General features: G+C 71.9%; 95 protein-coding genes, 1 pseudogene and 1 riboswitch (2 of these 97 only partly in view). Of the genes and pseudogenes, 62 read left to right on the forward strand and 34 right to left on the reverse strand.

Annotation, left to right across the window (positions count from 1 at the left end; all coding sequences use genetic code 11):
* The 3 genes from alr to tsaE all read left to right on the forward strand — a co-directional run.
* On the forward strand, positions 1–398 hold the final stretch of the coding sequence (gene alr, locus ACY34M_RS08445) for an alanine racemase (protein WP_462716225.1). 769 nt of this gene lie to the left of the window's left edge; the window shows 398 of its 1,167 coding nt (coding positions 770–1,167); its start codon lies off the left edge, out of view; the stop codon is at positions 396–398.
* 133 nt (positions 399–531) lie between these two features.
* Positions 532–1,776 (forward strand): alpha/beta fold hydrolase, encoded by a 1,245-nt coding sequence (locus tag ACY34M_RS08450; RefSeq protein WP_462716224.1) that lies wholly within the window; start codon positions 532–534, stop codon positions 1,774–1,776.
* Positions 1,739–2,290: a tRNA (adenosine(37)-N6)-threonylcarbamoyltransferase complex ATPase subunit type 1 TsaE gene (gene tsaE, locus ACY34M_RS08455; protein ID WP_462716223.1), complete on the forward strand. Its 552-nt coding sequence runs from the start codon at positions 1,739–1,741 to the stop codon at positions 2,288–2,290. The genes ACY34M_RS08450 and tsaE overlap by 38 nt, the downstream gene beginning before the upstream one ends.
* A 370-nt stretch (positions 2,291–2,660) precedes the next feature.
* On the opposite strand, the gene ACY34M_RS08460 is transcribed toward tsaE, so the two are convergent.
* A complete protein-coding gene (locus ACY34M_RS08460; protein ID WP_462716222.1) occupies positions 2,661–3,212 on the reverse strand; it encodes a L,D-transpeptidase in 552 nt (183 codons plus the stop codon).
* A 117-nt stretch (positions 3,213–3,329) separates the two neighbouring features.
* Between ACY34M_RS08460 and tsaB the strand changes: the two genes are divergently transcribed.
* Genes tsaB through ACY34M_RS08480 form a run of 4 tightly spaced genes read left to right on the forward strand, consistent with a single transcriptional unit; the run spans position 3,330 to position 5,860 of the window.
* Entirely contained in the window at positions 3,330–3,986 is a 657-nt protein-coding gene (gene tsaB / locus ACY34M_RS08465; protein WP_462716221.1) for a tRNA (adenosine(37)-N6)-threonylcarbamoyltransferase complex dimerization subunit type 1 TsaB, read from the forward strand.
* Positions 3,987–4,012: 26 nt separating this feature from the next.
* The gene (gene rimI / locus ACY34M_RS08470; RefSeq protein ID WP_462716605.1) at positions 4,013–4,525 is read left to right on the forward strand and encodes a ribosomal protein S18-alanine N-acetyltransferase; all 513 of its coding nucleotides are present in this window, start codon (positions 4,013–4,015) and stop codon (positions 4,523–4,525) included.
* The gene (gene tsaD, locus ACY34M_RS08475) at positions 4,518–5,615 is read left to right on the forward strand and encodes a tRNA (adenosine(37)-N6)-threonylcarbamoyltransferase complex transferase subunit TsaD (protein WP_462716220.1); all 1,098 of its coding nucleotides are present in this window, start codon (positions 4,518–4,520) and stop codon (positions 5,613–5,615) included. Before rimI ends, tsaD begins: the two co-directional genes overlap by 8 nt.
* A complete protein-coding gene (locus ACY34M_RS08480; protein WP_462716219.1) occupies positions 5,612–5,860 on the forward strand; it encodes a hypothetical protein in 249 nt (82 codons plus the stop codon). Before tsaD ends, ACY34M_RS08480 begins: the two co-directional genes overlap by 4 nt.
* 79 nt (positions 5,861–5,939) lie before the next feature.
* On the opposite strand, the gene ACY34M_RS08485 is transcribed toward ACY34M_RS08480, so the two are convergent.
* Positions 5,940–7,181, reverse strand: coding sequence for a THUMP-like domain-containing protein (locus ACY34M_RS08485; protein ID WP_462716218.1), 1,242 nt, complete (start codon positions 7,179–7,181; stop codon positions 5,940–5,942).
* Between the two features lie 58 nt (positions 7,182–7,239).
* Here ACY34M_RS08485 and ACY34M_RS08490 point away from each other — a divergent pair.
* The 4 genes and pseudogenes from ACY34M_RS08490 to groL form a co-directional block, all read left to right on the forward strand.
* A pseudogene (locus ACY34M_RS08490) lies at positions 7,240–7,575 on the forward strand (polysaccharide deacetylase family protein); the annotation flags it as partial.
* The gene (locus ACY34M_RS08495; protein ID WP_462716217.1) at positions 7,572–8,222 is read left to right on the forward strand and encodes a polysaccharide deacetylase family protein; all 651 of its coding nucleotides are present in this window, start codon (positions 7,572–7,574) and stop codon (positions 8,220–8,222) included. The pseudogene ACY34M_RS08490 and the gene ACY34M_RS08495, both read left to right, overlap by 4 nt.
* Before the next feature lie 204 nt (positions 8,223–8,426).
* Positions 8,427–8,735, forward strand: a complete 309-nt coding sequence (groES, locus tag ACY34M_RS08500) for a co-chaperone GroES (RefSeq protein WP_306321012.1) — start codon at positions 8,427–8,429, stop codon at positions 8,733–8,735.
* A 117-nt stretch (positions 8,736–8,852) separates the two neighbouring features.
* On the forward strand, positions 8,853–10,478 hold the full coding sequence (groL, locus tag ACY34M_RS08505) for a chaperonin GroEL (RefSeq protein WP_462716216.1): 1,626 nt from the start codon (positions 8,853–8,855) through the stop codon (positions 10,476–10,478).
* A gap of 144 nt (positions 10,479–10,622) precedes the next feature.
* Here the strand turns inward: groL and ACY34M_RS08510 are convergent, their stop codons facing one another.
* The 3 genes from ACY34M_RS08510 to ACY34M_RS08520 all read right to left on the reverse strand — a co-directional run bounded on the left by ACY34M_RS08510 (position 10,623) and on the right by ACY34M_RS08520 (position 13,738).
* Positions 10,623–11,396, reverse strand: coding sequence for an SDR family NAD(P)-dependent oxidoreductase (locus tag ACY34M_RS08510; RefSeq protein WP_462716215.1), 774 nt, complete (start codon positions 11,394–11,396; stop codon positions 10,623–10,625).
* A 20-nt stretch (positions 11,397–11,416) separates the two neighbouring features.
* A complete protein-coding gene (locus tag ACY34M_RS08515) occupies positions 11,417–12,961 on the reverse strand; it encodes a multicopper oxidase family protein (RefSeq protein WP_462716214.1) in 1,545 nt (514 codons plus the stop codon).
* Between the two features lie 105 nt (positions 12,962–13,066).
* Entirely contained in the window at positions 13,067–13,738 is a 672-nt protein-coding gene (locus tag ACY34M_RS08520) for an MOSC domain-containing protein (protein ID WP_462716213.1), read from the reverse strand.
* Between the two features lie 81 nt (positions 13,739–13,819).
* Here ACY34M_RS08520 and ACY34M_RS08525 point away from each other — a divergent pair, with 81 nt between their 5' ends.
* Positions 13,820–14,770 carry a LysR family transcriptional regulator gene (locus ACY34M_RS08525; RefSeq protein WP_462716212.1) on the forward strand — a complete coding sequence of 317 codons (951 nt, stop codon included), beginning with the start codon at positions 13,820–13,822 and terminating at the stop codon, positions 14,768–14,770.
* A 59-nt stretch (positions 14,771–14,829) separates the two neighbouring features.
* On the opposite strand, the gene ACY34M_RS08530 is transcribed toward ACY34M_RS08525, so the two are convergent.
* Positions 14,830–15,171 carry a WhiB family transcriptional regulator gene (locus ACY34M_RS08530; protein ID WP_462716211.1) on the reverse strand — a complete coding sequence of 114 codons (342 nt, stop codon included), beginning with the start codon at positions 15,169–15,171 and terminating at the stop codon, positions 14,830–14,832.
* A gap of 392 nt (positions 15,172–15,563) precedes the next feature.
* Here ACY34M_RS08530 and ACY34M_RS08535 point away from each other — a divergent pair, with 392 nt between their 5' ends.
* From ACY34M_RS08535 to ACY34M_RS08550, 4 genes are all read left to right on the forward strand, one after another.
* The gene (locus ACY34M_RS08535; protein WP_003948568.1) at positions 15,564–16,175 is read left to right on the forward strand and encodes a response regulator transcription factor; all 612 of its coding nucleotides are present in this window, start codon (positions 15,564–15,566) and stop codon (positions 16,173–16,175) included.
* Between the two features lie 276 nt (positions 16,176–16,451).
* On the forward strand, positions 16,452–17,039 hold the full coding sequence (locus ACY34M_RS08540; RefSeq protein ID WP_462716210.1) for a sigma-70 family RNA polymerase sigma factor: 588 nt from the start codon (positions 16,452–16,454) through the stop codon (positions 17,037–17,039).
* 127 nt (positions 17,040–17,166) lie between these two features.
* The gene (guaB, locus tag ACY34M_RS08545) at positions 17,167–18,675 is read left to right on the forward strand and encodes an IMP dehydrogenase (RefSeq protein ID WP_462716209.1); all 1,509 of its coding nucleotides are present in this window, start codon (positions 17,167–17,169) and stop codon (positions 18,673–18,675) included.
* A 132-nt stretch (positions 18,676–18,807) separates the two neighbouring features.
* Positions 18,808–19,932, forward strand: a complete 1,125-nt coding sequence (locus ACY34M_RS08550) for a GuaB3 family IMP dehydrogenase-related protein (RefSeq protein WP_462716208.1) — start codon at positions 18,808–18,810, stop codon at positions 19,930–19,932.
* Positions 19,933–20,006: 74 nt separating this feature from the next.
* Here the strand turns inward: ACY34M_RS08550 and ACY34M_RS08555 are convergent, their stop codons facing one another.
* Positions 20,007–21,260, reverse strand: coding sequence for a nucleotide sugar dehydrogenase (locus ACY34M_RS08555; RefSeq protein ID WP_462716207.1), 1,254 nt, complete (start codon positions 21,258–21,260; stop codon positions 20,007–20,009).
* 313 nt (positions 21,261–21,573) lie between these two features.
* On the opposite strand from ACY34M_RS08555, the gene ACY34M_RS08560 reads away from it, so the two are divergent.
* A complete protein-coding gene (locus ACY34M_RS08560) occupies positions 21,574–23,280 on the forward strand; it encodes a glycerol-3-phosphate dehydrogenase/oxidase (RefSeq protein WP_462716206.1) in 1,707 nt (568 codons plus the stop codon).
* A 60-nt stretch (positions 23,281–23,340) separates the two neighbouring features.
* Positions 23,341–24,228 carry an alpha/beta fold hydrolase gene (locus tag ACY34M_RS08565; RefSeq protein ID WP_462716604.1) on the forward strand — a complete coding sequence of 296 codons (888 nt, stop codon included), beginning with the start codon at positions 23,341–23,343 and terminating at the stop codon, positions 24,226–24,228.
* 106 nt (positions 24,229–24,334) lie between these two features.
* Here the strand turns inward: ACY34M_RS08565 and fxsT are convergent, their stop codons facing one another.
* The 4 genes from fxsT to ACY34M_RS08585 form a co-directional block, all read right to left on the reverse strand.
* A complete protein-coding gene (gene fxsT, locus ACY34M_RS08570; RefSeq protein WP_462716205.1) occupies positions 24,335–28,261 on the reverse strand; it encodes an FxSxx-COOH system tetratricopeptide repeat protein in 3,927 nt (1,308 codons plus the stop codon).
* Positions 28,258–29,586, reverse strand: a complete 1,329-nt coding sequence (locus ACY34M_RS08575) for a TIR-like protein FxsC (RefSeq protein ID WP_462716204.1) — start codon at positions 29,584–29,586, stop codon at positions 28,258–28,260. The genes fxsT and ACY34M_RS08575 overlap by 4 nt, the downstream gene beginning before the upstream one ends.
* A 63-nt stretch (positions 29,587–29,649) precedes the next feature.
* Complete coding sequence (locus ACY34M_RS08580; RefSeq protein WP_462716203.1) at positions 29,650–30,429, reverse strand: AAC(3) family N-acetyltransferase; 780 nt, start codon at positions 30,427–30,429, stop codon at positions 29,650–29,652.
* On the reverse strand, positions 30,422–32,494 hold the full coding sequence (locus ACY34M_RS08585; protein WP_462716202.1) for an FxsB family cyclophane-forming radical SAM/SPASM peptide maturase: 2,073 nt from the start codon (positions 32,492–32,494) through the stop codon (positions 30,422–30,424). Before ACY34M_RS08585 ends, ACY34M_RS08580 begins: the two co-directional genes overlap by 8 nt.
* A gap of 482 nt (positions 32,495–32,976) precedes the next feature.
* Here ACY34M_RS08585 and ACY34M_RS08590 point away from each other — a divergent pair, with 482 nt between their 5' ends.
* Positions 32,977–33,864: a DUF4231 domain-containing protein gene (locus ACY34M_RS08590; RefSeq protein WP_462716201.1), complete on the forward strand. Its 888-nt coding sequence runs from the start codon at positions 32,977–32,979 to the stop codon at positions 33,862–33,864.
* Positions 33,865–33,871: 7 nt separating this feature from the next.
* Here ACY34M_RS08590 and ACY34M_RS08595 read toward each other — a convergent pair whose 3' ends face one another.
* Together ACY34M_RS08595 and ACY34M_RS08600 are read right to left on the reverse strand one after the other, a co-directional pair.
* Positions 33,872–34,345: a hypothetical protein gene (locus ACY34M_RS08595; RefSeq protein WP_462716200.1), complete on the reverse strand. Its 474-nt coding sequence runs from the start codon at positions 34,343–34,345 to the stop codon at positions 33,872–33,874.
* A gap of 122 nt (positions 34,346–34,467) precedes the next feature.
* A complete protein-coding gene (locus tag ACY34M_RS08600; RefSeq protein ID WP_462724108.1) occupies positions 34,468–35,472 on the reverse strand; it encodes a serine hydrolase domain-containing protein in 1,005 nt (334 codons plus the stop codon).
* A gap of 140 nt (positions 35,473–35,612) precedes the next feature.
* Between ACY34M_RS08600 and ACY34M_RS08605 the strand changes: the two genes are divergently transcribed.
* The 7 genes from ACY34M_RS08605 to ACY34M_RS08635 all read left to right on the forward strand — a co-directional run bounded on the left by ACY34M_RS08605 (position 35,613) and on the right by ACY34M_RS08635 (position 48,550).
* Positions 35,613–37,562 (forward strand): serine/threonine-protein kinase, encoded by a 1,950-nt coding sequence (locus tag ACY34M_RS08605; RefSeq protein ID WP_462716198.1) that lies wholly within the window; start codon positions 35,613–35,615, stop codon positions 37,560–37,562.
* Between the two features lie 86 nt (positions 37,563–37,648).
* On the forward strand, positions 37,649–39,820 hold the full coding sequence (locus ACY34M_RS08610) for a protein kinase (RefSeq protein WP_462716197.1): 2,172 nt from the start codon (positions 37,649–37,651) through the stop codon (positions 39,818–39,820).
* Positions 39,821–39,933: 113 nt separating this feature from the next.
* Entirely contained in the window at positions 39,934–41,574 is a 1,641-nt protein-coding gene (locus ACY34M_RS08615) for a serine/threonine-protein kinase (RefSeq protein WP_462716603.1), read from the forward strand.
* 67 nt (positions 41,575–41,641) lie between these two features.
* Positions 41,642–43,249, forward strand: coding sequence for a serine/threonine-protein kinase (locus ACY34M_RS08620; RefSeq protein ID WP_462716196.1), 1,608 nt, complete (start codon positions 41,642–41,644; stop codon positions 43,247–43,249).
* Between the two features lie 80 nt (positions 43,250–43,329).
* Entirely contained in the window at positions 43,330–44,982 is a 1,653-nt protein-coding gene (locus ACY34M_RS08625; RefSeq protein WP_462716195.1) for a serine/threonine-protein kinase, read from the forward strand.
* A 132-nt stretch (positions 44,983–45,114) separates the two neighbouring features.
* On the forward strand, positions 45,115–46,740 hold the full coding sequence (locus tag ACY34M_RS08630) for a succinic semialdehyde dehydrogenase (RefSeq protein ID WP_462716194.1): 1,626 nt from the start codon (positions 45,115–45,117) through the stop codon (positions 46,738–46,740).
* 28 nt (positions 46,741–46,768) lie between these two features.
* Positions 46,769–48,550 carry a GMC oxidoreductase gene (locus ACY34M_RS08635; protein WP_462716193.1) on the forward strand — a complete coding sequence of 594 codons (1,782 nt, stop codon included), beginning with the start codon at positions 46,769–46,771 and terminating at the stop codon, positions 48,548–48,550.
* 300 nt (positions 48,551–48,850) lie between these two features.
* Here the strand turns inward: ACY34M_RS08635 and ACY34M_RS08640 are convergent, their stop codons facing one another.
* Positions 48,851–49,114, reverse strand: a complete 264-nt coding sequence (locus tag ACY34M_RS08640; protein WP_462716192.1) for a chorismate mutase — start codon at positions 49,112–49,114, stop codon at positions 48,851–48,853.
* A 328-nt stretch (positions 49,115–49,442) separates the two neighbouring features.
* Here ACY34M_RS08640 and guaA point away from each other — a divergent pair, with 328 nt between their 5' ends.
* A complete protein-coding gene (guaA, locus tag ACY34M_RS08645) occupies positions 49,443–51,023 on the forward strand; it encodes a glutamine-hydrolyzing GMP synthase (RefSeq protein ID WP_462716191.1) in 1,581 nt (526 codons plus the stop codon).
* 63 nt (positions 51,024–51,086) lie between these two features.
* Here guaA and ACY34M_RS08650 read toward each other — a convergent pair whose 3' ends face one another.
* Positions 51,087–51,575, reverse strand: a complete 489-nt coding sequence (locus ACY34M_RS08650) for a pyridoxamine 5'-phosphate oxidase family protein (protein ID WP_462716190.1) — start codon at positions 51,573–51,575, stop codon at positions 51,087–51,089.
* 118 nt (positions 51,576–51,693) lie between these two features.
* Between ACY34M_RS08650 and ACY34M_RS08655 the strand changes: the two genes are divergently transcribed.
* On the forward strand, positions 51,694–52,485 hold the full coding sequence (locus tag ACY34M_RS08655) for a class II aldolase/adducin family protein (RefSeq protein WP_462716189.1): 792 nt from the start codon (positions 51,694–51,696) through the stop codon (positions 52,483–52,485).
* A gap of 21 nt (positions 52,486–52,506) precedes the next feature.
* Here the strand turns inward: ACY34M_RS08655 and ACY34M_RS08660 are convergent, their stop codons facing one another.
* Positions 52,507–53,367: a DUF4429 domain-containing protein gene (locus tag ACY34M_RS08660; RefSeq protein ID WP_462716188.1), complete on the reverse strand. Its 861-nt coding sequence runs from the start codon at positions 53,365–53,367 to the stop codon at positions 52,507–52,509.
* 155 nt (positions 53,368–53,522) lie between these two features.
* Between ACY34M_RS08660 and ACY34M_RS08665 the strand changes: the two genes are divergently transcribed.
* On the forward strand, positions 53,523–54,794 hold the full coding sequence (locus ACY34M_RS08665) for a hypothetical protein (RefSeq protein ID WP_462716187.1): 1,272 nt from the start codon (positions 53,523–53,525) through the stop codon (positions 54,792–54,794).
* 91 nt (positions 54,795–54,885) lie between these two features.
* The gene (locus ACY34M_RS08670; RefSeq protein ID WP_462716186.1) at positions 54,886–55,410 is read left to right on the forward strand and encodes a DoxX family protein; all 525 of its coding nucleotides are present in this window, start codon (positions 54,886–54,888) and stop codon (positions 55,408–55,410) included.
* Between the two features lie 76 nt (positions 55,411–55,486).
* Here the strand turns inward: ACY34M_RS08670 and ACY34M_RS08675 are convergent, their stop codons facing one another.
* Both ACY34M_RS08675 and ACY34M_RS08680 read right to left on the reverse strand, forming a co-directional pair.
* The gene (locus tag ACY34M_RS08675; RefSeq protein WP_462716185.1) at positions 55,487–55,717 is read right to left on the reverse strand and encodes a hypothetical protein; all 231 of its coding nucleotides are present in this window, start codon (positions 55,715–55,717) and stop codon (positions 55,487–55,489) included.
* On the reverse strand, positions 55,707–57,002 hold the full coding sequence (locus ACY34M_RS08680; RefSeq protein ID WP_462716184.1) for a PspC domain-containing protein: 1,296 nt from the start codon (positions 57,000–57,002) through the stop codon (positions 55,707–55,709). Before ACY34M_RS08680 ends, ACY34M_RS08675 begins: the two co-directional genes overlap by 11 nt.
* Before the next feature lie 178 nt (positions 57,003–57,180).
* Between ACY34M_RS08680 and ACY34M_RS08685 the strand changes: the two genes are divergently transcribed.
* From ACY34M_RS08685 to ACY34M_RS08700, 4 genes are all read left to right on the forward strand, one after another.
* Positions 57,181–58,476, forward strand: coding sequence for an ATP-binding protein (locus ACY34M_RS08685; protein ID WP_462716183.1), 1,296 nt, complete (start codon positions 57,181–57,183; stop codon positions 58,474–58,476).
* On the forward strand, positions 58,473–59,156 hold the full coding sequence (locus ACY34M_RS08690; protein ID WP_462716182.1) for a LuxR C-terminal-related transcriptional regulator: 684 nt from the start codon (positions 58,473–58,475) through the stop codon (positions 59,154–59,156). Before ACY34M_RS08685 ends, ACY34M_RS08690 begins: the two co-directional genes overlap by 4 nt.
* 64 nt (positions 59,157–59,220) lie before the next feature.
* Positions 59,221–59,868 carry a LysE family translocator gene (locus ACY34M_RS08695; protein WP_462716181.1) on the forward strand — a complete coding sequence of 216 codons (648 nt, stop codon included), beginning with the start codon at positions 59,221–59,223 and terminating at the stop codon, positions 59,866–59,868.
* Between the two features lie 134 nt (positions 59,869–60,002).
* A complete protein-coding gene (locus ACY34M_RS08700) occupies positions 60,003–60,683 on the forward strand; it encodes a class I SAM-dependent DNA methyltransferase (RefSeq protein ID WP_462716602.1) in 681 nt (226 codons plus the stop codon).
* A gap of 15 nt (positions 60,684–60,698) precedes the next feature.
* Here the strand turns inward: ACY34M_RS08700 and ACY34M_RS08705 are convergent, their stop codons facing one another.
* The gene (locus ACY34M_RS08705; RefSeq protein WP_462716180.1) at positions 60,699–61,790 is read right to left on the reverse strand and encodes a PP2C family protein-serine/threonine phosphatase; all 1,092 of its coding nucleotides are present in this window, start codon (positions 61,788–61,790) and stop codon (positions 60,699–60,701) included.
* A 234-nt stretch (positions 61,791–62,024) separates the two neighbouring features.
* Between ACY34M_RS08705 and ACY34M_RS08710 the strand changes: the two genes are divergently transcribed.
* Positions 62,025–64,133: an ATP-binding protein gene (locus ACY34M_RS08710; RefSeq protein WP_462716179.1), complete on the forward strand. Its 2,109-nt coding sequence runs from the start codon at positions 62,025–62,027 to the stop codon at positions 64,131–64,133.
* Between the two features lie 40 nt (positions 64,134–64,173).
* On the opposite strand, the gene ACY34M_RS08715 is transcribed toward ACY34M_RS08710, so the two are convergent.
* The gene (locus ACY34M_RS08715; protein ID WP_462716178.1) at positions 64,174–65,226 is read right to left on the reverse strand and encodes a C40 family peptidase; all 1,053 of its coding nucleotides are present in this window, start codon (positions 65,224–65,226) and stop codon (positions 64,174–64,176) included.
* A gap of 304 nt (positions 65,227–65,530) precedes the next feature.
* Between ACY34M_RS08715 and ACY34M_RS08720 the strand changes: the two genes are divergently transcribed.
* Positions 65,531–65,884, forward strand: coding sequence for a hypothetical protein (locus ACY34M_RS08720; protein WP_462716177.1), 354 nt, complete (start codon positions 65,531–65,533; stop codon positions 65,882–65,884).
* A 70-nt stretch (positions 65,885–65,954) separates the two neighbouring features.
* Here the strand turns inward: ACY34M_RS08720 and ACY34M_RS08725 are convergent, their stop codons facing one another.
* Positions 65,955–67,142 (reverse strand): C40 family peptidase, encoded by a 1,188-nt coding sequence (locus ACY34M_RS08725; RefSeq protein WP_462716176.1) that lies wholly within the window; start codon positions 67,140–67,142, stop codon positions 65,955–65,957.
* Between the two features lie 8 nt (positions 67,143–67,150).
* Positions 67,151–67,302, reverse strand: a riboswitch (cyclic di-AMP (ydaO/yuaA leader).
* A gap of 186 nt (positions 67,303–67,488) precedes the next feature.
* On the opposite strand from ACY34M_RS08725, the gene pcrA reads away from it, so the two are divergent.
* On the forward strand, positions 67,489–69,975 hold the full coding sequence (pcrA, locus tag ACY34M_RS08730) for a DNA helicase PcrA (RefSeq protein WP_462716175.1): 2,487 nt from the start codon (positions 67,489–67,491) through the stop codon (positions 69,973–69,975).
* Between the two features lie 72 nt (positions 69,976–70,047).
* Here pcrA and ACY34M_RS08735 read toward each other — a convergent pair whose 3' ends face one another.
* Together ACY34M_RS08735 and ACY34M_RS08740 are read right to left on the reverse strand one after the other, a co-directional pair.
* A complete protein-coding gene (locus ACY34M_RS08735) occupies positions 70,048–71,715 on the reverse strand; it encodes a M23 family metallopeptidase (protein WP_462716174.1) in 1,668 nt (555 codons plus the stop codon).
* Between the two features lie 252 nt (positions 71,716–71,967).
* On the reverse strand, positions 71,968–72,933 hold the full coding sequence (locus tag ACY34M_RS08740; protein ID WP_462716173.1) for a lipase family alpha/beta hydrolase: 966 nt from the start codon (positions 72,931–72,933) through the stop codon (positions 71,968–71,970).
* A 313-nt stretch (positions 72,934–73,246) separates the two neighbouring features.
* Between ACY34M_RS08740 and ACY34M_RS08745 the strand changes: the two genes are divergently transcribed.
* Positions 73,247–73,669 (forward strand): cobalamin B12-binding domain-containing protein, encoded by a 423-nt coding sequence (locus ACY34M_RS08745; RefSeq protein WP_326014367.1) that lies wholly within the window; start codon positions 73,247–73,249, stop codon positions 73,667–73,669.
* Between the two features lie 137 nt (positions 73,670–73,806).
* Here the strand turns inward: ACY34M_RS08745 and ACY34M_RS08750 are convergent, their stop codons facing one another.
* Positions 73,807–75,372, reverse strand: coding sequence for a DUF5691 domain-containing protein (locus ACY34M_RS08750; RefSeq protein ID WP_462716172.1), 1,566 nt, complete (start codon positions 75,370–75,372; stop codon positions 73,807–73,809).
* 85 nt (positions 75,373–75,457) lie between these two features.
* On the reverse strand, positions 75,458–76,852 hold the full coding sequence (locus ACY34M_RS08755) for an SWIM zinc finger family protein (protein WP_462716171.1): 1,395 nt from the start codon (positions 76,850–76,852) through the stop codon (positions 75,458–75,460).
* A 178-nt stretch (positions 76,853–77,030) separates the two neighbouring features.
* Between ACY34M_RS08755 and ACY34M_RS08760 the strand changes: the two genes are divergently transcribed.
* The 7 genes from ACY34M_RS08760 to sucD all read left to right on the forward strand — a co-directional run bounded on the left by ACY34M_RS08760 (position 77,031) and on the right by sucD (position 86,904).
* Positions 77,031–78,140 carry an ATP-binding protein gene (locus ACY34M_RS08760; protein WP_462716170.1) on the forward strand — a complete coding sequence of 370 codons (1,110 nt, stop codon included), beginning with the start codon at positions 77,031–77,033 and terminating at the stop codon, positions 78,138–78,140.
* Positions 78,137–80,560, forward strand: coding sequence for a DUF5682 family protein (locus tag ACY34M_RS08765; protein ID WP_462716169.1), 2,424 nt, complete (start codon positions 78,137–78,139; stop codon positions 80,558–80,560). Before ACY34M_RS08760 ends, ACY34M_RS08765 begins: the two co-directional genes overlap by 4 nt.
* Positions 80,557–81,801 (forward strand): vWA domain-containing protein, encoded by a 1,245-nt coding sequence (locus tag ACY34M_RS08770; protein ID WP_462716168.1) that lies wholly within the window; start codon positions 80,557–80,559, stop codon positions 81,799–81,801. Before ACY34M_RS08765 ends, ACY34M_RS08770 begins: the two co-directional genes overlap by 4 nt.
* A 74-nt stretch (positions 81,802–81,875) precedes the next feature.
* Positions 81,876–83,054, forward strand: coding sequence for a DNA polymerase III subunit gamma/tau domain-containing protein (locus ACY34M_RS08775; RefSeq protein ID WP_462716167.1), 1,179 nt, complete (start codon positions 81,876–81,878; stop codon positions 83,052–83,054).
* Between the two features lie 106 nt (positions 83,055–83,160).
* Positions 83,161–84,402, forward strand: a complete 1,242-nt coding sequence (locus tag ACY34M_RS08780) for a hypothetical protein (protein WP_462716166.1) — start codon at positions 83,161–83,163, stop codon at positions 84,400–84,402.
* A 420-nt stretch (positions 84,403–84,822) separates the two neighbouring features.
* Positions 84,823–86,001, forward strand: coding sequence for an ADP-forming succinate--CoA ligase subunit beta (gene sucC, locus ACY34M_RS08785; protein WP_462716165.1), 1,179 nt, complete (start codon positions 84,823–84,825; stop codon positions 85,999–86,001).
* 21 nt (positions 86,002–86,022) lie between these two features.
* Entirely contained in the window at positions 86,023–86,904 is an 882-nt protein-coding gene (gene sucD, locus ACY34M_RS08790) for a succinate--CoA ligase subunit alpha (RefSeq protein WP_462716164.1), read from the forward strand.
* Positions 86,905–86,968: 64 nt separating this feature from the next.
* Here sucD and ACY34M_RS08795 read toward each other — a convergent pair whose 3' ends face one another.
* The gene (locus tag ACY34M_RS08795) at positions 86,969–88,156 is read right to left on the reverse strand and encodes a helix-turn-helix domain-containing protein (protein WP_462716163.1); all 1,188 of its coding nucleotides are present in this window, start codon (positions 88,154–88,156) and stop codon (positions 86,969–86,971) included.
* Between the two features lie 122 nt (positions 88,157–88,278).
* Between ACY34M_RS08795 and ACY34M_RS08800 the strand changes: the two genes are divergently transcribed.
* The gene (locus ACY34M_RS08800) at positions 88,279–89,679 is read left to right on the forward strand and encodes a cell division protein PerM (RefSeq protein ID WP_462716601.1); all 1,401 of its coding nucleotides are present in this window, start codon (positions 88,279–88,281) and stop codon (positions 89,677–89,679) included.
* Between the two features lie 32 nt (positions 89,680–89,711).
* Here ACY34M_RS08800 and ACY34M_RS08805 read toward each other — a convergent pair whose 3' ends face one another.
* Positions 89,712–90,524, reverse strand: a complete 813-nt coding sequence (locus ACY34M_RS08805; protein WP_462716162.1) for a hypothetical protein — start codon at positions 90,522–90,524, stop codon at positions 89,712–89,714.
* A gap of 289 nt (positions 90,525–90,813) precedes the next feature.
* On the opposite strand from ACY34M_RS08805, the gene purN reads away from it, so the two are divergent.
* The gene (purN, locus tag ACY34M_RS08810) at positions 90,814–91,488 is read left to right on the forward strand and encodes a phosphoribosylglycinamide formyltransferase (RefSeq protein ID WP_462716161.1); all 675 of its coding nucleotides are present in this window, start codon (positions 90,814–90,816) and stop codon (positions 91,486–91,488) included.
* The gene (purH, locus tag ACY34M_RS08815; protein WP_462716160.1) at positions 91,485–93,059 is read left to right on the forward strand and encodes a bifunctional phosphoribosylaminoimidazolecarboxamide formyltransferase/IMP cyclohydrolase; all 1,575 of its coding nucleotides are present in this window, start codon (positions 91,485–91,487) and stop codon (positions 93,057–93,059) included. The genes purN and purH overlap by 4 nt, the downstream gene beginning before the upstream one ends.
* Before the next feature lie 91 nt (positions 93,060–93,150).
* On the opposite strand, the gene ACY34M_RS08820 is transcribed toward purH, so the two are convergent.
* Entirely contained in the window at positions 93,151–93,900 is a 750-nt protein-coding gene (locus ACY34M_RS08820) for an RDD family protein (RefSeq protein WP_462716159.1), read from the reverse strand.
* Between the two features lie 216 nt (positions 93,901–94,116).
* On the opposite strand from ACY34M_RS08820, the gene ACY34M_RS08825 reads away from it, so the two are divergent.
* The 12 genes from ACY34M_RS08825 (at position 94,117) to ACY34M_RS08880 (ending at position 108,698) form a co-directional block, all read left to right on the forward strand.
* Positions 94,117–94,980, forward strand: coding sequence for a bifunctional methylenetetrahydrofolate dehydrogenase/methenyltetrahydrofolate cyclohydrolase (locus ACY34M_RS08825; RefSeq protein WP_462716158.1), 864 nt, complete (start codon positions 94,117–94,119; stop codon positions 94,978–94,980).
* Between the two features lie 19 nt (positions 94,981–94,999).
* A complete protein-coding gene (locus ACY34M_RS08830) occupies positions 95,000–95,422 on the forward strand; it encodes a DUF3017 domain-containing protein (RefSeq protein ID WP_462716157.1) in 423 nt (140 codons plus the stop codon).
* 278 nt (positions 95,423–95,700) lie between these two features.
* Entirely contained in the window at positions 95,701–96,756 is a 1,056-nt protein-coding gene (locus ACY34M_RS08835; protein WP_462716156.1) for a helix-turn-helix domain-containing protein, read from the forward strand.
* Between the two features lie 294 nt (positions 96,757–97,050).
* Complete coding sequence (locus ACY34M_RS08840; RefSeq protein ID WP_462716155.1) at positions 97,051–98,043, forward strand: malate dehydrogenase; 993 nt, start codon at positions 97,051–97,053, stop codon at positions 98,041–98,043.
* A 226-nt stretch (positions 98,044–98,269) separates the two neighbouring features.
* A complete protein-coding gene (locus tag ACY34M_RS08845) occupies positions 98,270–100,027 on the forward strand; it encodes a hypothetical protein (protein ID WP_462716154.1) in 1,758 nt (585 codons plus the stop codon).
* Positions 100,014–100,379, forward strand: a complete 366-nt coding sequence (locus ACY34M_RS08850) for a hypothetical protein (protein ID WP_462716153.1) — start codon at positions 100,014–100,016, stop codon at positions 100,377–100,379. Before ACY34M_RS08845 ends, ACY34M_RS08850 begins: the two co-directional genes overlap by 14 nt.
* Positions 100,376–101,194: a hypothetical protein gene (locus ACY34M_RS08855; protein ID WP_462716152.1), complete on the forward strand. Its 819-nt coding sequence runs from the start codon at positions 100,376–100,378 to the stop codon at positions 101,192–101,194. Before ACY34M_RS08850 ends, ACY34M_RS08855 begins: the two co-directional genes overlap by 4 nt.
* 210 nt (positions 101,195–101,404) lie before the next feature.
* Positions 101,405–102,907 (forward strand): aldehyde dehydrogenase family protein, encoded by a 1,503-nt coding sequence (locus tag ACY34M_RS08860; RefSeq protein ID WP_462716151.1) that lies wholly within the window; start codon positions 101,405–101,407, stop codon positions 102,905–102,907.
* A 95-nt stretch (positions 102,908–103,002) separates the two neighbouring features.
* Complete coding sequence (locus ACY34M_RS08865; protein ID WP_462716150.1) at positions 103,003–104,544, forward strand: GMC family oxidoreductase; 1,542 nt, start codon at positions 103,003–103,005, stop codon at positions 104,542–104,544.
* On the forward strand, positions 104,544–105,743 hold the full coding sequence (locus ACY34M_RS08870; protein WP_462716149.1) for a quaternary amine ABC transporter ATP-binding protein: 1,200 nt from the start codon (positions 104,544–104,546) through the stop codon (positions 105,741–105,743). Before ACY34M_RS08865 ends, ACY34M_RS08870 begins: the two co-directional genes overlap by 1 nt.
* Positions 105,743–107,710, forward strand: coding sequence for an ABC transporter permease (locus ACY34M_RS08875; RefSeq protein ID WP_462716148.1), 1,968 nt, complete (start codon positions 105,743–105,745; stop codon positions 107,708–107,710). The genes ACY34M_RS08870 and ACY34M_RS08875 overlap by 1 nt, the downstream gene beginning before the upstream one ends.
* 1 nt (position 107,711) lies before the next feature.
* On the forward strand, positions 107,712–108,698 hold the full coding sequence (locus tag ACY34M_RS08880) for an ABC transporter substrate-binding protein (protein WP_462716147.1): 987 nt from the start codon (positions 107,712–107,714) through the stop codon (positions 108,696–108,698).
* A 266-nt stretch (positions 108,699–108,964) separates the two neighbouring features.
* Here ACY34M_RS08880 and ACY34M_RS08885 read toward each other — a convergent pair whose 3' ends face one another.
* The 4 genes from ACY34M_RS08885 to ACY34M_RS08900 all read right to left on the reverse strand — a co-directional run bounded on the left by ACY34M_RS08885 (position 108,965) and on the right by ACY34M_RS08900 (position 111,388).
* Complete coding sequence (locus ACY34M_RS08885; RefSeq protein WP_462716146.1) at positions 108,965–109,249, reverse strand: hypothetical protein; 285 nt, start codon at positions 109,247–109,249, stop codon at positions 108,965–108,967.
* A gap of 21 nt (positions 109,250–109,270) precedes the next feature.
* Positions 109,271–110,098, reverse strand: a complete 828-nt coding sequence (locus ACY34M_RS08890) for a hypothetical protein (protein WP_462716145.1) — start codon at positions 110,096–110,098, stop codon at positions 109,271–109,273.
* 244 nt (positions 110,099–110,342) lie between these two features.
* A complete protein-coding gene (locus ACY34M_RS08895; protein ID WP_462716144.1) occupies positions 110,343–110,588 on the reverse strand; it encodes a DUF397 domain-containing protein in 246 nt (81 codons plus the stop codon).
* A 2-nt stretch (positions 110,589–110,590) separates the two neighbouring features.
* Positions 110,591–111,388 carry a helix-turn-helix domain-containing protein gene (locus tag ACY34M_RS08900; protein WP_462716143.1) on the reverse strand — a complete coding sequence of 266 codons (798 nt, stop codon included), beginning with the start codon at positions 111,386–111,388 and terminating at the stop codon, positions 110,591–110,593.
* Between the two features lie 100 nt (positions 111,389–111,488).
* Between ACY34M_RS08900 and ACY34M_RS08905 the strand changes: the two genes are divergently transcribed.
* Complete coding sequence (locus tag ACY34M_RS08905) at positions 111,489–111,917, forward strand: ATP-binding protein (RefSeq protein ID WP_462716142.1); 429 nt, start codon at positions 111,489–111,491, stop codon at positions 111,915–111,917.
* Positions 111,918–111,985: 68 nt separating this feature from the next.
* A complete protein-coding gene (locus tag ACY34M_RS08910) occupies positions 111,986–113,224 on the forward strand; it encodes a DUF1266 domain-containing protein (RefSeq protein ID WP_462716141.1) in 1,239 nt (412 codons plus the stop codon).
* An 80-nt stretch (positions 113,225–113,304) separates the two neighbouring features.
* On the opposite strand, the gene ACY34M_RS08915 is transcribed toward ACY34M_RS08910, so the two are convergent.
* Both ACY34M_RS08915 and ACY34M_RS08920 read right to left on the reverse strand, forming a co-directional pair.
* Positions 113,305–113,976, reverse strand: a complete 672-nt coding sequence (locus ACY34M_RS08915; protein ID WP_462716140.1) for an HdeD family acid-resistance protein — start codon at positions 113,974–113,976, stop codon at positions 113,305–113,307.
* A gap of 368 nt (positions 113,977–114,344) precedes the next feature.
* Positions 114,345–114,796 carry the 3' portion of an isocitrate lyase/PEP mutase family protein gene (locus ACY34M_RS08920; protein WP_462716139.1) on the reverse strand. It continues 274 nt past the right edge of the window, so only the last 452 of its 726 coding nucleotides appear in the window; the start codon falls outside the window, past its right edge; it ends in the stop codon at positions 114,345–114,347.

The raw sequence follows: 114,796 nt of genomic DNA on the forward strand, positions 1-114,796 counted from the left end.
CGAATCTCGCGCTCGTGAAGCACGCGCCGGGTGGACTCGGCATCAGTTACGGGCATCACTACGTCACACCGGGCGAGACCACGCTCGGCCTCGTCCCGCTGGGCTACGCGGACGGCATCCCGCGGCACGCGTCCGGTACGGGACCCGTCCTGATCGGCGGCAAGCGGCGCACGATCGCGGGCCGCGTCGCCATGGACCAGTTCGTCGTCGACCTCGGCGGCGACGAACCGGCGGCGGGCGACGAGGCGGTGCTCTTCGGACCCGGTGACGGCGGCGAGCCGACGGCTGAGGACTGGGCGGTCGCGTCGGGCACCATCGCGTACGAGATCGTGACGCGCATCGGTTCCCGCGTACCGCGCGTCTACGTGGGTGAGGACGACGGCGGCACGCGCGCGTGACCGGCGTCACGGCCTGAAGGTCCACCGGCAGAGCCCTCCGAACCGCCACCATGTGAAGCGTGAACGGATCGGGTAACTCGAAAACCGGACGGTAGGCAGGACGCGGAGCACGGCGCGACAAGGGGAGCGGCACGTGAGCGAGAGCAGCGCACCGGCCACGGCGGCCGTCGTCGAGGCGGCGGAGCGGGCCGCGTCGGGGAGCTGGCGGCGGGCCGGCCTCGCGGGCGCCGCGATAGGCGTGGTCGCCGCCGGGGCCGCCGCGGGCGTCGCCATCGAGCGGCTGACCGTGGGGCGCGGCATGCGCAAGAAGGCGCGCCTCGCCCTCGACGCGTCGGGACCCTACGGTGCGCTGCGCGGCGTCCCCGGAAAGGCGTACGCGCAGGACGGCACGGAGCTGTACTACGAGGTCGACGACGCGGACCCGGAGGCCGGTGGTACGACGCCGCGCAGACGCCGCCTGTTCGGCCGCAAGAGCCCGGCGCCGGTCACCGTCGTCTTCAGCCACGGCTACTGCCTGGGCCAGGACTCCTGGCACTTCCAGCGCGCGGCGCTGCGGGGTGTGGTGCGGTGCGTGTACTGGGACCAGCGCAGCCACGGCCGTTCGGGGCGGGGCGCCGAGCAGGTGGAGGACGGGGTGCCGGTCTCCATCGACCGGCTCGGCGGCGACCTGAAGGCGGTCATCGACGCGGCCGCGCCCGAGGGCCCGCTCGTCCTCGTCGGGCACTCCATGGGCGGCATGACCGTGATGGCGCTCGCCGACCAGTACCCCGAGCTGATCCGCGACCGGGTGGTGGGCGTCGCCCTCGTCGGTACGTCGTCGGGGCGGCTCGGCGAGGTCAACTACGGGCTGCCGGTGGCCGGGGTGAACGCGGTGCGGCGGGTGCTGCCCGGCGTACTGAAGGTGCTCGGGCAGCGCGCCGACCTGGTGGAGAAGGGGCGGCGGGCGACGGCCGACCTGTTCGCCGGGATCATCAAGCGGTACTCGTTCGCCTCGCGGGACGTCGACCCGGCCGTCGCGCGGTTCGCCGAGCGGATGATCGAGGGCACGCCGATCGACGTGGTCGCCGAGTTCTACCCGGCGTTCGAGGACCACGACAAGACGGCCGCCCTGGCGCGCTTCGCGGAGCTGCCCGCGCTCGTCCTCGCCGGTGAGCACGACCTGGTCACGCCGAGCGACCACAGCGAGGCGATCGCGGCACTGCTGCCGGACGCCGAGTTCGTCCTCGTACCGGATGCCGGGCACCTCGTGATGCTGGAGCACCCCGAGGTCGTGACCGACCGTCTGGCGGACCTGCTGGTGCGCGCGGGAGCCGGCCCCACAGCCGCTACCGTGGGGATTTATGGAGACACCGGCAACACCGCACAGCCCGGCGGCTGAGCCCGCCAGCGCGCCCGCCACGACCCCCGTCAGCACGGTCACCGTCACCGTCAACTCCCCGGACGAGATGCGGGAGCTGGGGCTCGCCCTGGCCAAACAGCTGCGCCCCGGCGACCTCGTGATGCTCACCGGCGAGCTGGGCGCGGGCAAGACGACGCTGACCCGCGGGCTCGGCGCGGGCCTGGGCGTACGGGGCGCGGTGACCTCGCCGACCTTCGTGATCGCGCGCGTGCACCCGCCGCTCGGCGAGGGACCGGCCCTGGTGCACGTCGACGCGTACCGGCTCGGCGGCGGGCTCGACGAGATGGAGGACCTGGACCTCGACGTCTCGCTGCCCGACTCCGTGATCGTCGTGGAGTGGGGCGACGGCAAGGTCGAGGAGCTGTCCGACGACCGGCTGCACGTGGTCATCGACCGGGCCACCGGCGACACGACGGACGAGGTCCGGGTCGTGACGCTGAACGGGATCGGGGAGCGGTGGACCGAGGCCGACCTGGGCTCGCTCACGGGCTGACCCGCGCCGCGGCCACTTCCCGGACACATCCCGACAGGGCGTCGGCAAATTCTTGCGCGGCGCGGCTCCGGCGTGTTCACATGGAGGTCGGTGCTGGTTAGGTCTACCTAACCACGTCCCCTCGACCGCCGCCGGGAGGCATCCATGTCGACTTCGGAACGTGAAGGTGTGCGCGAAGTGTCGATGCGGGATCTGCTGGCGTCGTGTGCGGCGGCGCGGGCCGTGTCGGTTCCGCCGTCCCCGCACCGGCGTCCGGCTCAGCCGCGCAGCGAACAGCAGCGCCGTGAACCGCAGCGCCGCGAATGGCGCCCGTCGGCACACCCGTGAGCGGAACGGCCGTCGTTGCTTGACGACGACTGTTTGACGACGGCTACTTGACGACGACGACCTTCTGGCCGATCGTCGCGAACTGCCACATCGCGTCGGCGTCCTCGCGGGACTCGCGGATGCCGCCGGTCTGCTTCCCGGGGTCCGGTGCGGCCGTCGATCCGTTCGTGGCGGCGCTGAAGCCGATCGCCACGCCGTTCGTGGTGGCGAAGCGGACCACGTGCTCGATCGGCACCCCGTCGGTGCCGGTGACGGAACCGGAGCGGGAGCTCACCGAGTACGCGCCGGGCGTCGGGTCCACCGTGCCGGGCGTCACCCGGAACGTCTCCGTCTTGTTGCCCGAACGGACCAGCCACACCCGGTCGGCGCTCAGCGAGTACACGACGCGCTCGCCCTTGCCCGACCCCGCGGGCAGCGCCTTCGGGTCCGCCTTCTTCTCGGGCGTCTTGGACGCCGAGGCGGACGGCGAGGCGCCCTTGCCCTTCTCGGAGAGGTCGTCGGGCGCGCTCGCCGACGCCTGGTAGGCGAGGAACCCGACCACGGCGAGCGATGCCGCCGTGAGCGCGGTCACGAATCCGGTGCTGCTCCGTGCCACCAGGTGCCTGCCTCTCAAGTACGAACTTCAGGTTGACGGTAGCAGTCGAGGCCCGGCGGACCGGCCTTGCGGGAAGTACCGGACGTGTCCGCCTTCCGGTGGTCGTAGGCTGTTCGCGTGCTGTTGCTCGCTCTGGATACCGCCACCCCCGCCGTCACCGTCGCCCTGCACGACGGGACATCCGTCGTAGCCGAGTCGAGTCAGGTGGACGCCCGCAGACACGGGGAACTGCTGCTGCCCGCCGTCGACCGGGTGCTCACCGGGGCCGGCGTGCGGCTCGACGCCGTCACCGGAATCGTCGTGGGCGTGGGCCCCGGACCGTACACCGGTCTGCGGGTCGGCCTGATGACCGCCGACACGTTCGGCCTCGCGCTCGGCGTGCCGGTGCACGGGGTGTGCACGCTCGACGGGCTCGCGTACGCCGCGCGGGACGTCGAGGGCCCCTTCGTCGTCGCCACCGACGCGCGGCGCAAGGAGGTGTACTGGGCGCGCTACGACGATGCGCGGACCCGGGTCACCGAGGCCGCCGTCGACCGGCCCGCCGACATCGCCGGGGCCGTCGCCGGGCTGCCCGCCGTCGGCGCCGGCGCGCGGCTGTTCCCGGACACGTTCCCCGACGCGCGCGGGCCCGAGCACGTGTCGGCCGCCGCGCTCGCCGCCCTCGCCGCCGAGAAGCTGGCCGCGGGAGAGGAACTCCTCGAACCGCGCCCGCTCTACCTGCGGCGCCCCGACGCGCAGGTCCCCAAGAACTACAAGGTGGTCACCCCCAAGTGACAGCCGTGGACGCGACGCTGCGCGAGATGCGCTGGTGGGACATCGACCCTGTACTCGTACTGGAGAAGGAACTCTTCCCGGACGACGCCTGGTCGCGCGGCATGTTCTGGTCCGAGCTCGCGCACGCGCGCGGGGTCGGTTCGACGCGGCGGTACGTCGTCGCGTACGAGGGGGAGCGGCTGGTCGGGTACGGCGGGGTCGCCGCGTCCGGGGACCTGGCCGACATCCAGACCATCGCCGTCGCCCGCGACCACTGGGGCACCGGGCTCGGCGCCCGGCTGCTCACCGAACTCCTCCGGCACGCCACGGCCTTCGAGGTCGACCAGGTGATGCTGGAGGTGCGGGTCGACAACACGCGGGCGCAGAAGCTGTACGAGCGCTTCGGATTCGAGCCGATCGGCTTCCGGCGCGGCTACTACCAGCCCGGCAACGTGGACGCCCTCGTCATGCGCTTCACCACCACGCCGGCGACAGAGCAAGCGCCGGAGCAGGCGACAACAGTGCAAGAGCAAGAGACAGAAGAGAAGAACCATGGCTGACGAACCGCTCGTCCTCGGTATCGAGACCTCCTGCGACGAGACCGGCGTCGGCATCGTCCACGGCACCACCCTGCTCGCCGACGCCGTCGCCTCCAGCGTCGACGAACACGCCCGCTTCGGCGGCGTCGTCCCCGAGGTCGCCTCCCGCGCGCACCTGGAGGCGATGGTCCCGACGATCCAGCGCGCCCTGAAGGACGCGGGGATCACGGCGAAGGACCTCGACGGCATCTCCGTCACCGCCGGGCCCGGTCTGGCCGGTGCCCTGCTGGTCGGCGTGAGCGCCGCGAAGGCGTACGCGTACGCGCTCGGCAAGCCGCTCTACGGCGTCAACCACCTCGCCTCGCACATCTGCGTCGACCAGCTGGAGCACGGCACGCTGCCCGAGCCGACGATGGCGCTGCTGGTCTCCGGCGGGCACTCGTCGCTGCTGCTGTCGAGCGACATCACGTCCGATGTACGTCCCCTGGGCGCCACGATCGACGACGCCGCGGGCGAGGCCTTCGACAAGATCGCGCGCGTGCTGAACCTCGGCTTCCCGGGCGGGCCCGTCATCGACCGCTACGCGAAGGAGGGCGACCCGAACGCGATCGCCTTCCCGCGCGGGCTCACCGGGCCGCGCGACCCCGCGTACGACTTCTCGTTCTCCGGCCTGAAGACCTCCGTGGCCCGCTGGATCGAGGCCAAGCGGGCGGCGGGCGAGGACGTGCCGGTGCGGGACGTCTCGGCGTCGTTCCAGGAGGCCGTCGTGGACGTGCTGACCCGCAAGGCCGTGAAGGCCTGCAAGGACGAGGGCGTCGACCACCTCATGATCGGCGGCGGCGTCGCCGCCAACTCGCGGCTTCGCGCCCTCGCCGAGGAGCGCTGCGAGCGGGCCGGGATCCGGCTGCGGGTGCCGCGGCCCAAGCTGTGCACGGACAACGGCGCGATGGTCGCCGCGCTCGGCGCCGAGATGGTGGCCCGGAACCGGACGCCTTCGTCCTGGGACCTGCCCGCCGACTCCTCGCTGCCGGTGACGGAGCCGCACGTCCCCGGCCACCACCACGACCACGACCACGTGCACGAGGTCAGCAAGGAGAACCTCTACTCATGACGGTCGCGCTGATGTGGGAGGCCCGCGCCGTCGAGGGGCGCGGCGAGGAACTCCTTGCCTGGGCGAAGGCACAGGTCCTGGAGGCGGAGCCGGAACGCCGCGAGACGTTCCGCGCGCCGAAGGACCGGGTGCTCGTCATTACGTGGTGGGACGCGGCGTACGAGGCGCAGCTGCCCGAACTGCCGGAGCCGGACGGCGACTTGGTGACGCGCGCCGTGCACCGCTGGCGGTTCGAGGCCGCCTAGCGGGCGTACGCCAACAGGTAGCGCCGATCAAGCCCCGCCGGCGATTGAGGCGCGGGGTCCGGGGCGGAGCCCTGTGGCGTCAACTCACGGGTGCGCCGACGAGCATCGTGGGCGCACCCGCCACCCGCGTAAGGAACACCGTGGCGGAAACCTTCCCGTACGGCTTCGGCATGACCTTGCGGCGCAACTCCTCCGGCTCGACCGCGGACCCCCGCTTCTTCACCGTCAGCACGCCCACCTCCCGCTGCCGCAGCAGCGCCTTCAACTTCTTCACGTTGAACGGAAGTCGGTCCGTGATCTCGTACGCGGCGGCGTACGGCGTGGGGTGCAGCTCGTCGGCCGTCACGTACGCGATCGTCTCGTCGACGAGCCCGCCGCCGACCTCCTCGGCCACCTCGGCGACCAGATGCGCCCGGATGACGGCGCCGTCCGGCTCGTACAAGTACCGCCCGACAGGCCGCACTTCGGGGTCGGGAAGTCCACGGCCCGCCAGCGCCCGCGGCCCCGGCAGCAACGTCGCCCGCATCCGCCCGCCCGTCACCCGGCCACCGCCCCTCATCGACGCGCTTCGCGCGGCACCCGTAGCCCGTTCCGTCCCGAACCAGAGCACCGCCTCCTTCACATCGCCCCCGTCCGAGATCCACTCGGCGTCGGCCTCCGCGGGGATCGCCTCGTGCGGGATGCCGGGAGCGATCTTCAGCGCGGCGCGCGGCGCCTTGAGCGCGGCGGACACGGCCCAGGACAGGGGAGGCGAGTAGGCCTCTGGGTCGAAGATCCTGCCCCGGCCGCCCCGCCGCGCCGGGTCCACGAACACGGCGTCGTACGCGGACGTGTCGACCTCGGTGACGTCCGCCTCGCGCACCTCGACGAGCCCGGTGAGGCCGAGCGCCTCGGCGTTCGCCCGCGCCACCGCGCACGTCAGCGGATCCCGGTCGACGGCAAGGACCCGGACCCCCGCGCGGGCGAGCGCGATCGCGTCGCCGCCGATGCCGCAGCACAGGTCGGCGACGGAGCCCACGCCGAGCCGCGCGAAGGCCTCGGCCCGGTACGTCGCGACGCTCGTACGGGTCGCCTGCTCGACGCCGTTCGGCGTGAAGAACATCCGGGCCGCGTCCTCGGCCCCGAACTTCGCCACCGCCCGCTGACGCAGCCGCGCCTGGGCGAGCGCGGCCGAGACGAGGTCGGCCGGGTGGTCGCGGCGCAGCTTCGTGGCGAGCGCGAGTTCCCTGGCCGGGTCGTGATCGCGGAGTTCGTCGAGCAGGGCCAGGCCCTCGGGGGCCAGGAGGGCGGAGAAGGCGGCGGGGTCGTTCACCCGGCCCATTGTGGGCCAGGCGGGCGACGGCGCGCGCCAGGCGGCGGTGTCGACCCCGGAACGGGCCCGTGAGCTGCCAGGATCCGGCGCCATGCAACGAGTACGACAAAAGGAAGAAACCGTCCGAAAGTTGATCCCGCCGTTCGGCGACTACGACCGGGACACGCTGCGCGCCGCCAAGGCCTGCGGCATCAAGTACGCCCCGATCTGGAACGCCGAGGTCTTCGTCGACCCCATGGACCACCGGGAGTGGGACCGGGACATCCATCCGGGCGACATCCCGCTCACGCACTTCCGGGGTCGCGAGGACCGGAAGGGCACGATGCCCGACATGATCCGCAACCTCATGAAGTACCTCGACCGCAAGGGCTACGCGGTGGCGCGCCTGGAGGACTACCTGTGACGAGACGCGGGCCCCGGTCGTGGCTCCTCGGCTGCACCCTGGCCGCGGCGCTGCTCACCGGGTGCGCGGGACAGGCCGCCCCGGTCATGCGGGCGGCGGCGGGGGCGGAAGCGGCGCGGTCGACCGTCCCGCCGCTCGTCACCCGCGTCCCCACCCGCGACAAGGTGGTCTTCCTCGCGTACGGGGACGGGGCCGGGGCCCCGGCCGGGCGGGACTCCCGCCTCGTCGACCTGGTCCGCGAGCGGCGCCTGCCGGTCTCGGTGTTCCTCGCGGGAGCGGGCGAGGGCCGCCTGCGCGAACTGAGCGCCCTCGGCGCCCGGGTGCAGAACCGCACCCTCACCCACCCCTTCCTGCCGGGCCTCGGATACGTCGAGCAGCACGCGGAGATCTGCGGCCAGCGCGACCGCATCCAGGGCCGCTTCGGCACGGCGCCCCGCCTGCTCCACCCGCCCTCCGGCGCGTACGACGGGAACACCCTGCGGGCGGCGGGCGCCTGCGGGGTGGACGCGATCGTGCTGTGGCGCGAACCGGAGGGGGCGCTGCGCCCCGGCGACATCCTCGGGATCCGGGCGGAGACGGCCCCGCGTCTCCTGCGCCGTGTCGAGGCCGAGGGGTACACGGTGGCGGCCCTGGAGGACTACCTGTGAGGTGCCGTTCCACCGATCCGCGAACGAGTCGATTAGCAGTCCGCTTGACCGAGTGCTAATCGCGGTCATAGTCTCGGCCCTGGCACTCACCAGTGGAGAGTGCCAGACAGCGACGGGCAGGTCCGGCACCCGCGACGACGGATCCACCTGGTCGCCACCCCAGACTGTTAACCCCGTGAGATCTCCGAAGGGGGAGACCGGATCGTGACGACCTCCAGCTCCAAGGTTGCCATCAAGCCGCTCGAGGACCGCATTGTGGTCCAGCCGCTCGACGCCGAGCAGACCACGGCCTCTGGCCTGGTCATTCCGGACACCGCGAAGGAGAAGCCCCAGGAGGGCGCCGTCCTCGCCGTGGGTCCCGGCCGCTTCGAGAACGGCGAGCGTCTGCCGCTCGACGTCAAGGTCGGCGATGTCGTGCTCTACAGCAAGTACGGCGGCACCGAGGTGAAGTACAACGGCGACGAGTACCTCGTCCTCTCGGCTCGCGACGTGCTCGCGATCGTCGAGAAGTAATTCACCCAAGCTTTCCCGGCTTCACCGAAGCAGAATGCTTTGAACCGCGCCCCTGGCCCCCGCTGAAATGCCGGGTGCGAGGGGCGCGGTTCGTTTCGAGAGGACTGATTCAGCCCCATGGCGAAGATCCTGAAGTTCGACGAGGACGCCCGTCGCGCCCTTGAGCGCGGCGTCAACAAGCTGGCCGACACGGTCAAGGTGACGATCGGCCCCAAGGGCCGCAACGTCGTCATCGACAAGAAGTTCGGCGCCCCCACCATCACCAACGACGGTGTCACGATCGCCCGTGAGGTCGAGGTCGAGGACCCGTACGAGAACCTCGGCGCGCAGCTGGTGAAGGAGGTGGCGACCAAGACCAACGACATCGCGGGTGACGGTACGACCACCGCCACCGTGCTCGCCCAGGCCCTGGTCAAGGAAGGCCTGCGCAACGTTGCCGCCGGTGCCTCCCCGGCCGCCCTGAAGAAGGGCATCGACGCCGCGGTCAAGGCCGTGTCCGAGGACCTCCTCGCGACCGCCCGCCCGATCGACGAGAAGTCCGACATCGCCGCCGTCGCCGGTCTGTCCGCCCAGGACAACCAGGTCGGCGAGCTCATCGCCGAGGCGATGGACAAGGTCGGCAAGGACGGTGTCATCACCGTCGAGGAGTCCAACACCTTCGGTCTGGAGCTCGACTTCACCGAGGGCATGGCCTTCGACAAGGGCTACCTGTCCCCGTACTTCGTCACCGACCAGGAGCGTATGGAGGCCGTCCTCGACGACCCGTACATCCTGATCCACCAGGGCAAGATCGGCTCGATCCAGGACATGCTCCCGCTCCTGGAGAAGGTCATCCAGGCCGGTGGCTCCAAGCCGCTCCTGATCATCGCCGAGGACGTCGAGGGCGAGGCCCTGTCGACCCTGGTCGTGAACAAGATCCGCGGCACGTTCAACGCCGTCGCGGTGAAGGCCCCCGGCTTCGGTGACCGCCGCAAGGCGATGCTCCAGGACATGGCCACCCTCACCGGTGCCACCGTCATCGCCGAGGAGGTCGGCCTCAAGCTCGACCAGGCCGACCTGGACGTGCTGGGCACCGCCCGCCGCGTGACCATCACCAAGGACGACACCACCATCGTCGACGGTGGCGGCAAGTCCGAGGACGTGCAGGGCCGCGTCGCGCAGATCAAGGCCGAGATCGAGAACACGGACTCCGACTGGGACCGCGAGAAGCTCCAGGAGCGCCTCGCGAAGCTGGCCGGCGGCGTGTGCGTGATCCGCGTCGGTGCCGCCACCGAGGTGGAGCTCAAGGAGAAGAAGCACCGTCTGGAGGACGCCATCTCCGCGACCCGCGCCGCGGTCGAGGAGGGCATCGTCTCCGGTGGTGGCTCCGCCCTGGTGCACGCCTCCAAGGTCCTCGACGACTCGCTCGGCAAGGACGGCGACGAGGCCACCGGTGTCGCCGTGGTCCGCCGCGCCGTCGTCGAGCCGCTCCGCTGGATCGGCGAGAACGCCGGCCAGGAGGGCTACGTGATCGTCTCCAAGGTCAAGGAGCTCGACAAGGGCAACGGCTACAACGCCGCGACCGGCGAGTACGTCGACCTGGTCAAGGCCGGCGTCATCGACCCGGTCAAGGTCACCCGCTCCGCCCTGGAGAACGCCGCCTCCATCGCCTCCCTGCTCCTCACGACCGAGACCCTGGTCGTCGAGAAGCCGGCCGAGGAGGAGCCCGAGGCCGCCGGCCACGGGCACGGTCACTCGCACTGACCTCTGAGCGCAACCGAGGCCCGGCTCCCCGTCGCGGGGAGCCGGGCCTCGGCGTTTGTCCTTCACGCCCCGCCGGCGATTGAGGCGCGGGGTCCGGGGCGGAGCCCCGTGGCGCAGGAACGGCCGACCGCACCCCGAATCCCGTTACTGGGGACCGTACTTGCGGCCCGTCCGCGACGTGATCCCGCCCAGGAGGGCTCGCGGGGTCACCTTCACCACGCCCATCAGGGCCTTGTACCGCGGGTCAGGGATCGACAGGGACTTGCCGCGCGACAGGTCGGCCAGCGCCGCCGCCACCAGCTTGTCCGCATCCAGCCACATCCACTTCGGGATGCTGTCCGTGCCCATGCCGGCGCGCTCGTGGAACTCCGTGCGGACGAAGCCGGGGCACAGCGCCATCAGGCGCACCCCGCTGCCCGCCATGTCCTTCGCCGCGCCCTGCGTGAACTGCACGACCCACGCCTTCGACGCGCCGTACGTACCGCGCGGCACGAACGCGGCCACCGACGCCACGTTGACCACGCCGCCGCGCCCGCGCTCCCGCATCGCCCCGGCCGCCGCCGACGTCAGCCGCAGCACCGCCTCGCAGTGCACCTTCAGCATCGTCAGCTCGTCGGCCATGGGGACTTCCAGGTAGTGCCCCTTGTTGCCGAACCCGGCGTTGTTCACGAGCAGGTCGACCGCTGCCTTACGGTCCGTCAGACGCGCCTCGACCGTCGCGATTCCGTCGTCCGTGGCCAGGTCGGCGGTGAGCACTTCGGCCTCGATGCCGTGCCGGTCGTGCAGTTCCGTCGCCTGCTCGTGCAGCCGCTTGGTGTCGCGCGCGACGAGCACCAGGTTGTGTCCGTCGGCGGCGAGCCGCCGGGCGAACGCGGCGCCGATGCCTGCGGTGGATCCGGTGATCAGAGCGGTAGTCATGCGCCAAGATTAGTGACGGCTCAGTGGTGCCCGTGATCACCGGGTTCCCTCGCGGCCGCCCGCTGCCCCTTGTCGACCATCACGAACTGGCCCATCATGCCGAGGTCCTCGTGGTAGAGCAGATGGCAGTGGAACATGTACGGGGTCCGCGGATCGGCGAACTCGGGGCCGCCGTCGAACCGCAGCGCCAGCTTCATCGTTGTGCCGTTCGGGATGAACACCGTGTCCTTGCGGCCCCGCAACTCCACCGACGGCCGCTCCCCGTTCACCGACACCACCTTGAACTGCACGTCGTGGACATGGAAGTTGTGCGGCATCCCGTTGCCGTTGTGCACCGTCCACACCTCGGTGGTGCCCCGGGTGACCGTCTCGTCGACGCGGTCCATCGCCATCTTGCGTCCGTTGATCCCGCTCATCTTCAGGTCGAAGTACCGTGCGCGCACGGCGTCCCCGGGAGTGGGGAGCTCCGGCTCGCCAAGGCGGGACGGGATGCCGGGGGAGGGGCGCAGCCGCTCCGCCGCCCGCAGTTGCAGCACGTCGAACGTGTCGTCCCCGCCGCTGAACCGGCGCTGCCAGGAATCCCCGTAGTTGTCCTGCGGATAGCTGCGCAGCACGCTCCGCTCGCCGGGCTTCATCCGCACGACGATCTCCGCCCGCTCGCCCGGCGACAGCTGGATCCGGTCCATCGTGGCCGGACGGTCGAGCAGCCCGCCGTCCGTCCCGACGAGCGCGAACCGTTGCCCGCCGGTGAAGCCGAAGTCGTACGTCCGCGCGGTCGAGGCGTTCAGCAGCCGCAGCCGTACGCGCTCGTCGCGCACGACCTTGTACGGGTCGAGGGTGCCGTTGACCATCGTGCGGTCACCGAGGAAGCCCACGTTCTGCATCATCTTGTGCCCGGAGTCGAGCTTCGCCCCGTCGAACCGCACGTCCTGCACGATCACCGGCAGATCGTCGACCCCGTACCGCTTCGGCAGTGCGAGCTTCTCGCTCCGGTCGTCGTCGACCAGGAACATCCCTGCCAGGCCGCGCCGTACGTGCTGCTCGGTCTCCCCGTGCGGATGCGGGTGGTACCAGAGGCTGGCGGCGGGCTGGTCGACGGTCCAGTGCGGCGCCCACTTCTTGCCCGGCGCGACCATCTGGTGCGGGCCGCCGTCCATCCGGGCGGGCAGATGCATGCCGTGCCAGTGCACGCTGGACGCCTCGTCGAGCCCGTTGCGGACCCGCACCTCGACCTTCTCGCCGCGCTTCGCGCGCAGCGTCGGCCCGAGATAGCTGCCGTTGAAGCCCCAAGTGGGCGTCTTGATCCCGGACGTGAACTCCGTCTCATCACTCCGCATCTTCAGGTCGAAGACGCGCCGCCCGCTCTCCTTGTCGACGTGCGACTTCGCGAGCGGCGGCACGGTCAGCTCATTGCGAAACCCGCCCTCGCCGACGGTGCTCACCTTCGCGTCGTTCCACAGCCACAGCACACCACCGCCGACCGCGAGAGCGAGCACGGCTACGAGCGAGCCGAGCACGACGAGGACGCGCCTGAGCCGGCGATGCTTGCGGGGCTTCGAGGTCATGCGCCGAGCGTCCCGCCGGCACCGGTGGCACCACATCGGGGACGGCCCCCGAAGCGCCCCCGACCTCAACCCTGGTGGGCCCCAAGGGTTTCCCCTTACGCGCCGCTACACGTCTCCGTACTTCGTCACATACTCCCGCGCCGCCTTCGCGCTCTCCGGATGCAGCGCGTCCCCCGCCGCGAGCAGCCGTGGCAGCAGCCCGCGCTCGGTGGTCACCGCCCGGAACTGGAGCGCCACCGTCACCTCGTGGTCCGGGCGGTGCACGATCGCGATCGGGTCGCCCGCGCGGATCTCGCCCGGTTCGATCACCCGGAAGTACGCTCCCGGCACCGCCTCCCGCGTGAACCGCTTGACCCAGCCCCGCTCGTCGAGATGCCCCTGGAAGGTGCGGCACGGGATCCGGCCCGAGGTCACTTCCAGGAGGAGATCGGCGCCGATCCGCCAGCGCTCGCCGATCTTCGCCCCGGAGACGTCGACCCCCTCCGTCGTGAGGTTCTCGCCGAACACGCCGCTGGGCAGCGGACGGTCGAGCTCCCTGGCCCACGCGTCCAGGTCCTCGCGTGCGTACGCGTACACCGCCTGGTGCTCGCCGCCGTGGTGCCGCAGGTCGCACACCGCGTCCCCGGCGAGCCCGCTCGCGCCCGTCCCCTTGGGGCCGGGCGCCGCCACGCGCACGGGACCGGTGACCGGGCGCTTGTCGATGCCCGTGACCCCCTCGGCCTGGTCCGTGTAATCGGCGGGTTCGGGCCGCCCCAGATTCAGCGACAGAAGCTTCATGCACGGAACGCTACGGGACCGGAACCCAAAGCTGCCACGCATTATTGGGCGCGAGCCCCAAGTGTCGCTTATGCTTGAGGGGTGATCGAGGCCCGTCATCTCCGTGTCCTGCGCGCCGTCGCCGCCACCGGCTCCTTCTCCGCGGCGGCCCGCGAGCTGGGCTGCACGCAGCCGGCCGTCAGTCAGCAGATGAAGGCCCTTGAGTCCTCGGCCGGCACCCCGCTGCTGATCCGCACCGGCCGCGAGATGCGCCTGACGCAGGCCGGCGAGGCCCTCGTGCGGCACGCGTCGGGCATCCTCGCCGGGCTCACCGCCGCCGAGGAGGAGATCGCCGCCATCGCCGGTCTGCGGGCGGGCCGCGTCCGGCTCGTGTCGTTCCCCAGCGGCAGCTCGACCCTCGTGCCCACCGCCCTCGCCGCCCTGCGCGCCGAGCATCCCGGCACGCGCGTGTCGCTGGTGGAGGCCGAGCCCCCGCGCTCCGTGGAGATGCTGCGCGAGGGCGACTGCGATGTCGCGCTCGCCTTCAGGTATGAGGGGCGGCGCGAAGCGTCTCCGCAGAAGGGTGGCGGTGGGAGACGGGAGGGCGAAGGGGCGCACGCCGCCGAGGAGTGGGACGACCTGGTCGTACGGCCGCTCTTCGCGGACCGGCTCGTGGGCCTCGTCCCGGAGGGGCACGCGCTGGCGGGAGCCGGCTCGGTCACCATCGACGCGTTCGCGGACGAGCCGTGGATCGCGGGCTGCCCGCGCTGCCGCCGCCAGCTGGTCGAGGTGTGCCGGGGCGCCGGTTTCGCCCCGCGCATCGACTTCGCGACGGACGACTACCCGGCGGTGGTCGGGCTCGTCAGCGCCGGTCTCGGCGTGGCGGTCCTCCCCGAACTGGCCATCGAGTCCGTTCGGCCCAAGGGTGCACGCACAGTAACCGTCGAGCCCGCCGTGCGCCGCGAGATCGTCGCGCTCACCCTGCCCGATCTGGCCCAGGTGCCCGCGGTCGGCGCCACCCTCGACCACTTGGCGAAGGCCGCGACACGCTGAACGCGGAGACGGGCACACCTGGGTGCGTCCACCTCCGCGTCCCTTGCAGAAACGTTCCTTCAGTGCCGCGCACCGCTCGCGGCGGCGTGTCCTCCACTCCCTGCCGACGCCGTGACGAGCCGGTTCCTGGCCCGCCCCATCAGCTCTTCGCGCTCGTCCTCGGTGAGGCCGCCCCACACGCCGTACGGCTCGCGCACCTGGAGGGCGTGAGCAGCGCACTCCGCGCGCACCGGGCACCTCATGCAGACCTCCTTGGCCGAGTTCTCGCGGGCGCTGCGTGCCGCCCCGCGCTCGCCCTCCGGGTGGAAGAAGAGCGAGCTGTCCACCCCGCGGCAGGCCGCGAGGAGCTGCCAGTCCCACAGATCGGCGTTCGGTCCGGGAAGGCGGGAGAAATCTGCCATTGCTGTGCCCCTTGTAGCCGTTCAGAAGCGGATACGGTGCCCATGACCGTACATCTACTGTCTAAGGAGATGAAAATATGACTCATTGCGAATCTAGCTACAGACACCAGCAAAAGGGAAGAAAAGCTTCCAAATGGGGCATAGCTTGTGATGAAACGTTGTGGGTCCGCCGCGCTGTCCGCACCGTGTTCGCGCCCTCACGTAGAGTGCCGAAGGAGGCCGTCCGACCCGTAACTCTTTCGAGTGACCGTCGTTGAGAGGTGCGGAGGCGGTTGAATGAACAAGCGCTCGGGCAGGTGTCCGATTGCCTTGTTGAGTGTCAACCGCACAGGTGACGATTCGTACACAGCCTGGAGGCTCAAGGTGACGCGCATCAGCTGCGGAGGGCGGTCATGACATCCGTCCTCGTCTGCGACGACTCCCCGCTTGCCCGAGAGGCGCTCCGTCGGGCGGTTGCGACCGTCCCCGGCGTCGAGCGCGTGACGACCGCGGCCAACGGCGAGGAAGTCCTCCGCCGCTGGGGTGCCGATCGCTCGGACCTGATTCTGATGGACGTACGCATGCCCGGACTGGGCGGCGTCGAGACAGTGCGGCGGCTGCTCTCCGCCGACCCCGGTGCGCGCATCATCATGCTCACCGTGGCCGAGGACCTGGACGGCGTGGCCCTCGCGGTCGCCGCCGGTGCCCGCGGCTATCTGCACAAGGACGCCTCGCGCGCCGAGCTGCGGGCCACGGTGACGCAGGCGCTCGCCGACCCGACCTGGCGGCTCGCCCCGCGCAGACTGCGTTCGGCCGAGATGGGGGCCGCCCCCACGCTCACCGCGCGCGAGATCCAGGTGCTCGAGGGCATGAGCCACGGACGGTCCAACGCCGAGATCGGGCGCGAGCTGTTCCTCTCCGAGGACACGGTCAAGACGCACGCGCGTCGCCTGTTCAAGAAGCTCGGCGCCTCGGACCGCGCGCACGCCGTGGCGCTCGGGTTCCGCTGGGGTCTGGTTCGCTGACGAGCCGCTGATCGGCACACCCCCGCGCCCTCCGGGGCGCGGTGGACCGGCCGTGAGGGACGCCGCTCCGGCCCGTCGCGCCGCGACTTTTCGACGCTTCGCGCGCGATGCCGCATCCTTGGGGGTGTGGAGTTCCTCGGGGACGAGTCGGGCGAGCAGGGTCAGCGAGAGGGGAGGGCGCAGGAAATGAGTTCCGGCGCACCTGCTCATAACGCTTCGGTGCACAACTACGGGCGCGGTGTCACGGACAAGTCGGCCTCGGGGCACCATGGACCGATGCGTGACGACGAGGCAGCGACCCCCCAGGGGGTGATCGGTACGCTCGTCGGCCGCGCCGTCGACGGCGACGAGCAGGCCACGCACGATCTGCTCGCGCACGTCCACCCCCTCGCGATCCGCTACTGCCGCACCCGGCTGTCCCGACTGCCGGGTGACGCGCGGCACTTCGTGGAGGACCTGGCCCAGGAGGTCTGCGTCGCGGTGCTGCTCGCGCTGCCGCGCTACAAGGACACCGGGCGGCCCTTCGAGGCGTTCGTCTTCGCCATCGCCGCGCACAAGGTCGCCGATCTGCAGCGGGCGGCCATGCGCGGCCCCGGATCCACCGTCGTGCCCTCCGACGAGATGCCGGAGCGGCCCGACGACTCCCTGGGTCCCGAGGAGCGTGCGCTGTTGAACAGCGACGCCGCATGGGCCAAGAAGCTGCTCGCCAACCTCCCCCAGAACCAGCGGGAGCTGTTGCTGCTGCGCATCGCCGTCGGGCTCACCGCCGAGGAGACCGGGCAGATGTTGGGCATGTCACCCGGAGCCGTGCGCGTGGCGCAGCACCGGGCGCTGAGTCGGCTGCGGGCGCTCGCCGAGCAGTAGCGGGCACCCCCGGCGCGTACGTGTGAACGTCCAAAGAACGCCGATGATCTTGCTCGTGGAATGAGACGCCTCCGTGGGCCGTTAGCATGGACATCCGCACCGATCAAGGCCATTTGGGGAAGGTGTCATGACTGCAAACGTCGACGGAGTGCCCGAGAAATTCGCGACACTCGGGCTGACCTACGACGACGTGCTGCTGCTGCCGGGCGCGTCGGACATGGCGCCCGACCAGATCGACACCGCCTCGTACGTCTCGAAGAACGTGCGGGTGAACATCCCGCTGCTGTCCGCCGCGATGGACAAGGTGACCGAGTCCCGCATGGCCATCGCCATGGCGCGGCAGGGCGGCGTCGGTGTGCTGCACCGCAACCTCTCGATCGCCGACCAGGCGAACCAGGTCGACCTCGTGAAGCGCTCCGAGTCCGGCATGGTCACCGACCCGATCACGGTGCACCCGGACGCGACGCTCGCCGAGGCCGACGCGATCTGCGCCAAGTTCCGCATCTCCGGTGTCCCGGTGACCGACGGCGGCGGCAAGCTGCTCGGCATCGTCACCAACCGCGACATGGCCTTCGAGAACGACCGCAGCCGTCAGGTCCGCGAGGTCATGACGCCGATGCCGCTCGTCACGGGCAAGGTCGGCATCTCCGGCGTCGACGCCATGGAGCTGCTGCGCCGCCACAAGATCGAGAAGCTTCCGCTGGTCGACGACGCGGGTGTGCTCAAGGGCCTCATCACGGTCAAGGACTTCGTGAAGGCCGAGAAGTATCCGAACGCCGCGAAGGACTCCGAGGGCCGGCTGCTCGTCGGTGCCGCGGTCGGTGTCGCCGGTGACTCCTACGAGCGGGCGCAGGCGCTCATCGAGGCGGGCGCCGACTTCATCGTCGTGGACACCGCGCACGGTCACTCGCGCCTCGTCGGCGACATGGTCGCCAAGATCAAGTCCAACGCGGGCAACGTCGACGTGATCGGTGGCAACATCGCCACCCGTGACGGCGCCAAGGCCCTCATCGACGCCGGCGTGGACGGCATCAAGGTCGGTGTCGGCCCCGGCTCCATCTGCACCACGCGCGTGGTCGCCGGTATCGGCGTCCCGCAGGTCACGGCCATCTACGAGGCCTCCCTCGCCGCCAAGGAGGCCGGTGTCCCGGTCATCGGCGACGGCGGCCTGCAGTACTCCGGTGACATCGCCAAGGCGCTCGTCGCCGGCGCCGACACCGTGATGCTCGGCTCGCTGCTCGCGGGCTGCGAGGAGTCGCCGGGCGAGCTGCTCTTCATCAACGGCAAGCAGTTCAAGTCGTACCGCGGCATGGGTTCGCTGGGCGCCATGCAGACGCGCGGCGACCAGAAGTCCTTCTCCAAGGACCGGTACTTCCAGGAGGGCGTCGCCTCCGACGAGAAGCTCGTGCCCGAGGGCATCGAGGGCCAGGTGCCCTACCGTGGCCCGCTCTCGGCCGTCGTGCACCAGCTCACCGGTGGTCTCCGCCAGTCGATGTTCTACGTCGGCGGGCGCACGGTTCCGGAGCTGCAGAACAACGGCCGGTTCGTCCGGATCACCTCGGCGGGTCTCAAGGAGAGCCACCCGCACGACATCCAGATGACGGTCGAGGCGCCGAACTACAGCCGCAGCAAGTAACAGCAGGTCATCCCTTACGACAAGGGGTGTGGGGCGGTCCCGGGATCACCGGGGCCGCCCCACACGCGCGTGTCAGGGATACTGGACAGGCAAGGCCCAAGTGGGACCCAGATGTGAAAGGCGCCCCCCAACGTGACTGAGATCGAGATCGGGCGCGGCAAGCGCGGCCGCCGCGCGTACGCCTTCGACGACATCGCCGTCGTACCGAGTCGGCGCACCCGCGACCCGAAGGAGGTCTCGATCGCCTGGCAGATCGATGCCTACCGCTTCGAGCTGCCGTTCCTGGCCGCCCCCATGGACTCCGTCGTCTCGCCGGCGACCGCGATCCGCATCGGCGAGCTGGGCGGACTCGGCGTCCTCAACCTCGAGGGCCTGTGGACCCGTTACGAGGACCCGCAGCCGCTGCTCGACGAGATCGCCGAGCTGACGCCCGAGGCCGCGACCCGCCGCCTCCAGGAGATCTACTCCGCGCCCATCCAGGCCGACCTGATCGGGCAGCGCATCAAGGAGGTGCGCGACTCCGGTGTCGTCACCGCCGCCGCGCTCTCCCCGCAGCGCACCGCCGAGTTCTCCAAGGCGGTCGTGGACGCGGGCGTCGACATCTTCGTGATCCGCGGGACCACGGTCTCCGCCGAGCACGTCTCCGGCGCCGCCGAGCCGCTGAACCTGAAGCAGTTCATCTACGAGCTGGACGTCCCGGTCATCGTGGGCGGCTGCGCCACGTACACCGCCGCGCTGCACCTCATGCGGACCGGCGCGGCCGGTGTGCTCGTCGGCTTCGGCGGCGGCGCCGCCCACACGACGCGCAACGTCCTCGGCATCCAGGTCCCGATGGCCACCGCCGTCGCCGACGTGGCGGCCGCCCGCCGCGACTACCTGGACGAGTCCGGCGGTCGCTACGTCCACGTCATCGCCGACGGCGGCGTGGGCTGGTCCGGCGACCTGCCCAAGGCCATCGCCTGCGGCGCCGACTCCGTGATGATGGGCTCGCCGCTGGCGCGCGCCACGGACGCGCCGGGCCGCGGTCACCACTGGGGCATGGAGGCCGTCCACGAGGACGTGCCGCGCGGCAAGAAGGTCGACCTCGGCACGGTCGGCACGACCGAGGAGGTCCTGACCGGCCCCTCGCACACGCCCGACGGGTCGATGAACTTCTTCGGCGCCCTGAAGCGGGCCATGGCGACGACCGGCTACAGCGAGCTCAAGGAGTTCCAGCGGGTCGAGGTCACGGTGGCGGACGCCACGCACAAGCGGTGACGCCGGCGCTGTGACGCGGCGCGAAACGGGTTGGGCCCCACCGGAGCGGTGGGGCCCAACCCGTTTTTCGGCGGTCAGAGGCGGTGGGCGGCGCCCGCCGGGGTCGCGCCCCGGGTGTCCAGGAGGAGCTGGGCCTTCACGGCCAGGCCCTGGAGGTCGTACGTGCGGTGCTGTTGCAGCAGGATCGTCAGGTCGGCGTCGGCCGCCGCCTCGTAGAGGGAGTCGGCGCGCGGGACGGGGCGGTCCAGGACGTTCCAGGACGGGATGTACGGGTCGTGGTAGCTGACGGCGGCGCCGAGCTGCATGAGGCGGGTGGCGATCTCCTCGGCGGGGGCGGCCTGTTGGTCGGCGAGGTCGGCCTTGTAGGTGACGCCGAGCAGCAGGACGCGGGCGCCGCGGGCCGACTTGCCGTGCTCGTTGAGGAGGGTGGCCGCGCGCTGGACCACGTAGGACGGCATGTGGTGGTTGACCTGGCGGGCCAGTTCGACGAGGCGCAGGGGGCGGGTGGGCAGGTGGGGGCCCGTGAGGTCCTGGGCGAGGGCGTGGCCGCCGACGCCGGGGCCGGGGCGGAAGGCCTGGAAGCCGAAGGGCTTGGTCTCCGCGCAGCGGATGACGTCCCACAGGTCCACGCCCAACTCGTGGCAGAGCACCGCCATCTCGTTGACCAGGGCGATGTTGACGTGCCGGAAGTTGGTCTCCAGGAGGTGCACGGTCTCCGCCTCGCGCGGACCACGCGCGCGGACGACCTTGTCGGTGAGCCGGCCGTAGAAGGTGGCGGCCGACTCGGTGCAGGCGGGGGTGTGGCCGCCGATCACCTTGGGGGTCGCCGTGTAGGGGTGCAGCCGGTTGCCGGGGTCGACGCGGCCGGGGGCGTGGGCGAGGTGGAAGTCGCGGCCCGCGCGCAGGCCCGAGCCCTCTTCGAGGACGGGGAGCAGCAGCGTCTGTGTGGTGCCCGGCGGCACCGGCGACTCGATGATCACCGTGGTGTGCGGGCGCAGCCGGGCGGCGAGGGTGCGGGTCGCCTCGACGACCGGGGTGAGCATCGGCGCGCCGTCGGGGCCCTGCGGGGTCGGGGCGCAGATCACGGCGGTGCGGACGCGGGAGAGTTCCGCGGGGTTCGCCGTGGGGCGGAAGCCCGCGGCGAGCATGCGGCGGAGGTCGGCGGCGGTGAGGGCCGCCGCGTCGCCGCCGCCGGGCAGCCGGCCCGCCGCGAGATCCCCGGCGCGGGCCGGATCGTGGCCGACGGTCGCGATCCCGGCCGCCACGGCGGCCTGCGCGAGGGGCAGGCCGAGGTGGCCGAGGCCGATCACGGCGAGGTCTGCGGGCATGGCGGTTGCCGTCCTTTCCCGAGGAGCGGACCGGCCTACTAGCCGGAGCGGGACGAGGGCGCAAGCCCTGTGGACAGGATGAGCGAGCGCAATGTCAGACTAGGAGTAAATATGACCGATACGTCGTATTGTCCGTCCATGGATTTGCGAGTGTTGCGCCGCGAGTCTTTGCAGGTTGTCCACAGCTGTGGGTTCGCTGGTGGCCCGAACCGGGCACCAGGTGAAGAATCGGGACATGACGCGTGTGCTTCGCGGTACGTGAGGCCGGGCACACCACACGCGTGAGCCACGCCGACGACAGCGGGAGGCAGCAGTGAAGGCAGCGACACTGGGACCCGAGCAGCGTGCACAGGCCCTGGCGGCCATGGCCGAGCGCGAGCTGGACATCCTCGTGGTGGGGGCCGGAGTGGTCGGCGCGGGCACGGCGCTCGACGCGGTGACCCGCGGACTGTCCACCGGGATCGTCGAGGCGCGGGACTGGGCCTCGGGCACGTCCAGCCGTTCCAGCAAGCTGATCCACGGAGGTCTCCGCTATCTGGAGATGCTGGACTTCGCGCTCGTGCGGGAGGCGCTGAAGGAGCGCGGACTGCTCCTGGAGCGGCTCGCCCCGCACCTCGTGAAGCCGGTGCCCTTCCTCTATCCGTTGCAGCACAAGGCGTGGGAGCGGGTGTACGCCGGTTCGGGCGTCGCGCTGTACGACGCGATGTCGATGGCGCGCGGCCACGGGCGCGGACTGCCGATGCACCGGCACCTCACGCGCAAGCACGCGCTGCGCGTCGCCCCCTGCCTCAAGAAGGACGCGCTGACCGGCGCGCTCCAGTACTACGACGCCCAGATGGACGACGCCCGCTACGTGGCGACCCTGGTGCGCACGGCCGCCATGTACGGCGCCAAGGCGGCCAACCGCGCGCGCGTGACGGGTTTTCTGCGGGAGGGCGAGCGGGTCGTCGGCGCACGCGTGCAGGACGTCGAGGGCGGCGGCGAGTACGAGATCAGGGCCAAGCAGGTCGTGAACGCGACGGGCGTGTGGACCGACGACACGCAGGCCATGGTCGGCGAGCGCGGACAGTTCCACGTGCGGGCGTCCAAGGGGATCCACCTCGTGGTGCCCAAGGACCGGATCAACTCGACGACCGGGCTGATCCTCCGTACCGAGAAGAGCGTGCTGTTCGTGATCCCGTGGGGGCGGCACTGGATCATCGGCACGACCGACACCGACTGGGACCTCGACAAGGCGCACCCCGCCGCGTCCAGCGCCGACATCGACTACCTGCTCGAACACGTCAACTCCGTGCTCGGCGTCCCGCTCTCGCGCGACGACGTGCAGGGCGTGTACGCGGGCCTGCGGCCGCTGCTCGCAGGGGAGTCCGACGCCACCAGCAAGCTGTCGCGCGAGCACACCGTCGCGCACCCCGCGCCGGGGCTCGTGGTGGTGGCCGGCGGCAAGTACACGACGTACCGGGTCATGGCGAAGGACGCCGTCGACGAGGCCGTGCACGGGCTCGACCAGCGGGTCGCCGAGTGCGTGACCGAGGAGGTGCCGCTGGTGGGCGCCGAGGGGTACCGGGCGCTGTGGAACGCGCGGGCGCGGATCGCCGCGCGCACCGGACTGCACGTGGTGCGCGTCGAGCACCTGCTGAACCGGTACGGGGCCCTCGCCGAGGAGGTCCTGGAACTGGTCTCCGCCGACCAGGCGTTGGGCGCGCCCCTCGGCGGCGCCGACGACTATCTGCGGGCCGAGGTCGTGTACGCCGCCTCCCACGAAGGGGCGCGGCACCTGGACGACGTGCTGACCCGGCGTACCCGGATCTCCATCGAGACCTTCGACCGGGGGACGCGGTGCGCGCGGGAGGCGGCCGAGCTGATGGCGCCCGTACTCGGCTGGGACAAGGACCAGGTGGAGCGCGAGGTCGAGCACTACGAGAAGCGGGTGGAGGCGGAGCGGGAGTCGCAGCGCCAGCCGGACGACCTCACGGCCGATGCGGCGCGGCTCGGGGCGCCGGACATTGTGCCGCTCTGACATGTGGCGTATGACGTAGTGGGGGCGGCACCCGGGCGGAAGGGGAGCGCAGGGGTGAAGGTGACGACGGGGGACGGACGTCAGTTGCGCGTGGAATGGGTGGGTGATCCCCGGGGCAGGCCCGTGTTCCTGCTGCACGGGATGCCGGGGAGCCGGGTCGGGCCGCGGCCCAGAGGCATGGTGCTCTACCAGCGGCGCACCTGGCTGATCTCGTACGACCGCCCCGGCTACGGCGGTTCGGACCGCCGGGCGGGGCGGCGGATCGCCGATGTCGTGGAGGACGTCACGGCGGTGGCGGAGCGTCTTGGCATCGAGCGGTTCGCCGTCGCCGGCCGGTCCGCGGGCGCGCCGCACGCCCTCGCCTGCGCGGCCCTGCTGCCCGACCGGGTCACCCGGGCCGCCTCCATGGTGGGACTCGCCCCGCTGGACGCGGACGGGCTCGACTGGTTCGCCGGGATGGCCGGGTCGAACGTCGCCGACTTCCAGGTGGCCGCCGCCGATCCGGAGGGCTTCGCGCAACGGCTGATCCCCAGGTCGGCCGCGATCCGCGGGAACCCCGCGCGGCTGATCGAGGAACTGCGCTCCGACTTGACCGACGACGACCTGCGGGTCGTGTCGGACCTGGGGATGCGGTCCATGCTGCTGCGCACGTACGGGGAGGCGGTCCGGCGCTCTCCGTACGGCTGGATCGACGACGCGCTGGCCCTGTCGCGGCCCTGGGGGTTCGATCCGGCGCTGATCCGGGTGCCGGTCCTGCTCTGGCACGGCCGGCGTGACGTGTTCTCGCCCGCCTCGCACATGCAGTGGCTGGCCGGGAGGATCCCGGGGGCGGTGGCGGTCCTCGACCCGGGCGCCGCGCACTTCGCGGCGCTGCGGGCCCTGCCGGGGGTGTTGCGGTGGTTGGTGGACGTGGACGGTGAGGATCGGGAGGGCAGCCGGGCCGCGTAGGGCGGGCGGCTGCCCCCGGGGTGGCGTCGCGGGGCTCTGCCCCGGACCCCGCTGCTCAATCGCCGCAGGGGCTTGATGAGTCACACCGCCGGCGGGGCTTGACGGGTCACACCGCCAGCGGCTCCAGGTCGCGGTAGACCCGGCGGTGCTGCGAGGCGACCCGGACCAGCCCGTTGTCGGCGCCGAGCAGACCGCGCAGCTCACTCACGACGTCCTCGTGGACCTGGTCCGACTCGTCCTTGCGGCCGAGGGTGCCCAGCGTCAGGGCGTGGTTGGCGCGCACCGCGAGCGTCTCCGGATGGTGCGGGCCGAGCACGACCGTCAGCTTGCGGACCGCGACGTGCTCCAGTTCCTCGGCCTCGGCGAGCCGGCCCAGATCGGCCAGTGCGTTGGCGTAGTTGATGCCGCAGAAGAGGGTGTGCGGATGGCGGGTGCCGAGGACCTCTCCCATCCGGGCGTGGGCGCGGGCCAGCACCTCGGCCGCCTGCTCCGGATCGTCGCAGCCCCAGTGGAAGATGCCCAGGTTGTTGAGGGCGGCCTGGGTGTACGGGTGCAACTCGCCGGGGACCTTCATGTATTCGGCGATGGCGGCCTGCGCGACCTCGCGGGCCTCCTGGCGCTCGTCGGAGGCGAACAGGTCGGCGGCGAGATTGAGGTCGCAGGCCAGGGTGTCCGGGGTGGAGGCGGGGAACTGGCTGCGGTACTCGGACCGGGTGGCCGTCGTCAGCCGTCGCGCGTCCTCGAACTGGCCGTTCCTGCGCAGCGAGACGGCCAGCGACTTGGCACAGGCGAGGGTGGGCGGGAAGGCCTTGCCCAGAATGCGCTTGTGGGCGTCGTAGGTGTTCGACAGCTGCTCCACCGAATCCGCGTAGCGGCCGACCTCGCGGAGGTCGCGGCCGAGGGCGCTGGCCGAGAAGAGCGTGTAGGGGTGGTCGGGGCCGAGGACCTCCCTGCGCCGGTCGAGGACGTCCTGGTCGAGGGCGCGCGCCTCGCCGTACTGGCCGACCATGCGCAGCGCGAGCGCCAGGTTGTTGGCGGCGGACAGGGTGCGCGGATGCGACTCGTGGAAGATCTGGCTGAACCCGGTGTGGGCCTCGCGGGCGAGGTTCACGGCGGACTCGTAGGAGCCGAGTGCGGCGAGGTCGCTGGAGAGACTGGACGTGGTGACGAACGTGTGGGGGTGGTGGTCGCCGAGCACGGCCCGCTGGCGTTCGAGCAGGTCGGCGTCGATGTCGCGGGCCTCGACATAACGCCCCTGGGAGCGCTGGATGTTGGCGAGCTGTCCGCGCAGGTACAGGTACTGGACGTCGTTCTCGTCCAGCTGTCGGCTCCAGTCGTCGAGGAGGTCCTCGGTGAGCCGGCGGGCCCCGGTGAAATCGCCGCGTTTCCACAGGTAGCGCACTCGGTCGATGAGCAGCCGCCGGGTCTCGGGCTCGGTGCAGTGCCGGGCGTCGCTGGCCGTGAGGTGGGGCCAGATGAGGTCGAAGCGCGGCCAGTTGCCGGGGTCGTCGGTGGGTTCGTCGTCGTCGGGCCTGGCCCCGGCGAGCACGCTGTGCACCACGTGCCGGGCGGCCTGCTGCTCCTCCTCGCTGAGCTGGGACCGGATGACGGCCTGGACGAGCCGGTGCACCTGGATGCTGTTGCCCACCTGGTCGATCTTGGCGAGGGCGAACCGGCCGATCTCCCGGATGACGCGGCCGAGCACCAGCTTCTCCTGGAGCGCCGGGTCGTAGGGTCGCAGCGCCTCGATCATCTCGCGGCTGTAGAGCAGTTGGTTGGAGATGGGCTCGGGGGCCAGGAACGCGCACAGTTGCAGCAGCCGCACCGAGGCGGGGGAGCGTTCCTTCAGGCGGGCGATGGAGATGTTCCAGGTGGCGGCGACGGACTCGGGATAGCCCGGTGCCTTGGAGACCAGCGCGAGCACCTCGGAGGTCTGCTCGGCGAGGTGGGCCAGATACTCCTCGACGGGGGTCGCGGTCTCGGCGAGCCAGGCCGCCGAGACCTCCACGGCCAGCGGCAGGTCACCGAGGGCCGCGGCCACCTGGTCGGCCTCGCCGGGGGTGAGACCCGGCGCGCGCCGGATGAGGTGCTCCACGCTCTCCTCGCGCAGGAACACGTCCACGCCCAGTGAGGCGCCCACCTGGGCCCACTCCTGGTTCCGGGACGTGACGAGGATGTGCCCCTTGCCGCCCGAGGGGAAGAAGCGGGTGAGCTTCTCCGGTTCGTCGGCGTTGTCGAACACCAGGAGCCAGCGGTCGGTGGGCCGCCCGGCCGAGAGCATGCGCAGCGCCTCGGAGCAGGCGAGCCCCATGTCGTCGACGCTCAGGCCGAGCCGGCCCGCGAGGTCGGCGAGCGAGGCCATCACGTTGTCGGTCTCCTCGGCGGATATCCACCACACCAGGTCGTAGTCAGCGAGGAAGCGGTGGACGTACTCGATGGCCACCTGCGTCTTGCCGACCCCGCCGAGGCCGTACAGCGCCTGCGGCTGTGGCAGTACCGCGGACATGCCGGAGCTGAGCTGGTCGCGCAGCCCGTCCAGCGTCAGCTCGCGGCCGGTGAAGGTGGAGTTGCGCGGCGGCGCGTTCCAGATCGAGGGGACCGTGCCGGGGAACCGGGGGCCCGTGCCGCTCGCCTCCTGCGGCGGCAGGTCGACCGCGCGCAGCAGGGTGGCCAGGCACTGGAGCTCGTCGACCCGGTGCAGATCGACCGGGTTGTACTCCAGGTACGAGGCCGGCAGCCGGGCGTCCTCGACCCGCATCGGGTGGAGCCGGCCGTGGCCGTCCGTCGCGAGCGACCGGGTCAGGGAGTTCCAAGCGGTCTCGGCCCGCCGGGACTTGAGGAACGACGGCGAGACCAGCACCAGGGTGTGGGCGCCCGCCTGCTGCTCGTTCGTGGAGGCCCGCTCGGACTCGGTGGACAGGTCCCGCAGCGTGACCCGGCAGCCGGCCCGCGTGAGCGAGTACTCGACCCAGTCGGCCCACATCCGGTTCTCCGCCACGTACACGAGGGTGGCCTCGGTGGCCGTGGCCTGCGGGCGGCGGCGTAAGTACGCCTCGCGGCAGCGCAGCCTGACCTGCTCGGCGACGGGCGCGAGCCGGGTGACCTCGCCGTCGCTGATGTGCGAGGTGAGCCGCTCGAAGGCCGACAGCAGGGAGTTGGCGACGCTCGGGTCGTCACCGACGGTCGCCAGCGTCTCCTCGTACGCGTAGTAGGGCACGTACGGGATCTCCACCGCGCCCCAGTACGTGGTGAGTTCCTCGGTGGACAGGCCCTCGGGCAGGCCGTCGAACTTGAGCCGGGCCAGCGCCCGTCCCGCGTCGACCTTCTCCTTCTCGTTGTCGTCGATGCGCATCGGCACCGGCAGCACCCGGATCGGCCGTCCCCGGTAACCGGTCTCGACGCTGCGGGCGACCGCGGCCGCCCCGTCGAGCGCCTGGTCGGAGAGGGTGAAGCAGTCGACGAGCAGATCGGGCATGTGGATGGTGCAGATGTCGGCGTTGTCGGACAGGCCGGTGCGTGAGTCGATGAGGACGTAGTCGTAGGTGGCCTTCATGTCCTCGCGCAGCGCGTCGAGGAACAGGCCGCCCCCGAGCCGCTCGTAGAAGTTGTCCCAGTCGAGCGCCGACACGCTCGCCGAGTACTCGCGGTTCTGCCGTCCCGCGGAGAGGAAGTCGAGCGTGGCGCCCGGCGGGAAGCGCCAGCCGAGGCGGTCGGGGCGCAGCGAGACGACGTGCGGTTCGACACGGGCCAGTTCACGGTGCCAGTCGCCGTCGCGCGGCGTCCCGGTGGTGGTCTGCCAGCAGTACTCGGTGATCATCTCGATGACGCCGTTGGTCGCCGCGAGCACCTTGGGGTCGAGAAACGGGTGGAAGAAGCGGTGCAGTCCCGGGGCCTCCAGGTCCCAGTCCACGACGAGGACACGTTTGCCGCCGGCCGCGAGAATCCACGCGGTGTTGGCGAGCGCCATGGTTCGACCGGTGCCGCCCTTGTACGAGTAGAAGGTGACGATCCGTCCGTCGCGGGCCGCGGTCATGCAGGTCCTCCAGGCGGGATGGGTGAATGGTCCGAGTGGGTCGGACCGGGCAGGGCCTGGCCCGGTCCTGTCAGCCGGGGCCGGGGTACGTGGTCACCGGTCGGCGGGTGCGGTTTGGCGTGCCGGAAGAAGCGGGCCGTCGCGTCGGCCATCACCTTGGGAAGCACCTCTTTGAACATGGCCAGGGACTGCACCCCCTCGGACGCCCTGCGGCACGCGACGCTCTCGCCCCGCTGACGCAGTGTGGGAAGGGTCTCGGTGACGGCGGCGAGCAGCCGCTGCCCCTGTGCGCCGTGATTGTCGGCGTCGGCCTGGCAGTGCGGCACGACGAGGCTGGTCCACGGCTGGGCCGCCCGGTCGAACGAGGCGAGCCGCTCGCGGCGGGCCGTGTCGCTGAGCGCCCATGGGTCGAGGAGCAGGATGTGCGGGCCCGGCTGGGCGTCCTCCGGCTGCCGACGGCCCGCGCTTTCGTCGAAGTCGTCCGTGACGGGCTGGTGGTCGAGGGAGCGGACGTGCTCGTCCACGATCCGCACCAGCGGAACCGTCGACTCGTGCAGATACGGGCGCCACTCCAGGGCCGAAGGCCCGTAGCACTCCGGGGCCCGCCCGGCCGGCAGCGTGTCGCTGGCCGGCGCCGCCACGGTGAGGCGGATGGCCCGCGAGCCCTGGCCGGGCGGCCGGAACGCGCTCGGTGTCTTCTCGTAGTCGAAGGGGTCGCAGGCGGGCGGCGCGCCGGTCTGGGCCACCTCGACGATGCGCTGTGCGAGCCGGAGCACGGCTTCCTTGTACGTCTTCTCGTGCCGGCTGACCTTGATCAGCCCGTAGAAGCCGTCGCGGGCGTAGTCCGTGCCGAACTCACCGGGCACGATCTGCAGGGGCCGGGCGGGTTCCGGCAGTTCCGTGGGGCGGACCGGGGTCCACAGGGCGGGGACGATCGCGGGGTACTCGCCGGTGCCGGTGTGCCGGGCCTTGAGGACCCGCTGGTGGAAGGCGTACCACTCGCGTCCGCACTCCGCGCTGGAGAAGTAGCGCGGCGTGTAGAGCGGGACGAACACCCGGCAGGTGGCGAGGCGGCTGCCGAGCAGCCCGGGCCAGCCGTCACCGGTCCGCAGCTGCTGGTCCATGAACCCGGCGTCGGCCGGGTCCTGGAGCGTGGTCATCTGGAGTATGTCGTTGCACAGGTCCTCGAAGAGCTTGCTCACCCAGTGGTTGGGGTCGACCCCTCCCGGAAACCGGGGTGTGTGCGCGTAGCTCAGGAAGAAATACGGAACCTGCGGTTCGACCGCGTGCCACCGCTCCGCCTGCCCCGCAGACTCCGACGTCATGTAACCCCCCGCCCGATCGGACTCCCAATGTGCCCGAAGCGGCGCTGGCGTACGCCGTGCGTTTCAGGTCAAACAAGGTCGTGGATCGGCCAAGTTGCCGACCGCGTGCTCCACGGCGTCCCGCATCGCGAAGAGCCGCACCGGCCGGCCGCCCAGCTCTTCCGTGCGCATCAGCGAGGCCGGCATCAGGCTGCCCACGTGGTTGAAGTCGGTGTCGTCGAGCACGGCGTCCGTGTACTCGATCCAGCTCCCGGCGCCGCTGCCGACCACACAGCGGTAGGTGCGCTGGGCGGGCTTCGGGGAGAGCCGGTACTCGGCGAAATGGAAAGCGCTGCACGTGCGGAACTCGGCCCGCATCAGCAGGATTTGGGCGTCCGCGCCGTACAGCTTCGCCATCGGTGAGCGCTCGCCGAGGTGGCAGTGCGGGTCGTGGTCCGCCATCAGCTCCGCCGCCCGGTGCCCCACGGCCGCGAACGACGTCTGCGGGTGCGTGCTGCGCACGGCGCCGGGGGTGCGGCGCACGCACTCGGCCAGCACACCGGTCTCGGGGCACGGGGTGTGTGCCGGGTCGAACGGCGGCATGGCCGCGCGGTATGCGGCTCGTTCGGCGTCCGAGAGGCCGGCGGTGCGCCGGTGGTGGGCGGTGGAGGTGTCGGAGTTCTCCGGCGTGAAGGTGGCCACGACCAGGGTGCCGTGCGGACCGAGCACGCGGCGCAGCGCGTCGCGGACGGCGCCTGCCTCCAGCCCGGTCCCGCTCAGCGCGGCGTGCACGAGCAGTGTTCCGCCGCGGCGGACGCCGAGCCGCTCCGCGAGCGCGGTCATGTCCGCGGCCCGCTCAGTCATGGCCCAGCTCGCTCAGGATCCGCTGGACCGCTTCCTTGCCGCTGCCCGTGAGCTGGTCCGCCGAGATCTCCCGCAGCGCCCCGCGGGCGCGCTCGCGGTCGTCGGCGGCGCCGGTGAAGGCGGCGGTCGCGGCCCAGTGCTCGGCCTCGCCGATGCGGCGCCCCGCGGGGCTTCCGGCGAGGCACAGGTCCGTGCACTCGCGCACGGCGTGCAGCCGGGCCGCACGGTGGGCGCGCAGGAGGCCGAGGGCCAGCTCCTCGGGGTCGGCGTCGGGGGCGACGCCGAGGGCGGACTCGCCGTGTGCCGCGAGGCGTACCCCGCCGCCGGGGGCGAGCGGTGTGACCACGCCGAGCGCGGCGCCGTGCGAAGGCACCCGGTCGTCCAGGATCCGTCGGGCCGCACGCCAGAGCTCGGCGAGCGGGGTGCGGTCGGTGGTGGCGAGCGGGGCGCCGAAGCGGTCGCGGTGCGGGTCGGCGTCGTCGAGCAGAGGGCTCGCGTCGTCCGTGTCGTCGACGGGGCACAGGGGCCGCCAGTGCGGTCCGTCCAGGGCGTAGGACCGCTCCTTGCCGTCCGCGTGCAGGACGAGGGAACGCCCGTCGGCCCCGCTCGTCGCCACCACGGGTCCGCTCGGCGCGGCAGCCAGGCGCAGCGTGCCCAGCGTGGGCAGATGCAGGGTCGGGCCCTGCGCGGGCAGGTCGACCCGCACCTGCACGCCGGCCCGCAGCGCGGCCGCGAGCGCCACGGCGGCCAGCCGGCCGGGACCGGGCCCGGCCATCAGCGAGGCGCGGACGTAGGGGTGGGCGAGGACGGCGTCCAGTGCCCGGGTCCCCGCGCCGTGGTCGACCGTGACGAACGCCTTCCAGGCCTGCTCGTCGATCGCCCGTGACGACAGCAGTACGCGATTCAACTCGCCCTGCGCGAAGTCGAGTTCACCGTCGTCGAGCACGACGGGCGAGGTGGCCCAGTCGGTGATGCGCGTCGCGACACCCTGGATGAAGGCCAGCAGATCGGCGCAGTACACGGACGGGTTGGTGAAGCCGGAACCGGTGCGGTACCGGTGGGCGTAGAGGCCACCGCCGCACGAGTCGAGGACCGGGCAGGTGCTGCAGGCGTCGGCGAGCCCCTCCGCGCCCGCCTGCCGCGCGCGGACACCAGGGTGCGCGGCCAGGGCCTCGAAGGTGTGCCGGTGCACGTCAAAGCCGGTCGAGGCCGCTCCGTCGTAGGCCGTCTTGAGCGAGTCGGCCTGCTCGAAGCTGCCGTCGGTCTCGACGACCGCCAGGTCGGACGGGGCGAGCCCGAGCGACTCGGTCATGCTGGGGCCGCCGCCGAGCGTGGAGATCACCGACTCGAACAGGCGCACCTCGCAGGGGCGGCCCTGTTCCTCCCAGCGGTCGAAGGCCGCGAGCAGCCAGTCGGCGTAGGGCGTCGCGGCGCCGCCGCGGTCCGGTGGGTGGTCCCAGGTGGCGTGCGGCAGCAGGTAGTCGATGCGCGGCGGGGCGAGTGCGGTCAGCGCGTCGTGCACGGCGACGGGGTCGTTGGCGATGTCCACCGTGCACAGCAGGCCCAGATACAGGTGGCGGTGGCGGTCCTCGCGCAGCAGGTCCACGGCGCGCAGCACGCGGTCGAAGCTGCTGCGGCCGCGCCGGTCGAGACGGTGCCGGTCGTTGGCCGCGCGGTCGCCGTCGAGGGAGATGCCGACCTTGACGTCGTACTCGTCGAAGAGCGCGAGATGGGTGCGGTTCAGCTGCACCCCGTTCGTGTGGATGCGCAGATCGAGACGGGTGACCGGGGAGAGGTGCGCGGTGAGTCGCTCGCACACGGCGCGCAGCCGGGCGGGGCCGGCGAGCAGTGGCTCTCCGCCGTGCAGAATCACGGCGACTTCTTCGAGTTCCAGGGATTTCGCGTATTCGGCGAAACGACGCGCTACAAGATCTGCGGTGTTTTCCGAAACGACCTTGGGGAGCGAGGTCCACGTGGTGTCTGCGTGCTCGTAGACATAACAATGATCACAAGCAAGATCACAGCGGCTGTGGACCTTGAATACGAGCTGCCGCAGCGGGGTCATTTGCCCACTTTAGTGGCAGCGTAAACGGAACCGCGCCACGGTTTTGGGGGATTGGCCGAAATGTGCGCGTGCTGCTCCGGGGGGTGGAGCAGCGAGCGTCAACCAAGCGATCAGAGAGCCGAGTTGAAGGTCAACCCCGTGCTGCGGACTGCACCGGAGAGGTGAGTGACGCGGTCCATGGAGCGGCGTGCCGCAGCGGTCCGGGGTGCGATCGAAGAGAGCGGGGTCGGCCGCTTGGTCTTTGAGGTGCTGTTCACCGCAGTCGAGAATCCGTTCACGGCCTTCACTTCTCCTTGGGTAAAAGTCACACTTACGCGCATCATAGGGCTGACATCCCGAGATCGCGCGCCGAATCTGGCTTGAAGTGAACGTTGGAGAAGCCGGGAAGTGCGCCCCGCGGGGTGACTTCGCCCTGAACGGGTGAAGGTAGGGGGCGCATTGTGGTCCATATACCGGCAAGTACGACGATCGGGGCGGCCCACTTGGCGCCTCTGTACGAGATCAACGACCGGCTCGCGGTCAGCCGTCAGGTCGAGAGCGCCAAGGCGGTGCGCACCCAGCTCGTGCTGCTGCTGACGGCCACCGCGATCTCCGCCGCGTCGGAGATGATCGGCTGGGACGGCGGTGCGTGGGTGGCGGCCGCCTGCTACGCGCTGGCGCTGCTGTTCGCGTTCTGGGTGGGCCGGCGCCGGGCGCGCGTTCACCACCAGGCCCACCGGGAGGCCGCCGAGTCGACGAAGAGCCTGTGCTGGCTCTACATGGCCGGTGGTGGGGATTTCCAGGTGGGGCGTGATGTCAATCCGGACGTACTCTTCGCGACCCGCCTGGACGACCGGTTGACGGAGCTTCTCAGAGTGGGGTGGGACATCAACCGGTGCGGCCCCCAGACCGTCGGCATCGGGCAGATCACGCCGGCCATGCGGGAGGTCCGTGGCAAACCGTTCTCGGTGCGCCGCGACATCTATCTGCGCGACCGGCTCCAGGAACAGCTCGACTGGTACGTCGGACGCCGCGAACGGGCGCGGCACTCGGCGGCCGTGTGGAACGTGGTGATCACCGTGTTCACCGCGCTCGCGTTCGCGATGACGGTGCTTCGGGCGTGGGCCTGGCACGACACCGACCTGACCGGGCTGTGCTCCGCGGCGGCCGCGGCCGCCGTCGCGTGGAACGAGACGCAGCGGGGCAAGCCCCTGAACTTCGCGCACCAGTTGATCGGTCAGGACCTCAAGGAACTGCGGGACGTCATGCGCCGCATTCCTCAGGGGGAGGGGGAGCACGCGGAGAAGGAGTGGGCCGAGGCGGTCGCGTCCGTCGAGCGGCTCGTCCTGCCGCAGCACACCGACTGGCTGGCCCGGTTCGGCGGCAAGTGACGCGGCCTCAGACGCGCACCGCGCCGGGGCGCCACAGGACCGACACCGGGACGCCGAGCAGCTGTGCGTAGGTGACGATCTCGGCGGTGCCGCCCTGGCCGCGGGACGGTTCGCCGTCCCAGACCGCGATGAGCCGGGTGCTGTGCTCGACGATCCAGCGCCCGGCCGCTTCGTACGCCTCGGGCGTGCACGTCGCGTACGGCATCCGTACGACGGTCCGGCAGCGGCGCAGCAACGAGCGGTAGGTGTGGACGGCGTCGGGGCTTCCCAGGTGCTGGACGTAGTCCTCGCCGGGCAGCACGGCGGTGACGGGGATGCCCGCGGCCAGCGCGAGTTCGGCGAAGTGCTGGTCCGCGCCCGCGGCGAGGCAGGTCAGTGCCGCCTCGGCCGGTTCCTTGAGCGCGATCTCCATCCGATGCCTGATGTCGGCCAGCGCGGTGTCCGGGATGTCGCGGTGTCCGGTGATGCCGATGCGGGCCATGGGGTCTCCTAGAGCGGGGCGGACAGTGCCCGCTTCCCTTGTGGACGCCGACCTGGGGCCGATGGTTGCGGAGGGCGGCACGGCACGGGTCCGGATGCTCGTGAGTCCTCTCCTACCCCGCTCTACCGCGGGCAGAACTCCGCGTCCAGTAGGCGGCGCTCGACGCGCTCGGTATCGGCGAGGTACGGAGCCGTCGCGTGGTACGTCAGCGTCCGTGAGCCGTCCTGCGTCGCCGCCGTGCGCACATAGGTGTCGGCGATGCGGCCGTTGTGGCCCCAGACCGTGGTGCCGCAGGGGAGTTTCTCCGGGTAGAGGCCCATGCCGTAACGGCCGCCCGAAGGGGTGGTGTCGAGCATGGCGCGCAGGGCCCCGGGCGGGAGGAGGCGGCCCGTCAGGAGTGCGGTGTAGAAGCGGTTCAGGTCGGGGAGCGTGGAGATCAGCTCGCCGGAGGCCCCGGCCGTGCGCGGGTCGAGGCGGACCGCGTCGGGGCCGTGCGGGCTGGGGACTGTCGTGCGGGATCCGGGGAACGTGGTGCCGGTGAGGCGGAGCCTGTCGATGATGCGGCGGCGGGCCTCCGAGGCGTAGGAGCGGCCCGTGACCTGATGGATGATCATGCCCAGGAGGACGTAATTGGTGTTGGAGTATGACCAGGTGCCGGGCCGCGCCGTCCGGGGCTCCGACAGCGCGAGCAGCACCGCTGCCCTGGAGGTCAGCGGGGTACGCCCGTGAGTGGTGGTCACGAAGTCGTAGAGGCCGCTGGTCTGGGTGAGCAGAGAGCGGACCGTGAGGTCGCGGGTGCCGCTGAGGCGGGGGAGATAGGTGGTGACCGGTGCCGACAGTTTCAGGCGTTTTTCCACCGCGAGTTGGAGGATTACCGTCGCGATGAAGGTCTTCGTGATACTTCCCGCGCGCAGATGATCGGAGCGGCTGAGGGCGGGGCTGGTGGTGCTGAAGTGTCCCGTGGTTCCCTCGGTGGTCAGGAGCGCCGCGGACGGGGCCTTGCCTCGCGTCACGAGCAGCGGAAGAGTGTCGTCCGCGAGGGTCGTCGAACCCGGCGCGCCCCACTGGGTCAGGCACAGAACGGCCAAGGTCAGCGGTATGGCCAGGAGTGTCCTGAACGCGGGCAACGACGGTCCCTTCGGCGGCGCGGGGCCACCATTGTGGGACGTTCTTGTGCGTGTCGGGTGGGGGTGACCCGGCGCGCGGAGTGGTGGTCCAGTGATGGGACAATGAAGGCTCTGTCAGGGCCGGTTGCTAGAGGGGACGCATGTCGGAGGCGGAGCGGGCGGGCGAGGCCCGTGAAGACAAGGGCACTCGTCAGGATTCTTCCGGTCGGGACACCCGGGGGGCGTCCAAGGACGCCCCGGAGGGCCGGCTGCTCGCCGGTCGGTACCGGCTCGGCGACGTGCTCGGCCGGGGCGGCATGGGCACCGTGTGGCGGGCCAAGGACGAGACCCTCGGGCGCACGGTGGCCGTCAAGGAGCTGCGCTTCCCCGGTGCCGTCGACGAGGACGAGAAGCGCCGCCTGATCACGCGTACGTTGCGTGAGGCGAAGGCGATCGCGCGGATCCGCAACAACGGCGCGGTGACCGTCTACGACGTGGTCGACGAGGACGACCGGCCGTGGATCGTCATGGAGTTGGTCGAGGGCAAGTCCCTCGCCGAGGCCATCCGCGAGGACGGTCTCCTCGAACCGCGGCGGGCCGCCGAGGTCGGCCTCGCCGTGCTCGACGTGCTGCGCGCCGCGCACCGCGAGGGCATCCTGCACCGCGACGTGAAGCCCTCCAACGTGCTGATCGCCGAGGACGGCCGCGTCGTTCTGACGGACTTCGGGATCGCGCAGGTCGAGGGCGACCCCTCGATCACCTCGACGGGGATGCTGGTCGGCGCCCCCTCGTACATCTCGCCGGAGCGCGCCCGCGGCCACAAGCCGGGCCCCGCCGCCGACCTGTGGTCGCTCGGCGGTCTGCTGTACGCGGCCGTGGAGGGCGTCCCGCCGTACGACAAGGGGTCGGCGATCGCCACGCTGACCGCCGTGATGACCGAGTCGGTGGACCCGCCGAAGAACGCCGGGCCGCTGGAGCCGGTGATCTACGGGCTGCTGGCCAAGGACCCCGAACAGCGGCTCGACGACGCCGCCGCGCGGTCGATGCTGAACGACGTCATCCACGCCCCCGAGCCGAAGCCCGCCCCCGAGCCGGAGCCGGTCGAGGCCACGAAGGTGGTGCCGCTGCCGCCCGCTCCCGAGCCGAAGAGGCGCAAGGAGCGCAAGGACACCAGGGCGGCCGCCGCCGCTGCCGCGGCCACTGTCGCGGCCAGGCGCGACGAGGCCGCGGAGAGGATGCGCGGCGCCCTGAAGAGCGTGCGCAAGGCGGCCGCCGCCGCGACGGCGCCGAAGGAGAAGACGGAGCCCGCGGCGACCGCGCCCGCAGGACCCGCGCCGGGCGCGGGCCGCCCTGGTGGCACGGCGGCCCTCGCGGACGCCCTGCGGGGCCGGGCCCTCGTCATCGTCTCGCTGGTCGTCGCGTTCGTCGTGCTCGCCGGCGTCCTGGCCCTCGCGCTGAACGGCGGCGACGGCGCGGACGCCAAGGGCGGGGACGGCAAGGGCGCTTCGGCGGGCCCCACGGCGGGCTCCGACGACAAGAACGCCGGGGGCGACCAGGACAAGGGGTCCGGGGACGACAAGAAGCCGGACGACAACAAGCCCTCCGAGAGCGCCGACAGCCCGTCCGCGTCCCCCAGTGCGAGTACGTCGCCGAGCGGTGACGCCGACAAGCCGGGCACCGCGGTCGAGCAGACGTACAAGGGCTCCCAGGGCTTCTCGATCGGTCTGCCGAAGGGGTGGAAGTACGCCTCGTCGGACCGTGCGGGGGCGCGCTTCACCGGGCCCGACGGGCAGCGGCTGCTCGTCGGCTGGACCAGCAGCCCCAAGTCGGACCCGGTCGCGGACTGGCGCAACCAGGAGCGGTACATGACCCGCTCGCAGTACCACCGCGTGCGCATAGAGGCGGTGGACTACCGGGACTGGAAGACGGCCGACTGGGAGTTCACCTACTCCGACGGCGGCACCAAGTGGCGCTCGATAGACCGGGGGACGGTGGTGAACGGCTCGCTGGGGTACGGGCTGATGTACACCGCCAAGGCCGACACGTGGGGCGACGGTCAGCGCAAGGCGACCTGGAAGACATTCACACACACGTTCAAGGCCAAGTCCTGAGCCAGTGAGCCGTGCGGCACGTATCGTGAATTCTTGCGGACGGTGCGCAATCGTGCGGCAGGGCCTGTGGATCAGGGGGAGGCGTCGTGGACGAGTACGCGGGTCGGGTGCTCGCCAACCGGTACCGGCTGCCCGTCCACTCCTACGACGCGTACGAACCCGCGGCCGAGACGCGGGCCTTCGACACCTACAGCGGGCAGGAAGTCCTCGTACGGCAGGTGCCGTTGCCCGAGGTCGTCGAGGCCGAGGTGCTGGACGCCGACGGACTGCCGGAGGGCTTCCGGGCCGGCGGTGACGCGGGGCACGGGGCCGCCGAGCCGTCCGTGGAGCGGGCCGTCGAGGCCGCGCAGGCCGCCGCGAGCATCCCCGACCACCCCCGGCTCGACCAGGTCTTCGACGTGTTCGCCGAGGGCGGCTCGCTGTGGATCGTGAGCGAACTGGTGGCGGCGCGGCCGCTGTCGGCGCTGCTCGCCCGTGGACCGCTGAGCCCCTACCGGGCCGCCGAGGTCGCCTCCGACGTGCTCACCGCGCTGCGGGCGGTGCACGCGCACGGCTGGGTGCACCGGAACATCACCGCGCGCACCGTACTGATCTGCGACGACGGCCGGGTCATGCTGACCGGGCTCGCCCTCGGCGCCGCGGAGGAGGCGCTGTGCGGGTACGACGTGGTGCCGGTTCCTGAGGACGAGGACGAGGACGAGGAGTTCGAGGAGCTCGTCGAGGAGACGGTGCCGGAGGCGGGGGACTACCGGGCCGCCCGGGCCGGGGCGATCGCGGCGTACCGCGCGGGCGCGGTGGCGGACAAGCCCGTGGTGCCGCCCGCCCGTTGGAGCGAGCTCATATCCGGGGACGGCGACGGGTACGAGGACAGGGACGGGTACGAGGACAGGGACGGGTACGACGACGCGGGGATCCGCCCCGCGCCCCGCGCCTCACACGCCGGCGGGGCCGGATTCGGCGGGGCCGTCTCTGCCGAGCGGTCCCGCCAGGTCCGGATGACCGTCGTCGGCCCCGTCACCGAGCGGTGGTCCCCCGAGCAGGCCTACCCGGTGCAGGAGAACTGGCAGTTGGCCGCCCCCGTCGGGCCCGCCACCGATCTGTGGGCCCTCGGCGCGCTGCTGTTCCGCGCCGTGCAGGGACACGCCCCGTACCCGGAGGAGTCGACGCCGGAGCTGGTGCAGATGGTGTGCGCCGAGCCGCCCGCGTTCGCCGAGGAGTGCGGGCCCGTGCGGCCGGTCGTCGAGTCGCTGCTGCGCCAGGACCCCACCGAGCGGCTCGACATCGAGGAACTGCGCGGCTGGCTGCGGTCGTTGGTGCGCTCCGCGCCCGAACCGGAGGCCGGGGCGAACGTCGTCCCCGCGCCCGCCTTCGACGCGGGCCGGCTGCCCGTCGTACGCCGTAGGGGAGAGCTCGTCCGCAGGCGCCGGACGCGGGCTCCGGCCGGCGGGGGGCAGCACGGGCGGCACAAGCGGAGCCGGGCGGTGGAGCGGGTGCCGCGGCCCGCGCGGGCTCCCCAAGCGCGGCGGCCGAGATCGCTCGGGCGCTGGCTGCTGGTGCTGGTCCTGCTCGGGCTCGTGGGCGCGGTCGCGTACGCGATGGTGTTCATGCCGAAGGCGGGCCAGGGCGCAGGGCAGGAGAACGCGGGGGCCGTGCCCTCGACCTCGTCGGACGGCCGGGAGGACGGCCGGGGCGGGGACCAGGACGAGGACCGGGGCGGGTCGTCGCGGGAGCCGTCCGCGCCGGCGAGCTCCCCGGCGGGGGAGCGCAGTTCGAAGCCCTCGTCCACCAAACCGCAGTCCGATGTGGCGCCCGGTTTCGTGCTGCGCAAGGACGCCGCGGGGTTCGAGGTCGCCGTCGCCAAGGGCTGGCAGCGGACGGGGAAGAACGGGCGGGGGCAGGTCGTGTACGCGCACGGCGACTTCCGGCTGATCGTCGTCCCCGGCCGCGACTCCACGGCCAGGTACGGCGAGGACCCGATGAAGTACCAGCGCGAGGACGAGCACGAGCTGCAGCCGTTCCGGGACTCCACCTGGGCCACGTCGAGCGGCATGAAGAGCGTCGACGTCGGCGGACGGGCCATGGCCGAGGGCCAGTTCACCTGGCAGGCCTCCGACGGGCGCGAGATGTACGTGCGCAACCTCGCGATGGTGGTCGGCGGCAAGTACCACGTGGTGCAGGTACGCGGCCCGGAGGCCGAGCGGGACGAGGTCTCGAAGCTGTACCAGCAGGCGTATTCGACGTACCGCTACGGTGATTGAGCGCGCGACAAAGCGTCACAGTGCGGTCTCCGTGGCACCCCGGCTGTTCCGTGTGCGACGACTGATCCCTAGTGTGAACCGGGTCGACACATTAGCGGGGAAACGTGAATCAGATGCAGGGCGAGGTCCTCGCCGGCCGGTATCGGCTCGGTGAATCCATAGGACGCGGCGGCATGGGCCGGGTCTGGCGCGCGCACGACGAGGTGCTGCACCGTACCGTCGCCGTGAAGGAGTTGACGGCTGCCCAATGGGTGGCCGAGGCGGACCGGGCCGTCCTGCTCGCCCGCACCCAGACCGAGGCGCGGGCCGCCGCGCGGATCAACCACCCCGCCGTCGTCACCGTGCACGACGTGCTGGAGCACGACGACCGGCCGTGGATCGTCATGGAGTTGGTCGAGGGCCGCTCGCTCGCCGACGCGGTCAAGGAGGACGGGCGCGTCGCCCCCGCCGAGGCCGCCAGGATCGGCCTGTGGACGCTGCGGGCCCTGCGCGCCGCGCACAACGCCGGAGTGCTGCACCGCGACGTGAAGCCCGGCAACGTGCTGCTCGCCAGCAACGGTCAGGTCAAGCTGACGGACTTCGGCATCGCGCAGGTCGAGGGCGACTCCACCATCACGCGGACCGGCGAGATAGTCGGCTCCGTCGACTATCTCGCGCCCGAGCGGGTGCGCGGCTCCGAGCCGGGGCCCGCCTCCGACCTGTGGGCGCTCGGCGCGACGCTCTACACCGCGGTCGAGGGGCTCTCCCCGTTCCGGCGCACGTCGCCGATCGCCACCATGCAGGCCGTCGTCGAGGACGAGCCGGAGCCCTTGGAGGGCGCCGGGGCGATGGGGCCCGTCATCGGCGCGCTGCTCAGCAAGGACCCGGACGCGCGGCCCGACGCCGACGCCGCGGAGGCGATGCTCGCCGAGGCCGCGGAGGACCGGCGGCCGAACGCGGCGCAGGCGTACGTCCCGACACAGGTGCACGTGCCCGCGCAGCCGACCGCGGCCACGCCGCCGCCGACGCCGATGAGCACGGCGCCCACCACCACCGTGGTGCCCCCGACACCCACCCCCGCGCCCGCGCCCCTTCATCCCACCGTCGTGCCCACGTCCGCCAAGAAGCCGCGCGGCTGGCCGAAGGTGCTCGCCGCCGTCCTGGCCGCGGCCCTCGTCGGCGGCGGAGGCGCGCTCGCCGCCATGTACTACGTCGATCAGCGTGCCGCCGAGAGCAGCAGCACGGCCACGGACCAGGGCTCCGGGGGCAAGGAAGGCTCCGGCGACAAGGACGAGACGGTCCCCAAGGACGGTTCGATCCCCGACAACTGGGTGCGGCGGCACGATGTCGAGGGGTTCAGCCTGATGCTGCCGCCGACCTGGAAGCGGCAGCAGGAGGGCACACAGATCGACTACACGCCCGACGGCGGGCAGCGGTTCCTCCGCATCGCCGTCGACAAGGCCTCCGACTGGCAGGACTCGTACCAGCACCAGTTGGACCTGGAGAAGGGGCTGCGGCCCAAGCTGCCGGACTACCAGCGGGTGTTGCTTCAGTCGAACACGTTCCGGGACCGGCCCGGCTCGCTGTGGGAGTTCACCTGGACCGCGGGGACGCAGGACACGACGTCCGGGCCGCGGCACGCCATCGAACAGACCTACCGGGCGCAGGACGGCACGGAGTACGCCATCTATCTGTCCGTGCCGGCGGCGAACTGGCCCGGCGCGCGCCAGCAGTTCGACGCGATGCTGCGCGGATGGCAGCCCCCGCAGTCCTGATTGATGTGATGTCCCCTGGCCGGAACCGTGCAGTCCCGGTGAACAAGCGTGCGGCATGATGGGGCGCATGGGGACCGAGGGGGACAACGTCCGTGTGATCGCCGGACGTTACCGGCTGGAGGCCAGAATCGGGCGCGGCGGCATGGGCGTCGTCTGGCGGGCCTCCGACACCCTGCTCGGCCGCCAGGTCGCCGTCAAGGAACTCGACATCGACGCGACCCTCTCGGAGGACGAGGCCCAGCAGCAGCGGGAGCGGATGCTGCGCGAGGCGCGGGCCGTGGCCCAGCTCCAGCACCCGAACGTGATCGTCGTGCACGACGTGGTGCTGTACGAGGGACACCCGTACATAGTGATGGACCTGGTCAGCGGCGGCTCGCTCGCCGACCGGATCGCCGGGGAGGGCCCCGTCGAACCCCTGGAGGCCGCCCGGATCGGGCTCGCGCTGCTCGCCGCGCTGCGCGTCGCGCACGACGCGGGCGTGCTGCACCGGGATTTGAAGCCCGCCAACGTCCTGCTGGAGCGGTCGACGGGCCGGGTCGTCCTCACCGACTTCGGGATCGCCCAGGTCGAGGGCGCCTCCACGCTCACCGAGACCGGCGGGTTCGTCGGTTCGCCGGAGTACACGGCGCCGGAGCGGATGCAGGGGGAGCGGGCCGGTGTCGGGGCCGACCTGTGGTCGCTGGGGGCGCTGCTGTGCGCGGCCATGAGCGGTGAATCGCCGTTCCGCCGCGACTCCTTGGGCGGCATCCTGCACGCCGTCGTCTACGAGGAGGTCAGTCCGCCCGACGAGGCCGAGCCGCTGCTCCCGGTGGTCCGCGGGCTGCTGGAGCGGGACCCCGGGCGGCGGCTGAGCCTGGACGAGGCCGAGCGGCTGCTGCGCGCGTACATCGCCACCGGGGCGACGCCGCAGCCCGCGATCCCCATTCCGCTCGTACCGGGGATGCTCTACACGCCGACGCAGCGGAACGTTCCGGCGGCGCGGCGCAGGCGCGTCGTGTCGACCCGGACGCTCCTCGTGGCGGCGGCGCTCGTGGCCGCGGTCGTCGGGGCCGGGATCGCCACCGCGGTGCTGCTGGCCGGCCGGGACGAGAAGTCGCCCACACCGCCGTCCACCTCGGCGCCGACCGCGTCCCGTACGCCGTCCGCCACCCCGTCGTCCTCCGGTTCCGGTTCGCCGACCCCGACCGTCACCGTGACCCGCCAGAAGCCCAGCACGCCGGGTGCCAAGGCCCCGCAGGGCTATCGCACCGTCTCGGACCCCAAGGGGTTCCGGCTCGCCGTGCCCTCCGGGTTCACGCGTTCCGTGGACGGGCCGCGGATCTACTACATGTCGCCCGGCGGGACCTACCGCATCGGCATCAAGCCGGGGCGCACCGAGAGCGGCGGCCCCCGCGCCGTGCAGCGCCGCTCCGCCGCCGAGGGGCCGAGGAGCAATCCGGGGTACCGCGACGCCAGGGTCACCGACACCTCGCACAACGGGCACGCCGCCGCCCTGTGGGAGTTCACGTGGGACGGGTTCAGCCCCGCCGAAGGCGCCCGGCACACCGTCGACCTGTGCTGGGAGGAGGGCGGCCGGATGTACGACGTGTGGGTCTCGGCCCCCGTCGCGGACACGGCCCGGGCGCGCGCCCACTTCGACGCGGCCGTCGACACCTTCGAGGCGACCGGGCGGTAGCCGCAGGGCTCGCATCAGCGCGGTCACAACTCCGTGATCCCAGTGGAACCATCCGTGTCCCGCGCGGTAGTCATGGACCCATGAGTGACAACGGGGGAGCCGCACGCGGCCCGAACGAGCCCACCAGCTTCAGCCTCCAGCCGCCACGGCCCGCGCACGTGCCGCACCCCGGCAACCCGTACGCCGGGCCATTGGCCCCGCCCGCGCAGGTCGCGACCGAGCCGCAGGACCCCGGCGCCGGGCGGCTCGTGGCCGGGCGCTACCGCCTGCTGAGCAAGCTGGGGCACGGCGGCATGGGCACGGTGTGGCGGGCGAAGGACGAGACGGTGGACCGCGAGGTCGCCGTGAAGGAGCCGCGCCTCCCGGACCACCTGCCGGAGCGGGAGCGGGCCAACGCCTTCGAGCGGATGCGCCGCGAGGCCCGCGCCGCCGCCCGGCTCGACCACCCGGCGGTCGTGAACGTGCACGACGTGGCCGTCGAGGACGGACAGCCGTGGATCGTCATGGAGTTCGTGCAGGGCCGCTCGCTCGGCGCGGCGCTCCAGGAGGGCACGCTCGGCGCCCGCGACGCCGCCCGTGTCGGCCTGGAGGTGCTCGGCGCCCTGGAGGCCGCGCACGCCGCGGGGATCCTGCACCGCGACGTGAAGCCGGACAACGTGCTGCTGGGCCGCCACGACCGCGTGATCCTCACCGACTTCGGCATCGCGCAGATCGAGGGCGAGACGAACCTGACCGACACCGGCAACTTCGTCGGCTCGCCCGAATTCATCGCCCCCGAGCGGGTGTTGGGCCAGCGCCCCGGACCGGCCTCCGACCTGTGGTCGCTCGGCGTCGTGCTGTACGCGGCGACCGAGGGCGTGTCCCCGTTCCGCCGCACCAACACGCCCGCGACGCTCCAGTCCGTGCTCAACGCGACGCCCGCCCCGCCCGCCGCGGCGCAGGGCCCGCTGGCCGACGCCATCAACGGGCTGCTGCAGAAGGACCCGGCGCGCCGCCCGAACGCGGTGCAGGTGCGCGCCCTCCTGGAGCAGGCCGCGGAGCCGCCCGCGCAGGCGCCGACCCGGGTCGTGCGGACCGGCTCGGCGCAGGGCGGCCTGCGGCTGGGCCGCAAGGCCCTCCTGGGCATCGGCGCGGGTGTCGTCGTGGCGGCCGTCGCGGCGTACCTGGTCCTCGCGAACCCGTTCGCGGGGCCGCTGCCGGACGGCTGGAAGGAGCACCAGGAGGCGGCGCCGCTGGACGCGAGCGTGGCGGTGCCCGCGTCCTACGTCCGGATCCCCGACGAGGACGACAAGGGCGTCGTCACGTACGAGGACCCCAGCGGTGAGATCGTGGTGAACCTGTCGCGCTGGGACCACAAGGACGAGACGGAGGACATCGCGGGGACGGCCGACGCGGAGGCCTTCAAGGACTCGGACGCCATCAAGGGCGGCACGTTCAGCGGCGGCGCCGGGCTGTCGATGTCCAGTGACACCAAGAGCGACAGCAGAACCGACTCCAACGTCACGTACGAGGAACGCGACGCCGCGCTGAACACGATCACGTACGGCGTGAGCAGCGCCGGCACGGACTTCGAGCAGGACCTGCCGCGGGAGGCGAAGGCCTTCTACTACAAGACGAAGGCGGGGGACATGTACCGGCTGTGGATCGACTACCCCGGCAAGGGGGACTTCACGGAGCGCGGCCGGGAGGTCGCCAAGGGTGCCATCGCGGGCCTGGGGGTCAAGAAGCTCTGAACCGGAGTTCGTTGGCGGCAAAGCCCTGATCAGCGGCTTTGCTGCCAGCGATCACTGGCGCGGTGTGTGTACTCGGTGAAACCTGTTACCGCCGGGTACCAAAAGCGCACGTCCCGACCTACGCTCGCCGGTATGACGCAGTCGCAGGCGATCCCCGAGCACGCAGAGAAGACCCGCACCAACCCGGTCGCGGCCGCCCCCGAGGGCGCCCGCACGGCCGCCGACGTGGTGACGCCCGACCTGATCGCCCGCCTCACGCGGGACGTGGTCGGCTCGGGGCGGACGGCGAACCACACGCCGTTCACCGGCGAGAAGCTCGCCGACCTGCCGGAGTCCACGCCCGAGGACGTCGCAGTCGCGTTCGAGCGGGCCCGCGCCGCCCAGGAGGTGTGGGCGAAGACGCCGGTCCGCAAGCGCGCCGCCGTGCTGCTGCGCTTCCACGACCTGGTGCTCGCCCGCCAGGCCGAGGTGCTCGACCTGATCCAGCTGGAGACCGGCAAGGCCCGGCTGCACGCGCACGAAGAGGTGCAGGCCGTCGCGGTCGCGTCCCGGCACTACGGCCGCAAGGCCCCCGCGTACCTGAAGCCCAAGGGTCACACCGGCGCCGTCCCGACGCTGACCAAGGTCACGGAGCTGCGCCAGCCGCGCGGCGTCGTCGGCCAGATCGCGCCGTGGAATTACCCGCTGGAGCTCTCCGTCGGCGACGCGCTCCCCGCCTTTGTCGCGGGCAACGCCGTCGTCATGAAGCCCGACACGGAGACCTGCCTGACCGCCCTGTGGGCGCGCGACCTGCTGATCGAGGCGGGGCTGCCGTCCGAGGTCTTCCAGGTCGTCCTCGGTGAGGGACCGGTCGTCGGCCCCGAGCTGGTCAAGCACGGCGACTACGTCTCGTTCACCGGCTCCACCCGCACCGGCCGCGAGGTCGCGCAGGGCGCCGCCGCCCGCCTCGTCGGCGTCTCCCTGGAACTGGGCGGCAAGAACCCCATGCTGGTCCTTGAGGACGCCGACGTGGAGAAGGCCGCGGCGGGCGCCGTGCGCGCCTGCTTCTCGTCCGCGGGCCAGCTGTGCATCTCCATCGAGCGGATCTACGTCCACGAGTCGATCGCCGACGAGTTCGTGGCCCGGTTCGCCGCCCGCACCAAGGCGATGCGGCTCGGCCGCTCCCTCGCGTACGGCGCGGAGATGGGCTCGCTCGTCGGGCAGCGGCAGCTGGACACGGTGAAGCGGCACGTCGACGAGGCCGTCGCCAAGGGTGCCACGCTCGTCGCGGGCGGCAACGCGCGCCCCGACATCGGCCCGTACTTCTTCGAGCCGACGATCCTGGACGGCGTCGAGGCCCCGATGGCCGTCTGCGACGAGGAGACCTTCGGCCCGGTCGTGTCCGTCTACCGCTTCAGCGACGAGGACGAGGCGATCGCGCTCGCCAACGCGACGTCGTACGGCCTGAACTCCTCGGTCTGGACGAAGAACGCGAAGCGCGGCCACGAGGTCGCGGCCCGCCTGCGCAGCGGCACCGTGAACATCAACGAGGGCTACGCCCCCGCCTACGGCAGCGTCCAGTCGCCCATGGGCGGCATGAAGGACTCCGGCCTCGGTCGCCGGCACGGCTCCGAGGGCATTCTCAAGTACACCGAGGCGCAGACCGTCGCCCACCAGCGCGTGATGCCGATGGCGCCCTCGTTCGGCATGGACGACGAGGCCTACGCGAAGTTCATGAGCGTGAGCCTGTCGGTGATGAAGAAGTTCCGCCTGAAGTAGCAACAGCCGTTCAAAGGAGAACGCACAAGTGACACAGGACGGCTACGACTACGACGTGGTGATCATCGGATCCGGCTTCGGCGGATCCGTCTCCGCCCTCCGACTCTCCGAGAAGGGGTACAAGGTCGGAGTCCTGGAAGCGGGCCGCCGCTTCACCCCGGACACCCTCCCCAAGAACTCCTGGGACCTGAAGAACTACCTCTGGGCGCCGAAGCTCGGCATGTACGGCATCCAGCGCATCCACCTGCTCGGGAATGTCATGGTCCTGGCAGGCGCGGGCGTCGGCGGCGGTTCGCTGAACTATGCCAACACCCTCTACGTGCCGCCGAAGCCGTTCTTCGACGACCCGCAGTGGGCGCACATCACGGACTGGCAGGACGAGCTGAAGCCGTATTACGACCAGGCTCAGCGCATGCTCGGCGTCCGGCTCAACCCGACGATGAGCCCCGCCGACGTGCACCTGAAGGCGGCGGCCCAGTCGATGGGCATCGGCGACACCTTCCACATGGCCCCGGTCGGCGTCTTCTTCGGCGACGGCGAGGACGCCGACGGCACGGCGAGGGCCAGGCCGGGCGGTCAGGTCGCGGACCCGTACTTCGGCGGCGCGGGCCCCGCCCGCAAGGCGTGCACCGAGTGCGGCGAGTGCATGACGGGCTGCCGCCACGGCGCGAAGAACACCCTCAACGAGAACTACCTGTACCTCGCCGAAAAGGCGGGCGCCGTCGTCCACCCGCTGACCTCGGTCGTCTCGGTGACCGACGACTCGCGCGGCGGCTACGCGGTCGCGACCCTGCCCACGGACGACAAGAAGGCGGCGGGCCGCACCTTCACCGCGCCCAAGGTGATCGTCGCTGCGGGCACGTACGGCACGCAGACCCTGCTGCACCGCATGAAGGCCAACGGACAGCTGCCGCACCTGTCCGAGCGCCTGGGCGAGCTGACCCGCACCAACTCCGAGGCGCTGGTCGGCTCGCAGACCACGAACCGGCGCTACAAGAAGAAGCACGGTGTCGCCAAGGTCGACTTCACCAAGGGCGTCGCGATCACGTCCTCGATCCACCCGGACGAGAACACGCACATCGAGCCGGTCCGCTACGGCAAGGGCTCCAACTCGATGGGCGGCCTGTCCGTCCTCCAGGTCCCGTACGCGGAGGGCTCCTCGCGGGTCGCGGGCTGGCTGGCGAACGTGGTCAAGCACCCGGCCCAGATGGCCCGCTCGCTCTCCAACCGCCGCTGGTCGGAGAAGACCATCATCGGCCTCGTCATGCAGTCCCTCGACAACTCGCTGACCACGTATCTGAAGCCGGACGGCGTCGGAAAGGGCCTGCTCACCGCGCGGCAGGGCCACGGCGCCCCCAACCCCAAGCAGATCAAGGCGGCGAGCGAGGGCGCGTCGGCGATCGCGCGGGAGATCAACGGCTTCGCGGGCTCCAACGTCGGCGAGCTGATGGGCACCCCGCTCACCGCCCACTTCCTGGGCGGCTGTCCGATCGGCGACAGCGCCGAGACCGGCGTGATCGACCCGTACCACCGGGTCTACGGCCACCCCGGCATCTCGGTCGTCGACGGCGCGGCCGTCACCGCCAACCTCGGCGTGAACCCGTCCCTGACGATCACGGCGCAGGCCGAGCGGGCCCTGTCGTACTGGCCGAACAAGGGCGAGGAGGACCAGCGGCCGGAGATCGGTTCGGCGTACCGCAGGCTCACGCCGGTCGAGCCGAAGAACCCGGCGGTGCCCGCCGAGGCCTTCGGCGCGCTGAAGCTGCCGCTGCTGGACATACCGGCGGTGCCGCCGAAGCAGAAGCAGTAGCGGAGAAAAGGGCGGGGAGACGACCCGTCCGGTAGTGCGGAGGCCGGTCGGCCTCGGGCGTCCCCGAGGCCGACCGTTCTCTTGGGTGACCGGGCTGCTGTCCCCTGCCGTCCGGTCACTTGTCTGGAGCGAGGTCCCACGACGTACGGAGTGACCGTGACGTCTCAACGCTCCAGCGGAGCCACGCGTGGTTCGGTTGGCCCGCCCCTGGCTGGCACGGACACCGGGACCAACGAAGCCTGTGCCAACGGGTCACGCGCCGTATGGGTGAGGGTGCAACCGAACTGAGGTGCCCGTCGGTCAGACCCGGCCCCGGCACAGTTCGAGCAGCGTCATCGCGAGCTCGGTGCCGGGCTTGCCGAGGGCGTCCCTGTAGCGCCCGAGCACCTCGTTCTCGCGCGACAGGTTCACCCGGCGCCCGCCGGACGCGATCCGGGCCTCCTGGACGACGGCGGAGACGGCCATGCGTTCCTGGACGAGGCCGATGATCCGGTCGTCGAGCGAGTCGATGCGCTCGCGGGCGCCGGAGATGACGTCGGCGGTGGTGGTCTCGGTGGTGGTCATTCGGGGCTCCTGGTGTGTGGGTCCGCGGAGCCCCCGACCGACAGGACCCGGAAAACGCCAGACGCCCCGGGCCTTGTCGGCCCGGGGCGCCCGGTGAAGTCGCTTGTCAGTGGCTCAAGCAACACGACCATGGCACCCGGCGGGCCGGCTGCCATAGGTAAAGACGAAGGTCGTGAGCGAGAACATGGGAGCGAGTATAGCCACAGGGAGAGCCCCTGCGGCGATTGAGCGGCGGGGTCCGGGGCGGAGCCCCGTGACGCCGACCACAGGTGACGTACCCGGTAGAATCGGCCCCACGACCCCCTGCTACGCCGCCGGAAGGCAACCCGTGTCATCAGCGACTTCCGCTGCCGCCGCCCCCGACACCGTCCTGGTCGTCGACTTCGGTGCGCAGTACGCCCAGCTCATCGCCCGCCGCGTCCGTGAGGCCCGGGTCTACAGCGAGATCGTCCCGAGCACCATGCCGGTCGACGAGATGCTCGCCAAGAACCCGGCGGCGATCATCCTCTCCGGCGGTCCCTCGTCGGTCTACGCGGAGGGCGCCCCGAGCCTGGACCGCGCGATCTTCGAGGCCGGCGTCCCCGTCTTCGGCATGTGCTACGGCTTCCAGCTGATGGCGACGGCCCTCGGCGGCACCGTCGACGACAACGGCGCCCGCGAGTACGGCCGCACCCCGCTGACCGTGTCGAAGGCCGACTCGACGCTCTTCGAGGGCACCCCGGCCGAGCAGCCCGTGTGGATGTCGCACGGCGACGCCTGCTCCGCGGCGCCCGAGGGCTTCACCGTCACCGCGTCCACGGACGTCGTACCGGTCGCCGCCTTCGAGAACGACGCGAAGAAGCTGTACGGGGTCCAGTACCACCCCGAGGTCATGCACTCGACGCACGGCCAGCAGGTCCTGGAGCACTTCCTGTACCGCGGCGCCGGCATCGAGCCGAGCTGGACGACCGGCAGCGTCATCGAGGAGCAGGTCGCCGCGATCCGCGCCCAGGTCGGCGACAAGCGCGCGATCTGCGGTCTGTCCGGCGGCGTGGACTCCGCGGTCGCCGCGGCCCTGGTCCAGAAGGCCATCGGCTCCCAGCTGACCTGCGTGTACGTCGACCACGGCCTGATGCGCAAGGGCGAGACCGAGCAGGTCGAGAAGGACTTCGTGGCCGCGACCGGCGCGAACCTCAAGGTCGTCGACGCCTCCGAGCGCTTCCTGAACGCGCTCGCCGGGGTCTCCGACCCCGAGGAGAAGCGGAAGATCATCGGCCGCGAGTTCATCCGCGTCTTCGAACAGGCCCAGCTGGAGATCCTCCAGGAGGACGGCCCCGAGGTCGCCTACCTCGTGCAGGGCACGCTGTACCCGGACGTCGTCGAGTCCGGCGGCGGCACCGGCACCGCGAACATCAAGTCGCACCACAACGTCGGCGGGCTCCCCGACGACATCGAGTTCGAGCTCGTCGAGCCGCTGCGCCAGCTGTTCAAGGACGAGGTCCGGATGGTCGGCGCCGAGCTGGGCCTGCCGGACGAGATCGTCCAGCGCCAGCCGTTCCCCGGCCCCGGCCTCGGCATCCGCATCGTCGGCGAGGTCACCAAGGACCGCCTCGACCTGCTCCGCGAGGCCGACGCCATCGCCCGCGAGGAGCTGACCACGGCCGGCCTCGACCGGGAGATCTGGCAGTGCCCGGTCGTCCTGCTCGCGGACGTCCGCAGCGTCGGCGTCCAGGGCGACGGCCGCACCTACGGCCACCCGATCGTCCTGCGCCCCGTCTCCTCCGAGGACGCCATGACGGCGGACTGGACGCGGATGCCGTACGACGTGCTCGCGAAGATCTCCACGCGGATCACGAACGAGGTCAAGGACGTCAACCGCGTCGTGCTCGACGTGACGAGCAAGCCGCCGGGCACCATCGAGTGGGAGTAGTCCCCACAGCGGTCCGATGAAGGGCGCCGCACGCCTCACGGTGTGCGGCGCCCTTCACGTGTGTCAGGCCCGCTTCGCCGTCCTGACCGGCTCGCCCGGCGTCCACACCTGCACCACGAGGTACTTGTCGTCCTCGACGAACGTCCTGGTGACCTCGGTCAGTTCGGTGCGGAAGAGGTGGAAGTCGGCCGGGTCGGGGACGGGGACCTGATCGGTGTAGCGGGTGATGCTCGCCGGGTCCTCGACGAGCAGCGCCCGGCCGCTGATCCGCACGTCCCCGCCGTCCATGGTCGTGCCCTCGCCCGGATTGGCCTGCACCGCGAACCGCGGATCGCGCAGCAGATCGCGGGCCTTGAGCGAGCCGGGCATCATGCCGAGCCAGAACTCCCCGTTGAGGAAACGGACTTCGAGGCCGCTGGTGCGCGGCGAACCGTCCTTGCGGAGCGTGGCCAGGACGTGGTGCACATGCCGGCCGAAGCGGTCCTGGACCGTCTTGGCGAGGGCCGGTTCGGCTGCGGTGAAGGTGGCCCAGGTGGCCGCATTCGACGTCATGGAGGGAGTCTCGCCCGGAATCCCGACGTCCTGTGTCCGGTATCCCCGCACGTTTCGCCGCATTCTTTTCACACCTCGGCCCTGTCACCTTGCGGGGCACGGAGGTACCTTCCGCACCATGTCGACGCAGAACCCCGCCCCGATACCGACCGACCAGCTCCACTTCGCGCTGCCGCCGGTGCACGAGACGTACGCAGACGAGCGCAGGCACCGCAAGGAGAGGCTCGCCGGCGCGCTGCGGATCTTCGGGCGGCTCGGGTACGAGGAAGGGGTCTCCGGGCACATCACCGCCCGCGACCCGGAGTACGACGACTGCTACTGGGTCAATCCGTTCGGCGTGCCCTTCAAGCACATCACGGTCGGCGACCTCGTCCTCGCCAACGGGGACGGGCAGGTCGTCGAGGGCCGCCACCACGTCAACCAGGCCGCCTTCACCACGCACGCCGCGGTGCACCGGGCCCGCCCCGAGGTGGTCGCGGTCGCGCACTGCCACTCCACGTACGGCCGCGCCGTGGCCGCCCTCGGTGAGCTGGTCGAGCCGATCACGCAGGAGGCCTGTGCGTTCTACGAGGACCACGCACTGCTCGACGAGTACACGGGCGTCGGCGTGGACCCGGAGGAGGGCAAGCGGATCGCCGTCGCCCTCGGTTCGTACAAGGCGCTCGTGCTGCGCAACCACGGGCTGCTCACGGTGGGCGACACGGTGGACGCGGCGGCCTGGTGGTTCATCGCCCTGGAGCGGGCCTGCGAGGTGCAGCTTGCGGCGCGCGCGGCGGGGCGGCCGGTGCTGATCGACCGGCGGCAGGCGGTGGCGACCCGCGAGCAGACGGGCAGCGACCTCGTGGGCTGGATCAACTACCAGAGCCTGTGGCAGGACATCACGCGCAGCGAGCCGGACCTGCTGGCGTAGCCCTCTTCGCGTGGCGGGTGGTCAGCGGAAGTCGCGCAGCACCACCCGCTTCGTCAGCGCGAACTCCTCGTCCGTGAGCACGTCCTCGCGGTGCAGCTCGCCCAGCTCCCGCAGCCGCCGCAGCAGTACGTCGTGGTCCACCTGGCGCGGCAGCAGCGGGGGAGTGCCGCGGGGCGCGGAGGGGTGCGGGAGGCGGGCCGTGACGGCCGCGGCGACGAGGGCGGTCAGCAGGTCCTTGCGGGAGTTGCCCCACAGGTCGAGGGCGTACGGGTCCTTCTCGGGCGGCAGCTTGGAGTAAGGGGAGCCCTTGGGGACGAAGCGCAGCACCCCGTCCTCGTAACCGGAGTTGGGGACCCACTCCACCTCGTCGAGGTCGTCGAGCGCGATGATGCGGGGGCCGGTCGAGCGCTTCACCCGGTCCGAGGTCTCGCTCCAGTCGATGCGGACGCGGCTGCCGTCGAAGGAGACGAGTCCGTCGCTGGAGCGCACCGAGACCGGCACGGCGGGGCCGGGGACGAGGTACGACTCGGCGGGCCCCGGCGGGAGTTGTTCCAGCAGCAGGGCCTGGCGGATCTCCTCGGCGAGGTACTCGGCGACGCCGGAGCGGTCCGCGTCGACGGTGAGCCGGTAGGGGTCGGCGGTGTCCGGGAGGCGGCCGCCGGTGGCCTGGAGCAGCGGGTCCGCGGCGTCGCGCAGGGTGAGGCGGAGGCGGCCGCGTCTGCGCTCGGGCTCGTAGGCGACGCCGGAGACGGCGGTGAGCGGCACGTCGATCTCGCCGTACGTCTGCCGCAGCAGGGCGACCGAACGGTGCAGACCCGGGGTGATGCGGACCGTGGTCCCGTCGAAGGCCCAGGTTCCGTCACGCTGGATGATCTCGGCCATACGGAAATTCTCGCAGCGACGTCAACAGTTCGGTCAATGCGGGAGAAAGCCATTCACCCTTGAGGGGTGAGCCTGTGCGACGTCACACCCCTGGTGTGCGGCACAATTCCCCCTCAGTGCACGGAAGTTGACCGACGGGTGTGGGGCGGCAGGCAGTGGCGGTGCAGGAAGCGCGGGACGGGCGTACGGCGCACGAGGGCGGATGCGCCTGCGGTGACTGTCCGCGGGGCGCACGCGAGGGGCATCGAAGGGCCGTCGCCCGCTTCGCCGCGAAGCGGGACGAGTTGGCGGCCGGGCAGGGGCTGCCCGCCGCCGTCGCCCACTCGGCCGGGGCGTCACGGCAGTGGATCTCCGACGAACTCACCCAGTCCGCAAGGGCGGTGGCCGACCGCGGCCGCGAGGAGAGCGCGGCCTGGTTCGGGGGACTGTGGCCGCGCACCCTGTACGTGGTGTGGGGCGGCGTCGGTGCGCTGCTGCTCGGCCAGGCGCTCACCGCGATCGGCGGTGGCTGGACCGCCGCCCGCACGGCGGGGTTCGTGGCCGCGCTCGTGACCGGCGGGCTGCTCACCGCGGCCGGAGGTCTGCACCGGCCGCGCGGCGGCGTGCTCGCGCCCGTGATCGGCGAGGACAACCGCCTGTCGACCTCGCGTGCGGTGGCCTGCGGCGTGCTCCTGCCGACGCTGTACGCGGTCCTCGTCCTCGCCGGTGAACTGGCGCTCGCGGCGGACCCCGCACGCCGTGACGCGCTGATCGACGGGCTCGAACTCGCGCGCGCCGCCGGTCTGTTGACGGTGATCGCGGTGGTGTGCGCGGTCGCCGTGCTGGTGCGGCGCGTGGTGGGCGTCCGGGTCGCCGGGCAGCGGCTGCAGAAACTGCGGGCACCGCGCCCGCGCGCCGCCGACCTGCTCACCGACGACGCGGGGCGCGGCAGCTTCACCGACCTCCAGTACGTCGCCGTGGGCGCGGTCGTCGTCGGCTGGGCGGTCGTCCGCCTCGCCCGCCGCCCCGACCGGCTGCCCGACCTGCCCTGGTCCCTCGCGGTGCTGGTGGCCGTGTCCGCGGCGACGTACCTCGTCGGCAAGTACGCGGAGGGCGGCCGCCCGGTGATCCACTCCGTGGTGCGGGCGCGGGAGGCCGGCGACCTGGACGCGCCGATCCGCACCGGCGACGACGTCGAGATCCGCGGCGCCGGGTTCGTGCCGCCCGGCGCGGGCACCGTCGACCAGCTCGCGCGGGTCGCCGTGCGCATCGGCCCGGTCCACGTCCATGTGCCGCTCGTCCCGGTCCCCGGCGGCTTCACCAACCCGACCGACGCACTGCTCACCGTGCCCGTACCGGTGGACGTGGAGCCCGGCCGGGTCGAGGTGCAGGTGATCACGGCGGCGGGTGTCGAGACGAACCGGTGCGGCATCGACGTCGTCGACTGAGGCGGCCGAACGGCTCTGGTGCTGAGCCGTGGCGGGTTGCCGTACGTATGGTCGGGTAAAGACACCAGGCGCGAGAGGCGGCGGAACGGCCATGACGCACAGCATGCGATCCGACCGGACCACGGACTACGGCCGGCCACCCGGCGACTGGCGCGCCACCGCGCAGCGGTACGCCCTGGTGCCGCTGCGCATCTTCCTCGGCATCACGTTCATCTACGCGGGACTCGACAAGCTCACCGACAGCGCGTTCTTCCGGTCCGGCGGGGCCGGTTCGATCGGCGAGCAGATGCGGGGCGTGCGGGACACCTCCGCGATCCCCGAACTCGTCGACCTCGCCCTGAAGTCCCCGGCCGGATTCGGCTACGCGATCGCCTTCGGCGAGCTGGCCGTCGGCATCGGCACGCTCCTCGGCGTCCTCGCGCGGCTCGCGGCGGTCGGCGGTGCGCTGATCTCGCTGAGCCTGTGGCTGACGGTGAGCTGGGCGACGGAGCCGTACTACCTGGGGAACGATCTGGCGTATCTGATGGCGTGGTTGCCGTTGGTGCTGGCGGGGGCGGCGGTGTGGTCGGTCGATGCGTGGTGGCGGGGGCGGGGGCTCAGGGCGTCCGAGTTTTGAGGCGGATGGTGTTGCGGCGGGTGGTCGTGCGGCGGATGGTGTTGCGGTCGCGGGGCGCTGCCCCGGACCCCGCTGCTCAATCGCCGCAGGGGCTTGAATTGCCCGGGCTTGATTTGCCCGGGCTCGACGTCACCAGCCGCCGCACCATGCCGACGAGCGCCGCCAGGCACAGGCCGCCGCACACCAGCGGGATCCCCACGAACCACGGGACGTGCCACGCGCCCCCGGCGTCGCCGAAGTAGACGACCGCCGTCGTCATCAGGACCAGGCCCGCGACCAGCCGGCCCGGGTGGAATTCACGCCGCACGGTCCACCTCCACCTGTCCGAGGCCCACTTCGACGCGCAGCTCGATCGTGCCGGAGGCCTTGTCGTTCTTGCCGCCCGCCGGGGCGAGCGTGACGGTCTGCTTCTGGTCCGGGCGGACGTCCACGTCGCGGGACGGGTCGCCGGGGAGGGTGATGTCCCCGACGCCGACCTCCGCGCGCAGCCGCACCGTACCGTTCTCGGGCAGCACGATCCGCGCCTTGCCCGCACCCACCTCGACCCGCGTGGTCAGGGTCTTCCCGTCTCCCACCGACACCTTCGACAGGTCGAGCGTGCCGACGCCCGAGCCCAGTTCGTAGCGCGGCCGCAGATCCGCCGCGCGCGCCGGGGACCAGTCGGTGCGGGCCCACTGCGTGCTGATGTTCGCGGGCAGCGCGGCGGACGCCGTCAGCAGCCCCGCCGTGATCAGCGCGAGGAAGATCGAGCCGACGCCGGTGCGGCCGCGGAAGCAGCTCACCGCGATGCCCAGGCCGAACACGGCGAGCGCGCAGGCGAGTCCGGTCTGCACGCTGGCGGCGAAGGTGCGCTCGTCCCACGTCGCGGCGGTGCCGATGCCCCCGGCGATCAGCGCGCCGAGGAAGGTGAGCCCGCCGATGCCGCGCGGCCCCCGCGGCCGGGGCGGGGCGGCCTTCCCCGCCGCTCCGGGACCGCGCCGCGCCGCCTGCTCCCCCTCGGCGTCGGGCGGGCCCCACAGGTAGCCGGTGCCGCCCACGTGCGTGCCGTCCTTGACGATCGGGTCGCGCCACCACGACGGCGCGTGCCCGACCGGCGGCGCCTGCGCCTCCGGCGGCGCGTCCGCGACGGCCTGGGCGGCCACGGGGTCGGGGGCGGCGGTGCGCCGCGCCTGCGACCAGTAGCCGGCCCCCGCGAGCAGCAGGGCGAGCACGACGGCGAAGGTCAGCGCGCCGCCGTTGTTGAGCATGGAGAGGAACACGCCGCAGCCGACGAGCGCCGTGACGATCGCGGCCAGACCGGGCCCGTCCACCCGCCCCGTGAGGAGCTTGCGGAACTCGTTCTCGTCCTCGTCGTCGTACGGGGCGAACAGCCACGCGAAGCCGTAGAAGATCAGCCCGACGCCGCCGGTCACCGAGAGGACCGCGAGGCCGATGCGGAAGATCACCGGGTCCATGTCGCAGTGCCGGCCGAGCCCCGCGCACACGCCGCCCAGCGTCTTGTACCGCCGGTCCCTGCGGAAGCCGCGCAGCGGCTTGGCCGGGGGCGGTTCGGGCGGCACGGTGTCCGTGGCGTTCGGGGGCTGCTCCGTCATACGTCCATCGTGACGGCCGGGGCCCGTCCGCGGCAGTCGGGACAACCCTGGCCGAACCCTGAGATCACCCCTGAGGCCCCCGCGCCGCCCCCGGCGACGGCGCCGGGCGCGAAGATCAGGGAAGTATCCGGGGCCGACCCTGATGCCCGTCCCCCCACCGCATGTGACGATCGGTGGCATGCCGGAAGCAGCGCCCGCCCCTCTCGCCGAGAACCGAGACGACCCGCGGCCGCCGCGCAAGCTCTACCGCAGCAGCGACGGACGCTGGCTCGGCGGAGTGGCGCGGGGCCTCGCGGGGCACCTCGGGCTGCCGGTGATCTGGGTGCGCCTGGTCTTCGTGGGCCTGTTCATGGCGGACGGGCTCGGGGCGCTGCTGTACGCGGCGTTCTGGTTCTTCGTGCCGCTGGGCGTCGGCGGCGTGGGCGCCGACCGGCCGCCCGTCCTCAGCACGGAGACGTCCCCCGACGGCCGCCGCAGGCTGGTGACGCGCAGGCCGGACAAGGGCCAGATCCTCGCCCTGCTCCTGATGGTCGTCGTAGCGATGATCTTCGTGGAGAACGTGAACCTCACGCGGAACACGAAGACGTACGTCATCCCCGTCGTCCTCGTCGGCGCCGGTGTCGCCCTGGTGTGGCGGCAGGCCGACAACGCGCGCCGGGCCCGCTGGATGGAGGTCGGCCGCCGCAGGCGCACGCTGAGCCTGGCCCGCGCGGCCTCCGGGGTGCTGCTCGTCGGCGTCGGTGTCACCGGCATCTTCGTCACGCAGGGCGCCACCGAGCACCTCGGCCCGATCCTCCAGGCGGCGCTCGCCGTCCTCGTCGGCATCGCGCTCCTCGCGGGCCCCTATCTGATCCGCATGACGCAGGACCTCTCCGAGGAGCGCCTGATGCGCATCCGCGCGCAGGAGCGGGCGGAGGTCGCGGCCCATGTGCACGACTCGGTCCTGCACACCCTCACCCTGATCCAGCGCAACGCGGACAGCCCCGCCGAGGTGCGCCGCCTCGCCCGCGCCCAGGAACGCGACCTGCGCGCGTGGCTCTACAAACCGGCCGCCGCGGAGAACCCGCAGGAACCGGAGACGGTGGCGGAGGCCGTGAAGCGGGGCGCGGCCGAGGTCGAGGACAAGCACGGCGTCCCGCTGGAGGTCGTCGTGGTGGGCGACTGCCCGCTGGACGAGAAGCTGTCCGCGCAGATGCAGGCCGCGAGGGAAGCGATGGTGAACGCCGCCAAGTACGGTGGCGAGGGCGGCGCCGTCCAGGTGTTCGCGGAAGTCGAGGGCGACGAGGTCTTCGTCTCCGTACGCGACCGCGGCCCCGGTTTCGACCTCGACTCCATCCCGCCCGACCGCATGGGCGTAAGAGAATCGATCATCGGCCGGATGGAGCGCAACGGCGGGACGGCCCGGCTGCGGGCGGTGCCGGACGGCGGCACGGAGGTCGAACTGACCATGAAGAGGGCGGAAGGGACGTCATGACCGACGAGGCAGCTCAGACGCGACGGGTACGGGTGGTCCTGGTCGACGACCACCGGATGTTCCGCACCGGTGTCCAGGCGGAGATCGGCCGCACCGAGGAGACGGGCGTCGAGGTGGTCGGCGAGGCCGCCGACGTCGACCAGGCGATCACGGTGATCACGGCGACGCGGCCCGAGGTGGTCCTCCTCGACGTGCACCTGCCCGGCGGCGGAGGCGTCGAAGTGCTGCGCCGCAGCGCCCAGATGATGGCCGACGCCGAGAACCCGGTGCGCTTCCTCGCCCTGTCGGTCTCGGACGCGGCGGAGGACGTGATCGGTGTGATCCGTGGCGGCGCCCGCGGCTACGTCACGAAGACGATCACCGGCACGGACCTCGTCGACTCGATCTTCCGCGTCCAGGAGGGCGACGCGGTGTTCTCGCCGCGCCTCGCCGGCTTCGTCCTCGACGCCTTCGCCTCGACGGACGCGCCCCCGGTGGACGAGGACCTGGACCGCCTCACGCAGCGCGAGCGCGAGGTGCTGCGCCTCATCGCGCGCGGTTACGCGTACAAGGAGATCGCCAAGCAGCTGTTCATCTCGGTGAAGACGGTGGAGTCGCACGTCTCGGCGGTGCTGCGCAAGCTCCAGCTCTCCAACCGGCACGAGCTGACCCGGTGGGCGACGGCGCGACGGCTGGTCTGAGACCCGGTCGGCCGGTCGGAAAACCGCTTGGGCGGACGGCGTCGCGCATGCCTCAATGGACGCCATGATGTCCGCCGACCGACTCCTCGCCTTCGCGGCGATGTCCTTCCTGCTGATCGTCGTCCCCGGACCGAGCGTCATCTTCGTCGTCGGCCGCGCCCTCGCGCAGGGCCGCCGCGCGGCGCTGACGACGGTCGCGGGAAACACGCTCGGGGCGTACGTCCTCGTGATCGCCGTCGCCCTCGGCATCGGCTCGCTCGTCGAACGCTCGGTGGCCGTCTTCATGACGCTGAAGCTGGTGGGCGCGGCGTATCTGGTCTACCTGGGCGTCAAGGCGTTCCGTCAACGGCGTTCGCTGCGCGCCGTGTTCGAGGAGGAGCGGGGCGAGGCGGGCCGCGGGGGCACCCTGCGCACGCTCTGGGAGGGCTTCGCGGTCGGCGTGGCCAACCCCAAGACGATCATCTTCTTCGCGGCGGTGCTGCCCCAGTTCGTCGACCGGGAGGCCGGGCACACGGTGCTCCAAATGCTGCTCCTCGGCCTGGTGTTCAACGTCATCGCGATCGCCTCCGACAGCCTGTGGGGCCTGGCCGCGTCCACGGCCCGCACCTGGTTCGCCCGCTCCCCGCGCCGCCTCGCGGCGGTCGGCGGCACGGGCGGCCTCGCGATGGTGGGCCTGGGCGTGACGGTGGCGCTCACGGGGCGGGCGGACTGACGCCGGGCGGCGACGCCCTCGCGGACCACGGCGGACCACACCCGACCAGGAGGCCGAGCCACGTGACGACAGACGACCCCGACGGCTACTTCCCGCAGGCCATTGCCGCCGGGTACGACAAGCCCGGCGACCCCATGTTCAGCGCCGAGGTCCTCGACCCCACGGTCGACTTCCTCGCCGGACTCGCGGGCGACGGGGCCGCGCTGGAGTTCGCGATCGGCACCGGCCGGGTCGCCCTGCCGCTCGCCGGGCGCGGCGTCGAGGTGCACGGCATCGACCTGTCGCGGGCGATGGTGGAGCGGCTGCGCGCCAAGCCGGGCGGCGCCGACATCCCGGTCACGATCGGTGACGTCGCCACGGCCACCGCCGCCCGCACCGACTTCACCCTCGCGTACCTCGTCTTCAACACCATCGGCAATCTGACCACGCAGGACGCCCAGGTCGACTGCTTCCGCAACGCCGCCGCTCATCTCGCCCCCGGTGGCCGCTTCGTCATCGAGGTCGGCATGCCGGACCTGCGGCGGCTGCCGTACGGGCAGGACGCCGTGCCGTTCGAAGTGACCGACACCCGCTGGGCGTTCGACCGCTACGACGTGGCGACGCAGGCCATGAGCTCCAACTACGTGGACGTGGACCCGACGACGGGCGAGGCCTCGTACTGGACCATCCCCTTCCGCTACGTCTGGCCCGCCGAGCTCGATCTGATGGCGCGGATCGCGGGGCTGCGGCCGAGCGAGCGGTGGGCCGGGTGGACCAGGGAGCCGTTCACGAGCGAGAGCCGCGGCCACGTGTCCGTGTGGGAGAAGCCCGCCTGAGCCCCGGACCGGCCCTCAGCGGGCGGCGGGCGAAGGCGTCGGCGCACCGGCCGTCGGCCCGCACACGATGAGGGCCACGTCGTCGACCGGCGGGCCGCCCGTGTGCGTGGTCACCATGTCGTACAGGGTGTCCAGGGCGTCGGAGCAGGAGGGCGCGGCCAGTGCGGCGCCGACCCGGTCCAGCAGCGGGAAGTCGGTGCCGTGCGCGTCGCGGGCCTCGCTCAGGCCGTCGGTGTAGAACAGCAGCCGGTCCTCGGGCTGAAGGTAGGCGCGGTGCGGCCGGGGCTGCGGGTGCAGTCCCAAGGGCGTGGCGGGCTCCGGGGGTTCGAGCAGCCTGGTCCGCCTGCCGACGCGAACCGGCGCCGGATGGCCGCAGTTGACGATACGGACCTCGCCGGGGGAGAACTCCGCGAGCACGGCGGTGACGAAGTCCTCGGGCCCCAGGGTCGGGCAGAGCCGGGCGTCCATGGCCCGGGCCAGATCGGCGAGGCCGGGGGTGAGATAGGCCAGGTCGCGGAAGGCCCGGATGGTCGCCACGGTGGTGCCGAGGGCGGTCAGGTTGTGGCCGCGCACGTCCCCGATGAGCAGCCGTGTCCCGTACGGGGTGGAGACGATGTCGTACAGGTCGCCACCGACGGAGGCCCCCGCCACGGGGGAGTGGTGCCGGGTGCAGACGTCGACACCGCCGAGCTGCGCGGCCACCGGGCGCAGGATCGCCTTCTGCGACAGGCGGGCCACGTCGGTGGCGTGGGCCAGCGCGTCGGCGGTGGCCGTGCGCAGGGCCGCACCGCGCACGGCGAGCACACTGCCCACCGCCAGGATCAGCACATCCACCGCGAACGCCGGATCCCTCAGGGGGCTGTGCGCGGCGCTCGCCGCGACGGCGAGCAGCAGCGACCAGACGGCGGCCGCCGCCGTGCGCCGCGCGTTCACTTGGAGGCAGGCCAGCAGGGGCCCGATCAGCAGGGCGGCCGCTCCCGGTGACGTACTGTTGCCGACCGCGTCGAGCGCGGCGACGAGCGTGCTCGCCGCCAGCGCCGGGAGCAGTCGGCCCTGCCCGGCCCGGGGGAGCGCCCGCTCCCTCCGCGACCACCTGCGGACAGCCATGGGTCCGTGCCTCCCCTGCGCTGCGACGACGGAAAGCAACCATGCCCGAGCACCTATGCGGCCTGGGCAGTCCGATCGAATCCGTTCGGTAGATGTCCGGGAGGGGCCGGGTGCTACGGCCATGTGAGCGCCCTTCTGGAAGAACCGGGCAGCTGCTGGCATCGCGGGGTCGACACGGCACCGGCGCGGCAGACTCACGCACACGCGGTGGAGCACCCGGATGGGGGGAGTGCCATGGGACGGACCCCGCAGGGCTGGAGTTCCGGACAGGGCGGAAGCGCGGGCAACCTGCTGCCCGAGACGACGAGCTTCGTCGGCCGGGAGAGCGAACTGGTCGCTCTGGCACAGCTGGTGGCGGAGGAGCGGCTGGTGACCCTGACCGGGGTGGGCGGTGTGGGGAAGACCCGCCTGGCCCGCCGCGCGAGCGCCGAGGCCCGGGCCGCGTTCCCGGACGGCGTGTGGCTCGTCGAGCTGTCCCCGCTCGCGGAGGAGACCTCGATCCCGCTCGCCGTGTACGAGGCACTCGGCCTCGCCGACCAGACCCACCGGCCCGCCGTCGAGGTGGTGGCCGACTGGCTGGCCGACAAGCGGCTCCTGCTGATCCTGGACTGCTGCGAGCATCTGGCGTCCGCGAGCGCGGAGTTGGCCTGCACGCTGCTGGCCGCGGCCCCCGGCGTGCACATCCTGGCCACCAGCCGCTGCCCCCTCAAGGCGCCGCGCGAGCACACGCTGACGGTGTCGCCGCTGCCCGTCACCGCGGCGCACCCGGACGACGGGGCGGCGCCCGCCGACGCGGCGGTGCTGTTCATGGAGCGCGCGGCCCCGGTCGCGCGCCAGGCGATCAGCGCGGCCGGGGACGGCGCGGTGGTCGCCGAGATCTGCGCGTGCCTCGAAGGCATTCCGCTCGCGATCGAACTGGCCGCGGCCCGGTTGCAGGAGATGTCCCTGCACGAGCTCGGCGGGCGGCTGAACGCCCGCTTCGAGACGCTCACCACCGACCGCTCCCCGAGCGGCGCGGACGAACCCCGGCACCAGACGCTGCGCACGGCGATCGGCTGGAGCCACGAACTCTGCACCCAGCAGGAGCGGCTCGCCTGGGCCCGACTCTCGGTGTTCGCCGACGGGTTCGAGCAGGAGGCGGCCGAATGGGTCTGCTGCGGCGGCCCGTTGACCAGTTACCGCGTGGCGGGTCTGCTGCACTCGCTGACGGACAAGTCGGTGCTGCAGCGCACCGAGACGCCCCGCGGACCGCGCTTCGCGATGCTGGACACGATCCGCGAGTTCGGCCAGGAGTGGCTGGCCGCGCTCGGCGAGGAGTCGCGCCTGTCGGAGCGGCACGGGCGCTACTACCGCTGGCTGGCCCGCGCCGGCCGCAACGAGTGGCTGAGCCCCCGGCAGCTCGCGTGGTACGAGCGCTCCGTCGCCGAACACGCCAATCTGCGCAAGGCGCTGGAGCGCTGCGTCACGGAGAAGGACCCGCGCCCGGCCCTGGAGATGGCGGGGGACCTGTGGTTCTTCTGGTTCTGCTGCGGCTTCCAGCGCGAGGGCCGCCACTACCTGGAACTGGCCCTGGCCAAGGAACCGGCCCCGCCTGCGGGGCCCGAGCGGTTCTGGGCGCTGTGGGCCCTGGGGACCGTCGCCGTCGTGCAGGGCGACCAGCCGGTGGCCACGGAGGCGGGCGCCACGTGTGCGGCCATGCTGGACGCGCTGGACGGCAGGGCGGCGCCGGCCGCCGTGCGCTACCTCCAGGGGACCCGGCTGGCGCTCGCGGGCCGCCCGGGCCAGGCCGTTCCGCTCTTCGGCGGGATGGACGACCTGCCCCCGCACGGCAGGTCCCTCACCGTCCGGCTTGTGACCGCCGCAGCGCTGGCCTTCTCCCATCTCCACCTGGGCGAGTTCACCCGGGCCGCGTACCTTGCCGCCGCTCTGCTCGACGAGTGCGAGGGCCGCGGCGAGCTGTGGCTGCGCGGGATCGCCCACTATCTGCTGGCCGGCGCAGCGCAGGGCACGGGCGACCCGGCCGCCGTGGTCCGGCACGCCCGCGAAGCGCTCAGCATCAGGCGCCGGTTGAACGAGCCGCTGGGGAACGCTCTGGCCCTCGACACGCTGGCCTCGGTGCTGACCGACGCCGAGCAGGCGGCCCGGCTGCTCGGCATAGCCGACGCCCTGTGGCGCTCCATCGGCGGGCAGCGTCTGGCGCATCCGGTGCTCGTCGCGGCCCGTGCGGAGCGCGAGCGGCAACTGCGCGCGAGCCTCGGCGACGCGGAGTACGAGGCCGCCCACCGCAAGGGCCTGGAGACCGGCACCGACGAGGGCATCGACTACGCGCTGCGCCTGGAGTGAGCGCCGTCGGACGGAGCGGACGGAGCGGACCGGGTACCGCTCACGCCACCCGCGTGGCGCCCGCGAACGGCATCTCGTCGATCGGCGCCACCCGCACCGGCGCGCTCGGGTTCGGGGCGTGGATCATCTTGCCGCCCCCGATGTAGAGGCCCACGTGGCTGATCGAGGAGTAGAAGAAGACCAGGTCACCGGGTTGCAGCTGGGACTTCGGGATCCGCTGCCCCGCGTCGATCTGGCTGTACGTCGTGCGGGGGATCGAGACACCGGCCGCCTTGTACGCGGCCTGCGTGAGGCCCGAGCAGTCGAAGGCGGAGGGCCCGGTGGCGCCCCATACGTAGGGGCTGCCCAGTGCGCCGTAGGCGAAGGAGATGGCGGCCTTGGCGCGGCCGTTGGGCGCCTGGGCGAGGTCGCCGCGCGGGGCCGAGCGGGAGGCGTGGCCGTCGCTCGCCGTGTCGAGGCTGCGCTCGTCGGGGGTGAGGCGGTCGAGGAGGCGGCGGGCCTCCGCGAGTTTTCGTTTCACCTCCTTCTTGTTGCGCTCCAGCTCCGCCTTCTTGGCGCGGAATTCGGCGAGCGTGTCCTTGGCGTCGGCGCGCAGCTGGTCGATCTCGCGGAGCTCGCCCCGTACGCGGGTGACCGCGGCGGCCTGCCGGGAGCCGATCCGCTCGGTGAGCGCCGCCTTGTCGAGGTACGCGTCGGGCGTGGAGGAGAGGAGCAGCTGGACCGACGGGTCCACGCCTCCCGTGCGGTACTGGGACGCGGCCACCGAACCCAGCTTCTCGCGCTCGGAGTTGAGGGCGTCGGTGCGCCGGGACGCCTCGTCCTGGAGGGCGTCCACCTTCTTCTGCGCCCCGTCCGCCTTCTCCTTCGCCCCGTTGTACTTCTGGGTGGCGACCTCCGCCTCCCGGTACAGCTTGTCGACCTGCGCCCTCACCCGGGCGGGGCTCGCCTCGGGATCCGCGTGCGCCGTCCCGCCGGCGAGGGCGGTGGCGGAGGCCGCGGAGGCGAGCGCGAGGGTGGCCGCGGTGCGGGCTGTGCCGCCGCTGAACGAACGCGGTCGGGGCTTGCGGTGCGCTGCCGGCACGTGGTCCTCCATCGTCGCGGCCGTCCGGGTCGTACGGCCCCTGGCGTGCGTCCGGCGGCGGCCCGCACAGGGGAAGCGGGACGCCGCCGGACCTTTCTCGGCGGTGGTGTCCGACTGCCGTCCCTGGCCGGGACGGCGGTGGGGAGCCGGTCACCTGAGCAAGGACGCTAAACCTCGGCGTAACGGGTTGGTGACGGAATGTTCGTAACTGGCCTGTTTGTTACGGGGGGCGATGGAGAGTGACTGAAAGAGGGGCAACAAGGGCGCAAAGGGGTGCCCGTCGTGGTTCGGGGGCGTCCCGTTAGGCTCCGGAATCATGGACGTACTCATCCACCTCTTCGTCGGCCTGCACATCATCGGCATCGCCTCGCTGCTCGGCGGCTTCCTCACGCAGATGTCGGCGATGAAGGACGGCACGGCCCGCTTCAACAAGGCGATGCTGCACGGTGCCCTGACCATGCTGGTGACCGGCGTCGCCCTGGTGGGGCTCAACCAGGCGGACGGCTCCACCGTGAACAACATCAAGATCGGTGTGAAGCTCGCGCTCCTGATCGTGATCCTCGGGATCGTCTACGTGAAGCGGGACGAGGAGAAGGCGGAGAAGGGTCTCTTCATCACGGTCGGCGCGCTGACCGTGGTCAACATCTTCATCGCGGTGCTCTGGACCTGAGCGACCGCGACCGTACGCACGCAAGAGGGCCCGGCAGGAGCGACCTGCCGGGCCCTTTCGTGTACGTACGTCAGGCCGGCCGCACCACGCTGTGGATCGACGACGTGCCGTCGTAGTAGATCGACTCCTCGCGCACGACCGCGCCCGGCTTCGGCGCGTGAACCATCATGCCGTCGCCGAGGTAGAGGCCCACGTGGCTGATGTCGTCGTAGAAGAACACCAGGTCACCGGGTTGGATGTCGGAGAGCGGCACCGTCTTGCCGATCTCGACCTGGTCCCAGGTCGTCCGGGGCAGCGAGATCCCCGCGGACTTCCACGCCGCCTGCGTCAGGCCCGAGCAGTCGTACGAGTCCGGGCCCGTGGCGCCCCACACGTACGGCTTGCCCTCCTGCGCCTTGGCGAAGGCGAGGGCCTGCGCGGCCTTCGCCGCGTACGAGGCGTCCGAGGAACCGGAGGAGGAGCCGGACGACGAACCGGAGGAGGAACCGGACGCCTGCTCCTGCTGGCGCGCCTTCTCGGCCGCCCGCTCCTTCGCCGCCTCCGCCGCCTTCTGCTTGGCGGCCAGCTCGGCGGCCTTCTTGCGGGCCGCCTCCTCCTTCGCCTTCTGGATCGCGGCGAGCCGCGCCTTCTCCTCGGCGGTCAGCTTGGACAGCAGCTTGCGCGCGTCGGAGAGCTTCGTCTGCACGGTCTCCTTCGTCGACCTCAGCTCGGTCTGCGACGCGGTGAGGTCCTTGAGGCTCGACTGCGCCTCGTTGCGCTTCTCCGCCGTCTCGCGCGCCTGCGCCTGATAGTCGTCGACCGACTTCTTCTGCTCGTCGGTCAGCCGGCTCATCAGCTGGCGCTGCGAGAAGTAGTCCTCCGGATTGTCCGCGAGGAACATCGTCGCGGTGTCGCTGACCGCGCCCGAGCGGTACTGCTCGGCGGCGTACCTGCCGAGCTTCTGGCGGGCCGTGTTCATGTCCTCGGTGCGCTGCGCGACATCGTCGAGGAGCTTGTCGACCTGCTGCTTCTTGGAGTCCGTCTGTTCCTTGGCCCCGTTGTACTTCTGGGTGGCGACCTCGGCCTGGCGGTACAGGGTGTCGACCTTCTTCTGGACCTCTTCGAGGCTCGGCTTCGCCGGCTGCGCGGGCGCGGCCTGAGCCGACTGCGAGAGCAGCGCCACGGAGGTGAGGGCGGCGGTGGTGATCCCGACCGCGGGGGTCGTACGAAGGCCGCCGGTCATCCGGGACCGACTGCGGGACTTGCGGTGCGACGCCAAGGCAGGCGACTCCTTCCGTCGTCCGCCTACCGAGTTAGCTGTCGGGTTCGGGCGTGGTGCGCGGAAGGCTGCCCTACGGTCGGCTGACCGATTCACCCCAAGGTCGGTTGGGTCCCCGGTTCCCTGCCTCGCGGCGTACGGGACTCGGCGGGGGCTTCCCGTTCGCCGCGACATTCGCGGGCGGGGGGACGGGCTGCCCGGCTGCACCGTAGCCAACTCGTGTGGCTGCTGTGAAGGTTGATGTTCGAAATGCCCGATACATTTTCGTGATCTGCCCTCTGGCGGGAACTTGGAGTTCCGAAGGCAGCCACGGGTTGTCAGTGGGGCGGCCTAGACTCGTAGAGCGATGAGCAGCCTCTTTGACGACAGCTTCCTGACCGGCCTCCAGAAGAACGGTGCGGAGGAGCCCCCGCCGCCGCCCCCGGACCCCGAGTACGACGACGGGGCCCCGGAGCCGATGCCGGACGACTTGTTCGGCGGGCAGCTCGGCGCGCCCGTGGGCCGGGACGCGCACTACCGGGACGGCGCCCCGCGCCCGGTCCTCAACGCGGCCTCCCTCCTCGAGGGGCTGAACGAGAACCAGCAGGCGGCCGTCGTGCACGGCGGCACCCCGCTGCTCATCGTCGCGGGCGCCGGATCCGGCAAGACCCGCGTCCTCACGCACCGCATCGCGTACCTGCTCGCCGAGCGCGGTGTGCACCCCGGCCAGATCCTCGCGATCACGTTCACGAACAAGGCCGCGGGCGAGATGAAGGAGCGCGTCGAGGACCTCGTGGGCCCGCGGGCGGGCGCGATGTGGGTGTCCACGTTCCACAGCGCCTGCGTCCGGATACTGCGCCGCGAGTCGAAGAAGCTCGGCTTCACGTCCTCCTTCTCGATCTACGACGCCGCCGACAGCAAGCGCCTGATGGCCCTCGTCTGCCGCGACCTCGACCTGGACCCGAAGAAGTTCCCGCCGAAGTCCTTCACCGCCAAGATCAGCAACCTCAAGAACGAGCTGATCGACGAGGAGGACTTCGCGGCGACCGCGGCCGACGGCTTCGAGAAGACCCTCGCCCAGGCCTACGCGATGTACCAGGCGCGCCTGCGCGAGGCGAACGCGCTGGACTTCGACGACCTGATCATGATGACGGTGAACATGCTGCGGGCGTTCCCGGACATCGCCGAGCACTACCGCCGCCGCTTCCGCCACGTCCTCGTCGACGAGTACCAGGACACGAACCACGCGCAGTACGCGCTCGTGCGCGAGCTGGTCGGCCCCACCGAGGGCGAGGGCGCCGACCCGGCCGAGCTGTGCGTCGTGGGTGACGCGGACCAGTCGATCTACGCGTTCCGCGGCGCCACGATCCGCAACATCCTCGACTTCGAGGACGACTACTCCAACGCGAAGACGATCCTGCTGGAGCAGAACTACCGCTCCACGCAGACGATCCTGAGCGCGGCCAACGCGGTCATCGAGCGCAACGAGTCGCGCCGCCCCAAGAACCTGTGGACCAACGAGGGCCCCGGCGCCCAGATCACCGGCTACGTCGCGGACACCGAGCACGACGAGGCCCAGTTCATCGCCGACGAGATCGACCGGCTCACCGACGCGGGCGACGCGCTGGCGGGCGACGTCGCGGTCTTCTACCGGACCAACGCGCAGTCCCGTGTCTTCGAAGAGATCTTCATCCGCACCGGACTGCCCTACAAGGTCGTCGGCGGCGTCCGCTTCTACGAGCGCAAGGAGGTCAGGGACGTCCTGGCCTACCTGCGCGTGCTCTCCAACCCCGAGGACTCGGTGCCGCTGCGCCGCATCCTCAATGTCCCCAAGCGCGGCATCGGCGACCGCGCCGAGGCGATGATCGACGCCCTCTCCCAGCGAGAGAAGATCTCCTTCCCGCAGGCGCTGCGCCGCGTCGACGAGGCGTACGGGATGGCGGCCCGCTCGGCGAACGCCGTGAAGCGGTTCAACACGCTGATGGAGGACCTGCACACGATCGTGGAGTCCGGCGCGGGCCCGGCCACGGTCCTGGAGGCCGTCCTGGAGCGCACCGGATACCTCGCCGAACTGCAGGCCTCCACCGACCCGCAGGACGAGACCCGCATCGAGAACCTTCAGGAACTCGCCGCGGTGGCCCTGGAGTTCGAGCAGGAGTCCGCTTCGGGAGAGGGGGGCGACTCCGAGACGGGCGGCGGAGGCCTCTCCGACTTCCTGGAGCGCGTCGCCCTCGTTGCCGACTCCGACCAGATCCCGGACGACGAGGAGAACAGCGACGGGGTCATCACCCTGATGACCCTGCACACGGCCAAGGGCCTGGAGTTCCCGGTCGTCTTCCTGACCGGCCTGGAGGACGGCGTCTTCCCGCACATGCGCTCCCTCGGCCAGACCAAGGAGCTGGAGGAGGAGCGGCGCCTCGCGTACGTGGGCATCACCCGCGCCCGCCAGCGCCTCTACCTGACGCGCGCCTCCATGCGCAGCGCCTGGGGCCAGCCCTCGTACAACCCGCCCTCCCGCTTCCTTGAGGAGATCCCGGCCACCCACCTGGACTGGAAGCGCACCGGTCCTTCGACGCCGGCGGCCTCGACCAAGAGCATCGGTGGCGGCATCGCGGCGTCCCTGTCGTCCTCGCGCTCCCGCACGGGCTCGACGCCGGCCTTCGCCACGCGCCGCGCGGGCGACAAGCCGGTGGTGGCCCTCGGCGTCGGCGACCGCGTCACGCACGACCAGTTCGGTCTCGGCACGGTCGTGGGCGTGTCGGGCTCGGGCGACAAGGCGGAGGCCACGATCGACTTCGGCGACCCGAAGCCGAAGCGTCTGCTGCTGCGGTACGCGCCGGTCGAGAAGCTGTAGCCGTTCTGCGGAGGCTGTGGCCGCTCCACGGTTCCACGGGTTCCACGGGGGTGGAGCGGCTCAGCCGGGGTCTCAGTTGGGATTGAGGCCGTGGCTGCGCAGCCAGGGCAGCGGGTCGATCGCCGCGCCGCCGCCCGGCCGCACCTCGAAGTGCAGGTGCGGGCCGGTCGAGTTGCCGGAGTTGCCGGACCGCGCGATCACGTCACCGGCCTTCACCGGACCGCTCATCACGGTGTGCGAGGACAGGTGGCAGTACCAGGTCTCCGTGCCGTCCTTGGCGGTGACTATGGCCATGTTCCCGTACGCGCTGTTCCACTGCGTCTTCACGGTGCCGTCCGTCGCGGCCATCACCGGGGTCCCGTACGAGACGGGGAAGTCGATGCCGGAGTGCTGGGACATCCAGTTGACGCCGGCCTGCCCGAAGAAGGCGCTCAGCCCGTGCTGCTTCACCGGCAGTACGAACTTGGGCCGCATCGCCTCCTTGCGCGCGGCCTCCTCGGCGGCCTGCTTCCGCGCCGCCTCCTGCTTCGCCTTGAGGTCGATCCGCTCCTGCGTGCGGCTCGCCCGGTCGGCGAAGTCGCCCGCGTCGGCGGACAGGTCCTTCAGCTGCGTGTCCAGCTTGTTGTTGGCGACGGACGGCTTCACGGCCTGCGCGTCCGGAGCGGCCGCGGCCTGCGTCTCCTTGTCGTCGTCCCCGCCGCTTGCACCGACGCTCGCCGCGGCGATCCCGGCGACGCCGACCGCACAGACCGACGGCACGACGACGGTGACGAGCGCGGACCGCTTGGCGGGCCTGCGGCGGGCGGCGCGACCGCGGGAGCCGTTCTTCGTGGCCCGGCGGCTCGTGGGCTGCGGGGTCCCGGCGGCGGATACGGCCCCGGGAGCCGGCTCGGGCTCGGATTCGGGGGCGGCGTCGAGGTCGAGGACGGGGCCGTGCGCGTGGTCCGCCGCGGGGGGCTCGGCCTCGGGAGCGGGCTCGTGCTCCACGGCGTCGACGGCGTCGGCGGCGTTCCACTGCGTGGCGTCGTACGCGCCCGTGTCGTAGGCGGTCGTACCGAAGACCGGGGCCTGGATCGTGTGGGTGAAGCCCTGTGTGTCGTGCGTGTCGTGGGCGCTGAAGGTCTGTGTGTCGAAGCCCTGCGCCTCGAAGTGCTGCGCCTCGAAACCCTGGAACTCCAGGCTCTGCGTCTCGAAGGACTGGGTCTCGAACGCCCCGGTCTCAAATGCCCCGGTCTCGAAGGACTGTGTCTCGAAGGTCTGGGTCTCGAACGCCGGCGTCTCGAAGGTCTGCGTCGCGAAGGACGGGGCCTCGAAGCTCTGCGTGTCGGGGTGCTGGGCCGTGAACGTCTGCGCCTCGTACGCCGAGGTGTCCCACTGGCCCGTGGCATGCTGCTCGGCCATCGTCCGGGGCTGCTGCGCCGGGATGTCGGCGACCTGCTCGTACCCGCCGGTCGCCCAGGCGCCGGTCGTGTCGTAGGAACCCGTACCGAAGGAACCGACGCCGTAGGTACCGGTGTCATACGTACCGGTGTCGTAGGAGCCGGTGTCGTAGTACGCGGACGCGTAGGGGGCGGTGTACTGCTGCTGGGGGTCCGTGGGCCACTGACCGGTCGCGTGGGAACCCGGTTCGTAGGGGGCGTCCGCCATGTCACCGAAGAGCGGATCGGTTGCGAAGCTGGTCGCTGAGTAACCGTCGTACGCCGCGTACGGCGTGGTCCCCGACGGGGTGCGGTCGTTCACCAACTTCTCTTTCGCCTCGACAACAGGGGCTGCCAGAGCAGTGCGGTGACTGTACCCGCCGGTACGAGGGCACGACAATCTTCGTCAGGTTTCCTGCCCCGGAGAAACGGGCAATCAGCCGCCTTTGGGTGGACTGTGGACCGTTCCTTGGCCCTGAGTTCGAGACTCGTTCGACGAAAACGGTGGCCTGCCGGGGTTTGGCCGGGGGCATGGGCACGGATCGTGGGTGCGGATCGCGGGATCCGACCGCCGTCAGGCCACGGTCAGGCCGCCGCCGGTCTGGTCGGTGGCGTGCGTTCCCTCCGTGTGCTCGGCGTCGAGGGCCTGACGGATGCCGGTCGCGATGGCCGGGTGCACCGGCAGCGCGAGGTGGCCGATGCCCGTGACCCGCACGTTCTGCACGAACAGGTCCGCGTGGTCCACGCAGGCCGTCTCGAGCGGCAGCATCAGCTGGTCGAGATCGCTCCAGAAGCTCACGAAGCGCGTACGACAGCCCGTCGCCGGCCGCTTCAGCTCCTCGACGACGGACGACCCGGGCCGCATCTGCCGGACGATCGGGTGGGCGTCGGCGAGCGGCGCCACGCGCGTGCCGCCGTGCGGGGTGCCGAGCGTGACGAGCGTGCGCACCCGCCGGTCCCCGCCGAGACGCTGCACGTAGTAGCGGGCTATCAGGCCGCCGAGGCTGTGCCCCACGACGTCGATCCGGTCCTGGCCCGTCCGCTCGCACAGCTCCTCCACGTGCCGGCCGAGCAGGGCGGCCGCGGCCCGGATGTCGCAGGTGAGGGGGGAGTAGTTGAGCGATTCGACGTGCTGCCTGCCGTGCTGTGCGAGGGAGCGGCGCAGCAGGACGAAGACGGAGCGGTTGTCGATGAACCCGTGCAGGAGCAGGACCGGGGGCTTGGCGGGAGCGGGCAGCCGCGGCGCGTCGACGGCTCCTTCGCCAGTTCTCCCCGCTTCCTCGGCCCAGTCCCCTTCTTCCACTCCCTCTGTCGCGGTGTCGAAGTCGTGCGGGGGTGGTGGGGGTGAGGGGTGGTGGTGGGGCAGTGCCAGGGGGTGCCTTCGCTCGGGGAGGATGCCCGAGGGGTAGAGCAGCAGATGGCCCGCGAGGATCGCCAGCTCAAGTGCGGTCGCCTTCAGCAGTGCGATGGAGAGTCCGGCCAGGCTCGCGGGGAGCAATTGGCAGAAAGGGCGAAAGGGCAGGGTCCTCGTGACCTTCATCGGTCAACCTCCCGTCGGCACACGGGAGGATGCCTCCGTCCCCCGTGTGCGCTCATGAGAGCCGACCGAAGCGGTCGGTGACGCGGCGACCCCGAAGCGGCTCCCTCGCGCCTGTCCCGGATGTGGCGGTCAGTCCCCGCCTGTGGCAGTCGCGGCGCGCAGCGAATATGTCCCACGTGTGATTTCCCCCTCGGTCCGCACCGTGAAACGGCGGCTTGCGGGATGCTGTCGATAACGTTCGTTCACTTCGGGCATCAGTCTTTTGAACAGTCGCTTCAACTTTTGCTTGAGCAGTCGTTTCAGGGAGGCAGTGATGGGTGTGGCAGCCGGGCCGATCCGCGTGGTCGTCGCGAAGCCGGGACTCGACGGCCACGATCGTGGGGCCAAAGTGATCGCGCGGGCGCTGCGCGACGCGGGTATGGAGGTCATCTACACCGGCCTGCACCAGACGCCCGAGCAGGTCGTGGACACCGCCATCCAGGAGGATGCCGACGCGATCGGCCTGTCCATCCTCTCCGGCGCGCACAACACGCTCTTCGCGCGTGTCATCGAGCTCCTCGCGGAGCGCGACGCCGCGGACATCAAGGTCTTCGGCGGCGGCATCATCCCCGAGGGGGACATCGCGCCGCTGAAGGAGAAGGGGGTGGCGGAGATCTTCACCCCGGGCGCCACGACGGCCTCCATCGTCGACTGGGTCCGGGCCAACGTCCGCCAGCCCGCTGCCTCCGGCGGCTGACCGGTTCCGTCCGTACGCCCGCACCGGGGCCGGGCCCGCGGGGCTCCGCCCCGGCCCCCGCGCCTCAATCGCCGCGGGGCTTGATTCATCTCGCCCCGGGCGGCAAGGCGGCCCCGGTGCCGCGGGCCTGCGCCCGGTCACGGCGGGGCCAACTCGTCGCGCATGGCCCGGCGCAGCCGAAGCGTGCCGGCGAGGCGCTGAAACGCCTCCGCCCAGTACCCCCCGGCGCCGGGCGCAGAGCCCTCCGGCTCCTCCACCGCCGCCGTGAGGCCGTCGAGCCGCGCCACCTCGTCAGGATCCAGGCACCGCTCGGCAAGACCCATCACCCCGCTGAAACTCCACGGGTAACTCCCCGCATCCCGCGCGATGTTCAACGCATCGACCACGGCCCGCCCGAGCGGTCGCGCCCACGGCGTCCCGCACACCCCGAGCAGCTGGAACGCCTCGGACAACCCGTGCGCCGCGATGAACTCCGCCACCCAGTCCGCCCGCTCCACCCCCGGCAGCGCCGCGAGCAGCTTCGACCGCTCGGCGAGCGACACCGCTCCGGGCCCCGCCGCGTCCGGCGCCGTCGGCGCCCCGAGCAGCGCCCGTGACCAGTCGATGTTCCGCTGCCGCACCGCGGCCCGGCACCACGCGGCGTGCAGCTCCCCGCGCCAGTCGTCGGCGACCGCCAGCGCCACGATCTCCTCCGGGCTCCGCCCGCCGAACCTCTCCGGCCACCGGTCGAGCGGCGCGGCCTCCACCAACTGGCCGAGCCACCACGCCCGTTCGCCCCGCCCCGCGGGCGGCTTGGCCACGATCCCGTCCCGCTCCATCGCCGCGTCGCACTCGTGCGGCGCCTCCACGACGATCGCCCCCTCGGCGCGGTCGAGCGCCACGCAGGTCAGTGCCCGGTCCGCCATCCGCCCGGCGAGTGCCGAGTGGGGGAGCGCGGAGAGCAGCTCGGCCGCCGTCGCCCGCACGTTCTTGCTGCGGTCGGTCAGCGCCTGTTCAAGGAACGGCTCGTCCGCGTCGCTCAGCCGCGTGCGCAGCGAGTCGAGGAACATCAGGCGGTCCTCGGCGCGCTCTGTGGCCCACGTCCCGGCCAGCAGCGCCCGGGCCGCGTCCGGGTCATGGGCGCGTACGGAGGCGAGCAGCGCCACCCGCTCCGCGAACAGGCCCTCCTCCCAGCGCAGATGAATCTGCTCGCTCTCCTGCGGCGCCGGCAGCACCGCGCCCGCGCCCGGCGTGGCGCGCAGTGCGAACTTCCAGTCCGGGTTCAACCGGGCCAGCCACTGCGCGCGCGGCCCCGCGAACCTGAGGGACTGCGGGCGCAGATCGGTGCGGCCGCGCGCCGCGTCGAGCAGTGCGGGCAGCAGCTCGGGCGGGGCCGCGTACCCGTGCGCGTTGGCCGTGGCCAGCCACTGCGGGAGCAGTTCGAGGAGGTCGGGGGCGGTGCCGCGGCGCGAACCGCCGCTGCCCGAGCGGTCGGTGAGCAGCATCGCGAGCCGGTGCCGCGCCGCGACCGGCAGCGGCGGGCGGGCGTCCTCCTCGGCGCGCTCCGGCGGCACGGCGGCCGCGGCCGGACGCAGCCCGGCCCGGCGCCGCACGGTCTGCACGGCGGCCTCGTCGAGCAGGGCGAGCGGGGCGCGGTCCGAACGGCGCTCCGTCCCGAGCAGCGCGGCGCTGACCAGGTCGTCCCAGGTGGCGGTGGTCGTCATGGGTCCTCTCCGTGGTGCGCTGAGTGGTGGCGGTGGTGGTGGTCGTCTTCGAGTCGGCACGTCAGTACGTCGGCACGTCGGCGCGTCAGCTCAGCGCTATGACCTCTCCCGGGTCCTTCGCCCAGGTGGCCAGTGGTCTGAAGCCCGTCGGGCCGCATTCGCCGAACACCGTCACCGGTGCGCCTCCCGAGACGGCGACCAGGCGCCACAGTCCGGGCGCCGCCGCGGCGCGCGCGGTGAGCGGGAGCGCCGACTTGCCGTCGGCGTCCGCCAGTTGCCAGTTGCCGTCCGGGTCCCGCGTCGGTATCACCTCGGCGAGCGTCACCGGCCAGGACTCCAGCCAGGGGTCGGCCGTGAGAGCCGCTCCGTAGGCGGCGAGACAGCCGGTGACGTCGACCCCGCCGGGTCGTGTGCAGTCCGTCTCCGCCGAGGTGAACTGCTCGCCGAGCTCCGCCCGCAGGGCCCCCGCCCCCGGATACGCCGACACCGTGGCGTCGAGCGTGCGCCCGGTCGGCAGGGCGAGCGCCGGGGCGCGGCCGGCCGCCCCGTACGAGAGGAGCAGGACGGTGCGCGCGCTCTGTGCTCCGTACAGCCATATGCGGCGCGTGGTGAGGTGGCCGTCCGCCGAGTCGTACTGGGACAGGACCAGCCAGCGGTCGCGCAGCGCCGGTTCCCGCTCCGGGGCCGGCAGGCCCACGCGCGAGCGGACCGTCGCCGCCAGGCCCTCGGGCAGCGACTCGCGGCGCAGCCAGCCCTGGTCGAGGAGGTGCAGCAGCGCGCACGCCTCAAGCAGCCGCACGGGCCAGCCGGGCCCGGACGCCGGGATCGCCCCCAACTCCCGTGCACGCGCGGCAAGTCCCGGCGCCTGCGCGTCGACCATGCGCGCGGTCGTCTCCTCCCACAGTCCGTAACCCGACCGCTCCGCCTGCGCGAGGCCGCCGCGCAGCAGGTCGGTGAGGCGCTGCTCCAGCTCCGTCGCGCCCGCCGTGATCCGCTGGGCCCGACGCTCGGCTCGGCGCCGCGCCGCCTCCGGATCCGCCGGGGCGGCGCCCGATCCGGTGGCCGACGCCGAGGTCTGCCCGGACTCGGCCCGCTTCCGCCGCCCCGCCAGCCAGGGCTCGGCCCACTCCGGCGGCGACTGGCCCGCCGGTACCTGTTCCTCGCCGCCCGCCCAGACCAGCAGCAGTCCGAGCGCGTGCTTGCACGGGAACTTGCGGCTCGGACAACTGCACTTGTACGCCGGTCCGCCCGCTCCCGCCGCGCTCCCGCCGATGTCCACGATCGTCTGGTACGGCTTGCTGCCGCTCCCCTTGCACAGTCCCCACACCGCCCCCTCGTCCGAATCCTCCGCGCCCGCGGAACTCCCGGTCTGTGACCACGGCCCCGGCGCCCCGAGCTTGCTTCCCGCCTTGCGTGACGCGGCGTCAGGTGCCAGCGCGAGCACCTGATCCGCCGTCCAGCGCACCCCCTGCTGATTCATGTCTCCGACGGTAGGTCCCGGCACTGACAATCGCCCCGGCAACTGCTCTGACCTGCGCCGATGTTGGCGCCGAGGTCGATTGTCAGTGGCGTGGTGCACCGTGGAATCCAGCACGCGACGAGAGCGGAAGAGAGCTCGTCGTGATGGTTCGAGTTGCGCGAGTTGGAGGGGGACAGCCATGACCGTTTCCGTGGAGGGCCAGGCCGTGGACGAGGTGCTGCGGCCGCACGCCGAGGACGCGTTCGCGGAGGAGCTCGCGGCGCTCGCCGCGCAGGACGACCGGCCGCGGCCGGCCCGCTGGCGCCTGTCGCCGTGGGCCGTCGCGACGTATCTGCTCGGCGGCGCGCTGCCCGACGGCACGGTGATCTCGCCGAAGTACGTGGGCCCGCGGCGCATCGTCGAGGTGGCCGTGACGACGCTGGCGACGGACCGGGCGCTGCTGCTGCTCGGCGTGCCCGGCACCGCCAAGACCTGGGTGTCCGAGCACCTGGCGGCGGCCGTGAGCGGGGACTCGACGCTGCTGGTGCAGGGCACGGCCGGTACGCCGGAGGAGGCCATCCGGTACGGGTGGAACTACGCGCAGCTGCTGGCCCACGGGCCGAGCAGGGACGCGCTCGTGCCGAGCCCCGTCATGCGGGCGATGTCCGAGGGGATGACCGCGCGCGTCGAGGAGCTGACGCGGATCCCGGCCGATGTGCAGGACACACTGATCACGATCCTGTCCGAGAAGACGCTCCCGATACCGGAGTTGGGGCAGGAGGTGCAGGCCGTGCGCGGCTTCAACCTCATCGCCACGGCCAACGACAGGGACCGCGGGGTCAACGATCTGTCGAGCGCGCTGCGCCGCCGCTTCAACACCGTCGTGCTCCCGCTGCCCGCGAGCGTGGAGGACGAGGTCGACATCGTCTCGCGCCGGGTCGATCAGGTCGGCCGCGCCCTCGAACTGCCCAGCGCTCCCGACGGCATGGACGAGATCCGCCGTGTCGTCACCGTCTTCCGCGAGCTGCGCGACGGAGTGACGGCCGACGGGCGGACGAAGGTGAAGTCCCCCAGCGGCACGCTGTCGACGGCCGAGGCGATCTCGGTGGTCACGAACGGCCTGGCGCTGTCCGCCCACTTCGGCGACGGCGTGCTGCGCCCCTCCGACGTGGCCGCCGGAATCCTCGGGGCCGTGGTGCGCGATCCGGCGGCCGACCGGGTCGTCTGGCAGGAGTACCTGGAGGCCGTGGTGCGCGAGCGCGACGGCTGGAAGGACTTCTACCGGGCCTGCCGAGAGGTGAGCGCATGACGACCGCGACGGCACGGACCACGGGGCCCGCGCTGCTCGGCGTGCGGCACCACGGTCCGGGCTCCGCACGCGCCGTGCGCACCGCGCTCGACGCCGCGGAGCCGCGGGTCGTTCTGATCGAAGGCCCGCCGGAAGCCGACGCACTCGTCCCGCTCGCCGCCGAGGCCGACATGCGGCCGCCGGTCGCGCTGCTCGCGCACGTCGTGGACGAACCGGGGCGGTCGGCGTTCTGGCCGTTCGCCGAGTTCTCGCCCGAGTGGGTCGCGATGCGCTGGGCGTTGGCGCGCGGCGTGCCGGTGCGCTTCATCGACCTGCCGGCCGCGCACAGCCTGGCACTGCGGGCCGAGGACGACGGGGGCGACGGGGGCGACGGGGGCGACGACCAGGGCGTCGACGGGCAGGACCGGCCGGGGGAGGCCGAGGGGGACTCCGGGCCCGGCGGCGCCCTGCGGGTCGACCCTCTGCGCGTGCTCGCGGAGACCGCCGGGTACGACGACGCGGAGCGCTGGTGGGAGGACGTCGTCGAGCACCGGGACGGCGACCCGTTCGAAGCACTGGGCGAAGCGATGGGCGCACTGCGGGAGTCGTACGGGGACGGGGGACACAAGCGCGATCTGCAGCGCGAGGCGTACATGCGGCTCCAGGTGCGCGCGGCCCAGCGGGAGTTCGGGGACGACGTGGCCGTCGTGTGCGGGGCGTGGCACGTGCCCGCGCTGCGCCGGAAGACGACCGTCGCGGCCGACCGCGCCCTGCTCAAGGGCCTGCCGAAGGCGAAGGTCGACATGACGTGGGTGCCGTGGACGCACCGGCGCCTGGCCCGCGTCAGCGGATACGGGGCGGGGATCGACTCGCCCGGCTGGTACGGGCATCTGTTCAGCGCGCCCGACCGGCCCGTGGAGCGCTGGCTGACCAAGGTCGCCGGGCTGCTGCGCGAGGAGGACCGCATCGTGTCCTCCGCCCACGTCATCGAGGCCGTACGGCTCGCGGAGACCCTCGCCGTGATGCGCGGGCGGCCGCTCGCGGGGCTCACCGAGACCACCGACGCGGTGCGGGCCGTGCTGTGCGAGGGCTCGGACGTACCGCTGGCGCTCATTCACGACAAGCTGGTGGTCGGCGACGTACTGGGGGAGGTGCCCGAGGCGGCGCCCGCGGTGCCGCTGCAGCGCGACCTCACGCGGCAGCAGCGTTCGCTGCGGCTCAAGCCGGCCGCCGCGGAGAAGGAGTTGGACCTCGATCTGCGGGGCGACACCGACGCCGCGCGCAGCCGCCTGCTGCACCGGCTGCGGCTCCTCGGCGTCGCCTGGGGCGAGCCGGCGAGGTCGGCGCGCGGCTCCACCGGCACGTTCCGCGAGTCGTGGCGGCTGCGCTGGGAGCCCGAGCTGTCGGTGCGGGTCGCCGAGGCCGGGGTGTGGGGGACGACCGTGGCGGCCGCCGCGACCGCGAAGGCGCAGTCGAACGCGGTCTCGGCGAGGGCGCTGTCCGACATCACGGAGCTCGCCGAACTCTGCCTGCGCGCCGGGCTCTCGGACGCGCTGCCCGTGGTGATGCGGGTCCTCGCCGACCGTGCCGCGCTCGACACGGACGTCGGGCACCTCGCCGGGGCCCTGCCCGCCCTCGTCCGCGCCCTGCGCTACGGCGACGTGCGCGGCACCGACACCGGCGCCCTCGCCGACGTGGCGGCGGGTCTCGCCGAGCGGGTCTTCGTCGGCCTGCCCCCGGCGTGTGCGGGGCTCGACGCGGACGCGGCGGACGAGATGCGCGGCCATGTCGACGCGGTGCACTCGGCCGTCGCGCTCCTGGAGGACGCCGGGGTGCGCGAGCGCTGGCGGACCGTGCTGCGGGTGCTCGCGGAGCGGGACGGCGTGGCCGGAGTGATCCGGGGACGGTGCGCGCGCGTCCTGCTGGACGAGGGCGTGCTCGACGAGGAGGACGCGGCCCGGCTGATGAGCCTCGCCCTCTCGCCCGGCACGGCACCGGCCGAGGCGGCGGCGTGGATCGAGGGATTCGTCGGCGGCGGTTCGGGCGGCGGGCTGCTGCTGGTGCACGACGAGCGGCTCCTGGCCCTGGTCGACGCGTGGCTGACGGGGGTGTCGGGCGATGCGTTCACCGACGTACTGCCGCTGCTGCGGCGCACGTTCTCGGCGTACGAGCCCGGTGTGCGGCGGACCTTGGGCGAGCTGGTCCGGCGCGGGCCGGCCGGGGGAGGCCGGTCCCCGGTCACCGGTGGGCCGAGCGGTTTCGGCGAGGAACTGGACGCGGAGCGGGCGGACGCGGTCCTCCCGGTGCTGCGCCTCCTGCTCGGCGACAGCGACATCGGAGGCAGCGGCACCGGCGGCAGCGGCATCGGCGGCAGCGGCAGCGGCATCGGCGGCAGCGACATGGGCGGCAGGGACAACAGTTCTGAGGGGGCAGTGGCATGACGGACACCGGGACCGACACGGGGACCGACACCGGGAGTGACAACGGGGCCGGCACGGACGAGCGGCTGCGGCGCTGGCGTCTCGTGCTCGGAGGGGCGGACGCGGACGGCACCGGATGCGGACTCACCGGGCAGGACGCGGCGATGGACGGAGCCCTCGCCGCGCTGTACGGCTCGGGCGGCGACAAACAGCAGGGCGCGAAGCAGCAGGGCGGCAGCCGGAGCGCCGGGCTCGGGGCCTCCGCTCCGGCCGTGGCCCGCTGGCTGGGCGACATCCGGACCTACTTCCCGTCCTCCGTCGTCCAGGTCATGCAGCGGGACGCCATCGACCGGCTCGGCCTGTCCACGTTGCTGCTCGAACCGGAGATGCTGGAGGCCGTCGACGCGGACGTGCACCTCGTCGGCACGCTGCTCTCGCTCAACAAGGCGATGCCCGAGACGACGAAGGAGACGGCCCGCGCCGTCGTGCGCAAGGTCGTCGAGGACCTCGAGAAGAAGCTCGCGACGCGTACCCGGGCCACCCTCACCGGCGCCCTCGACCGCAGCGCCCGTATCAACCGCCCGCGCCACCACGACATCGACTGGAACCGCACGATCGCGGCCAACCTCAAGCACTACCTGCCCGAGTACCGCACGGTCGTGCCCGAGCGGCTCATCGGCTACGGGCGCGCGGCGCAGTCCGTGAAGAAGGAGGTCGTCCTCTGCATCGACCAGTCCGGTTCGATGGCCGCATCCGTCGTCTACGCCTCCGTCTTCGGGGCGGTGCTCGCCTCCATGCGCTCGATAACGACCCGGCTCGTCGTCTTCGACACGGCCGTCGTGGACCTGACGGATCAGCTCGACGACCCGGTCGACGTCCTGTTCGGCACCCAGCTCGGCGGCGGCACCGACATCAACCGGGCGCTCGCGTACTGCCAGTCGCAGATCACCCGCCCCGCCGAGACCGTCGTCGTCCTCATCTCCGACCTCTACGAAGGAGGCATCCGCAACGAGATGCTGAAGCGGGTCGCCGCGATGAAGGCGTCCGGTGTGCAGTTCGTGACGCTGCTCGCGCTCTCCGACGAGGGCGCGCCCGCCTACGACCGGGAGCACGCCGCGGCGCTCGCGGGCCTCGGTGCGCCGGCCTTCGCCTGCACCCCGGACCTGTTCCCCGACGTCATGGCCGCGGCCATTGAGAAGCGCCCCTTGCCGATACCGGACGCGGCATCGGAAAAGGGTGTACCCGCCGCGAACCGGATATGAGTACCCATCGGTAACAGGGGGCTTGCGCCGCCTCCCTCGCCCCATGCGAGGATTCGGCCACCGTGACTTCCCCGATGGCACTTCCCGCCCCCGCTGCGCGCCCCGTGCGCGCGACGGCCGGTCGGCGTGCGCTGCAACTGGCGCTGCTGATCGGCGGGTTGTTCGTCCTCGGGATCGTGTGCGGCGGCCGGGCGCAGGCGGACGGTCTGTCCGACGCCGGTGCGGCCGGTGCCGATTCGCTCCGCGCGGGGCACGCGGCGGTGCAGGAGCATGTCGCCGATTCCGCACGGACGTTGCGCGAGGCGGGGGCCCGTGAGGCCGGGTCCCACGAGGCGCCGGCTCCCGCGGAGGCCAAGCCCGAGCACGTGCACCCGAAGGCACCCGCGGCGGCACCCGCTGCGGCGCCCGCGTCCCCGCGGGACCACATCGCGGCACCGGAGCGGAAGGCCACGCCTCCCGCCGCCTCGCCGTCGGCCCCGACGCCGCCGCAGGCCACCGCGCCGCACGCCGTCGACCCCACGCCGGTTCGGTCCGCCGAGCCGGTGCCGGACCCCGCCGAGGCGAAGCACGCCGCGCGCACGGTCCGGCACAAGGCATCGGAAGCCGCCGAGCGCCTGCGTGAGCGCCTCGACCACGTCCGGGCCGAGCCCCGCGACGCCGGCCGGGTGCGCCTGAGCTCCGCGGTCGACGTGCTGCGCTACCTGACCGCCCCGGTCGGCGCCACCGTGCGCCAGGTGGCCGGTCCGGTCGAGGAGTTGGCGACGCGTGCCGTCACCGACCTCGTCGAGGTGGTGCCGGGGCAGCTGACGCACGGTCGTCTCGGCGACCTCATCGACATCGTGGACCCGGCCGACCCCCGGCCCGAGCCGCCCGCCGCCACCGCCCCGCACGAGGGGAACACCCCGGCGGAGCACGGCGAGCGGCCTGCCGCGGCGCAGGCCACGGACCGTCTCCACGCCGCGGCGAATGGCTTGCAGGCGTACGACGCCGCGCAGTTCGGCGACGTCGAGCAGGCGAAGGCGGGTGCGCCGGTCGAGGCGCGGCCGACGTCGCCCGACGTGCCGCAGCGTCCCAGCGGTGCGCCGTCGGTGGGCGCGAGCGCGGGCGACGGCGGTTCGACGCGCCACGGTGATCTGCACGCGGCGGCGTTCGGCGGCCGCGCGCCCGTTCTGCTCGCGTCCGGCGCCGCGGCGTCCGCGGGTACCTCGCCGGTGGTCGACCGGCTCCGCGAAGTTCCCGAATTCCCCGGCTAGGCAGCCAGTTCCCCGCTCGTGACCTGCCGCGCGGGGGCGGAACAGGTCTGCCCAGCCGTGAACTGAATTCAGTGAGTTCAGTGAATTCGAAGGAACTGACGTACCCATGAACAAGAACATCCGCCGCTCCATCGTCATAGCCGCCGGCGTCTCCGGTGCCTGGGCCCTCGGCTCCGCCGTGGCCAGCGCCGACGAGCTGCCCGCCCACTCGGTGTCCGTGCCGGACGTCGCCGGTGACACCGTGTCCGACGTGCAGAACGCGACGTCCGACGTGCAGGGCGCGACGTCGAAGGTGGCCGACACGGCCGACCGGCTCACGCACAACAAGGTGACCGACCAGGCGAAGTCCGCGACCCAGCAGACCAAGTCCGCCACCCAGCGGGCCAAGGCCAAGGTCCAGTCGACCGCCCAGCACGCCAAGGCCCAGACCTCGCAGGTCGAGGCCCCGCAGCTGCGGACCCCGGACGTCCAGGCCCCCGAGGTCCAGGCCCCGAACGTCTCCGACGTCAAGGACAAGGCCGCCGGTCACGTGGCCGACGCCCGGGGTCGCGCCCAGGAGGGCGTCGACTACCTGTTCGGCCCGCTCGACGCCTTCGCCCCGCAGCTCCAGCAGGAGCTGACGCAGGCGGCCTCTCAGGCCCCCGCCTACGTGCAGGACAACGCGCAGGGCACCGTCCAGGGCGCCGTGCAGAACGTCCGCACGAACACCGCCCCGGCCGTCGGCGAGACCGCCGACGCCGTGCTCCCGCCCGTCGCGAACACCGCCGTCCAGGGCGTGCTGCCGGTCGCCGGTCAGGCCGTCGGCGACGTGGCCACCCTGGCGGGCGGCGCGGTCGGCGACGTGACGCCGTTCGCGCAGACCGTCGTCGGCGACAACGTGGCGCCCTTCGCCACCGGTGTCACCGGCCAGGTCCAGCCGCTCGCGCAGGGTGTGGCGGGCGACAACGTGGCCCCCTTCGCGCAGAGCGTCGTCGGCAACGACGTCACCCCGTTCGCGGGCGGTGTCGTGGACGCCGTCCAGCCGCTCGTCCAGACGGTTGTCGACCACGTGCAGCCGGTCGTCGGCGGCGTCGGCACCAGCGCGCAGGGCCTGGCGCAGGGCGTGACCGGCGACGTGACGCCGTTCGCGCAGGGTGTCGTGGGCGACAACGTGGCCCCGTTCGTCCAGACCGTGGTCGGCGACGACGTGGCGCCGCTGGCCGCCGGTGTGACCCACGAGGTCGCCCCGTTCGCGCAGGACCTCACCGGCACCGTGCGTGCCGACGCCCAGCCCCTCGCGGGCAACGCCGTCACCGGTGTGCAGGGTGTCGCCGGTTCCGTCGCGCCCAGCTACCTGCCGGGCGTCTGACCGAAGCGACCGTGCCCGGACGGCCGAAAGCCAACGGTCGGATCGGGCCGCTTTCCGTACACCGGAGCGGGTGGTCCGCGTGGGGACGTGACCACCCGCTGACCTGCGGCCTCACCGAGCGCACCCCCGCTCGGTGAGGCCGCTCGCGGTTTCCCGGCCGCTCGGCAGCGACGTAAATAGCGCCACAAACAGGACGCTCTGTGATGGGTATCACCGCTCAGGTGTGATCTGCGATTTAGAAGCGGTCGCTGAGCGGCGATAACCTGCGAGACGGACATGCCGCGTACTCGGTCACCGTGTACGCCTCCCTAGTGACAGCAGCGACAGCACTGTTCACGTGTGACAGCGGAGTCACGTTGCCCCTCGCGGCACGCCCACGCAGATAACGAACCGCGAGATCACTGATAGGGACGGACGCGCGTGGACCTGTTCGAGTACCAGGCGAGGGACCTCTTCGCCAAGCACGGTGTACCGGTGCTGGCCGGTGAAGTCATCGACACGCCTGAGGCGGCCCGCGAGGCGACCGAGCGTCTTGGCGGCAAGTCCGTCGTCAAGGCGCAGGTGAAGGTCGGCGGCCGCGGCAAGGCCGGCGGCGTGAAGCTGGCTGCCACCCCCGACGAGGCCGTGCAGCACGCGACCAACATCCTCGGCATGGACATCAAGGGCCACACGGTCCACAAGGTGATGATGGCCGAGACGGCTCCGGAGATCGTGGAGGAGTACTACGTCTCCTTCCTCCTGGACCGCACCAACCGCACCTTCCTCTCCATCGCCTCCGTCGAGGGCGGCATGGAGATCGAGGAGGTGGCGGCCACCCGTCCGGAGGCCGTCGCCAAGACGCCGATCGACGCCAACGACGGTGTGACCCCCGAGGTCGCCCGCCAGATCGTCGCCGACGCCAAGTTCCCGGCCGAGGTCGCCGACCAGGTCGCGGAGATCCTCCAGACCCTGTGGAAGACCTTCGTCGAGGAGGACGCCCTCCTGGTCGAGGTCAACCCGCTGGCCAAGGTCGCCTCCGGCAAGGTCATCGCCCTCGACGGCAAGGTGTCGCTCGACGACAACGCCGACTTCCGGCACCCCGACCACGAGGCCCTTCAGGACAAGGCCGCGGCCGACCCGCTCGAGGCCGCTGCCAAGGAGAAGGACCTCAACTACGTCAAGCTCGACGGCGAGGTCGGCATCATCGGCAACGGTGCCGGTCTGGTCATGTCGACGCTGGACGTCGTCGCGTACGCCGGTGAGAAGCACGGCAACGTGAAGCCGGCCAACTTCCTCGACATCGGTGGCGGCGCCTCCGCCCAGGTGATGGCGAACGGCCTGGAGATCATCCTCGGCGACGCCGACGTCAAGTCGGTCTTCGTCAACGTCTTCGGCGGCATCACCGCCTGCGACGAGGTCGCCAACGGCATCGTCCAGGCGCTTGCCCTCCTCGAGGAGAAGGGCGAGAAGGTCGAGAAGCCCCTCGTCGTCCGCCTCGACGGCAACAACGCCGAGCTGGGTCGCAAGATCCTCTCCGACGCCAACCACCCGCTGGTGCAGCGCGTGGACACCATGGACGGCGCGGCCGACAAGGCCGCCGAGCTCGCGGCCGCGAAGTAAGGGACGAGGGAAACCACAGCCATGGCTATCTTCCTCAACAAGGACAGCAAGGTCATCGTCCAGGGCATGACCGGTGCCACGGGCATGAAGCACACCAAGCTCATGCTGGGTGACGGCACGAACATCGTCGGCGGTGTGAACCCGCGCAAGGCCGGCACGTCCGTCGACTTCGACGGCACCGAGGTCCCGGTCTTCGGCTCCGTCGCCGAGGCGATCGAGAAGACGGGCGCCAACGTGTCCGTGCTCTTCGTCCCGCCGGCCTTCTCGAAGGCCGCCGTCGTCGAGGCCATCGACGCCGAGATCCCGCTCGCGGTCGTCATCACCGAGGGCATCGCCGTCCACGACTCGGCCGCGTTCTACGCGTACGCCAAGTCCAAGGGCGACAAGACCCGCATCATCGGCCCGAACTGCCCCGGTCTCATCACCCCGGGCCAGTCGAACGCCGGCATCATCCCGGGCGACATCACGAAGCCGGGCCGCATCGGCCTGGTCTCGAAGTCCGGCACGCTGACGTACCAGATGATGTACGAGCTCCGTGACATCGGCTTCTCGTCCGCCGTCGGCATCGGTGGCGACCCGGTCATCGGCACGACGCACATCGACGCGCTCGCCGCGTTCGAGGCCGACCCCGAGACCGACCTCATCGTCATGATCGGTGAGATCGGCGGCGACGCCGAGGAGCGCGCTGCCGACTACATCAAGGCCAACGTGACGAAGCCGGTCGTCGGCTACGTCGCCGGCTTCACGGCGCCCGAGGGCAAGACCATGGGCCACGCCGGCGCCATCGTCTCCGGCTCCTCCGGCACCGCGCAGGCGAAGAAGGAGGCCCTCGAGGCCGCCGGCGTCAAGGTCGGCAAGACGCCGACCGAGACGGCGAAGCTGGCGCGCGAGATCCTCTCGTAACCAGCCGCACTCCGCACAGCAGTGGGCCCGCACCGGTGACGGTGCGGGCCCACTGCTCTTCGCGCTACTCCGTTCTGGGCGTGAGCCGCTCCGGGCCCCCGCTCAGCCGCTCCCGCAGCTCCTTGCGCAGCTCCAGGTCCGCGGGCGTCAGCGGCTCCGGACCCGTCAGCGGTGGTACGCCGGCGATCGGTGAGCCCGGCGCGGGGACCGGCTCGTAGTGCGTGGGCGCCATCCGCACGGTCAGCGCCGTCGCGCCGATGATGAAGACCGTGAAGGCGACGGCGGCCCGCGTCCAGAACCGGGTGCGCCGCTCGCCGCCGCTGCGCACCAGCACGGAGCCCGGCGCGTCCAGCTTCTCCGCGCTCGCCAGCTCCGTGAGCCGCTGGTGCAGCTGCTCGGGGACGGCGAGGCCGGGCAGCCGCCGGGCGACGGCCTCACGGGCGTGCAGGATGCGGTTGGCGGCGGCCGGGGTGCTGGCCTCCGTCTCCGCCGCGGTCTCCGGCAGGTCCAGGCCCACCCCGTCGTACAGCAGCAGCGTGCGCCGGTAGACGGGCGGCAGGTCCAGGAGCGCGCCGAGCAGCTCGCGGTCCGCCGCGTCGGCGGGCGGGGCCTCCTGCTGGCGGTGGCCGGGGCGCAGCCCGTGCCACGGCGACATCGCGTACTCGTACGCCGCCGCGCGCACCCAGCCCGCCGGGTCCGGGTCGACCGCCACCTCGGGCCACCGCTGCCAGGCCTGCTGGAACGCGCGCTCGACGGCCTCGCGGGCGAGGATCCGGCGCCCGGTGAGCAGATAGGTCTGCCGTACGAGGAACGGCGCGGCGTGCGTGTACAGCGCGTCGAAGGCCTCGGCGGCGGTACGGGCGCGGGCGGCTGCCGCGACGGGTTCCGGCTCCCGCTCCGCGACGGCCGTGGCGGTCTCCTGTATCGCGACGGGCCGCGCGACCGGCTGCGGTGCCGACTCGGGAGCCGGCTCCGGGGCCGGCTCTGCGGCGGTCGGCGCCGGCGTCGGCATCGGCGTCGGCGCGGTCGTCGCCGGGAACGGCCCCTCCGCGGCGATCAGCTCCGCCAGAAGCCGTGCGTACGTCTCCCGCTTCTGACCCTTTGGAGTGGTACGGCCGGCTTCCCAGCGGCGGACGGTTTCGCGTGTCACGCCGACCTTCTCGGCGACCTGGTCCCTTGTAAGCGATCCGGCCTCGCGGAGCCTACGGCGCTCCTTGGGCGGCGGCAGTGGTGTGGCAGCGCCCTGCGTCATCGTGAACTCCACACACCCTTTCGCGCGAAAAAGAACATAAACGTATCTTGTGCGACACATCCGGGCTTCGCCTGTTGCGCGAGGTAAGGGCGTGTCGTTGGGAGCATGGGCCCGTGACCCAAATGACCGGCCATGGACTGTCGTTGCCCGTACTCCTGACCCGGCTGCGGGAACGGGCTCCCGGCCCCGTCGCGGGCGCTCTGCGCGGGGCCCTCGCGGCGGGGCTCGGGCTCGGCGCGTGCGCCGTCCTCGTGATGGTGCTGTGGATCAGCTCGCCGTTCCCCGACAGCGGCTCCGGCGGCGCTCTGCACACCGCCGCCGCGCTGTGGCTCCTGGCGCACGGCGCCGAGGTGATCAGAACGGACACCCTGTCCGGGGTTCCCGTGCCGCTGGGAGTCAGTCCTCTGCTGCTGCTCGCGTTGCCGCTGTGGCTGGTGCACCGGGCGGCGCGGGACGCGGCGGAGGAGGCCGAGACCGTGGCCGGGTCCTGGGCCGGGGTGACGCTCGGCTATCTGGCGGTGGCGTCGGCTGCCGCCTACTACTGCGCGGGGGGCGAGATGCGCCCCTCGTGGGTGAGCTGTGTGGCGCACCTGGTCGTGCTGACCGTGGGAGCGGCGGGCTTCGGGGTGTGGACGGCGCACGGACGGCCGTACGGGCCGCTGCCGGAGCCCCTGACCCGGCGGGTCCCGGAAGGGTTCCTGCGGGAGGTGGCGCCGGTCGTCGTGCGGGCGGCGGCGGCCGGGGTGCTCGCGCTGGTGGCGGGCGGGGCGCTGCTGGTGGCCGTGGCGCTCGTCTGGCACGGGGAGGCGGTGCGGGAGTCGTTCGTGCAGCTCACGGGGGCGTGGTCGGGACGGTTCGCGGTGCTGCTGCTCTGCGTGGGCCTGGTCCCGAACGCCGCCGTCTGGGGCGCCGCGTACGTGCTCGGGCCGGGCGTCGTGCTCGGGGCCGGGTACACCGTGGGGCCGCTGGGCAGCTCGGGGGCCGCGATGCTGCCCGCGTTCCCGCTGCTCGTGGCGGTGCCGAAGGCGGGGGACGGATCGCCGCTCACCTGGGCCGTGGGGGCGGTCCCCGTGCTGGCGGGAGTCGTCGTGGCGGTGTTCGTGCTGCGGGGCGGCGAGGGGTGGACGTGGCGGCGGCTCGCGGGCTGTGCGGCCGCGGCCGGGGTGCTGTGCGGGGTGGCGATGGGGTGCCTGGCCGGGGCCGCCGGTGGGGCGCTCGGCCGGTCGGCGCTCGCGGACTTCGGACCGGTGGGGTGGCTGACCGGGGCGGTGGCCGCGGGGTGGATGTGCGCGGTGGGGGTGCCGGTCGTGTCCGCGGTGTGGTGGTGGCGGGAGCGGCGGAACCGGGCCGACGAGCCGGCCGACGAGCCGGAGGAGGCGGTGAAGCCGGTGCGGGCCGAGCAGCCGGCACCGGCGCAGCCGCCGAAGGACGAGCCGTTCGACTTCTACGACTTCTTCGACGAGGAGCCGAGCACTTCAAGCCCCTCAAGCCCCTCAAGCCCCTCAAGCCCTTCGGGCGACTGAGGAGCGGGGGGAGCGCGTCCCGGCCGGGTGGGTCAGCGCTCACCCAGCAACGGGCGGAGCTCCTTCGGCAGCAGGTCCTCGCAGGACTTCTTCGCCGCGTTGGTCAGCGCGTCCGCACGGCACTCGTAGTAGTCGCTGTAGACCAGCTTCGCCGTGAACAGGGACGCCACCATCGCGAGCGCCAGCGCACCCGTGACCAGGCCGCTGATCGCCGCCGTTGTCTGCGGGCGCGCGGCCTCGGAGCCCGCGGCGGGGCGCGGCGTCGCGGGAGCCGGGGTGTCCGGGTCCGCCGGGGCGGCCGGGCGGGACTTCATGCGCAGGGCGCTGACACCCCAGTACAGGGCGAGCACGCCGAGCAGCAGGGCCACGTACGGCCAGCTGAACAGGGCGAAGAAGAAGCCCCACATGCCGGACAGCAGGGCGAAGCGCGCGCGGCGCTGCGCCGGGTCCGTCGGGTCCCAGCGCATGCCGCCGGGGCCGGGGCCCTGCCCGCCGTTCTGCCCCTCGGGGCCGTTGCCCCCGCCGTTGCCCGGACGGTCGCCGAAGCGGCCGCCGCGGGCGGGGCCGGGCTGCCGGTCGCTCCACTGGCCGCCCCACGGGGAACGGCCGCCGTTCTGTCCGGAACCGGAGTCGGATCCGGAACCCGGGTCGGAGCCGGAGTCCGAGCCCTCCGGGCGGCGCGGCTGCCACGGGCGGTCGGGCGCGTCCTCGGGCGGCGGCGCGAACGGATTGTCGTCCTTGATGCCACCCGACTCCTTGGACTGCGGCGACGGCGGCGTGGGCCGGCCTTCGCGCGGCAGGACGGCGCCGACGGGCAGCGTGAGGCGAAGGCTTCGGTCCGGCATCAGATGTGCGTCTTCCCCTAGGTCGTCGGTCACGGGCCGCCCGGCGCGGCACGACGTGGCGTTCTCCACGTCAACGTCCGATGGCCGCCGAGCGTTCCGTTCCGCCGACGCTACCTCTCGTCCCGCCCGCCGCCCACCGCCGCCCTTCCAAAGGATTGCTTCGCAATGCCCCTCCTGATCCCCCGTCCCGTGGGGGCCGTCGGCAGTGCCGGTATCGTTGCTGCCGGTCGGCCGCTTCGTAGGGTTCCCCGTATCGGGACAGGCGAAGCGTTCATGCGAACGCACAAAGATGCCGCCGTACAGGCCGACCGCGCAACGTAGCTCCCCTAGAAAGGGCCCCGTCGTGGCCAAGGCCAAGCGCCTCGTCGTGCTGGTCTCCGGATCAGGAACGAACCTCCAGGCACTCCTCGACGCGATCGCCGCGGAGGGGACCGACGCGTACGGCGCGGAAATCGTGGCCGTCGGCGCCGATCGCGAGGGCATCGCGGGCCTGGAGCGCGCCGAGCGCGCGGGCCTGCCCACCTTCGTGTGCCGCGTGAAGGACCACGCCACCCGCGAGGAGTGGGACCGTGCGCTCGCCGAGGCCACGGCCGCGTACGAGCCGGACCTGGTGGTGTCGGCGGGGTTCATGAAGATCGTGGGCAAGGAGTTCCTGGCCCACTTCGGCGGGCGGTTCGTGAACACGCACCCGGCCCTGCTGCCCAGTTTTCCCGGTGCGCACGGTGTGCGGGACGCGCTCGCGTACGGCGCCAGGGTCACCGGATGCACCGTCCACTTCGTCGACGACGGCGTCGACACCGGCCCGATCATCGCCCAGGGCGTGGTCGAGGTCCGGGACGAGGACGACGAAAGCGCTCTGCACGAGCGCATCAAGGAAGTCGAGCGCACGCTGCTCGTCGATGTCGTGGGGCGGCTCGCCCGTAACGGCTTCAGCATTGAGGGACGAAAGGTAGTCATCCCGTGACCGCGGAAAACACCCCCGGAAGCAACAAGCGGCCCATCCGCCGTGCACTGGTGAGCGTCTACGACAAGACCGGTCTGGAGGAGCTCGCGCGCGGGCTCCACGAGGCGGGCGTCGAGCTGGTCTCCACCGGCTCCACCGCCGGGAAGATCGCCTCCGCCGGGGTGCCGGTCACCAAGGTCGAGGAGCTGACCGGGTTCCCCGAGTGCCTCGACGGCCGCGTGAAGACGCTGCACCCGAAGGTGCACGCGGGCATCCTGGCCGACCTGCGCCTGGAGGACCACCAGAAGCAGCTCGCCGACCTCGGTGTGAAGCCCTTCGACCTGGTCGTCGTGAACCTGTACCCGTTCAAGGAGACCGTCGCCTCCGGCGCCACCCCCGACGAGTGCGTCGAGCAGATCGACATCGGCGGCCCCTCGATGGTCCGCGCCGCCGCCAAGAACCACCCGTCGGTCGCGATCGTCACCAGCCCCGAGCGGTACGCGGACGTCCTCACGGCGGCCAAGGAGGGCGGCTTCGACCTCGCCACCCGCAAGCGCCTGGCCGCCGAGGCGTTCCAGCACACGGCCTCGTACGACGTGGCCGTGGCCGCCTGGTTCGCCGATGACTACGCAGCCGCCGACGACTCCGGCTTCCCGGACTTCACCGGCGCCACGTACGCGCGCAAGAACGTGCTGCGCTACGGCGAGAACCCGCACCAGGGCGCGGCCCTCTACGTCGACGGCACGGGCGGCCTCGCCGAGGCCGAGCAGCTGCACGGCAAGGAGATGTCGTACAACAACTTCACCGACACGGACGCCGCGCGCCGTGCCGCGTACGACCACGCCGACCCCTGCGTCGCGATCATCAAGCACGCGAACCCGTGCGGTATCGCCGTCTCCTCGAACGTCGCCGAGGCGCACCGCAAGGCCCACGCCTGCGACCCGCTGTCCGCGTTCGGCGGCGTCATCGCGGTCAACCGCCCGGTGACGAAGGAGATGGCCGAGCAGGTCGCCGAGATCTTCACCGAGGTCATCGTCGCGCCCGACTACGAGGACGGCGCCCTCGAAGCCCTCACCAAGAAGAAGAACATCCGCGTGCTGCGCGCCCCGAACGGCCCGGCCGCGAAGGTCGAGACGAAGCAGATCGACGGCGGCGCGCTGCTCCAGGTCACCGACCGGCTCCAGGCCGACGGCGACAACCCGGCCTCCTGGACCCTCGCGACCGGCGACGCCCTCTCCCCGGGCGAGCTGGACGAGCTGGCGTTCGCCTGGAAGGCCTGCCGCGCGGTCAAGTCCAACGCGATCCTGCTCGCCAAGGACGGCGCCTCCGTCGGCGTCGGCATGGGCCAGGTCAACCGCGTGGACTCCGCGAAGCTCGCCGTCGAGCGGGCCGGCGAGGAGCGGGCGCGCGGCTCGTACGCCGCCTCCGACGCGTTCTTCCCGTTCCCCGACGGGCTGGAGATCCTGACGGCCGCGGGCGTCAAGGCCGTGGTCCAGCCGGGCGGTTCGGTCCGTGACGAGCTGGTCGTCGAGGCCGCCAAGAAGGCGGGCGTGACGATGTACTTCACCGGCACGCGCCACTTCTTCCACTGAGTCCTGCCGGCCGACCTTCGTCGGCGCACGAGAAGGGCCCGCCGGTTGCGACCGGCGGGCCCTTCTCGTCGTACGGGTACGAGACGCGGCGTCAGGAGTTCGTGACGACGGCGGTCTTCGCGGCCTTGTCGTGCCAGCCCTGCAGGCGGCCCGACTTGTCCCAGAACGGGGAGAGGAAGACGAGGAGCTGGCCGATGCCGCAGGCGATCACACCGGCGATCGGGATCAGAATGCGCACGAGCGCCCCGCCGAAGCCCGGCTTGCCACCGGTCTCGGCGTTGACGACGCGGATGCCGACGGCCATCTTGCCGAGGGTGGCGCCGACGGTGGCGATCATCAGCCACTCGTAGAGGAACATGATGAGGTAGACGACGCCGACGGTCGCGAAGGTGGCGGCCAGCACGCCCGACGAGGCGTCGTCCACGCAGGACTGGTAGTCCGACGCGTACGGGTCGCAGTCCTTGATCGTGGACGCGGAGCCGATGACGCCCACGAAGGTGAGGATGGCGTTGATGATTCCGATCAGCACGCCGTCGATCAGGCGGGCGCCGAAGCGGCGGCCCATCGAGGCCGGGCTGCCGGGGCCCGCCTGCGGGAAGTTGCCGTAGCCGGGACCGCCCTGCGGGTACGCCCCGTACGGCTGGCCGGGCTGCTGCTGCGGGTAGCCGTAGCCCTGGCCGGGCGGCTGCTGCTGCGGGTAGCCGTAGCCCTGCTGCGGCGGGACGCCCTGCGGGGCCTGCTGGGGGTACTGGCCGGGCTGCTGCGGGGGCTGCTGGCCGTACGGGTTGTTCTGGGGCGGCTGCTGCTGGCCGTAGGGGTTGTTCGGGTCGCCGAAACTCATGGCGTGATCCTCCGGAGAGCGGATGGGGACGGAGCGGATCGGCGGAGGATCACCACGGCTTAGCGGTCGCCCGGAGCGGCAGTCCCCCCTGCCGCTGATCCGCGGCACTGCGCGGATCATGCTCGTAAACCGGACACCCTTCTGTCCAGTGGGCCTTCGAGGCTGTTGTGCAAGTGCAACTTGGGCTAATCCCGGCCGTCCTGAAAGAATGGCGCCATGACCGCCCAGATTCTCGATGGCAAGGCCACCGCAGCCGCGATCAAGTCCGATCTGACCGCCCGCGTGGCGGCGCTGAAGGAGAAGGGGGTCACGCCGGGTCTCGGCACGATTCTCGTCGGGGAGGACCCCGGAAGTCAGAAGTACGTGGCCGGCAAGCACCGCGACTGTGCGCAGGTCGGCATCGCGTCGATCCAGCGCGAGCTGCCCGCGACGGCCACCCAGGAGGAGATCGAGGCCGTCGTCCGCGAGCTCAACGAGGACCCGGCCTGCACCGGCTACATCGTGCAGCTGCCGCTGCCCAAGGGCATCGACGAGAACCGCGTCCTGGAGCTGATGGACCCGGACAAGGACGCCGACGGCCTGCACCCCATGAACCTCGGCCGCCTCGTCCTGAACGAGCCGGCGCCGCTGCCCTGCACCCCGTACGGCATCATCACGCTGCTCCGTAAGCACGGCGTGGAGATCAAGGGCGCGGAGGTCGTCGTCGTCGGCCGTGGCGTCACCATCGGCCGGCCGATGCCGCTGCTGCTCACCCGCAAGTCGGAGAACGCGACGGTGACGCAGTGCCACACCGGCACCCGTGACCTGTCCGCGCACCTCAAGCGCGCCGACATCGTCGTGGCCGCCGCGGGCGTGCCGCACCTGGTCAAGCCGGAGGACGTGAAGCCGGGCGCCGCCGTGCTCGACGTCGGCGTCTCGCGCGACGAGAACGGCAAGATCGTCGGCGATGTGCACCCCGGCGTCGCCGAGGTGGCCGGCTGGATCTCGCCGAACCCCGGCGGTGTGGGCCCGATGACCCGCGCCCAGCTCCTCGTGAACGTGGTCGAGGCCGCCGAGCGGGACGCGAACGGTGTCGGCTGACGCGGCCGGAGGAGTGGCCATGGGAACCGCAGAGGACGCCGGGGGCCCGAAGAAGGCCGGCAGCCGCCGCTTCCCGCTCTTCACGCGCGACACCGCGCGCCCGGAGGGCGGCGGCAGGGCCGCCGGTGGCGACGCGCCCGCGCCCGCCCGTCAGTGGCCGCTGATCGCGGTCCTCTCGGTGACGGCGCTCGGACTGCTGCTGACCGCCTTCGGCCTGTTCCGGGTCGGCACGATCCTGGTGGGCGTGGCGCTGCTCGGCGGGGCCGTGCTGCGCTGGATGCTGCCGGACGTCGGGATGCTGGCCGTGCGCTCGCGCTTCACCGACATGATCACGTGCGCGGGCCTCGGCCTCGTCATCGTGCTGCTGGCGATGATGGCGCAGCCCGACCCGTGGCTGAAGATCCCCTTCCTCCAGGACACCCTGCACTTCACGGTGCGCTGAGCGAAGCGCTCTTCACCGTGCGGTGAGCACGGAACCACCCCACGTTACCGGCGGGGCCTCCCTGTTGGAGGCCCCGCCTCCTTTTGTGGTGATCTCCGGCACGTTCTTGGGGTTTTCTGCACCTGGAACGCGGTGCACGCTGTCGAATGACCCCATACGCCCCCGGCTCGGGAACTGCCGTCCAGGTTTCCCGCATCCCAATGGGTAGCCAGTGGGGGCCGAAGCGCGACGCGCGGCGCGGGGGAACAGGCACGCGGGGGAAGAGGGGGAAGGGCGATATGCCTCGTTGGAAGGCGCTACCGGACGAACTCGACCCGCAGGTCAGGGAGTTCGCCGGTCAGCTGCGCCGACTTGTGGACCGCAGCGGCCTGGGCATCGCCGCGCTCGCGGACCGCACCGGGTACAGCAAGACGTCGTGGGAGCGGTACCTGAACGGCCGGCTGCTCGCCCCGAAGGGCGCCGTCGTCGCGCTCGCGGAGGTGACCGGCACCAATCCCGTCCATCTGACAACGATGTGGGAGCTCGCGGAGCGCGCGTGGAGCCGGTCCGAGATGCGCCACGACATGACCATGGAGGCCATCCGGATATCCCAGGCGCGGGCCGCGCTGGGCGAGTTCGGAGGTCCTCCGCAGGGCGCGCAGGCCACCCGGACCAAGCCCGCCAGGCCCGCCAAGCAGGGCAAGTCGGCCAAGCCGTCCGGACCGGGGCGGCAGGCCGGGTCGGCCGGGCAGGCAGGACCCGTCGCCGTCTCGCCGACCGTGCCGCCGCAGGCCTCGGCGCCGAGCGTCGACCAGTTCGGCCCGCCGCCCGTGCTGACCCCTCCGGAGAGCCCGCGCGGGTCCGGCGGCGGTCGGCGGCGGCTGTTCATGTTCGGGGCGGGGGCCCTGGGCGCGGCCCTGATCCTCGCCGTCGGCTTCTTCGCGCTCAAGGGGAACGACGGCGGTGGCCCCGAGGCCACGAAGTCGCCCTCGCCGAGCGCCAGCGCGACCCAGCTGCCCTCGGGCGTCAAGTGCGTCGGCGCGAGCTGCGGCGGCAAGGACCCGGAGGCCATGAACTGCGGCGGTGACCTCGCCCAGAACTCGACGGAGGCCGTGATCGGCACCGTCACCGTCCAGGTCCGCTACAGCAAGACGTGCAAGGCGGCGTGGGGCCGGATCCAGGGGGCGGCTCCGGGGGACGTCGTACGGCTCCAGAAGGGCACCGACTCCTCGAAGAAGGTCACGGTCAGCGCCTCGGACACGGACGCGTACACGCCGATGATGGCCGTCGACGCGGCCTCCGACGTGAAGGCGTGCGCGACGCTCGCGGGCGGGCAGCGGGGCTGCACCCGCTAGGTCGAGTGCAGGATCGTGCGCGTGTCCGTGCGCATGGGTGCGCGACTTCGGGGAAGGCGCACCGCTACCCCCACGGGAGTACGCAGTAGCACCCCCACGGCGGCCGCCTGAGCCCGTTCTCTCCCGGGGCTCGGCGGCCGTCCGCATGTTCGGGCCTTGGCACGGCCGAGTGTGCTGTGGGGCGAGCCACATGTACCTGTGGTTCCCGTGCGGGCAGGGCGCGATAGCCTGACGAACGGATCTCTTGATACCAAGAGATCGATCAAATTGACCTGCTGTCCTACGGAGAACGCCATGACCCGCACTCCCGTGAACGTCACCGTCACCGGCGCCGCCGGCCAGATCGGCTACGCACTGCTCTTCCGCATCGCCTCCGGCCAGCTGCTCGGCGCGGACGTGCCGGTCAAACTGCGTCTCCTGGAGATCACTCCGGCGCTCAAGGCCGCCGAGGGCACCGCCATGGAGCTCGACGACTGCGCCTTCCCGCTGCTTCAGGGCATCGAGATCACCGACGACCCGAACGTGGCCTTCGACGGCACCAACGTCGGCCTCCTCGTCGGCGCCCGCCCGCGTACCAAGGGCATGGAGCGCGGCGACCTCCTCGAGGCCAACGGCGGCATCTTCAAGCCGCAGGGCAAGGCCATCAACGACCACGCCGCGGACGACGTCAAGATCCTCGTCGTCGGCAACCCGGCGAACACCAATGCGCTGATCGCCCAGGCCGCCGCCCCGGACGTACCGGCCGAGCGCTTCACCGCGATGACCCGCCTCGACCACAACCGCGCGCTGACGCAGCTCGCGAAGAAGTCGGGCGCCACGGTCGCCGACATCCAGCGCCTGACCATCTGGGGCAACCACTCGGCGACCCAGTACCCGGACATCTTCGCCGCCACGGTCGCGGGCAAGCCCGCCATCGAGGCCATCGGCAACGACGAGAAGTGGCTGGCCGAGGAGTTCATCCCGACCGTCGCCAAGCGCGGTGCCGCGATCATCGAGGCCCGTGGCGCGTCCTCGGCCGCCTCCGCCGCCAACGCCGCGATCGACCACGTCCACACGTGGGTCAACGGCACGGCCGAGGGCGACTGGACCTCCATGGGCATCCCGTCGGACGGCTCGTACGGCGTTCCGGAGGGCATCATCTCGTCCTTCCCCGTCACCACGAAGGACGGCAAGTACGAGATCGTCCAGGGCCTGGAGATCAACGACTTCTCGCGCTCGCGCATCGACGCGTCCGTGCAGGAGCTCGTGGACGAGCGCGAGGCCGTGCGTGGCCTGGGCCTGATCTGATCCACGCCTGACGCTCATGTGACCCGCGCGGTCACGGCGGCTGCCCCTCGGACACCCGGAACAACCGGGCGCCCGAGGGGCAGCCGCTTTTCTGTGGTCCCACCACACGTCATGCGGACTATTCAGTTCTGCATGTCACTGCTACGTCCTATGCTTTTCCCTCATCAACTGCCGCACGGACACGGGCAGTTCGAACAGTCATCATCGATGGCACCGGGGGAGTGGTGTGAGCACCGCCTATGTTCCACAGCAGTCGTCATCCGAGGCCGACGTCGGGGCGGTGGGACCGCCCTCGTCGGCGAAACCGCCGCACGCCAGCGAGGCCACCCGGCTGCTCTGCGCCGGCGCCTATCTCGACCAGGGCTACCGGGACCGGGTCATCGAGCAGCTGCATCTGTACGAGCAGCGCATCGCGGCCCCCTCGCTCGGCTTCGACGCGGCCCGCGTCCTCGCGCACGCGTTACGCGCCCGGCGCATCGAGGTCGCCTGGTCCTGGGCGGTGCTCGGCCTGTGGGCGGTGGGCCTGCCGCTGACCGACTACTGGATCCTCGCGTTCCTGCTGCCGTCCGCGCTGCTCGCCCTCGGCGTCTGGATCCGCGGGCCCGGCGTGCGGCCGCCGATCTACCGCCGGGTGGTCGCCTGGTACGTGCGCTGGTGGGGGCGGCTCCTGCTGGTGATGCTGCTGATCTCCACCGTGGCCATGGTCACCAGCGGCGGGGACGACTACGACAGCACTTCCTACGAGATCCGCTCGGCCCTGAGCGACGTCCTGCCCGACGCTCTGAGCTGGATGATTCCTCAGGGCGTCGGTTCCGGTGACGCCCTGCACGGCTGGCTCACGCTGCTCCTGCTCGCCCTGATCGCCGCCTGCGTGGGCGCCCAGCGCAGCCAGTTCGCACGCGCGCTCGGGGCCGAGCTGTCCGAGGCGCGGTTCGGGGACGCGACCGCCGACCCGGCCGAGAGCGCCGAGGGGGCCCGCTTCCAGCGAGTGAAGCGGCGCATCAGGGTCGAGCAGCACGCACCGCTGATCATGTACCACGCGAACCGCCCGTTCTGCGGGGCCGGCGAACCGGTCGACACCTGGACCCTCGCCGTCGAGCTGCGTCCCGACGGGATGAAGAAGCAGCAGCCGATCAACAACCGGAAGATCCTGGAGCAGATCCGGCCGCTGCTCGAACAGCTGCGGCTGCCCGCCGAGTTCGCGGGCACCACCGTGCGCGACCGGCTGCGCTGGCTGGAGATCGACGAGTGCGTCTTCCTGCCCGCCGAGGGCCTCGCGCACCGTGAGGACGCCCCCTACCGGCCGGAGGACTTCGAGGCGCACCGGACCCGGTCCGTCGAGGAGGGCGCGGAGAAGCGCCGGCACTTCCTGCGGATCCGGGTCGGCGGCTGGGAGGAGGAGCTGGTCGTCACCGTCTTCGTCCGCGTCCACACGCAGGGCCGGATGCTGATGCTGGAGATCGCGCCGCACGTCCTCGCTCCGCTGCGCGAACCGTTCCAGAACGCGGACCGCACCGCCCACCAGTTCCGCCACAACAACCCGCTCGGCAAGGCCGTCTGGGCCTTCGCGCGGGTGGCGGGTTCGCCCGTGCGCTCCCTCGTCACCATCGGCCGCTGGGCCGGCTACGGCTGGCAGGTGCTCACCGGCGGGCACGGCAGCGCGCTGCCGGACGGCCCCGCCGAGTCGGTGCGCGAGCTCGGCTCGGAGGGCCCCGGCTCGCTGTTCCAGCAGATGGATGTCGAGCGCTACCTCAAGTCGATCCAGGACCGCATCGCCAACGGAGTGCTCCACGCGCTCGCCGAATCCGGCTACCGGACCGGCGAGTTCGTCCAGAAGATCGTGAACATCAGCAGCGGCGGCGTGAACATCGACCGGGTCGAGGACTCCACCTTCGCCGTCGGCAGCCACGCCCGCGCGACGTCGGGAGCGACCGACGGCACCACCAAGAACGAGAAGGGATCCGAGGATCATGACAGCGAGTGACGAGCCCTCGGTCAACATCGGTGACGTCCACGGCAGCACGTTCGCCATCGGCAGCCACGCCCGCGCGGAGAGCCACACGAACAGCGCGCCGCAGACCGACGAGGCGATGCGGGAGCTGCTGGAGGCGGTGCGTGCGCTCCGCGCCGACCTGCCCCGGCTCCGGGACGAGGACGGACAGGTGCGCACCCTCGACGCCGAGCTCGCGGAGACGGAGGGCGAGATCACCCGCACCGGCCGGGCCCCGGCGAGCCGGATCGAGCGGCTGCGCGCGCTGCTCGGCGACTCGCAGTCGGTCGTCTCGCTGCTCGCGTCGGCCGGGACGGTGGCCGGGATGCTGGGGAACCTGAGATGAGCGGACGCCACTGGAACGAGGAGACCCAGCGCTGGGAGGAGGCGGGTTCGGGCCCCGGGGTGGTCTCGTCGCCGCCTCCGCCGCGGCCGGATTTCGCCCCGCCCGCGCCCTGGCCCGGACCCGAGGAGCAGGAGCCGCCCCCGCCGTCGCCCGGCCGGAACCGGCGCTTCGCCCTGGTGCTGCTGGGCGCGGCCGTGCTCGGCGCCGCCGTCGCGACGACGGTGGTGCTGCTCGGCCGCGGGGACGACCCGCAGCCGCAGCCGGATCCGAAGCCGCCCAGCACGTCCCCGGCGCCCACCAGCCCCGCTCCGACGTCCGCCACTCCCACTCCCTCGCCGAGCGGCGAGCTCCCCGCCGGCTACCGGCAGGTGGCCGACCAGGCGGGCTTCGCGCTCGCGGTGCCCGAGGGCTGGGACCGCAGCGAGAGCAAGCAGGGGGTGTTCTACACGTCGCCCGACGAGTCCTCGCTCATCCAGATCTTCACCATCACGGAGCCGGACACCACACCGCTCGAATCGCTCCAGGCCGCGTCCGGGACTCTTGCGGACAGCCTTGCGAAGGACGGGTACGAGGAGGTCTCACTGGAGGAGGCGTCGGCCCCCGAGGGAGCCTCGGACGAGGTCACCGACGACGCGGCCGAGCTCGTCTACGCGTACGACAGCGAGAAGCTGGGCGCCCGGAGAAAGGTGGTCGACTTCTCGTTCACCGCTCAGAGCGGCAAGCAGTACGCGGTGCTCGTCGCGGGCCCGGAGTCCGAGTGGCCCGAGCAGCGGAACCGGCTCGCCGTCGCGTTGTCGCGGTTCGCGCAGGAGTGAGAGAGCCGTGAGAGCGGGGACGAAGCGCCCCGCTCTCACGCTGCGTCGCCGCACGCCCCCGTGGCGTGCCGTGACTCAGCACACTTTTGGTGTCGCACGGGCATGCTTCCCGTCCGCCGGGGCAGGGGCCTGCATCGTCACCGTAGAGACGCCGAGAGGGCGTTTTGCGGTGCTCGGGGGACATTCCCGGAACGGAAGGCGAAGCAGGTCGTGTCAGTGCAGAACACCATTCATGTCGACGGAGAGTGGCGCGGGGCCGCAGCAGGGGCCGCGCGCGAGATCCTCGACCCTGCGGATGCCAAGCCCTTCGCCGTGATCGCCGAGGGCGGCACCGAGGACGCGGACGCCGCGATCGCCGCCGCCCGCAGGGCCTTCGACGAGGGCCCCTGGCCGACGACGCCCGTCGCCGAGCGCGCCGCGCTGCTGCGCCGCGTCGCCGACCTCCTCGTACGGGACCGGGAGAAGATCGGCCTCCTGGAGAGCCGGGACGCGGGCAAGACCGTCGAGGAGGGCCGCGTCGACGTCGACTGCGTCGCCGACGCCTTCCGCTACTTCGCGGACCTCGTCATCGGCGAGGGCGCCGGACGCGTCGTAGACGCCGGCTCCGACGACATCCACAGCGTCGTCGTGCACGAGCCCGTCGGCGTCTGCACGATGATCACGCCCTGGAACTACCCGCTCCTCCAGGCGAGTTGGAAGATCGCCCCGGCGCTCGCCGCGGGCAACACCTTCGTCATCAAGCCGAGCGAGATCACTCCGCTGACGACGGTCGTGCTCGTCGAGCTGCTGGTCGAGGCCGGGCTCCCCGCCGGCGTCGCCAACATCGTGACCGGCCCCGGCGCCACCGTCGGCGCCCGCCTCTCCGACCACCCCGATGTCGACCTCGTCTCCTTCACCGGCGGACTGGTCAGCGGCACCAAGGTCGCGCAGGCCGCGGCCGCCGACGTCAAGAAGGTCGCGCTCGAACTCGGCGGCAAGAACCCCAACGTCGTCTTCGCCGACGCCTGCGAGACGGACGAGGACTTCGACACCGCCGTCGACCAGGCCCTCAACGCCGCCTTCATCCACAGCGGCCAGGTCTGCTCCGCCGGCTCCCGGCTCATCATCGAGGAGTCCGTGCGCGAGCGCTTCGTCGCCGAGCTCACCCGCCGCGCCGAGAAGATCCGCCTCGGCCGCGGCACCGAGGACAACGTCGAGTGCGGCCCGCTGGTCAGCGAGCAGCAGCGCGACAAGACCGAGGACTACGTCGCCTCCGCGCTCGCCGAGGGCGCCGTGCTGCGCTGCGGCGGCAAGCGCCCCGAGCCGTCCGACGTCCGGCCCGCCACCGGCTACTTCTACGAGCCGACCGTGCTCGACCAGTGCCACCGCGAGATGCGTGTCGTGCGCGAGGAGACCTTCGGGCCGATCCTCACCGTCGAGACCTTCCGCACCGAGGACGAGGCCGTCGCCCTCGCCAACGACACCGAGTACGGTCTCGCCGGCGGCGTCTGGACCACCGACGCCGGCCGCGCCCGCCGCATGGCGCGCCGCCTGCGCCACGGCACCGTGTGGATCAACGACTTCCACCCCTACCTGCCGCAGGCCGAGTGGGGCGGTTTCGGAAAGAGCGGCGTGGGCCGCGAGCTGGGCCCCGCCGGGCTCGCCGAGTACCGCGAGAGCAAGCACGTGTACCAGAACCTGGCGCCGAAGCCGGTCCGCTGGTTCGCGGGCTGACACCCACCCGCTCCGAGCACACCCCCGTCCCCATCACGCGGAGCACGGTGCCGCGCCACAGCGTCAGGCACCGTGCTGCGTACAGGAGTTGAACCATGCCCGAAAGCACCTACGACTACGTCATCGTCGGTGGCGGCACCGCAGGATCGGTGATCGCCTCCCGCCTCACCGAGAACCCGGACGTCACCGTCGCGGTCATCGAGGGCGGTCCCAGCGACATCGACCGCGACGACGTGCTGACGCTGCGCCGCTGGCTCGGCCTGCTCGGCGGCGACCTCGACTACGGCTACACCACCACCGAGCAGCCGCGCGGCAACTCGCACATCCTGCACAGCCGCGCCAAGGTGCTCGGCGGCTGCTCCTCGCACAACACGCTCATCTCGTTCAAGCCGCTGCCGGGCGACTGGGACGAGTGGGCGGCCGCGGGCGCCGAGGGCTGGGACCACAAGGCGATGGACCCGTACTTCGCCAAGCTGCGCAACAACATCGTGCCGGTCGACGCGAAGGACCGGAACGCGATCGCGAGCGACTTCGTCGAGGCCGCGCGGGCGACGACCGGCGTGCCGCGTGTGGAGGGCTTCAACAAGGGCCCGTTCAAGGACGGCGTCGGCTTCTTCGACCTGGCGTACCACCCCGAGAACAACAAGCGCTCCAGCGCTTCGGTGGCGTACCTGCACCCGCACATGGAGGCGGGCGACCGCCCCAACCTGACGCTCATGCTGGAGACCTGGGCGTACAAGCTGGAGTTCGAGGCCTCGGACGAAGGGCTGACCGCGCGCGGCGTGCGCGTGCGCGGCAAGGACGGTGTCGAGCGGCTCATATCCGCGAACACCGAGGTCCTCGTCTGCGCGGGCGCCGTCGACACCCCGCGCCTGCTCATGCACTCCGGCATCGGCCCGAAGGCCGACCTCGAAGCCCTCGGCATCCCGGTCCTGCACGACCTGCCGGGCGTCGGCGAGAACCTGCTCGACCACCCGGAGTCGGTCATCGTCTGGGAGACGAACGGCCCGATCCCCGAGAACAGCGCCATGGACAGCGACGCCGGCCTGTTCATCCAGCGGGACCCCGAGGCCGCGGGCCCGGACCTGATGTTCCACTTCTACCAAATCCCGTTCACGGACAACCCGGAGCGCCTCGGCTACGAGAGGCCCGAGCACGGGGTGTCCATGACGCCGAACATCCCCAAGCCGAAGAGCCGCGGCCGCGTCTACCTGACCAGCGCGGACCCCGAGGTCAAGCCCGCCCTCGACTTCCGGTACTTCACCGACGAGGACGACTACGACGGGCAGACCCTCGTCGACGGCATCAAGATCGCCCGCGAGATCGCCAAGACCGAGCCGCTGGCCGGCTGGCTCAAGCGCGAGGTGTGCCCCGGTCCGGACGTCGTGGACGACGAGGCGATCAGCGAGTACGCGCGGAAGGTCGCGCACACCGTCTACCACCCCGCGGGCACTTGTCGCATCGGTGCTGCGGACGATGAACTCGCCGTGGTAGACCCCCAGTTGAAGGTCCGTGGGCTGCGCTCCCTCCGAATCGCAGACGCGTCCGTCTTCCCGACGATGCCCGCGGTGAACCCGATGATCGGGGTGCTCATGGTCGGGGAGAAGTGCGCCGAGCTGTTGGGTGGTGAAGCGTGATGAGCGCGACCGTGACTCCGGCGGACGCCGGCAAGCGGACCGAGTCCGGTTCCGAGTCCGTGTTCTCCGTGCGCAATCTGTGGAAGGTGTTCGGCCCCAAGGCCGAACGCGTTCCGGACAACGCCGAGTTGACGGACCTGAGCGCCGCCGAACTGCGGGCGAAGACCGGCTGCACGGCCGCCGTGCGCGACGTCTCGTTCGACGTGAAGAGGGGCGAGGTCTTCGTTGTCATGGGCCTGTCGGGCTCCGGCAAGTCGACCCTCGTACGCTGCCTGACCCGGCTCATCGAGCCGACGTCCGGGAAGCTGGAGATCGACGGCGAGGACGTCCTCGGCATGGACAAGTCCCGCCTGCGCGAACTGCGCCGCCACCGAGCGGCCATGGTCTTCCAGCACTTCGGCCTCCTGCCGCACCGCACGGTCCTCGACAACGTCGCGTACGGCCTGGAGATCCAGGGCGTCGGCCGCGCCGAGCGCCGCGCGAAGGCCGCGGAGGTCGTCGCGAAGGTCGGCCTCGACGGCCTGGAGCAGCGCCGCCCCGGCCAGCTCTCCGGCGGCCAGCAGCAGCGGGTGGGGTTGGCGCGCGCGCTGGCCGTGGACCCGGAAGTGCTGTTGTTCGACGAGCCGTTCAGCGCGCTCGACCCGCTGATCCGGCGCGACATGCAGGAGGAGGTCGTGCGCCTGCACCGTGAGGAGGGCCGCACGATGGTCTTCATCACCCACGACCTCCAGGAGGCGCTGCGCCTCGGCGACCGCATCGCGCTGATGCGCGACGGCCGTGTCGTCCAGCTCGGCACCCCCGAGGAGATCGTGGGCGCGCCCGCCGACGACTACGTCCGCGAGTTCGTCCGTGACGTGCCGCGCGAGCAGGTCATGACGGTGCGGCGGGCCATGCGTCCCGCCGATGCGGACGAGGCGGACCGTGGTCCGTCGATCGCGGCCGACGCGACGGTGTCGGAGGCGATCGAGGCGGTTGCTTCCAGCGGGTTCGCGGTGCGAGTGGTGGACGGCGGGGAGTGTGTCGGCGTGGTCGACCACGAGCGGTTGCTGGGTGTGGTGGCCGGGACGGCGCCCGACACGGGAGCCGTCCCCACGCCGCGGGGCTCCGCCCCGGACCCCGCTGCTCAATCGCCGCAGGGGCTTGATGCGCAGGAGAAGGCTGAGCCGCCGGCGGGCGAGGGCGACGAGGGGACCGTCTGATGGCTGCCGCCGTAACGGCCGCCCCGGCCAAGAGCACGGGAGAGCGGCCCCATCCGCTGTGGCGCAACCGCGCCCTGGGCAAGATCCTGCTGCTCGCCGTCGCCGCCGCGATCCTGATCCCGCTGGCCCACGCCAAGTGGTCCAGCGGCAGCTGGCCGCACGCCCTCACCGTCGACCTCACCGAACCCCTCGGCAACGCCACGGACTGGGTGATCGACAACCGGGACAGCCACCCGCTGTTCCTGTACTTCTTCGGCTACGTCAGCAACGCCGTCGTCCTCTCCGTACGCGCCGTCTACCTGGTCCTGCTCGCCGCGGGCTGGGCCGGTGTGACGGCCGCCGCCGGCCTGATCGCCTGGCGCGTGGCCGGCTGGCGCCTCGCCGCGTCCGCCGTCGTCGCGTTCCTGGCGTGCGGCGCCCTCGGCATGTGGGTGCCCACCATGCAGACGCTGGCGCTCATGGTGATCGCGGTCCTCGCCTCGGTGCTCCTCGGTGCGGTCCTCGGCCTCGCCGCGGGCCTCAGCGACACCATGTACCGGGCGCTGCGCCCGGTCCTCGACACCATGCAGGTGCTGCCCGCGTACGCGTACCTCCTGCCGGTCGTCCTCGTCTTCGGCATGGGCGTCCCCGCTGCCGTGCTCGCCACGGTCATCTACGCGGCTCCGCCCATGGCCCGCCTCACCGCGCTGGGCCTGCGCTCCGCGGACGGCGGCGTGATGGAGGCCGTCACCTCGCTCGGCGCGACGGCCCGCCAGCGCCTGCTGAGCGCGCGCCTCCCGCTGGCCCGCAAGGAACTCCTCCTCGGCCTCAACCAGACGATCATGATGGCGCTCTCCATGGCCGTCATCGCGTCCGTGATCGGCGCGGGCGGCCTCGGCGACCGCGTCTACCAGGCGCTCGCCTCCGTCGACGTCGGCGCCGCGCTCGCGGCCGGCATCCCGATCGTGCTGCTCGCCGTGATCCTGGACCGGGTCACGGCCGCGGCCGGGGCGCGGCTTGGCTCGCACGAGTCGGCCCCGGCGCCCTGGAAGTGGGGCGTCGTCGCGCTCGGCACCGTCGTCGTCGCCCTGGCGTCCCGCTTCATGGACCGCCTCGACTGGCCCGACGCCTGGACCCTGAACATCGCGACGCCCGTCAACGACGCCGTCGACTGGATGACGGACCACCTGTACTCCGGCGTCCCGTACATCGGCGGCACCGCCGACTGGGCCGCGCACTTCACCACGGGTGTCCTCAACCCGGTGCGCGACGGCCTCACCTGGCTGCCCTGGTGGTCGGTACTGCTGATCGTCGCCGCGCTCTCCTGGCTGATCGGCACGTGGCGCACCGCGCTCACCGCGGTCCTCGCGATGGCCGCGATCGGCGTCCTCGGCGTGTGGAAGCCGTCCCTCGACACCCTGTCGCAGGTCATCGCCGCGGTCCTGGTCACCCTGGTCCTCGGCGTCGCGATCGGCATCGCCGCGGCCCGCAGCGAACGCCTGGAACGACTGCTCCGCCCGGTCCTGGACGTCTTCCAGACGATGCCGCAGTTCGTGTACCTGATCCCGGTCGTCGCCCTCTTCGGCGTCGGCCGCGCCCCGGCGGTCGCCGCGGCCGTCGTGTACGCGCTGCCCGCCGTCGTCCGCATCACCACGCAGGGCCTGCGCCAGGTGGACCCGGCCGCGATGGAGGCGTCCCGTTCGATGGGCGCGACCACGTGGCAGCAGCTGCGCCAGGTCCAGCTCCCGCTGGCCCGCCCGGCACTCCTCCTCGCCGTCAACCAGGGCGTCGTCCTGGTCCTCGCCGTCGTCATCATCGGCGGTCTGGTCGGCGGTGGCGCGCTCGGCTACGACGTCGTCTTCGGCCTCGCGCAGGGCGACCTCGCCACGGGCCTCGTAGCGGGCGCCGCGATCGTCTGCCTGGGCCTGATGCTGGACCGGGTGACGCAGCCGACGCAACGCCGCGACCGCGGCGGAAAGGGGGCGTGACATGCGTATCCGTACGCGTATCAGCACACGCATGACGCCGCTCAAGGCCGTTGTCGGTGTGGGGACGTTGCTGGCGGCCACGGGCTGCGGGGCGGCCGACATGACGAAGCAGGCCTCCCCGTACGCCAACGCGCAGGGCGCCAAGACGGTGACCCTCTCGGTCCAGTCCTGGGTCGGCGCGCAGGCGAACGTGGCGGTCGCCCAGTACCTCCTGGAACACGAGCTCGGCTACCGGGTGGACACGGTCCAGGTGGACGAGGTCCCGGCCTGGGACGCCCTCAGCCAGGGCCGCGTCGACGCGATCCTGGAGGACTGGGGCCACCCCGACCAGGTGCAGCGCTACGTCAAGGACAAGAAGACGATCCAGCCGGGCGGCGACCTCGGCGTCACCGGCCACATCGGCTGGTTCGTCCCGACGTACTTCGCGAAGAAGCACCCGGACGTCACCAACTGGAAGAACCTCAACAAGTACGCCGACCAGTTGAAGACGGCCGAGAGCGGCGGCAAGGGCCAGCTCATCGACGGCTCGCCGTCCTACGTCACGAACGACAAGGCGCTGGTCAAGAACCTGAAGCTGAACTACCAGGTCGTCTTCGCCGGCTCCGAGGCTGCTCAGATCACGCAGATGAAGCAGTTCGCCAAGCAGAAGAAGCCGTTCCTGTCGTACTGGTACACGCCGCAGTGGCTCACGAAGCAGGTGCCGATGACGGAGGTGAAGCTGCCCAAGTACAAGGAGGGCTGCGACGCCGACCCGAAGAAGATCACCTGCGCGTATCCGACGACGCCGCTCCAGAAGTACCTCAACACGGACTTCTCCAAGAACGGCGGCGAGGCGGCGCAGCTTCTGAAGAACTTCAAGTGGACGACGGACGACCAGAACGAGGTCTCGCTCCTGATCGCCGACAAGAAGCTGACCCCGGAAGCGGCAGCCAAGAAGTGGGTCGAAACCCACCGCTCCACCTGGAAGTCCTGGCTCCCGAAGAAGTAACCACACCCGCTCACCCACCCCGGGGCCCCGACCGCGCTGAGAGCGGCCGGGGCCCCGGGCGTGTTGGGGGGTGAGGAGGGACCGTGACGCGAAATGACGGAACGACCGTCCTCAGCCGTCACAGTCCACGCCGTTGCGCTGCTTTGCGCGCCTCTCGGTCGTCCCTCAGACGATCGAGCTCACCGCGGGCACCACGCTCGGCGAGCCGGTCGTAGGCAGCCCGTCGGCGACGGCGTCGTCTCTCTCCTTACAGCGCGGTGTTGATGTCACGCTCCTTCGAGCATGGCCAGCCACAGAGTCAGGGGAAGAGTGCAGGCGGCCAGAGCCATGCCTACGGCCGTCAGGCCTGGACGCACCTCGCGGTAGCCCCGGAGCCCCAGAAAGGCGCCGGCCGGTGGGAGGACCATGGCGGCCAGAAAGGCGAAGTGCCAGCCCTCCTCCTTGATGAAGAAGACAAGGAGGATCCAGAGCACAGGCACCGCACCCACGCTCAGTATTCGCCCACTCGACAGCCACCTGTCGAGGGCCTCCCCCTCACCGAAGAAGCTCATGCTGCATATCCCCTCGGATCTTCAGGAACTCGGCTGCCCGGACGGCAAGTTGTACCCCACGTGTACACGGCACCCCTTGCACAGCCCGCCCGGCAGCGCTTCCGGACGTCCCGGTCGGCCGCAGTCGGTGCACTCCAAGAGGCCACGGCGCGCGGGCGCCGACGGAGGGGCGGGGGAGACCCGGATCCGGTGCGGTGGCAGCCTGTCGCGCAGGCGGGTCGCGATGAATGCGCGGGGCGAGTGGACGACGCCGGGCAGTCCGGCCGTCATGGCCTGAGTGAAGAGCTGCGGGTCGGGTTCGCGCGTCAGCCATTCGGCTGCGGCTGCTTCCAAGGCGGCGCAGTCCGCTGCCGACAGGGTCAACCGTGGCTCTCTGAGGCCGAGTTGGGCGAGTCGGTGGTACGCGTCGGAGCGGGTGGGAGTAGACGGGGCGACGTCCTCCGGCTCTGGTACGTCACCGTCGAGAAACCGGGCCCACCATTCGTCGCTACGTGCGGTCCGCGACCAGTACGTGTGGAACACCCAACGGGTCGCGCCGTTTTCGGCGTTGACGTCGCACAGCCGCCGAACGCGGCGCAGATGCCCGGCGACGGACAACTCGTTGAGCGCGGACCGCACTGCGGCCTGCCCGTACAGGGGCTGGGCCTTGGCGAGGGTCTTCGCGTCCATCGCGGCGTGCTCGGGGAGCGCGTCGATGAACCCGGCGAGGTAGCGGGCGCGGAGGGGGAGGTGGGCGAAGGTGTCGCGCCGGAGGGGGCCCTGGTCGGGGGCGCCGCGTTTTCCGTAGCCGGGGTTGGCCATGGGGTGTGCGGGGGACGGCAGGGCGGAGATAGGGTTTTCCGTAGCCACGAGATCGGTCCGTTCGATCTGGTCGGTCAGACCCCGGCGGGTGTTGGTAGCACCCGACCGGGGTTGTTTGTTGCCGCGAACGGTAGAGGGTGACAACCCTGCGTCGCAAGCCGATCGCGGAAAGTCATCTCGACTGGTGGTGGCGGCAGTTGAGCGCGCTCGGTGTCGGGGGAGGGGCGGGAGGGCGGGTTGAGACCCAACCCCCATTCCCTAAAAGCAAAGCTCGGATGCCGGGGCTCGAAGCTCAGGCGGTGCGGGCGTGGGCCAGGAAGGCGTTCCAGGCGGACGCGGCGGCGGTGAAGGTCGGCCCTTGGGGACCGAGCTTCGAGTCGCGGACGTGGATGCGGTCGGGGCGGGTGGCGACTTCGAGGCAGTTGCCGCCCTCGCTGTCGCTGTAACTGGACTTCCGCCACGCCAGGGCGACTTCGAGGCAGTTGCCGCCCTGGCTATCGCTGTAGCTGGACTTGAACCACGTCAGGCTGGCGTTCACAGTTACTGCGCCACCTTTCTGATGAACTCGGCCGAATCCTCGGGGCTTAGGGCGTGCATTCGGATCATGTCATGGGCGCGTGTGAGTGCACTGACCTTGTCGGCGTCGCCGTACAGGGTGCTGGTCTCCGGCCCTTCCACGTACGCATAGCGCTCATGGTCGGTTGTCTCCAGAAGCGCGATGGCTCCATTGAGCGCGGCACCGTACGCCCGCCCGAACGGCAGCACCTGGATCAGTACGTTGCGCAACTCGCTCACTTCGAGAAGGTGCTGAAGCTGCCGCGCCATGACCTCACGCCCGCCCACCTCGGTCCGTAGGGCCGCCTCGTACACCACGAAGCTGAACATGACGCCCGTACGCGAGGTCAGCGCCTCTTGTCGCTTGAGCCGCCCGGCGACGCGCTCTTCCACGGTCTCGTCGTCGAGTGGCGGCGAACTCGCGCCGATCAACGCTCGTGCGTACTCAGGCGCTTGGAGCAGCCCGGGGATGAGCAACGGCTCGTACGAACTCACGGCAATGGCGTCCTTCTCCAGCGCCATGAACTCCTGTGACCGCGCCGGGTGTGCCTCCGGCTTCAGGAACTCCCGCGCGGCGACGATCTTCCCGCCCGCGCCGCACAGTTGGTCCGCGACCTGGAGGAGCCGGACCGTGGGCTTGCGGCGCCCGTTCTCCATGGACTTCACGTACTCAAGGCCGTAACCGGCTTCCTCGGCCAGCGCCTCACGCGCTACGCCCGCCTCGGTACGCCACAGCTTGATCTGGCTGCCGCAGTACCGCCACGCGTTCGACTCGGTCGACACGTACACCTCCGCTGGCCCGACGGGGACTGGAGAGGTACAAATACCCGCTGTACCCGAGCCGTTACTCCCGAGGGTACGCGCGAGCCGCAAACGTGGGGCCATGCGAACGACTCCCCGCCCCACGGCGATCCCGCAGGACATCGAGTGGCGCTTCGCGCGGCACGCGCGCAGTGTGGGCCGGGCCCGGCTGCTGCTGCGCGAGCAGGCGGGGTCGTGGGAGCTGCCGCAGGAGGTGACGGAGACGGCCGAACTCCTCCTCAGCGAACTGATGACGAACGCCTACCGGCACGCGAAGGCCCCTGCCGACCGGCAGATCCGGGCCCGCGCGATCCTGTCCGCCGACCGCCTCCACGTACGGGTCACGGACGCGAGCGACACGCTCCCCGCACCGCGCGCGGCGAGCATGGAGGAGGAGTCGGGCCGGGGCCTGGCACTGGTGTCGATGCTCGCGGACGCGTGGGGCGCGGAGGCGCGCGAGGGCGGCGTGGGCAAGTCGGTCTGGTTCGAACTGCACGTCCAAGGGGTGTGAGTAACGAGAGGGCAGCGAACCGTCGCCTCGACGGCCATGTCCATCTTTCGCTGCATAGGGTCTGGCCCATGACCTTCGGCCCGCCTCCCGCAGACTTCGGTCCCGCCGCCCCGCGGCAGGAATGGTTCGCCCCCACGCCCGTGGAACAGGGCCTGTACGAGGCGAAGTGCCGGGGAGACTGGGCGGGGTACTACGAAGTGCTCGCGCGCGCGGACCTGTTCTTCCGGGTGGTCCCGGACGAGGTGGGCGAGCTGACCCCCGACGCCCGCGAGGACCCGCGGACGGGGGCGCTCGTGCTGTACCTGTACACGGACGGCATGCTCCCCGTGCCAACGGCGGACCAGCTCTTCAAGCTCGCGTCGCTGAAGGCGTTCAAGGACTGGGGCGACATCCCGCTCACCCTCGTCGTGGACGCGGGCAGCCCCTGCGAAGGGGTGCTGTACACGGCGCCTCCGCACAACGCGCCCTGGGTGTTCATCGCGCGGAGGGCGAGCCAACCCGACTTCTCCGGCACGGTGCGCGCCCTGCGCGTCGGCGGCCCGCTGCACGGGCCGGTCGCGCACGGCCTTGCCTGCGGCGCCCTCATGAGCGTCAAGAACGGCTACCTGTGGAACGCCCTGGGCTTCCACGGCAACGGTTACGAGACCGAGCGCGAACAGCTCGAACGCTGGTGGGGAGTGACCTCACGCACCGAATGGCAACGGTCTCTCCAGCGGCTACTGGTCCGCGAGAACCTCAGCCCCGTATGGGAGTTCGCGCTCGACCTGCGCCACGCCATCGCCCGCGCCTTCGGTGGACACGTGGAGACGGAGTACTGGCGCGAGGCCGCCGCGAAGGTCCTGCGGGCCCGCGCCGAGGGCGGCACGGTCCTCACCGCGGACGGCGTCACCCGCACCGAACCCCGCCCCGAGTCCGAGGTCCGCGCACAGACAGCGGGCGTCCAGCACCTCATCGGCAGGATCACCCGCTACGAGGCCCGGATGCGCGCCGACGGCATCCTCGCCGAGGGCCGGTACATCCGCTCCGTGGACGCCTGGGACCTGGGGCGCGGCGCGAGCATGGCCTGCTGGGGCGTCGGGGCCCGCTTCGGCACGGTCGAGGAGGCCGAACGTGCGGTCGTCGAGGTGGGCGAACAGTCCGCGGCCACGTACAGCTCCTGGGAGGACTTCTCCAGCGGTTACATCCTGGGCCGCTGCCTGCACTTCGACGAGGAGCGCTTCGGCAGCTGGTACAAGGAAATGGTGACGGCCCACACCGTCTTGACGACCGACCCGGGCAGCCCTTGGCTCAACATCCCGTTCAATTAGGAGAACTCGTCTCTCGTGCGAGCAGCGGCTCCCGTGATGCCGGGCGGGCGGGAGCGCGCCGCTACGTGCACGTGGTCCGGTCAGTGTTGGGGGTGCGGGCGAGTCAGCGGTTGCCGCCGGTGCGTAGTGCCCCGCGCCACGCGGCCGACGTCGACCCGCATCCTGACGGCGTGGAAGATCTCGACCACCCCCAGCACTATGGCCATGACGCCCACCGTCAGGGTGAGCGCGGCGATCGAGGTGAACGGCGCGACGATCAGCACGATGCCCGCCATGATGCCGACGATACCGAAGAAGAGCATCCAGCCCTGCGCCGGCATACCCCGGGCGGATACCGCCGTGGTCGTCACCATGATGCCGCGCACCAGCCAGGTGAAGCCGATCCACAGCGCCAGCAGCAGGATCGACTGCAGGGTTCCCCGGAAGCAGAGCAGCCCGAGCAGGATGGACAGCGCACCGGTGAGGAAATGCAGCGCCCGAAGGTGCCCCGGAACGTGCGTGCCAAAGGCTGCGGCGACCTGGAAGACACCCGTGACCAGCAGGTAGACACCGAAGAGCACCCCGACGACGCGCAGCGTCTCTCCCGGCCAGGCAAGAACCACAACGCCCAGGGCGATGGCGGCCAGGCCCGCGGTGAGAGCGAACTGCCATCCCCGGTTGGCCAGGACCGCCAGGCTCCCGGTGACGGAGTCGTCCTGTGGCTCGGTGCCGGGCAGGGGGTCGGCGCCTGAGGAATCGGAAGAAGATGTCATACCGTCCCCTCCTCCTAGGGAAAGCGCGGTGGAAGCAGGTCACCTCTATCGTCGTCCCGCCCGGCCCCGTTGCGTCCGCTGAAGACGGCGGTAGCGTCGTCGATGGCTCCGTCCACGCGGGCGAAACGCCTCTGACCAGGCCGGGTCGGCGGGCGGTACCAGAGGACGAAAGCCTTCTGCCGCATACCGCTCAGGGCGGCGACGTAGACCACCGGGCATCGAACGGCGCCCGAAGGTTCAACCACGATGCGGACCCGACCGCCGCCTCCGGCCGGTGCCTGACTCCCGCTTGATTGCGGCGCCGACTCTGCACGCCTGGGTGGGGCCCGATTGTCGTCCGCGGTCGGGCCCCGTACGTCACGTGCCGCTCAGCGCAAGCTCTCCGCGATCTCCCGCACCGCCCCCATCGCCCTCCGCTGCAACCCCGGTCCGAACGTGATCCGGGTGGCTCCCAGTTCGCCCCACTCGCGGAGCGACGGGCCGTCGGGTGGGGCGCCCACGTTGATCGGGCCTTCGATGCCGGAGCGCAGGGCCGGGACGGCATCCGGCGGGGCGCCGATCGGGTAGACGCAGTCCGCGCCCGCCGCCACGTACAGGCGGGCCCGTTCCACCGCCTCGGTGATCGGGTTCGCCGTGCCGCGGATGAAGGTGTCGACGCGGGCGTTCAGGAACACCCGGTCGCCCGCCGCCGCGCGGACCTCCGCCAGCCAGTCCGCCTGCTCACGCGGGGACTTGAGGGAGCCGCTGTCGTGGTCCGAGTCCTCCAGGTTGCAGCCCACCGCGCCGGTCTCCAGGAGGCGTTCCACCAGTTCCTTCGGCG

Source organism: Streptomyces sp. EDA2-14 (assembly GCF_054963755.1).

Coding starts and splice junctions, on each gene's coding strand:
- tsaE (WP_462716223.1), top strand. CDS start 1,739: ATGGAGACACCGGCAACACCGCACAGCCCGGCGGCTGAGCCCGCCAGC.
- rimI (WP_462716605.1), top strand. CDS start 4,013: ATGCGCTGGTGGGACATCGACCCTGTACTCGTACTGGAGAAGGAACTC.
- tsaD (WP_462716220.1), top strand. CDS start 4,518: ATGGCTGACGAACCGCTCGTCCTCGGTATCGAGACCTCCTGCGACGAG.
- ACY34M_RS08480 (WP_462716219.1), top strand. CDS start 5,612: ATGACGGTCGCGCTGATGTGGGAGGCCCGCGCCGTCGAGGGGCGCGGC.
- ACY34M_RS08485 (WP_462716218.1), bottom strand. CDS start 7,181: ATGGGCCGGGTGAACGACCCCGCCGCCTTCTCCGCCCTCCTGGCCCCC.
- groL (WP_462716216.1), top strand. CDS start 8,853: ATGGCGAAGATCCTGAAGTTCGACGAGGACGCCCGTCGCGCCCTTGAG.
- ACY34M_RS08510 (WP_462716215.1), bottom strand. CDS start 11,396: ATGACTACCGCTCTGATCACCGGATCCACCGCAGGCATCGGCGCCGCG.
- ACY34M_RS08515 (WP_462716214.1), bottom strand. CDS start 12,961: ATGACCTCGAAGCCCCGCAAGCATCGCCGGCTCAGGCGCGTCCTCGTC.
- ACY34M_RS08520 (WP_462716213.1), bottom strand. CDS start 13,738: ATGAAGCTTCTGTCGCTGAATCTGGGGCGGCCCGAACCCGCCGATTAC.
- ACY34M_RS08530 (WP_462716211.1), bottom strand. CDS start 15,171: ATGGCAGATTTCTCCCGCCTTCCCGGACCGAACGCCGATCTGTGGGAC.
- ACY34M_RS08535 (WP_003948568.1), top strand. CDS start 15,564: ATGACATCCGTCCTCGTCTGCGACGACTCCCCGCTTGCCCGAGAGGCG.
- ACY34M_RS08540 (WP_462716210.1), top strand. CDS start 16,452: ATGCGTGACGACGAGGCAGCGACCCCCCAGGGGGTGATCGGTACGCTC.
- guaB (WP_462716209.1), top strand. CDS start 17,167: ATGACTGCAAACGTCGACGGAGTGCCCGAGAAATTCGCGACACTCGGG.
- ACY34M_RS08555 (WP_462716207.1), bottom strand. CDS start 21,260: ATGCCCGCAGACCTCGCCGTGATCGGCCTCGGCCACCTCGGCCTGCCC.
- fxsT (WP_462716205.1), bottom strand. CDS start 28,261: ATGACCGCGGCCCGCGACGGACGGATCGTCACCTTCTACTCGTACAAG.
- ACY34M_RS08575 (WP_462716204.1), bottom strand. CDS start 29,586: ATGACGTCGGAGTCTGCGGGGCAGGCGGAGCGGTGGCACGCGGTCGAA.
- ACY34M_RS08580 (WP_462716203.1), bottom strand. CDS start 30,429: ATGACTGAGCGGGCCGCGGACATGACCGCGCTCGCGGAGCGGCTCGGC.
- ACY34M_RS08585 (WP_462716202.1), bottom strand. CDS start 32,494: ATGACCCCGCTGCGGCAGCTCGTATTCAAGGTCCACAGCCGCTGTGAT.
- ACY34M_RS08595 (WP_462716200.1), bottom strand. CDS start 34,345: ATGGCCCGCATCGGCATCACCGGACACCGCGACATCCCGGACACCGCG.
- ACY34M_RS08605 (WP_462716198.1), top strand. CDS start 35,613: ATGTCGGAGGCGGAGCGGGCGGGCGAGGCCCGTGAAGACAAGGGCACT.
- ACY34M_RS08615 (WP_462716603.1), top strand. CDS start 39,934: ATGCAGGGCGAGGTCCTCGCCGGCCGGTATCGGCTCGGTGAATCCATA.
- ACY34M_RS08620 (WP_462716196.1), top strand. CDS start 41,642: ATGGGGACCGAGGGGGACAACGTCCGTGTGATCGCCGGACGTTACCGG.
- ACY34M_RS08625 (WP_462716195.1), top strand. CDS start 43,330: ATGAGTGACAACGGGGGAGCCGCACGCGGCCCGAACGAGCCCACCAGC.
- ACY34M_RS08630 (WP_462716194.1), top strand. CDS start 45,115: ATGACGCAGTCGCAGGCGATCCCCGAGCACGCAGAGAAGACCCGCACC.
- ACY34M_RS08640 (WP_462716192.1), bottom strand. CDS start 49,114: ATGACCACCACCGAGACCACCACCGCCGACGTCATCTCCGGCGCCCGC.
- ACY34M_RS08650 (WP_462716190.1), bottom strand. CDS start 51,575: ATGACGTCGAATGCGGCCACCTGGGCCACCTTCACCGCAGCCGAACCG.
- ACY34M_RS08655 (WP_462716189.1), top strand. CDS start 51,694: ATGTCGACGCAGAACCCCGCCCCGATACCGACCGACCAGCTCCACTTC.
- ACY34M_RS08660 (WP_462716188.1), bottom strand. CDS start 53,367: ATGGCCGAGATCATCCAGCGTGACGGAACCTGGGCCTTCGACGGGACC.
- ACY34M_RS08670 (WP_462716186.1), top strand. CDS start 54,886: ATGACGCACAGCATGCGATCCGACCGGACCACGGACTACGGCCGGCCA.
- ACY34M_RS08680 (WP_462716184.1), bottom strand. CDS start 57,002: ATGACGGAGCAGCCCCCGAACGCCACGGACACCGTGCCGCCCGAACCG.
- ACY34M_RS08685 (WP_462716183.1), top strand. CDS start 57,181: ATGCCGGAAGCAGCGCCCGCCCCTCTCGCCGAGAACCGAGACGACCCG.
- ACY34M_RS08690 (WP_462716182.1), top strand. CDS start 58,473: ATGACCGACGAGGCAGCTCAGACGCGACGGGTACGGGTGGTCCTGGTC.
- ACY34M_RS08695 (WP_462716181.1), top strand. CDS start 59,221: ATGATGTCCGCCGACCGACTCCTCGCCTTCGCGGCGATGTCCTTCCTG.
- ACY34M_RS08700 (WP_462716602.1), top strand. CDS start 60,003: ATGTTCAGCGCCGAGGTCCTCGACCCCACGGTCGACTTCCTCGCCGGA.
- ACY34M_RS08705 (WP_462716180.1), bottom strand. CDS start 61,790: ATGGCTGTCCGCAGGTGGTCGCGGAGGGAGCGGGCGCTCCCCCGGGCC.
- ACY34M_RS08710 (WP_462716179.1), top strand. CDS start 62,025: ATGGGACGGACCCCGCAGGGCTGGAGTTCCGGACAGGGCGGAAGCGCG.
- ACY34M_RS08715 (WP_462716178.1), bottom strand. CDS start 65,226: ATGGAGGACCACGTGCCGGCAGCGCACCGCAAGCCCCGACCGCGTTCG.
- ACY34M_RS08720 (WP_462716177.1), top strand. CDS start 65,531: ATGGACGTACTCATCCACCTCTTCGTCGGCCTGCACATCATCGGCATC.
- pcrA (WP_462716175.1), top strand. CDS start 67,489: ATGAGCAGCCTCTTTGACGACAGCTTCCTGACCGGCCTCCAGAAGAAC.
- ACY34M_RS08740 (WP_462716173.1), bottom strand. CDS start 72,933: ATGAAGGTCACGAGGACCCTGCCCTTTCGCCCTTTCTGCCAATTGCTC.
- ACY34M_RS08745 (WP_326014367.1), top strand. CDS start 73,247: ATGGGTGTGGCAGCCGGGCCGATCCGCGTGGTCGTCGCGAAGCCGGGA.
- ACY34M_RS08750 (WP_462716172.1), bottom strand. CDS start 75,372: ATGACGACCACCGCCACCTGGGACGACCTGGTCAGCGCCGCGCTGCTC.
- ACY34M_RS08755 (WP_462716171.1), bottom strand. CDS start 76,852: ATGAATCAGCAGGGGGTGCGCTGGACGGCGGATCAGGTGCTCGCGCTG.
- ACY34M_RS08760 (WP_462716170.1), top strand. CDS start 77,031: ATGACCGTTTCCGTGGAGGGCCAGGCCGTGGACGAGGTGCTGCGGCCG.
- ACY34M_RS08765 (WP_462716169.1), top strand. CDS start 78,137: ATGACGACCGCGACGGCACGGACCACGGGGCCCGCGCTGCTCGGCGTG.
- ACY34M_RS08770 (WP_462716168.1), top strand. CDS start 80,557: ATGACGGACACCGGGACCGACACGGGGACCGACACCGGGAGTGACAAC.
- ACY34M_RS08775 (WP_462716167.1), top strand. CDS start 81,876: ATGGCACTTCCCGCCCCCGCTGCGCGCCCCGTGCGCGCGACGGCCGGT.
- ACY34M_RS08780 (WP_462716166.1), top strand. CDS start 83,161: ATGAACAAGAACATCCGCCGCTCCATCGTCATAGCCGCCGGCGTCTCC.
- sucD (WP_462716164.1), top strand. CDS start 86,023: ATGGCTATCTTCCTCAACAAGGACAGCAAGGTCATCGTCCAGGGCATG.
- ACY34M_RS08795 (WP_462716163.1), bottom strand. CDS start 88,156: ATGACGCAGGGCGCTGCCACACCACTGCCGCCGCCCAAGGAGCGCCGT.
- ACY34M_RS08800 (WP_462716601.1), top strand. CDS start 88,279: ATGACCGGCCATGGACTGTCGTTGCCCGTACTCCTGACCCGGCTGCGG.
- ACY34M_RS08805 (WP_462716162.1), bottom strand. CDS start 90,524: ATGCCGGACCGAAGCCTTCGCCTCACGCTGCCCGTCGGCGCCGTCCTG.
- purN (WP_462716161.1), top strand. CDS start 90,814: ATGCCGCCGTACAGGCCGACCGCGCAACGTAGCTCCCCTAGAAAGGGC.
- ACY34M_RS08820 (WP_462716159.1), bottom strand. CDS start 93,900: ATGAGTTTCGGCGACCCGAACAACCCCTACGGCCAGCAGCAGCCGCCC.
- ACY34M_RS08825 (WP_462716158.1), top strand. CDS start 94,117: ATGACCGCCCAGATTCTCGATGGCAAGGCCACCGCAGCCGCGATCAAG.
- ACY34M_RS08830 (WP_462716157.1), top strand. CDS start 95,000: ATGGGAACCGCAGAGGACGCCGGGGGCCCGAAGAAGGCCGGCAGCCGC.
- ACY34M_RS08835 (WP_462716156.1), top strand. CDS start 95,701: ATGCCTCGTTGGAAGGCGCTACCGGACGAACTCGACCCGCAGGTCAGG.
- ACY34M_RS08840 (WP_462716155.1), top strand. CDS start 97,051: ATGACCCGCACTCCCGTGAACGTCACCGTCACCGGCGCCGCCGGCCAG.
- ACY34M_RS08850 (WP_462716153.1), top strand. CDS start 100,014: ATGACAGCGAGTGACGAGCCCTCGGTCAACATCGGTGACGTCCACGGC.
- ACY34M_RS08855 (WP_462716152.1), top strand. CDS start 100,376: ATGAGCGGACGCCACTGGAACGAGGAGACCCAGCGCTGGGAGGAGGCG.
- ACY34M_RS08865 (WP_462716150.1), top strand. CDS start 103,003: ATGCCCGAAAGCACCTACGACTACGTCATCGTCGGTGGCGGCACCGCA.
- ACY34M_RS08870 (WP_462716149.1), top strand. CDS start 104,544: ATGAGCGCGACCGTGACTCCGGCGGACGCCGGCAAGCGGACCGAGTCC.
- ACY34M_RS08875 (WP_462716148.1), top strand. CDS start 105,743: ATGGCTGCCGCCGTAACGGCCGCCCCGGCCAAGAGCACGGGAGAGCGG.
- ACY34M_RS08880 (WP_462716147.1), top strand. CDS start 107,712: ATGCGTATCCGTACGCGTATCAGCACACGCATGACGCCGCTCAAGGCC.
- ACY34M_RS08885 (WP_462716146.1), bottom strand. CDS start 109,249: ATGAGCTTCTTCGGTGAGGGGGAGGCCCTCGACAGGTGGCTGTCGAGT.
- ACY34M_RS08905 (WP_462716142.1), top strand. CDS start 111,489: ATGCGAACGACTCCCCGCCCCACGGCGATCCCGCAGGACATCGAGTGG.
- ACY34M_RS08910 (WP_462716141.1), top strand. CDS start 111,986: ATGACCTTCGGCCCGCCTCCCGCAGACTTCGGTCCCGCCGCCCCGCGG.
- ACY34M_RS08915 (WP_462716140.1), bottom strand. CDS start 113,976: ATGACATCTTCTTCCGATTCCTCAGGCGCCGACCCCCTGCCCGGCACC.